Here is a 115,343-nt window from a genome sequence, read left to right on the forward strand (position 1 = left end):
TTTGAGACAGCCTCTTTTTTTGTATCCTCTTTTTATTCGTCCCGTAAGCTGTTTATAGGATTAGCTATGGCTGTTCGGATAGCCTGCCAACTTACTGTAATTAATGCGATGCCTATTGTTACTAGTCCCGCCAGCACAAACATCCACCATTGGATCTCGATGCGGTAAGCAAAGTCTTCCAGCCATTTGTTCATGGTTAGCCAGGCGATCGGCGAGGCGATTATCAAGGCAATTAATACGGGTTTTATAAAATCTCTGGACAGTAATGTAGTGACACCCGATACCGAAGCGCCAAGCACCTTGCGAATTCCGATCTCTTTGTTTCGTTTGGCAGCCGTAAATGAGGCTAAACCATAGAGGCCTAGGCACGCGATAAATATGGCCAATCCAGAAAAAAGACTGAGTATACGTTGTTGCCTAAGATCAGTTTTGTACAGCATATCGAATTTCTGGTCCAAAAAACTGTATTCAAACGGATATAATGGGGCTACTTTCCCAAATGCGGTTCTAATAGTTTTTAGGGCTGCAGGGAAATCTTTTGTGTTTAAGCGGATAAGGGCTACCCTTAGATCATCAGAAGGGGCAACAACTAATGCATCCATGTTTTCTTTTAGGGATAGGAAGTTAAAATCATCAATTACACCAATGATTGTCCGGGGGGATTGATCGCGGATCGTATTTTTTATCCATTTGCCAATGGCCTGTTCGGGAGTAAATCCAAGCATCGATGCTGCAGTACGATTGACTAATACAGCCCTAGTGGAGTCGGTCGGGTGTTGTATTGAAAAGTTTCGGCCTGCTATTATTTTGAGTTTCAACGTACTTACATAGTCAAAATCAGTGAACTCTGTCCTTGACTTCCACTTCTCACCGTTCTTTCCTTCGACCTCGAATGTGTGGCTATCGAAGAAGCCGCCCGGTTCACCGGACATAAAGGAGACCGATGCAATATCACTGCTCACAGATAATTCGTTTTTGAATGTACGAAGGTTGTTGTACAGTTCTTCATTGTCTATTGGAATAACCACAGTCTGTTGGTTGTCGTAGCCGAGCCCTAGTTCTTTTACATATTTCATCTGCTTGGAGATAATCAGTGTACCGATGATAAGTAAAATGGATATGCTGAATTGGAATACAACCAGCGTATGTCGGAACAGTGTGCCGCCCTTGCCGAAGCGCAATTTGCCTTTTAATGCCTGTATAGGGGAGAAGGTCGAAAGGTATAATGCGGGGTAACTTCCCGCTAATAGACCTACTATAATGATAACTGCAATCAAAAAAATATAGATCGGCCATGAATTCCATGGGACTGTTAGGCTGTATCCCAATAGTTGATTATATACAGGCATGAGTAGTTGCAACAGACACATGGCGAGTGCGCAGGATATGCTGGTTAATAAAATGGATTCTCCGATAAACTGTCCCATTAATTGAAGACGTCGAGCGCCAAGTACCTTTCTTAAACCAACTTCTTTTGATCGGTCAACTGCACGTATTGTTGAGAGATTCATGAAATTGATGCAGGCGATAATCAATATAAGTATGGCGATGGAAAGAAAAATGTAAATAACCTTTTTGTCGCCATGTTTTGCGCTGTCAAATGCGCTGTGGGATTCAAGATAGACGTCTCGTAGCGGTGTAAGCGCAAGATCAAAATGAATGCCCATATTGGTAGAAACTGCTTTCATATGCCTATTCATGAAATCAGGAAACTGCTTTTCCAATTGCCTAGCATCCTTATGTTCGTCAAGTAAGATGTAAGTGAATAAATTGTTGTTTTGCCAGGCTTTAAAGGGTTCGGTATCGAGATAATTGGATAAGGGGATAATGAGATCAAAATCCAGATGCGAATTGACCGGAAGATCTTTAGCGATCCCAGTAACGGTTAATTGTTTATTTTTATCAAGCTGTAGTATTTTACCGATGGGATTCTCATCTCCAAAATATTTTTTCGCAGTTTTTTCCGTTAATACAACACTTGTTGGATTTTTTAAAACAGTCATTGGATTTCCCTTGATGAGCGGAAAACTAAATAGTTCAAAGAAATCGTCATCTGCAATAAAGAGTTTCTTTTCATTGAATGCGATATTGCCAAAAGAGAATAACCCATTGGCAGGCATTACCCGTACAGCTTTTTTGATATCATCCGGATAATCGGTTATTAAGGCGGTGGCATAGGGTGCAGATAAATAAGGAGCGCGGTCTTTGGTGTTGTCAAAGCCACGCATGACCCGATAGATCCGGTCACCTTGGCTGTGAAACTTGTCGAAGCTAAACTGATTGGCGATAAACAGGAATATCATTGCGCAGACGGTGATGCCTATTGTTAAGCCAAGGATATTGATAAAGGAAAAAACCTTGTTCTTAATAAGGTTTCTCCAGGCGATTTGGAAATAGGTCTTTATCATACTTTTTGTTATAAGTGTTCATTCTGAACTTATGGTAATCAATCCCGTTGAAGGATAGGTTGATTTCTATTTTGAAAAAAATGTTCAATGGATCAATTTCAAAAAAGCGGCCAAAGGGCTAAAGTATTTTTAGTCAATAGATTGTATTCTTTCTTTTTGTGGTTAAAGTGTTTGGATTCGAACACTTCATGTTCATATTCGAACAGGCTACAGTGGGGAGGTCAAAAAGATTTTAATTGACAGGTGAGCGCTTGATCGAAGTGACAAATATTCGAAATAGCATTAGATTTGATGTATAAAGGAGAGCTATGTATCGTCAGGGCAAAGAGTATGTCGCAATATAACAACTTGTTAGTTTTATTTTATGTTTTTCATTTGCAAATAATTTGTAAGAAGCGTATATTTGTGCCACACAAAACANNTCGAATCCTGCCACCCCGACTAGAAAAGCTCTAACGAAAGTTAGGGCTTTTTTTTGTTTCAGGGTAGGAAGGCGAACCTACGGCCTTTAGGGTGTTATTTAGATTGATCCGGAGGAAACTCAGTCAGGGCCAGCCAATCCCGCTATTTTAGCTAGCCAAGTGTTAACTTCGCTATTCAGGGCAGTCATGCTGGTTTTTAAAATTATTATGGATCGAAATCGATATGTGTTTTATATGTTTTGTAAATTATTTTACAATAAGTCAGCTTGTTAGGTGTTATGTAGAGAATATTTTTGAAAAAAACATATTTTTAATTTACTTTTGTGCCACACAAAACAAAGNNACGAAAGTTAGGGCTTTTTTTGTTTCAGGGCAGGGTGCGAACGTACGACCTTTTAAGATATTAGTAGGTTCGATCCGTAGGAGGCTCAGGGGGGGTGTTTGGGGAAAGTGCGGCTGAGTCAATCCTGCCACCCCGATAAAATCCACTGGTAATCAGTGGCTTTTTCTATTTTTGGATATATTTCGGACAAATTTCCCTTGTTTTTTAAAGCTTGTAAAGTTAAGAAAAGTGGGATTCATGATACACGTACTTAAATATCCACCAATAGCACACGGTGCTGACCTAAACCTTAAACTTATTTTTCTCAGCGAAGGGTTTCTTCCAAAAATGCTTTCCAGAGGATAAAACCTCTTTCTGGATCGCTGTAGTCATGAAGGATGCGATTAAATCTTTCGGGAGTATGGTTTTCTAAGAAAGCCTGTCTACCTTTTTCACGAATAATCTGCAGATCTTTATCTATCATCGCAACAGCGTCTTTCAAGACGGTTTTATTTTTATCTGTGTGCCAGATATAAGTCGCCTCCTCCGTATCTAAGGTTTCAAGGATGATGTGGTACTGGCTCTCTCCGGATAGAAGAAATACAAATGCAAAGGGACTAAGCACGAATCTAATCTTCATAATACTGCTCTGGTGGTGATCGGCTAAGAATTGAACTTGACGAGAGTGTTTGTATTTTCGTAAATTAAGGATTTCAGAAAGTAACTCTTCGGCGTTTTGATATACAGTATCGCCATTCTGTAACTGATCTGAAGTCAAAATATTTTGTTTTTGCAAAGGTAGCTTGCCTAATAGTCCCTTGTTCAGAAACTGGAATTTCACACCTTCTACAATTTCTTTATTTATTCGTTCTATATCATCGGAAGTAGCGATTTGCGCGACCAGTTTTCCGTATTCAAATTCAGCGTTTAACTGAACGTTGATGTTTTTAGATTTCAGTATCTTGATAAAGTAAGGTTTTAATACCTCAAACTCAGGCCTAATCTCCAAATTTTCGATTTGAAATTCCAAAACCGTATGCATCTCTTCTACTTTATAAGTGAAGACCACATGGCCATAATGAAACGATAGATCCTCAATGGGTATCTTGGTACTTTTTTCTAAGGTAAATAAATGACCTATTTGAGACTGGTAATCCATCGTTGGTTCATCAAAAAGTGTAGCTTGTTTGGTGATTTTACGATAATAGATATTCCGTTTTAGAAACATCTTGTCTAGATAATCGATCTGTACATCCCGATAGTCGTATATAGTTGGATTGATCTCGGATCGCTGCACCCGACCGATGTATTGAATCAATTTTCCATGGAAAGCAAAGGGATAGGCCAAAAGTAGTGTGCTGATATGCTGAATATCCGAACCTTCGCCAAAATACTGACCTGTCGTAATTAGTACTTGAAAATTCCCTTCTGATAATGTTTTCCATTTCGCTTTCTTACTGCTGTCTGAATCATCTCCGCTGAGCGTTATGGTTTCATAATTTGATTTTAGCAATAGATTCAGCGTCTCGATATGTTCTTTTCTTTCGGTAATTATAACTGCCTTTTTTCCTTGGTTTAGCTCGGCGGATACATCGTTTACTATTAATCGGTTTCTTGCTGTATCATGAATTAGAATTTGGGAAAGTGTTTCGAAACTGTCGGTTTTAGAATTATAGGGAACATGGAGTGTGGTATTCCGTACGATGATATTTGCCCTTTTGTAATCTTCAATTTCCTCTGGTCGGATTTCTGTAATGATATCACCGAGATAGGTGAAGATCAATTTATCATCATTATATTTCCGAAAAGGAGTCGCTGTGAGACCGTAGCAATAAACACTGTTTAGTTTTCCGACGGTGGTACGATAAGATTCCGCCGGAATATGATGACACTCGTCGATTAAGATCGCGCCAAATTTGTCCTGAATTGTTTCAATATGTTTTGGAAGACTTTGTATCGTTGCAACGGTTATTTTATCAGCACCCAATTTTGCTTTTCCCTGGCCTATAATCCCAATTTCTTTCTTCGGTATCCCTAGGAATGATTCGATACGTTCTATCCATTGATCTAACAGCTGTTTACGATGCACGACAATAAGTGCAGGTTGTTGTTTGTCTGCAATAATCTTCAAGCCAATAACAGTTTTTCCTGTTCCTGGTGGAGCAACGATCACACCGAAATCCTTTTTTTCTACTGCGGCGACAGCATTGGTCTGATGCTTTCGCAATGCGGCATTAAAAGAGAATTGGATTGCCGGGAGTTCGTGTCTATTATCAACAAAGTCATGTGCTACCTGTGTTTCTCTGCAGAATCGCAGTATTTTCCCAATAAACCCTCTTGGGATGAGGATTTCATTTTCCGTTTCTTCAATTAATTTAAAAAATCTTGGCGTGTCGAAAGTGCTTCTCCCTGACTTTTTCTTGATGATAAAGGCTGAATTAGCAAAATTAAGTTGCTCCTTCAAAAAATTGATGAGTACAAATGGTATAGCGTGACTATTTATACGGATCGAATTGCTCAGGGCGATTTTAAGTTTTCCATCAACAACGGGTACATAGCTTTCTTTACTTCCTCTTGTTTGATTGAACAGCTCCTCTAGGTAATCCAAACTCACTCTTTTAATTTCTTTTAAATATGCAATTTGATCAGGAAATGGATCTATCGTTTTGGGATCGATAAAGGAACTGTTGCCATTCTGTACAGCAGGTGAAAATAAGGGCATTGCAATTAGATTTCCTAAACCTTTGCCAGACAGGTAATCTTGATTTGGAAACAAACGGTCAAAGCTGGAGCTTTTATCAAATGGCGAGAATGCACCGCATCCTTCTAAGATATGTATAAATAACTTACGACTTTTGGCTGCTGGATAAGGGCTTTCAAAGAAAATCCAGACATGTGCGCCATTGCCGGAACGGGACCGTTCAAGATAAGCAGGGATATTTTTAGCGGTACATGATTCGAGAAATTTCAAAGCCTGTTGTTGCCAATCGGATTTATCGAAATCAGCTACTAAAAACCAAGAAGTGTTATCTTGCAACAGTGGGTAAATTCCGATCTGCTGAAGGCCGTTAAGATGTTTCGTAATTTCTATTTCTGACAATGGCAGGTAGCTTTTGTGGGCATAGCTTTGAAAAGTACCGCCATTAGCTTTATGTAGTCGATAATGGTATGGGTCATAGCTATAGGCCGGCATGTACCCGCCTTTACTTCCCTTCTCCCAGCGTAAAGCAAATACGTCTTCGCGACCTCTAAAAAGGTTGAGAAGATAGATTATGTCCTCGTTAGTGAATTCCACTTGTTTTTATTTTGGTATTAAGATAAGTGAATTAGAATATACATCTTAAAAATATTAATAATCTGGAACACTTTCGTTTATTCAAAGTGACTATTGAGATTTGATATCAAGCGTTGTTTTTTGAATAATTGTTACTTATCTTTACCAATCGTGTTACGATAAGACCCATTTTTTAGGTCTTATCGTAACACAAAAGGTAATATGGCAGACAGCGTTTATATATCAGAACATCTTACGAAGCCCCAACTTGGGTTCTTAAAGTTGCTGGATGACTATGAAGTACAGTTGTTCAAATTCTCAGAAATTGAACAGTTGCTAGAACAAAAGTTTGACAACTTAAGTGAAATCTTAGAGAATCTAGTCGACAAGGAACTACTTGTGCGAATGGAAAAAGGTAAATTTTGCAAACAAGGTTTTCGGGACGAATATGTCATCGGTACTTTCGTCGCTGAAAATAGTGCTGTCGCGTATTGGTCTGCATTAAATTTGCACGGATTGACCGAACAATTTTCTAATACCGTTTTTATTCAGACGACTAATCAGAAAAACGACAAGTCAATCTTAGGTACTTCTTATAAATTCGTTAGGATAGCACCTAATAAAAAAACAGGAATAATAGACAATGGTTACGGTAACCTTCATTATCCGATAACCGATGTAGAGAAAACAATAGTCGATTGCTTTGACCTACCTCAACATTCTGGTGGCTATGCGGAACTGATTCGAGCAGTTAGTCAAGCGCAAATGCAACCCACTAAATTAGTCGAGTATTGCAAGGCTGTGAATAATATAGCGGTTACCAAACGAATTGGCTATTTGGTTGAACTTCTACAAATTACAGGCATGGATCCTTTTATAGATTTTGCCAAGATGCAGGTAAAAAATAAATATAATTTGTTTGATCCCCAGGGATTGGAAGAAGGTGAATTTGTCGCAGAATGGCGATTGCGATTGAATATCAGCCGGGAGGAATTGTTAGACATATCCAATAAACAATACTAGATGATACTGAAAAAGGAAATAGCAGAAAAAGCTTTGGAAAATGAAGTGTCCAGAAGTACCATCGAAAAGTTACTGAATCAGAAAGAGCTATTGACTAAGGAGTCAATTTCATAAAGGCATTATGGCAGAATCTCAAAATATTGAATACAAGCAGAGCTGGAGGGATGAATATCTCAAATGGATATGTGGCTTCGCAAATGCAAATGGTGGTACTATTTTCATTGGTAAGGATGATGGCGGCAAGACTGTTGGTGTAGCTGATGCTAAGAAATTGTTGGAGGATATTCCGAACAAGGTGCGTGATGTATTGGGTATTTTGGTTGATGTAAATCTGCATGAGACTGTTGAAGGGGATTTCTTAGAGATTATTGTGGAGCCTTATCCTAATGCTGTAAATTATAAAGGTCAATATCACTATCGAAGCGGTAGCACAAAACAGGAAATGAAAGGTGCTACGTTGGATAAGTTTTTATTACAAAAGAAAGGTGTTCGTTGGGATGGAGCTGCTGTTCCTCGAGTATCCGTTGATGATCTAAAGAAAGAAACGTTTGTTTTTTTTCGTCAACGTGGTTTTAAGAATAAGCGTTTGTCTGAAGACAGTTTGATTGACCGTGACGAGCATTTACTTGAAAACTTGAAGTTGATTGAGAATGGTTATTTGAAACGAGCTGCTATTTTGTTGTTTCATCCTGATCCGGAAAAGTATATGACGGGAGCTTATGTGAAGATTGGTTATTTTGAAGGGGAAACGGATTTGATATTTCAGGATGAGGTTCATGGGAACTTATTTGAACAGGTTGAAAGGACCATCGATCTTTTATTTACGAAGTATATCAAAGCGCTAATTAGCTATGATGGGATCCATCGTAATGAAACTTATGAATATCCTAAAGAAGCTGTACGTGAGGCTTTATTAAACGCCATCGCTCATAAAGATTATTCGGGATTAACTCCTATTCAGATTCGTGTATACCCTGATAAGCTTATGATCTGGAATGAGGGACATCTTCCGGAAAATTGGACCGTGAGTAACTTATTAAAGAGTCATTCTTCGAGGCCCTATAATCCTGATATAGCAAATGCATTTTTTCGTAGTGGCTATGTGGAATCCTGGGGCCGTGGCATTAGTAAGATGACAGAGCAGTGTTTGGCTGAAGGATTGCCTGAGCCAAGTTACTTGGTTGAGGGATCAGATTTCTGGGTTGTATTTAAGAAGGATATTTATAATACGGAGTATCTTGAATCGCTTGGTTTGAATAGCCGACAGGTGAAGGCTGTTTTATTTACAAAGAACAAAGGAAAGATTACGAATAGTGATTATCAGAAATTGGCAGGTGTTTCTAGAGAAACATCTACTCGAGATATCAAGGAGTTGATTGATAAAAAATTATTTAAATCTAGTGGAATTAAAGGTGCAGGAGCTTATTATACCTTAAATTGAATTGCGTCATGAATTGCGTCAATTGCGTCAAACTGGGGCTTTTGAGAATAGTAAAGTAAAAGCAATATAGAGAAAATTTTCACTAGTTTGTACCAGCATTACTGTTGAACCCATGGTTTGCCGATAAAACAATAGTGTAATGATTGCACCTAAAACCTCAGAAAATGTTAGATGTCCGCTACGGCTACGCTTCGCAGTTTAAACAAGAACGCGGAATCAAATCCGGATCTAAAAGATTGGAGAAAAAGACTAAAAGCTTACTATCAAAGAGTTAATCTTTCTTCCTAACATCAAATACTATCTTCGCTCGTTCAGGATCTTCATGTGGATTGGAAATCTCGATCTTGCCCATATCTGCCAATTCTTTCAATCGATAAAAGAGAAAAAGATCGCCTACGGAACTATCATAGAATTCATCCCATATATCACAAAGTGTATAGCCAACAATCAATGCCGACCTTTGAGGTGTCTCGTTGCACCTTTTCAAAAGATATGCATCAAAAAATGTCTCATCGCCAGCTAAATGTTTCCCTGAATCATCAAATAGATTAACTACTGCATCATTCGAACGAATATGCGACCAAAGTGATGAATAGGATTGAATATCATCTTCACTTAACTTTTCAAAGTGTTTAGCAGCCTCCACAATATTGTCTTCTCGCATCACCTGTAAGGAACGGAGATTTAGCTTTTCTCCTTTCTCGTTCCTAAAATTCATATGATGGAAATTGAGTTTATGAATAGGTGTCGAAGATTCTTTCAAGTGGGAGAGTAAACGTGCTATAATGATCTTTTCGTTGGCATCGTCACCAAGCCATAAGTAAATATGGCGATACCGATCGGAAGAAGAGATTACCTTTTTCAAAAGCGCTAGATTGTCATCTACAAAATTATTGCTCCCCTCAGACTGGATAGAACCAAAAACGTTAGTCCACCATGCCTTCCTGCTCTCAATAGCTTCCGCATCGCCCAAATCACATAGAGGTCCGAGACTAAGTGCTTCGGTAAAACCTAAAATTTCACCTTTCTCTACATCGATTAATTTGCTCTGAATGAGTGTAGCATTTCCGGAGAAACCAAAAGTGATGTGCAGATCCTTTTTAGACATGAATACCTACTTATCCTTCAACAACCTCTCCAAATACTCCACCTTAGATTTTTCGGCTTCCAAAAGGCGCTCGTAAAGCTTTTTGTTTTCCTCGTAAGCTTCGATCAGTTTGTCAGCAGGGTTAAAGGTAAATGTTGGACTGGTGCTATATGCGCCAGCACCACTATTATCATGGAAATTATTGAAATAGTTGAACACAGCCTCTTCACTAAAATTCTCAATAGCTTGTGGAGTAACCCCTAATGCTTCAGCAACTTGAATCAATAGATTTGCTTCAATCTCGGCATTGCGCTCCATATTTGATACAGCTTGTTGGCTTATACCCAATTCGAATGCTAAAGCTTCCTGCTTCATACCACGCAGTTCACGAATGCGGCTGATTTTTCTTCCTATATGGTTTGTCGTGTTGGTTGTACTCATAAATCCAAAGTTAACAAATTATTCATCGTTCAAGATACGAAATATCTTCATATGGTACAAAACAAGGATAGCGTTGTACGATACAAGGGCTATTGGTTTTATACAAGCTGTTTTGGTTCGGTACGTGGATGATGCTGTGTTCATTTGTGTAAACCCAAATAAATTGATGAAGAAGAAAAAGAATCCCAAGGTTGTAACCGTGGACATGTATCACAAGTATGCTGAAATCGATGAAATGTATTCCAGTAAAGTCAGAGAGATAAAATTGGATATTCCATCAAATCTCAGAATGTTGTGTGCCATACTGGATGTCAAGGTCGAGAAACTGTTAACCGATTTTATGTGGATGTTAAGTTATTCCCATCATAATTCAGCTACACCTAAACAACGAAAAGCAGCAAATAAGTTCTTTATCAACTGCAAGTATGGCCAGCCTCTGTATGCTAAAAATCAGGTCAAGCAGATGTTTGATGAATTAAAGGCTGAACGAGAAATTTATGAAACCATAGACGGGATGGATCACGAGGATAAGAAGCTATTTTGGAAAAATAATCATATGTATAAGCAGCACTGGTTTAAACGCTGGTTTGAAAAGAATAGACACACGGGTGATATTTCTGTACTTCAAGAATACTAACTAAAAAATCATGAATGATTTTAACGCCTTAATTATACAAACCCGTTGTAAGGTTATACTTGCACATGGCGAACAACCATCTTTCTCTATCAACGAAAGCGGAGAAAAGGCGAATTGGGTAAATACAGCTATCCTCAACGATCAATTAGTCGTATACACAAAGCCTGAATATTACGGTTACCTGCTGCTACATGATTATTATCCGCAGATAACAATTACCTATAAAACATTGACAGGATTGCAGATGCTGGATAGGTGTTTTGTAGAGTCTGATGGAACGCTCAAATTACAGAAGTTAGGCATGATCGTCAGAGAAGGGTGCATAAATATATCTGTAGATGCTTTTTTAATCGACTGTACCGTGATAAAAAATGGGTATGCAAAAATCTCCGGCGAAACAATCATCTCGTATGTTTTGGTGCATCAAATAAGTGTCTATGATGGATCAGAACTGGAAGCTTCGGGAGGAAATGTGCATGCCCACGACGCGGCCAACGTATCGATATGGTTTGAAGATGAGCTTGAATTTGGACTGTACGGACAAAGCAGTATGGAGTACAGGGGTAATCCGAGAATGAAAATATTGCAGTTAGATGAAGGCTGTGCATTAAGACAAATCAATGTCGGTGATAAAATAAAAATTAAAAATTGTCGGTTATGAATAATGCTTATATAAAAATCCGGAAGATGAGTGGGACATTCGATGGTATCTAATTGAAGGAGGAATACTTGAATCCATTCAATATGGCACTTATGAATCTTTCAAGAAAAAGCTATGGGACATCCTTGTTATTCTCACATCTCAAAACAATACAGAAGAAACAAAAAAAGAATATATAATTGATCGTTTAGATAACATCGTCTTAATGGTTAAGGGATGTCATTATTTTTTGCATCATAAAAAGCGATTAAAGTATGAAGAGGATTGGATAGATATCCAATAGCTACCAAATCCTTATCGCTGTTTAGAAAAATATCGACCTCGCGAAGACGAAAAGCTCAATCATCATGTAGCGCATTTCGATTATAATTTCACTCAGCTAACACGAGAAGAGATTCAAAATTTTGTGATCGCATTTGAGAATTTTTTCTCCGAAATGGATCTGTCTTCTTGGCTGAACTTATTAGATGATTGGAAAAGATGTATAAATGAGAAGGAATCCATCTTCGAAAGTTGTGGCGAATACGCATCTTTAAAAACTTACGAACAACTCTTAAAACTACGTGAAGCTTGTTATGTCGCTTACCACTGGGCAGCGATTAGTTATCCACCACCAAACAAACACTTAATAGTTGATTATTTAGGATCGGATTATATAAATGGCTATCAAAGTGCAAACCCTTTCGAAATGACTGGTGAGGTTTTCTATGAACAAAGTTACAGTAACATTAGACAAAGTATTTTGTATTTATATCCCACATGTTCTTGTGAAAGAGGTGCCATAGTATTGACTTCTCGTGACCTGCGATATGTTTTAAGGTGGTTGCTCCAAGCCGGATGGATGTTTTTACAAACAGATTATTTTCCTGAAAACTGGCTTGACCCTGACAAAATAGACTTTTTGCGCTGTCCTATTCCAGAAGCCGATATAGCAACTTGGAAGCCGAAGAGCTTAAGCAAGAAAGGAAAAAGAAACATTCCAAAGACTTTGTCGAAATTATTTTATGGCGTTGATGTACGTGACGAAATATACAGGGTTGAATGTAGGATGATGACTTATCTAGAGGATAAATATTCCGAAAAATATACAGATTTGAACAAAGAGCAAATTATCACAAGAGAACGGCTACTGAAAGTTTTGGATGTGCTAACCCTCATCGTTTTGGATCTGCGAAAACGTAGAACCAAGAAGGAAGGTATATGCAATCCGCCAATATTCGATCATGACAAGTAGACAGAATTACTAAAAGTTGAAAATGAAACCGAACCTTTATAAGTTATGGGAATTACAAATAAAAATGATCAGACTGATTTAAATAGCATCATTCTGATTCTAGCGAGCAAATACAATATCGATCGGATATTCCTGAACACTTACTATGCGGTTGATGTTCCTTTCTACGAGTTGGTTATTCTATTATCTAACAAGGAGCATAAATCTGTCGGCGAACTAGATCCACAGATTAGAATGTCCTTAAAGGATTTCCCGAAGTTTCATCATGTCACTTTGATAGCGTTTCAGGTAAAAAGTAAGCTTATTGATGGGAACTTATATTTACATATGACCTGTCACCCAGACAAACTTATTTATCAAAATCCATCGTCAAGATTCGAGCTATACCCTGAAGGGCATTCCATCGAAAATACTCTGGAGTCGGTAAACGAATTATTTGCGCGTGAAAATCATAAAATTAATGAGTTTAAAGAAGGATACTATTATTTCAAGGAACGAGATTCGCTGTCGCATGCAGGATTTATGCTGCATCAGGTATTTGAGTTGCGGTATAGATGCATGGAGATTATGGTCATGGGAAAGGAGCGCGCAACGCACTCCATCAGGTCTCACCATCGTTATCTTGTTAGAATAGCACCGTCACTAGCCACTATATTTAAAGAAGGCAAGCCAGAAGATGAAATTATGCTTCAATTTTTAGAGGGGGTATATCGGGCGGCACGCTATGAAGATGATTTTGACGTGGATCTTGATATTCTACTGAAGCTGGAAGAACGGATGGAAAACTTCATGCAGATCACAGACACGATGTTTGAGGATTCCGTGACGAATTTTAAAAACTACTCTTTTGAGGTCGATAATCCGAAAGAGAAATTAGAAGATCGTGTTGAAAGTCAAGAAAAGTCGCTACGAAGCATTTCTAATAACGATACTATGATGCCAGAATATGATGTCTACAAAAGCGCTGCTGATAAGAAGTTGGAATTGATTATTACTTGTTTGAAGAATACAATTGACATACAAGGCATTTATCTAGTTGGTCAGCGAACTAGATCATTTGTCATCAATGGCATTAATAAACCTTCAAATACTGACATTTATGATTACTACTTCGATTTGTTAATTGTTAGCGAAAACGATATTCGTGAAACAATAGGTAATATTCAAGCATCGATAAATAAAGAATTGGAAGTTTCCGTTTTATTCCTTTCTTTCACTCGAGATCAAATACAGAAACAGTTGGACAAAAATAGTCCATTCTTTCATCGGTCTTTGCAATATGTGGATCCGCTTTATGGTATGGAGATCAATTTATTGAAGTGGGAATTTCATGAACACAATGGAAAGCGTACTCAAGACGAAATGAAAGAGGCGAAGACAAAATGGTACCAAAGAGAAAATAACGCAAGTGGTTTCTACAATGGAGGTAAAGCGATAGATCAATCCGAAGAGGTTGAAATTAAAGTGCTTCTTTATAATCAAGCTATTGAACAAGCATGTCTGGGGCTACTAGAATATTTTTATGACTATACGCCATACCAATACAATCTAAAACATTTGTTCAGTTTGTGTGCTAGTTTATGGCAATTTCCAAACGATATCTTTCCTCGTAATACCGAAGAAGAAAAATCGCTATTCGATGAATTTGCGCAAACTGTAAAAGATACGCGATATCAGGGTTGGTCCATGGTCGGTAGGGATGAAGCTTATCGTTACGACGAACGATGTGAGCGGTTTCTTAAAGAATGTATAAAGCTTGTTCGAAGTCTTTTGTTTCTCGCTTTCTTTCTGTTTTTTAACATTATATCCTTGTAAACCCGCTGTTAAACAGTTAAATTGCTTGAAATTTATTGTCAATTAGAATATAAACATAAATAATATGAACAGAAAAGCGGCATTTCTTTTAGGAATTTTGGCCTCTTGTGCATTACCGCAAGTAACCTTTGCTAAACATTCAATCGGAGAATCCATCCATTATCAACAAGACGTAGAAGGCAAAGAGCTGATTGGTCGATGGGACATCGAAGTTGATATTAATGGTACCCCTGCACCATCTTGGTTGGAGGTAAAATTGTCGGGCTATAGAACTTTAGTCGGTCATTATGTGAGTACTTCCGGAAGTGCTCGGCCAGTTTCGCAGGTGTTTTATGAGAAAGGAAAGTTTAGATTTGCTATCCCACCTCAATGGGAAGGCGGAAAGATGAATCTAAGTGTTGAAGGCGAGGTTGTAAACGGTGTATTGCAAGGGACAATAACAGAGCCTGATGGGAAAACATATCGCTTTAAAGGTGTTCGTGCTCCGGAGCTGAAGCGAACAGCTGCAGTAAAATGGGGGAAGCCCAATCAGCTGTTCAACGGCAAGGATCTGTCAGGATGGAAAGCTACCGGTAAAACGAATCAGTGGGTGGTGAAAAACGGAATTTTGACTAGCCCGCAATCTGGTTCTAATTTGGTCTCTGAGCAAAAATTTGAAGATTTTAAATTACATGTTGAATTTAAAATTCCAGCAGGAAGTAATAGTGGTGTCTATTTAAGAGGCCGTTATGAGGTTCAGATAGAAGATAGTCCAAAAGACGCACATCCTAATGCCGTACTTTTTGCGGGCGTCTATGGTTTCCTTGCAGCAAATGAGATGGTGAACAAAGGGGCCGGAGAATGGCAGACCTATGATATTACATTGGTAGGGCGTCTAGTGACGGTTGTGGCAAACGGAAAGACTGTTATCAGTAACCAAGAAATCCCTGGTATAACGGGCGGTGCTTTGGATAGTAAAGAGGCAGAGCCGGGACCAATTTATTTCCAAGGGGATCATGGTCCCGTGGAATTCCGAAAAGTGATTATTACTCCAGCTATTAAATAGCATAACATGATACAAAGGCTATCTGAAAAGGTAGCCTTTTTAAATCCCTATGACAACGACTACAATATCTTCATTCTGGTAGGAGGTGTAATAGCGCTCAATGGAGCCATGAGTCTTGTACTCTTGCAACTCTTCAAAAACCATTTTTTTTAACATTCCTTTTCCCTTGCCATGAATAAATTTTATTTCGTTCATTTCCCAATAAATAGCTGCGTCTAGATTAGATCGCATAAAATCCATGGATTCTTGTAAGAGCTCCTCTGGCGAATAATCTTCCCAATCTTCAAGGAAAGTATCGGTGTGTAAGTCTACGATAGCTGGTGGTTTGCGCATTTCTCAATATTTTACAATGCTGCAAAAGTATAATAAAACGGCGACTTAATAGGTTAAGTCACCAACAAAATCAATCGCTTGGGCAAATTTTTCATACCATTTTTTGATAATAGCTGCAATTTCATACTCTTCCTCATCGGCATGGTTGAGCATGAGTAACTCGATCGATTGGAGTAGCTGTTTGAGATCTAGAAAATAACCGTCGAAATCCCGGAACGCAGACACAGTATCCCGAATTAGCAGCATGGAATCATGTCGAAGTGTAATCATATCATGACGTGAAGATATTCGGTCCAGCAACCATTCCTTTTGGAAATTGGAGTCAATATGTCTGTTGCAAGCCTGATTAAAAAGCAATTCAAATTCAACAATTTGATGTTTCAGGTCATATATAGCTTTTTGGAGCTCTTCAAAAGTACTGATGATCTTTTCTTGGGTCTCCATGTTTTTTGATATAATTGCCATGATATTTTACTTAAAAATGTATGCGCTTGGTTTTTAGTTATTTAAATAAAAGCATGTAAGGTATATACAAATAGTTCAGCCGAATGTTTTACATTTCTAAAATTCGGTTATGATTTTTGTATATAAAAGAAGAGACTGAGCTTAAAACGGAACTGAGTTTTTTTGGTTTTTGGTCCCGTTTTCAAATCGTAGATTTTTTTTGAAACCTAATTTATTTAATACTATTTAATTTTAAGTATATTTAATATGCTGTATTGCAGCCAATGCAGTGTAAATGTATTAACTATGTTAGCATCTAGTTTTGTTGATTTCTTTAAGAAGAGGATGTCCTATGTCCTTTTTTTAGCATTGCTATTGGTATGCAGCTTGCCCATGTGTCATGGCCAATATAAGCTGAAAGATTCTACAAAATTTATAAACGATCAGTTGCCCAGGTATCTCGGAAGAATGGGGAAGATTAAGTCTAGAAATTATCCCCTAGGTGGTCGTGAAGCAATCTTGCGAATATTACTGAAAGACTATTACGTGTATAGATTGGTGTCAGGAGAGGATAGTATGGATAGGGAACGTTATCCTGCTTTATGGAATTCTCTTTCGATACAAACATTTAAAACGCTAAATACGCGTGATATGTTTAGTTACTGTATGCTTGCACCTGAGTTTGAGATGCAAAATTGTGGTTCCTTGGGGCGCTTGAAAGGTCAATACATATTTGGAGTCTATTATCGAGGGGACATACCGCTGGAATATTGGAGCAATAGACAGTTGGTTGCTTTGCATGGAAGTAGAGATTCTGTTGTACGATATATGGACCAGATGTGGCCTACACTCGATTTCATTGGTGAGAATACCAAAGATTTAGCGGTTGAATTGATGATGTGGGAGTTGATACCAAAGGTGTTGGATAAGTTGGTACTGGCGCCAACGGACAATGATCTGTATGCTCTATTGGTACAAATAATGATGCGTCTGAAATTCAAACCTTTTGAAGATTCTGCTATTTATGAGCAATTGTATGGTCCGACATCTTATATAGGAAGTCGAATTGAAAGCAATGCAGAAAATCGGAATGACATCATGAAACTCGCGCGGGAATGTTTTGAAACGCTAAATACATCGCCTGGCTTCCAATTGCCAACTTATATTAAACGGGAGCGTTTCTTAGACCCTCCTTCTTCAAGGGAGCTGTCAGGTGGCATGAGTACCTCAAAAGGACCAGATTGGAAGTGGAAAAAAGTAGAGTTACATCATTATAAGCTAAAGTTGTAGATCTTTGTCTAGAAGCAAAATTTACCATGAAGGTAAAGTATCTTTTTAACTGTAGTCTTTTCTAAAGCTTATACTAGTTTGACCATAAGTAGGGGAGTAGGTTATTTCCTTTTTTTTTACGTTATTCGCGTAAACGAAAAATAGCTTAAGATATAATATAATGAAGGAAAAGGCAATTGGAAATTACCAACTAGAAATCTGTTCAAATTCCGTAGCATCTGCAATTGAAGCCGAACAAGGAGGTGCGAGCAGGGTAGAGTTTTGTCAAAATTTGGAAAACGGAGGGACTACACCTTCGTTTGGTCAGTTGCAATTAGTGCGGAAACTGGTAAATATTGGTATTCATGTGCTTATCAGGCCACGTGGAGGTGATTTTCTTTATACAGAGACCGAGATCTTAGAAATGATAGCAGATATTCAGTTGTGCAAGGAATTGGGGATAGATGGTGTTGTAATAGGTATGCTGAACGCAGATGGTACGGTGGATAAAGTGAATACTTTGCGATTGGTGGAAGCAGCGCGTCCGATGCATGTTACCTTTCATCGTGCTTTTGATCGCGTGGAAGATCCTTTTCAGGCATTGGAAGATGTCATTGAACTGGGGATAGATCGTATTTTGACATCTGGTCTGCAAAATTCTGCTTTAGCTGGAGCTCCATTACTCAAACAGTTGGTTCAACAAGCAAATGGCCGTGTTGTAATTATGCCTGGTGCAGGTGTCGATGCAGCTAATATAGTTCATATTTTAGAGCAAACTGGTGCAGTTGCAATACATAGCTCAGCGAAAGAATTGCATGTGTCGAAGATGAGGTTTAACCAGAGTCAGGTCAATGGAATGGATGAGGCACAGTGGATTAGCTCAAAAGAAAAAGTCCACCAAATGGTGGACCTATTAAAAAGCCTTTAAAGTAGTACTTTAAAGGCTATTAAATTCTTCTTACTACTTAGCTTCTGAAGCTAATTGATTTAAGATAGCATCGTTTTTAACGATTTGGTTGCTAGCTTTCATTTTTGATCTAGAACCTAACTCTACGTTAGTTCCTAATTTCAAAAACTGAACTTCAACACGTGAAACAGTTTTATTTCTTCTATCTTTTCTTTTTAAACGTGTAACTCCCATTTTGATAATATTTTTATTGTTTAAAATAAAACGAGGTCGGAAGCGGATTCGAACCGCTGTAGGAGGTTTTGCAGACCTCAGCCTAGCCACTCGGCCATCCGACCCTATTTTTTTCCTTTTGAAGGTCTGCAAAAATAAAACTTATAATTGGAATTAAAAAATCTTTATGATAAAACTTTTATGTTTTTAAGCATTGGTCTGAAAACCAAGCTGGTATTTTGCTGTGTGATCCTTTGAGCGATAGTCAGCAGCAACATACCGGAGGGTTTTCAGCTTGGGATAACCAAGACGTTTTTGATAAAGCACTTTCCTCGGTAAAATCAAACACCGAATCCCTTGCAGCTCGCCATCAGATTGAAATAATACGCCAATCACTGTATCTTTTAAAGGACAATGCTAAATCGTGAAAAGATACTTTTTTGTGATGTTTTACTTTGTAAATTAAAGGCTTATGGATTTTGGAATAGATATTGCAAATGGGAATGTAATAAATCTCATACAGGAAATTATGAGATTAAGTGATAAAAGAAGAAAGTAAATTAAATTAGGAAACATGAAAAAACTATTATTATCTGCAGCAATTTTATTTGGTTCATTAGGAGCCTTTGCACAAGGTGGATTGGGATATGGACTACGTGCGGGGGTAAATATTCCTAAATATTCATTTGAAAATGGAAGTTCTGAATCTAACACGGGTTTTTTTGTAACGGGTTATTTAGATGCACCTATTTCTCCAAACTTTTCCATCCAACCGGGGTTGTCTTTGCAAAATAAAGGTGGTAAATATACAGCAACTTCTGATAACGCTACAGGTGAGTTAAAACAAAGTATAATGTCTTTGGATATCCCTGTAAATGCGGTTGCTAAATTTCCTACGGGAGGATCTGGTAATTTCTTTATTGGAGCTGGCCCTTACGTGGGATTTGCACTTAGTGGTAAAAATAAATTTGAGGCAAGTTCAAATAATGCTAGTGTAAAAAGAGAATGGGATGTAAAATTTGGTAGTGGAGATGGTGATGAATTAAAACGTACCGATTTCGGTATAAACTTCTTGGCAGGCTATCAATTATCAAACGGTTTTCAGATTAATGCTGGTTACGGACTTGGTTTAACTAATTTATCTCCAGTATCTAACCTTTCAACGAAAAACCGTGTTTGGTCTGTGGGTATCGGTTTCGGACTATAAGAAATATAAGTACTTAAACTTATTATGAGGAAAGAGTCCCTGCATTTGTGGGGACTTTTTTATTGGATTAAACTTAAGTCAACCGAAATTGTTATTTTTATTCAAAAGATTGCTGCATGAAAAGATTTCTTCCTTTACCCTTTTATGTTAAACTTGTCAGTGTATTGATCAGTATACTTTTATTGGGATATTTGGCAAAGATCGGAGATACCATACTTATTCCCATGATTTTGGGCTTGTTGTTTTCGCTGCTGCTGATTCCGTTAAGTAATTTTTTGGAGCGAAAGCTGCGGTTCCCAAGGACATTGGCTGGCATATTGAGCGTTATTTTATTTTTCGGTGTGTTAGGTTACGGACTTTTTCTATTAGCTTCTCAGCTTACACTCCTTAAAGAAGATTTCCCGGCTTTTAAGCAACAGATTATGGATGGTGTGGGCAATTTACAGACTTGGGTGAGCCAGCAGTTTGGAATACAGCATAAAGATCAGATTGATTTTATTAATAAAACAGCATCAAAATCCGTTGATTCGGGAACTTTATTTTTAGGTACTGCATTGGTTTCCCTGTCGTCGATGTTTATTCTGTTTGTCTTTACCTTTCTTTACACATTCTTCTTACTGATATATAGGGGACATATTGTCAAGTTTCTTTTATTTGTCAACCGTATAGAGGACCGACCTATTGTCCTGGACGTCGTTCAACAGGTTCAGTATGTCGTCAAAAAATATCTTATTGGCCTACTGATCCAAATGAGCTTGGTTTCCCTTTTGGTCTTTATTGTCCTTTCTTTAATTGGGGTAAAATACAGTCTGCTTTTGGCATTGATTACTGGCGTATTCAATGTGTTGCCTTATGTTGGTATTTTCTCCTCAATGCTCATCATTGCCATTCTGACGTTTGCAACATCTTCTTTTACCCATGTCGTCCTGGTCATCATCGCCCTCATTATTATACATATGATCGACAGCAACTTTATTGTCCCTAAGATTGTGGGTTCTAAGGTGAAAGTTAATTCGCTGTTTGCTATGCTCTCCATTATTATTGGCGAAATGGTATGGGGTATTTCCGGTATGTTTTTGGCGATTCCTATTTTGGCGATTGTCAAAATTATAATGGACCGCATTAAGGAGTTAAAACCTTGGGGATTTCTTTTAGGGGAAGAAGATAGTAAGGATGACGTTTACAATGATATGTACGCGACCTTGCACCATGAACTTCCCCCTTCGACTGAAATTGATAAAGAAGCCGAATAGTTTTTTTATTACTTTTGCCCGCTATCTCAAGCATAGCGAATAAAAGTAATTATATGAAGAGAATATTATTAACCACATTTGCCATTGTGGGAATGACAACCGGGCTTCAGGCTCAAATGTCTTTCGGCCTTCGTACGGCAGCCAATTTTGCAAAGGAAGTGAGATATTCAAGCTATGGAAGCTCGGCCTATCCTGCCATTACAAGATTACATGTAGAAGCATATGTAGAGCTTGCATTGCGTAATAATTTTGCTTTGCAACCTGGTGTGGCTCTTCAACAGACAGGATCCAAAATGAGTACAGGTTCGCAAAATGGTGAAATTTTGATGGATGGCTGGCGTAAGGTACAATATCTTGAAGTCCCTTTAAACTTAATGTATTACTTTCCTCAAAATAATTTTGGACAATTTTTTCTAGCTGGGGGACCATATACAAGTGTTGCAATCTCTGGGAAAGAGAAATTTTCTAGGACTGTAGAAGAAATTCAGTTTGGGACTAGAAAAAATAGCAATGAGATGAAGAAATATGATGCTGGATTAAATTTTTTAGCGGGATTTAAATTAACAAATGGCTTTTCGGTGCATGGCGGATATGGGTTAGGTCTTTTAGATATCAAGCTAGATGATAAGATTAGTACCTATAATCGTGTATTTTCAATCGGACTTGGTTATCAGCTATAATTTTAATTGGTCGAAAAATGTCTTTCACCTCATGTTTTGGATTTATTAGTTTCATGAGGAATATTTGCGCAAACAAAACCTTCATCATTCCGCGGACAGCAACAGAAATGGAAGCCGACTGAAGGTTTCTTTCTGGCTAATAATATCAGACACATTCACAAAAAAAGGGCTTTTCTTCCGAAAGGCCCTTTCTTTTTCAGTGATTGAAATCTATCACACTTTGATTTCTACTTCAACACCTGAAGGTAATTCAAGTTTCATCAATGCGTCAACAGTTTTAGCGTTTGATGAATAGATATCCAACAATCTTTTGTAAGCACATAATTGGAATTGCTCACGTGCTTTTTTGTTAACGTGTGGTGAACGTAATACCGTGTAGATTTTTTTCTCAGTAGGCAATGGAATAGGACCACTAACAACTGCACCTGTAGGTTTTACTGTTTTTACGATTTTTTCAGCTGATTTGTCAACCAAATTGTAATCGTAAGATTTCAATTTAATTCTGATTCTTTGGCTCATAGTATATGATATTATTTAAAAATGACCGCTGATTAGAGCTATTAACAACCAGCGGTCGGTTTATTTTTGAGTTCTATATTATTCTACAGAACCTTTGATTTTACCTTTTGATTTTGCAATCACCTCATCAGCAACGTTACGAGGAGCTTCTTCGAAGTGATCAAATTCCATCGTAGATGTTGCACGACCTGAAGTGATTGTACGTAATTGCGTTACGTAACCGAACATCTCAGAAAGTGGAACCAATGCTCTGATTACCTGTACACCGTTACGTGAATCCAAACCTTGCATTTGACCACGACGACGGTTTAAGTCACCCATTACATCACCCATGTTTTCTTCTGGTGTTAAAACCTCTATTTTCATAATTGGTTCCATTAACACTGGAGAACATTTAGGCAAGCCTTCACGGTATGCTTGACGAGCAGCTAATTCGAAAGACAATGAATCTGAATCGACAGCGTGGAATGAACCATCAATCAAACGAACTTTCATTCCTGATAATGGGAATCCTGCTAATACACCATTTTTCATTGAAGTTTCAAATCCTTTTTGAACTGAAGGGATAAATTCTTTAGGGATTTTACCACCAACGATTTCATTAACGAATTGAAGCGGTGATTTTGTTAAATCGAAATCTTCGTCCGCTGGAGAAATAACAACTTTGATATCCGCGAATTTACCACGACCACCGGATTGTTTTTTGAATACCTCACGGTGCTCAGTAGTACCGTTGATAGACTCTTTGTATGATACTTGAGGAGCACCTTGGTTAACCTCTACTTTAAATTCACGTTTCAAACGGTCGATCAAGATCTCTAAGTGAAGCTCACCCATACCAGAGATAACTGTTTGACCAGTTTCTTCGTCAGTTTTTACAACGAATGTAGGATCCTCTTCAGCCAATTTACCAAGACCAATACCTAATCTATCAACGTCAGCTTGAGTTTTAGGCTCGATCGCCAAACCAATTACTGGTTCAGGGAAAGTCATAGATTCAAGAACGATAGGTGCTTTTTCGTCACAAAGAGTGTCTCCAGTTTTGATGTCTTTGAAACCTACAACAGCACCGATATCACCAGCCTCGATGAAAGGGATCGGGTTTTGTTTGTTTGCGTGCATTTGGAAGATACGAGAGATACGCTCTTTGTTTCCTGAACGTGTGTTCAATACATAAGAACCTGCATCTAACTTACCAGAGTAAGCACGGATAAAACATAAACGACCTACGAATGGGTCAGTCGCAATTTTGAAACCTAAAGCTGCGAAAGGTTCGTTTACAGATGGTTTACGGAAAATCTCTTCACCTGTATCCGGGTTAGTACCTTTTACAGCTTCTACATCAAGCGGTGAAGGCAATAATTCCATGACCAAATCCAACATAGTTTGAACACCTTTGTTTTTGAAAGATGAACCACAAACCATAGGAACGATAGAGTTATCCAATACAGCTGCGCGTAATGCATTTAAGATCTCGCGCTCAGTCAATGAATCTGGATCTTCGAAGAATTTCTCCATCAAAGTCTCATCATAACCAGCTACTGCTTCCAATAATTTCTCACGGTATTCAGCAACTTCGTCCAACATATCATCAGGAATAGGAACTTCAGTGAAAGTCATTCCTTTGTCGTGTTCGTTCCAAACGATACCACGGTTGTTGATCAAGTCAACTACACCTTTAAAACTATCTTCAGCACCGATAGGCAATTGCAAAGCAACTGCATCAGAACCTAACATATCTTTAACTTGTTTTACAACTTTCAAGAAGTCAGCTCCTGAACGGTCCATTTTGTTAACGAAACCGATACGAGGTACTTTATACCCATCAGCTAAACGCCAGTTTGTTTCAGATTGAGGCTCAACACCATCAACAGCTGAAAACAAGAATACTAATCCGTCTAGTACACGTAATGAACGGTTTACCTCAACCGTGAAATCCACGTGTCCAGGAGTATCGATTACGTTTACTTGGTATTTGTTGTTACGGTAGTTCCAGAATACTGTTGTAGCAGCAGAAGTAATCGTGATACCACGCTCAGCTTCTTGCTCCATCCAGTCCATTGTAGAAGCACCTTCGTGAACTTCACCAATTTTGTGGTTTACACCTGAGTAGTAAAGGATACGCTCAGTTGTTGTAGTTTTACCAGCATCAATGTGGGCAGCGATACCGATATTTCTAGTGAATTTTAAATCTCTTGCCATAATATTTTTAAGCAGCGGACCTTAATGGTCTTATGTGTTTAAATGTAATGTTAAATAAGTACACCGACCTTGATAAAAGATTGTTTTTATCGGAGGTCGGTGTAATCATATTTTTTTGAATGTCTTCAAAATTAGAATCTGAAGTGTGAGAACGCTTTGTTAGCTTCCGCCATTTTGTGCGTATCTTCTTTCTTCTTAACAGCAGCACCTTCACCTTTAGAAGCTGAAATGATTTCTCCTGCTAATTTTTCGAACATTGTTTTTTCACCACGTTTACGAGCGTATGAAATTAACCATTTCATACCCAAAGCGATTTTACGATCTGGACGAACTTCCATAGGAACTTGGAAGTTAGCACCACCAACACGGCGTGATTTAACTTCAACAGCAGGCATAACGTTGTTCAAAGCTTTTTTCCAAGCTTCTAAACCGCTTTCTTGTGTTTTTTGTTCTACTAATTCTACTGCATCGTAAAAAATAGAATAAGCGATAGATTTTTTACCATCCACCATCATATTGTTTACGAAACGTGTTACCTGAACGTCATTAAACTTTGGATCAGGTAAAATGATTCTCTTTTTCGGTTTTGACTTTCTCATTTTTCTTTCCTCCGTTTAATTATTTCTTTTTACCTTTTGCTGGAGCTGCAGCTGCTTGTCCTGGTTTAGGACGCTTAGTTCCGTATTTAGAACGACGTTGGTTACGACCTGCTACACCTGAAGTATCTAATGCACCACGGATGATGTGGTAACGTACACCTGGTAAATCCTTAACACGACCACCACGAATCAATACGATCGAGTGCTCTTGTAAGTTGTGACCTTCTCCAGGGATGTAAGCGTTGACCTCTTTTCCGTTTGTTAAACGTACACGAGCTACTTTACGCATTGCTGAGTTTGGTTTTTTAGGGGTAGTAGTATATACACGTGTACATACACCTCTTCGCTGTGGACATGAGTCCAACGCTGGTGACTTACTCTTATCAACCAGAGCTACTCTACCTTTTCTAACTAATTGTTGAATAGTAGGCATTTACCTGTTTTTGTTTATAAATTTTGTACCTTAAATATTTTAAGTTCGCAAAGATACTGATTCTCTTTTGAATATGAAATAGTTAGTGTATAAAATTTAGATTATTTTTTGAATTGGCGCTGCTCTTTTCTGGAATATACCCATGCCCTTCTTTATTACCTCTTCATGCTTCTTTATTATCTCACTATCCTAATGACCTGGTCGCCCTCTCCGGGATGTTTAGCCTGTAGTCCAACATCTTCATCATTTGTACGCTTCCACTATCAAACTAATTTGTCAGCCACTTATGCTGTCATATGTTGCCAAAATCGAAGAGATAACTCCTTATGCTTGGTTGTACAAAAATATAGACGATTTTAGGGGGGGCGAATAGCCACTCAATGGGGTGAATAGGTTTTTTCTTATATCTGCCGTAAGCTGTTCTTTCTCTGTGGAATATTCTTTAAAAACAGCCTTTTTTCAAAATTTCTCTTCTACTGGTTTCTGAGTATATTGCCTGCTTTGCCTGTTTTTGCGTTCTGTTTGGCAAAGCGTTTGATAAAAACGTATAAATATTTAGTAGAAACAAATTAATGTATTCAAGTTATAAAATCAAAATGAAATTAATGTATGCAGTGGTATTGGCCTTGGTCACTTTCGCTTTTGTTGGATGTTCAAAGGACAAAGATGAACCTATCCAAACAGGTGGTAGCATCGATGCAGCTGTAGGTACGTATAAAGGTAAATTGGATCTATCAAACACAACTGGTCCTATGTTTGATAAAATCGTGACGGTTACAAAAGTATCTGACAACACACTCAAAGTTGAGATCGGGGACAAAGCATTAAAAATACCAACGAAAGAATTTAAGGTTATTAATAATATGAATGTATCGATTCAAACAGCAGGTGTTTCTCCCGAAGGAACATTCTTGTTTGTTGTAAAAAATAAGACCCTTCTTTGCCAGGGAGAGAAAACAAGTGCAACAGAAGTCTTTTATACTTTCGAAGGAACGAAACAATAACTTTTTGTTTCTTATTCCAATGAAAAAGCGGTATTGACTAAATTCAATACCGCTTTTTCATGTCTTAAATCCGATTGGGTACGTTTAATAAGCTCGTTGGACCAGTTATGGTGGTTTTATATTAAGACAATAACGTAAAATCAATCTGCCGTTTATCCAGATCTACTTTCTTTACCCGGATTTGCACCTCATCACCCAACTGGAATTTCTTTTTCTTCCGTTGACCAATAATGGCATAGTTCTTTTCATCAAGTACGTAAAAGTCATCGGTGATATCCCGCAGCCTGACCATACCCTCACATTTATTCTCTTCAATCTCCACATACATACCCCATTCTGTAACACCTGAGACAATACCTGTATATTCAGTGCCAATCTGATCCTGCAAGTATTCGGCCTGTTTGTATTTGATCGATGCACGTTCGGCTTCAGCTGCTTTTTTCTCCATTTGGGAAGAATGCTCGGCCATCTTCTCATAATGTTCCGCATTGATTTTGGTACCTCCCTCCAGATAGAATTGTAAAAGACGGTGTACCATCACATCGGGATAACGACGGATAGGAGAGGTGAAATGAGTATAATAATCAAATGCAAGTCCATAGTGACTTGTCTTCTTTGTCGTATAGATCGCTTTGGCCATCGAACGTACCGCAAGTGAAGTCAGCATATTTTGCTCTTTGCTACCTTCTATCTTCGTCATCAGCGCATTTAAAGATTTCGCTGTTTCCTTATCCGTTTTGATGGTCAATTTATGACCAAACCGCGCTGCAAATTGAGAGAACGTCGTCAGCGTCTCCGGATTAGGTACATCGTGGAACCGGTATACAAAAGTAAGCTTGTTTTTTCCACGGCCTTGTTTGCCAATAAACTCGGCAACCTTACGGTTCGCCAATAACATAAAATCTTCAATCAGCTTGTGCGCATCTTTACGGACTTTGGTATATACCCCTGTAGGTTTGCCATTTTCATCCAAAGTGAATTTTACCTCTTCACTTTCAAAGGCTATTGCACCATTCTTAAATTTACGCTCCCGCAGAATATAAGCCAGTTCATTTAATTTTAGGATCTCTTCACTGAAATCACCCGATTTCGTTTCGATCACCTCCTGTGCTTCTTCATAACTGAAACGTCGGTCCGAATGGATAATCGTACGGCCGAACCATTGATCATGCACATTGGCTTTTTCGTCCAATTCAAAAACAGCCGAAAAACAAAGTTTATCTTCATGCGGACGTAGCGAACAGACACCATTGGAAAGACGCTCCGGAAGCATCGGGATAACACGGTCCACCAAATAGACCGATGTACCACGGTTAAATGCTTCTTTGTCCAATTCTGTATCGGGTATCACAAAATGCGAAACATCCGCAATGTGAACACCGATTTCATAGTTGCCATTCTCTAATTTTTGAAAAGAGATGGCATCATCGAAATCTTTTGCATCCGCGGGGTCAATGGTAAAGGTTGTAATGTTTCTAAAATCACGCCGCTTGGCAATTTCCTCCTTGCTTATTTCTTCTGGAATTTTATTCGCTTCATCCTCTACTTTTTTAGGGAACTCCAATGGGAAACCATAGTCGGCCAAAATAGCGTTCATCTCGGTGTTATTTTCCCCTTTGGTGCCCAAGACATGTTTAACCGTTCCAACAGGATTCTTGCTCCCGCTTGGCCAGTCGATAATCGACACGACCACTTTTTCTTTGTCCTTGGCTCCATTCAGATTGTCCAAAGGAATAAAAATGTCGTGTAGCATCTTGCGGTCATCCGCAATAAAAAAAGCAAAATTGTTGGAGATGCTGATTGTTCCCGTGAAATCAGTCTTGGCCCTTTGCAGAATTTCAACGACTTCACCCTCTTTTTTGCGGCCACCTTTTCTTTTTTCGAAGGTATGGACCTTGACAATATCGCCATGGAGTGCCTGTCTAAGTTTCCGTGGAGCGATATAAATATCATTTTCAAATTCGTCATCCGGAATTACATAGGCAGAACCATCGGCGGTCATATCTACTTTCCCTGTGACATACACTTTGAGTTGCTTCAAATTAAATTTGCCTCGATCCACCTCAATAAAAAGCCCATTCCTTACATTGTCATGTAAAATATCGGCGATAGCGACTTTCGAGTCGTTATCGTTGAGGTTCAATTTTGACGAAACTTGTTTATAGTTGAGGGGCTTATTACCCGATTTTTCGAAAATATCGATAATCAGTTGTGTTAACACCTCTTTATATGGATTTTCTTTTCTTGTTTTCATTCACTTATTATTTATTATTATTCATTTACATTGGTCTTTTACAGCCCAATGGATCCTTTGACTGGCTACGATAATGGATTTCAAAAAAACAGTCTTTACCACAGATTACGAGCGCTGTACATCAAGATCGATGCCAATACAATATACGAAAAAAACTGCATTTGACAGGACAATAAGGAGCTAAACGGAGCACCTTCCGATAGCCAATGTAAAGACAGTTCAGCCGAAAAATAGTTTTGGATTGGTACAGCCTGATTTACTTTTTGCAATGATTACACACTCCAAGTGCATTTACTGCGATCGCTTCAAGACTAAAACCTGCTGGGATCGACACCTTTGGTAAGGTCATATCTTCCAGACAGTATACAGAATTGCATACCCGGCAAATAAAATGCACGTGTTGATCATGATGATCATGTTCTGAACAGTTTGTCGAACACATGGCATAAGTCGCTGTACCATGTAGATCAAAGATTTTATGGATAATCCCTTTCTCTTCAAAACTGGCCAATACCCGGTATAATGTGACACGGTCAATATCCTTGCCCAGTAATTTCTCTAGCTCTGGCTGCGAAATTGCCGAGTCTTTCCTCGAAATAATTTCAAGTACCTTCAACCGGGGTTGGGTAACTTTTAAACTATTTCGTTTGAGAATTTCTGGATATACAGTGTTGGAATCTTCCATGGATTTCTTCGTTAAGCCTTAGATCAAATACAAACTAAGAGAAATTTAAACTTATTTGCAAGTTTAAAAACTATCCGACGGATTTATTCATCGTATTTTTTCCCTTTAAATAGATCTGTAAGAAACAGAAACTGAATGTTTCATTTCTCAGAGATCATTTTTACAGTACAAAAATACGGAATCTCTTAAAAATAAGAAAACCGATAAGTTTAAGATTAGTGTCATCTTACCTATCGGTTTTCGTTATTATATGAAATATAGGAATCTTATTTGCCTGCAGCTTTCGCGTGATCAGCTAAGAATGTCGCTAGACCGCTATCTGTCAATGGGTGTTTTAATAAAGCTACAATCGCTGATAATGGACCTGTCATGACATCAGCACCGATTTTAGCACAGCCTAAAATGTGTGCGCTGTGACGTACAGAAGCTGCTAAAATTTGTGTAGGGTAGTTGTAGTTATCATAGATTAAACGAATATCTTCGATCAACGCTAATCCATCTGTAGAGATATCATCCAAACGACCGATAAAAGGAGATACATAAGTTGCCCCAGCTTTAGCAGCCAATAGTGCTTGACCAGCTGTAAATACCAATGTACAATTTGTTTTAATACCTTTTTTGCTGAAATATTTAATTGCTTTTACGCCATCTTTGATCATAGGGACTTTTACAACAATCTTGCTGTCAAGAGCTGCTAAAGCTTCTCCTTCTTTGATCATTTCTTCATAAGTTGTAGAAATAACTTCAGCACTGACATCGCCATCAACGATTGCACAGATCGCTTTATAATGGTTGATTACGTTTTCATCACCGCTAATACCCTCTTTAGCCATTAAACTTGGATTGGTTGTTACCCCGTCTAATACGCCTAAGTCTTGGGCTTCTTTGATTTGCTCTAGGTTCGCTGTGTCAATAAAAAATTTCATTGTATATGTTATTGAATGATAATTGTTTGATTATTCTAATGTTCAAAATAATGACGCAAAGTTATTGATTATATTCCAGTATTGAAGCATTGATTTTCACCTATTGTATCTTTATTTTAGCAAAAAGGAATCTCTTCTCCTAATTTTTTGTTATACTTTTAATATACTATTATCTTTACGTATGCAGGTTTTTCGTTCTCTCCATTATAGAAATTTCCGTTTACATGTTATAGGACAAGCAATTTCCCTTATGGGGACCTGGATGCAGCGAATAGCCATCAGTTGGTTGGTCTATGAATTGACAGGATCAGTGTTTTGGCTTGGTTTTGTTCAGTTTATCTCCCTATTGCCCTCTTTGGTCCTGTCTCCATTTATCGGCAGTTTTGTCGATAAGCACAAAAAGTATAAATTGGTTCTGATGACCCAAATTGGTTTGATGATACAGGCTGGAATCTTGACCTTGGTCGTTTATCTGAAATGGGAGAGTGTCTTATGGCTTTCCATCTTGGGTCTTATACAAGGGGTTATTAATTCCTTGGATGTTTTGGGTCGTCAATCGCTGATGATGTATCTGGTTGGTGACCGTAAAGATCTGCCGAATGCCATTGCCCTGAATTCAACAATTTTCAATGGTGCCCGAATGTTGGGACCTGCAATAGGAGGTATTTTACTGAGTACATACGGTGAACTCGTCTGTTTTGCCCTAAATTTTATCAGTTTTGTTCCGGTCATTATTACATTGTTGATGATGCAGGTCGATGAAACCCATGTTCAACTGAGCAAGGGAAGCAATTGGGAAGGCTTGGTCGAAGGCTTTCGTTACCTCAAACGCTCACCGCATATTGCTTCACTGATTATTATCATGACATTCTCCAGCTTGATCGTTATTCCGTATACCTCGTTGCTACCTGCCATAGCGAAAGAAATGTTTCATGGCGATGAGCGTACGTTTTCCTGGTTTGAAAGTGCCGCCGGCTTGGGTGCAATGATTGGTGCATTTAATATGGCCCGTTTAAAATCGGGCACCAATTTGCGCTATCAGGTGATGGGTGCTGCTGCACTTATGGGAATTGCGTTATTGTTTTTGGCGCATTCAAGTATGCTGCAGATGGCACTCGTCTATGTGATGTTGGTGTCCTTTGCCATGATGATGCAAAACTCAAGTATCAATACCTATATTCAGACGCATGCCATACCAATCTATCGCGCCCGGGCACTCTCGTATTACGTTATGGCTTTTCAGGGAATATTTCCCATTGGGACGTTGATGATCGGTTCCTTAGCGAGTTACAGTGGGCTTCGAATGACATTATACGTCATGGGTGGATTGGGGATATTGATCGCAATCGTATACTATGGCTATCTCCGGCTCCATATCCACAAACGCCTATTTAAGTTTTAATTTCCGGTTTCTTAATTTTAAGGTGCGTTTGGCATAATCAATGACAGCGCCATAGTCTGCAAAAATATCTCCACCCAATACGCCGATCACGGGTTCCAGATCCATCTGCTGATAGGCATAGTTGATCGAGCTTAAATCCAATACCGCCGTATTTAAGTTTTTTATCCGCCATTCACCTATGGTCAGACTCGGAATTTTCATGTTGAAACTCTCCATCGAATTGGTGCCAAGTCCTGTTGATAATGTTTCTGAAGGCTCAAGCTGTAATTGGTCTTCCAAAAGATGGACTAACTGTGTTTTGTCAAATACAGTTTTAGAGGCACCTGTATCAATCACCATCTTGAATGAACGGCTATATAATTCCACATCGACTAAAATATGTGTGCCCTGGCCCTGCAGATCCAGTAATTGAAATGGTACTGTTGTCATATAACCAAACATACCCAAAAAATCCCTTAAAAAAGAAATTTAAGGCCTCTAGCGTATGTTTAAAATGCCCTGAAAACGTTTATGCGTTAAGCCGATCATAAAAAAAGCTGTTATTTGAAGAATAACAGCCTTTCACCTTTTTATAGTTTATGCGCTACAGCGCTTTTATTTCTTTTAATACATCATTCATTGTACGCACTGCTTCTGCACTTTTACTGAATTTTTCTTTGTCCTCTTCATCCAGCTGAAGGGGGACAATCCGATCCCATCCTTTTTTATTAATGATAACCGGTACGCCAAGATTAATATCTTCTTGGCCAAATTCACCTTCGAGGTAAACGGATGCAGTAAATAACTTGTTTTGATCACGCACGATACTTTCGACCACTGCGGCTGTTGCGGCTCCTGGAGCATACCAGGCTGAGGTCCCGATTAGACTGGTTAGGGTTGCGCCACCAACCATCGTTTTGTGTACAATTTCGTCCTGCTCTTCCGGGGTAAGGAAATCAGTGACTGGAATACTGTTCCACGTGGAGTGCTTGATAAGTGGAATCATCGTTGTATCTCCGTGGCCGCCAATGACAATGGCATTGAGATCGGCCGCAGAAGCATTCAGTTTTTCGCTCAGTTGATATTTGAATCGGGCTGAATCCAATGTGCCCCCCATTCCAATGATTCTATTTTTTGGTAATCCACTTGATTTAAGTGCCAGGTAAGTCATGGTGTCCATGGGATTGGAAACGATGACAATGATAATATCCGGAGAATATTTTACCAGGTTCTCCACCACAGACTTGACAATATTCGCATTTGTGCCAATTAGTTCTTCGCGCGTCATTCCGGGTTTACGTGGAATTCCCGACGTAATGACGGCAACGGTAGAACCTGCAGTGGACAGATAGTCATTGGTTACTCCCTTGATTTTTGATTCAAAACCCAACAAGGCGGCAGTTTGTGCCATATCTTGCGCTTTACCTTCCGCAAATCCTTCTTTAATATCCAATAATACAATCTCTTCGGCGACATTTCGACGGATTAAATTGTCCGCTGTAGTTGCTCCTACAGCACCGGCACCAACAATAGTTACTTTCATATGTAAATTATTTGTTTATTCATGAGCTAATTTCCGCTTAAGAATTCATGCTGCCTTCGGCGGTTTTCTATGCCGTATAAAATATCCAGTCTCTCTTCACGAATGCGCGTATTCTTTACATGGATATTTCATGTGCATTGATGTGGATTAATAAATAATTCTTGAATTTAATCAATTATTGTTAGTAAATCAATGTATTTCGTGGGAATAACTTGTTTTTTGACATAATCGATAAGAAGGCAAATGCCATTGAACGAATAATGCATAATGATAGTGTCCAAAGGGTATGATTCTGATGGAATACCCCCCAAGAAAACAGGCCTGAAATTCGTTCAAGCCTGTTTTTTTTATCGTGTAAATCAAATTTTAAATCCTAGAATGGATAACCGATGGCTAAATTAAACATCAAATTATCCTTTCTCCATCTTGAACTTCCAAAGTCGATATCCTTAAATACCCAACGTTCTCCTTTGGGAAGATACGGGATGCGGAAAGGTATTGACATATCCGTACGTATGATCAGAAAAGTAAAGTCGAAGCGTAATCCAGCGCCACCGCCAACAGCTAATTCATTCAAAAAGTTCTTGCTGAATTTACCGCCGGGCTTGTTGACGTCATCCCGTTGCAACCACACATTCCCCGCATCAATGAACGCTGCCCAATGAACAAAGCCCGCTAATTTGGCTCTGTATTCGGTATTCAGCTCTAATTTGATGTCACCGGTTTGGTCTGCATAGAAAAGCCCATTGCTTAATTTTTCAGGGGCAACTGTTCCGGGACCAATTGCACGAGCACCAAAAGCACGGATACTGTTAGGTCCACCCACATAATATTGTTTTAAATAGGGGAGTGACCGCGAGTTGCCATACGAATAACTTAAGCCCAGACTGACCCGCGAGGCAAGCTGCGAATTCTCCGACAATTTGAGATAATGTCTGCCGTCGCCACTGATCTTGATATATTGGGAGAAATATGCATCGAACAATTTAAAGGTCTTCCCTTTATTGAAATCTGCTCCTTTTATCAAACCGAGTATATTTCCCGAGAGGTCCAAGTTGCCTTTGAAATAAAAGGTATTTTTCAAATGCTGCTTCATCGTATTTTGAAACGTAAAGTTGTAATTTGGGCCAATCGTAAATTGTGGATCTATTGCATGCCTTAACGCCGGAATGGTATCCATTTGTTTTTGATAGTTTTCTGAGATCCCTTTAGGCTGGACATAGGTAATCTCCATTAAAGCAAGATCGTGCTGCTTCTCCTCAGACTCCTGCCAGATATAACCGTAATCCAATGCGATGGAATTTAAGGTATATGCTTTGCGGCGATTTAAAAATTCATACCGTCCTTTGACGTAAGTCTTCGGGATAAAACGCCGTGTCGGTGAAATCCGTCCAAAAGGGGACAATATCCGTGGAAAAGTCAGTGTAGCCTCCATCCCGTAACGGTAATAACTCGAATTGAGGTCAGCCGACCCACCGGTCTGGGTTTCATAACCACCGAATACATTAAAACTCAACTGCTCCGCGCCTTTAAATGCGTTGCGTAAAGTCCAGTTGACATTGACCTCGGTACCATTGTATACTGAGGCCATTTTTCCTAAAAGTTCCACACGGAGTGATTTCTTGGGCAATGGAGTTAAGTAGTAGTAGACGTCCAGTGCGTTGGGGACTTCTTTGCTGTCGACAAAGTTATTTTTGACAAACTTCCAGCTATTGAGATTCACCAGGTGGCTGATGGTTTGATTGTGGGCATTACGGTTATAGACGTCGCCTGGATGGAAGAAGATATGATTCGCGATCACAGGCTTTCTATACAGATGCTGGCGGTCTATAAAATAGTAACTGCTATCATATAGTTCCGCATTGCGGGTGGATCGCTGATAACCGGAGCTTGTTTCCGTGTAGTTCGGGAAAATGTAGATTTTATTGATCTTGGACGGTACCCTTGCCTGTGCCGGTGTCTCCTTTTTCACCGTAACATACATATCGACTTTGTTGTTCCGATGCGAACTGTCTACCTGAACTAGGATGTAATCGGGACTGAAATAATAATACCCTCTATTTTTGAGGTCATTGTCGATGCGGTCGCGCTCATTGAGGATAACATCTAAACTGTAATTCTTACCCACTTGCAAGAGGCTTTTATCCGAGCTCGAACGGATATCTTTACCCAACTGTGTTGTGCTGTCGATGTCGAATTGAACAGATCTGATTCGGTAGATCAGATTAGGCTTGGCTGTATAATTAATGGTTGCTTTTTTGTCTTCAACTAAGGTGTCCGATTTCACTTCCGCATTGAAGAATCCAAAATTCTCCAGACGATTGCGCAATAGGTTTTCATTATATTCGCGATTGACGTCGCTCAATAGTACTGGTTCTTCACCGATCTTCTTGAGGAATTTTTTAATGATGTTATTCCCCGCAGAGTCCCCGGCCATATTGTTGAAATAGAGCTTGAATGGCACGCCGGCCAAACGTTTGTTGGGCTTTGGCATCAGTGCAGCTTCTAAATGAGTCGCAATCTTTTCCTTATTTTCTTTGGATATCGTGTCCGAATCGACTATTACATTGCCCTTGACATATAAGCTTTCCCCTTCTTTTAGATTCTTGGTGGAAGAGCAGGATGCTATGAATGCAGCGCATGAAACTATTCCCACAATATACTTCAGTTTAGTTTGCATGGTAATTCCTTTCCTCATCTTCATTTTTTATAGCTGTCGTTCTGATGGTATCTATAGTTGATTTTGGACTATCGCTTTTCGGCGTACGTTTCGTTGAGTCCAGCTGTTGCTTACGTCTCTCTTTTTCTCTTTCCTCCATACGCTTTCTGTATTCAGGACTATGGGTCATCAAACTATCTCGGATAACGGTGCGTACACTGTCGCGATAGACTGAATCGGTTTCCATACGTTCTACATCGAAACGTTTTCTGAAACCCTTGCTATTGGTGTCGTAATACTCTTTGAGTTTTTTCGAACTCATCCAGATCTCCTTAAATCGGTTGTAATCCATATTGATGATAAATCCGATACCCGTTTCTACATATTGACCTTGGAGTGTAACCTGATATTGATTTTTACGATATACCCGCGCAAAATAGCGGCCATCTTGCGAAAGTTGGTAATCCAATTGGATATCTCCAGCAATGTTGTTGGCTGTTTCTCCCGGACGTGTATTTCCTTCAACTTCAAAATTAGAGCCAACGGTAATTTTTAAACGGTCATTTAAAAGCATTTTAGACACGCCGATATTCAGATCTGTTCGGGTCTGGCCAGCTCCAGTAGCGTAATCTTCTTCCGAAGTTAGGTTGAAGTCCAGCTCTACTCCGGTGATAAGCTCGGAGGCAAGGCGGTTCAATTGACCGCTCAGGAACGAACTGATGCTATTTCTGACAATGGCTTCCGTACCGCCGCCACCGGATAAACTCTCAAATGGATTGGTCGACATAAAGCGCCCCAAAACAATCAGTGAAAAGACCTGTTTGTTCAGCTCAGACGGATTTTCACGTAAGGTGGTCAAAGCATTATTAACCTTGCTAATCACATCTTGCGAAACAACCGAGTTGTTTTCGTCCAAGTCGATATCAAAATTTAGTTGCGGTTGGAACAGTTTGTCTGTAATCTTCAGTAAGACATTGAAAGGAATCCGCTGCTTGTACAAATTAGCGTTTTCCGACCCCAGCTGCGTCGCTACAAGTTCGAGGGTTGGTGCTTTGGTTGTGTATGCTGCCGTGATATTTAGCTGCGCATCCAAGGGATCTCCATTCCAAGTGATGGTACTTCCTTTTCGGAATGTAAAATCCTTTTTCACGGGGCCAAAACTGAAGGAATAACTTCCTTTGTCTACTGTAAATGTACCTGACAAGGTAATTTTGCTACTTGCATCAATACCGGCGTTCAGTTCCGCTTCACCCTGGATATTCAGTGCATCTTGTGAACCAGCATCCAAGAGGATCTTAAATTTGGCGTCCTTATCGGTTTGAAGATTTAGATCTACGTCGATTCCCGTCAATCGGGTAACAGTCATAGAATCTAATTTTGCAAATACATTGGCTCTTGTTGTATCACTCTTATCAACAAATTCGACAACACCTTTACGATCGGCCATCCCAGGATCCTCGTTTGGCATAACAAAGGTAAAGTCCGTATCATCTAACACCTTGATTGTCCCATCAACGATAGGCTTATCCAGATTCCCCCGAATGCGCAGGTTCGACGTAAGGTACATTTTACCATAAAACATGTCGTTGTCGCTTTGTGTTGAATTGAGTACCTCAAAATTGTCGGTATTGACATTGAGATTGAAATCAAAATCAGTATATGTTTTGGTTTCTATGGATCCCGTTACCTTGGCAATATTTCCTTTTTTGTCTTCCAATGCAAATTTTGGGAAAGTAATGCCTCTTTCATCCAAATGAATGGTTTCATCTTTCGCTTTGAATAGTGCATTCAACATAGCAATATTGAACTGAGCATCTTTAAACTTAACATCGCCGTTAATGCGGGGTTTGGATGGCGATCCTGTTATTTTTAACTGGCCTTCCAAGTTTCCCTTCGAGTCTTTTAGATAGCCCAGACTAAATGCCTGAACCGTCTGCATAGAAAGCGGTGCAATATCTAAAGTGAAATCCAGGCTTGCCTCTCCCTGAGGAGGACTGATAAAATCACCACTTAATACGACATTATTGCCATTTTCACTGATACTGATATTCGCATTATAGGTGTTTTCTTTTTGATTATTCACTTTTATATTGACATTACCAACGGTATCTTTTCCAATATAAAATTTATCGATCACAAGATCAGAAACAAATACAGGGCTGCTTTCTAGGCGTGATATCGTTGCCTGGCCATTAATGCCGCCGCCAAGATCGACTGTTTCACTTTCAAGCATTTTACTTAATGTCTCAATGCGGAAATTCTTAAATGCAATGTTGAGCGGCGAATTGAGCACACTATCCTGCGATGATATGCTCAGCTCCTGTCCTTTATTACTTAAGATAAAATCACTGGCCTGAATACCTGTGCTTCCAAATTTGAGTACATTGTTTGGATTTATCGTCCACTTGTCGTAGTTCAGCATAAGGCCGTCCTGAAGTAGGCTAAAAACGAATGCGCCATTATCAACGCGCATATTGGCACCCAAATGATACTGCTCTTTCTCTTTCTTGTCTTTTATCCAGAGACCGAAATCCAAATTGTTTTGGATGACTTTACCACTGAATACGGTATTCACCAGTTCAATATTGCTTACCTTGATTTTATTGATCAATGCCGAGTAATACAGTGTACTGTCGAGGGTATTGATATCCAAAGTAACGTTATTGATTTCAGTGCCATTATAGATTATTTTCGGTGCATCCAACTTGGCGAGAATCGTTTTTGATTGACTGTTAAACATACCATCCAATGTGATATCCGACATCTCTGTCAGTTCTGGCAAGAAATCTTTGATAAACTTAGTTCGCGTCAATTGGGCCGAAAACTCGATGTTCTGTGGGTCGTATTTGGGCACTTTAACAGCTTTGCCTGGTTGGTAATATACCTGTAAGATGTCTTGAACGGCATTCTGCAATTCTAGAATTTTGTATTTTCCGACCAAATGGGCGTTTAAAAAGTCCGATTTTAAAAGTAGCAAGTTGCGGCTAGTATCCGCTTTTGCAATTAGTGATATACTGTCTAGCGAGTAATAAGCATCATTGTAAACAATGGATGAATTGGTAATGTGTGCTTCTCCGTTCAAAAAATTTGGATCGGCTGAACTGAAATTTCCAACGAGTTTACCATGGTATTTGAACTCGTCATCCATCAATTTTAACTTTTTAAGATTGATAGTGTCTACCATAAGCTCAAAATCCACCTGTGGATACTTGGATTTCATATTGGCTATCGCATTTAACTTCAATTGGATATTTGGATCAGGGCTGACGACAGCGGCTTTTATGTCCCCTTTGTCTGCTGTAAGATTCATATCGATATTCTGGTAGCGATAGCCCATGGCATCCATCCGATTTACTTTGCCATCAAAGTTGGCGACAAGCTTCTTGGGATCTGTTCCATGACCCTTAATTTTCCCTTCAAAGGAAAGTATGCCTAACGTACTGTCCATTTTCATGATCTTACCGATGTCAAAATCACGAATACTGACGAAAGCATCATAGGTTGTATCGCGGCCTATCATGCCTACTTTACCATCAAATTTGGCCGTCCCTTTCTCTGTTACCAACGAAAGATTGGTGTTAAACGCATTCATTCCGCCTTTAAAAGTTCCGGTAAGTCCGATTGTATTGGGTAATTCTATTCCGCTCGGCAACATTTTCTTTGAAACCAGCTTTTCGATATCCGAACGTCCTGTAGTCAATTTTTTTAAATTAAGATCCATGGACATTTTATCGACATTGGGTAGCCCCTTTAAATGTAGACTTGCAATGACACGTGTGTTGGACAGGGTTTGAAAATCAATTGCCGGAATATTGAGGTCATTTAACTTCCCGACAACGCGACCATCAATATTAAATTTTTTGTCCATCAACGGTTTCATCACCTGCATGGTGTCCAAAAAAGGAGCGAAATAGTAGATATCGCGCATATCAACACGGCTCTTTTTGATGGTTGCATTGACGTAGATCAGTTCTGGTTTTTTAGCGATAACATCCAAAGAAGGATAAGTTATTTTTAAGTAATCACGCAGCAGAGTGCGTGGCGTCTCTGCATATAGATTTTTGATCTCCGCACCGGTATTTGTATACTTAAAATCCCCCTTCAATTGCTTGATCACAAACCCCGATTGATCGGAGGCTACAAGTTCTTTGAGTGATCCACTGATGGAATCGGCACTGTAGTAAAGATCATTTAAACTGGTTTTCATCCCAGGGATCTTAATGTTGAAGTAATCAAAGCCTTTCATACGGGCCTGATTATCGTCTCTATAAGCTAAGCTTGTTTTATTGATCTGGATTTCTTTGGCAGAAACAACCCAGTTTATTTTGGTTGTATCCGCGGTGTTTTTCGCTGCTGCGTTTACTTTTTTCTGGATCTTTCCAAAGAGCACAGTATTGTCTGAACCGTCAAGATTGATCGTCTGAATATCGACAAGTTCTTTGTTAAGGTCGATCTTGTTAATGTCCGCATGGAGGTTCTTAATATAAAATTTGGTGTTCAACAGGCTAGACTGATCCTCGTAGCGTACTAAGATATTCGTCAGGTCTGCGATCTGTATACCGACATCGGGAAGCAAGGCGGTTGTTTGTGCGGTTTTATCCGTAATGCCAAAGTCTTCGACCGAGGGAGCTGTACCGTCCTTAATCGGCCGCCATTGTTTCACTGTGGCGCTCAGACCATCTATTTTCACTTTTGGAAGATTGAAGGCCATGTTTTTTGTGAGGTCGAACTTTTTGATATTGGTATTTAGGCTGTTCAGGTAAACATCGGCACTTGTTCCAATGACGTCATCGGCATAAACAATATGAAATTTGTCAAATTTGACTTTATCGAGGTTAAATAGGAGGGCTGAACTGCTGTCTGCAGTTGCTGTGCTTTCTTTTTGGGAAGCGAAAGCTTTAACAATATAATCAAAGTTGAACGAACTGTCCGGCAATGTACGTCGAATTTTTGCAGTGATTCCTTCTGCTTCGAGACGCTGTATTTCAACTGTGTTTTTCAACAGCTTGAGCATATTGATATCAACAGCAATGCTTTTTCCTGCTACTAAGGTATCTTTACTTTGGTCGGCTAAATAGATATCCTCCAATACCAGTTTTTTAGGAAAATCAATATTAATGTAGCCAATTTTAACAGGGGTACCAATTTTGCCTTCTACATATTGCGTTACTTTTCCGGCAATATAATTCTGAACGGCAGGTATTCTGATTAAAAATACAATAAGAATAGCCAGCGCAATGATGACTCCAATAATCCACAATATTGTTTTAAAAGCAATTCGGGTAAATCTGTTCAACGTATTATTTGATTAAGTATCTATTAATAAAAATTAAAACGGAAAAAAGTTTGCTAAGTTTACAGATATTAACATATATCGCCACTATTTCAGCAAACTAAGATAAATTTGCCTGTAAATGCAAGTTTAATTTCTGTGTTATACCTGCTAGCAGATATTAGACAGTTTCTAATTTCCCTTATATAAAGTCATTATATCTTCGGGGCTGTTCTAAAAACACATCAAATAATTGACCAAACCATTCTAGCCGTACAAAGTTTTTTGTTTTTTAATTTTATGTTAATAAAAGCATTAAATACCTATTAATTTGTCAAAAAAATAGGTAATTAATACATGTAGTATTCTGTCGAATAGTTGTTTTGGGGAAGATAAGGCAATTATTCCATCAATTTTTTATACTTGCCCCAGTTTTCAAATACCACCCATAGCCATATAATGAAAAGTACGGCCCAAATAATTAATCCCAGTTGGCTGTAAAAAATCATATTGTGGGTAAAAATGCCAATGAGTATTGGAAAGATGACTAATGCACCTAAAGTTCTTGTCTTTGGAAAAATAAACAGTAAACCACTCAGGAGTTCGATAATTCCGACTAGTGGCATTAACCATTTTATCGTAGCAAAAGCCTCAAATACCTTTTTCATGTCCATATCCATTGGTGGCGTAGGCATATAATGAAAAAGCTTATCTAGCCCCGCATTGATGAAAAGCAAGGCAAATAAAATGCAAAGTATATTTTTAAAAATCTTCATAACGGTCAATTTTAGTTCATTATTTTACTGTTATCGTTGTTGGCGGATCAGTACTGTTATCCTCGTCATTTTTTTCTTCCTTGTTTGTATTTCGTTCTACAGTGATGGTACATTCTGTAAGCAATGCTGCGACAGCACCAATTGCTGCAAAAACAGGTGCTAAGATCAAGCCTATTGCGCCGATAGTCACCGGAAAACTCATGATTTCTTTACCATGTTTGTCCGCAATGCTGATTTTGCTCACATTGCCCTCGGCAATGATTTCCTTGATTTTCTGTAAAAGGTTTTCACCGTTAATCTGAAATGTTTCTTTGAATCCCATAATGCTATAATTTAAGTTCGCTCCTATAAAGTTATTTATTTTTTTACAGGAATCCGTATAAAGTTAATTGCATTGTTTGTTGCTGAGCAATTATAAAGTGCACTGTTTAAACGGGAGAACTTCATGTTGCATTTTTACTTTACAAGTTTATATCGTGCATCCTTAACATATATATTACCTGTGAATGGCCAACCGAAATTCTCTTGAACCGCCTGTTTAGCATTTTGCAGAAACCGGATTTTCGGTGTGTAAAAGCTAGGAACCGACTTCATCATTTACACGATTATTTAACGTAAATGATACGGATATAGGACGGAGCTTATTCGGTTGCGACCGAATAAGCTCCGAAGAAGTACCGAACAAGCACCGAAGAAGCACCGAAGGATCTTCGAATTTGATCATCTTGAAACATAAAAAAAGTCCCGCGCAGCGCACGGGACTTTTTACAAAATTTATTAGCTCTATTGCATAGGTCTTAGCCCAATGCTATTAAGCTTTCTTCAAGAATTTTAATCTTTGCTTCGGTATCTGCCTTTTTACTTTTTTCGTTTTCAACAATTTCAGGTTTAGCATTTTGCACAAACCGCTCATTGGAAAGCTTTTTGTCTACAGATACAAGGAAACCTTTTAGGTATTCCAATTCTTTGGCAATACGTTCACGTTCAGCATCCGCATCAATATTGTTCTCCAAAGTAACATAACATTCGTCTTTGCCAGCAAGGAAACTTGCGGCTCCGGCTACTTTCTCAGAAACAAAAGTTACGCCTTCCAAGTTTGCAATTTTGGTAATGATGTCAATATATTGTGCTAAATTGATATCTGATTGTTGATTGATAGCCAATGGCAATGCTACTTTAGGAGAGACACCTTTAGAATTGCGGATATTGCGAACTTCCGAAATAATTTGCTGAGCGACAGCGAAATCTTTGATAAGCTGCTCATCAAAATCAGTTGCTGTCGGATAAGCGGCGACGATAATGCAATCTTTCTCGTCTTTCACACCGAACAGTTCGTCGTGCCACAATTCTTCTGTCAAGAAAGGCATGAAAGGGTGTACTAAAGTGAGTATACGTTGGAAAAAAGATTTTACTGTCTCTAAGGTTTCACTAGAAATAGGGGAGCCATAAGCCGGTTTCACTAATTCAAGGTACCAAGCACAGAAGTCATCCCATACCAATTTGTAGGTTGTCATCAATGCATCTGATAAACGATAGTGTTTGAAGTTTTCTTCGATATCGACCAAGGCTTGATTTAACCTTGCCTCAAACCAAGATGCTGAAATCTTATCTGAATCTGAAGCCGGAGTAGCAGTAATTTCCCAACCTTTAACCAAGCGGAAGGCATTCCAGATTTTATTGGCAAAATTACGGCCCTGTACACAAAGTTCTACATCAAAAGGAAGGTCGTTACCTGCTGGAGCAGTCAATAACATGCCCATCCGCGTTGCATCTGCACCATATTCGTTCATCAAATCTATCGGATCGGGAGAGTTGCCCAGTGATTTAGACATTTTGCGGCCCAGTTTGTCCCGTACAATACCTGTGAAATAAACATTTTCAAAAGGCAATTGTCCACGGAACTCATAGCCCGAAACGATCATACGTGCTACCCAAAAGAAGATAATATCCGGAGCAGTGACTAAATCTTGCGTAGGGTAATAGTAATTAATTTCTGCATTTTCTGGTTCGTTGATGCCATTGAAAACTGAAATTGGCCATAGCCAAGCTGAAAACCAAGTATCAAGCACATCCTCATCTTGACGTAGATCGGTCAATTGAAGCGCTGTATTACCTGATTTTTCTTGCGCTAGAACAAGGGCCTCTTCAACCGTTTGTGCAACCACAAAGTCTTCGTTTCCGTCGCCATAGAAATACGCCGGTATCTGATGTCCCCACCACAATTGTCTTGAAATGTTCCAATCGGTAACATTCTCCATCCAGTTGCGGTAGATATTTTTGAATTTTGTCGGATGAAATTTAATGGTATCATTCATCACATTATCCAATGCCGGTTTTGCAAGATCTTCCATCTTTAGGAACCATTGATTGGAGATTTTTGGCTCTATAACAGCACCTGTTCGCTCTGAAGTTCCAACATTATTGGTATAGTTTTCAACTTGCTCCAATAACCCTTTTTCCTCAAGCTCTTTCTCGATTTCTTTACGTACTTTAAAACGATCCATACCTGCGTAATGCAGGCCATTGTCGTTTAGTTTTGCTTCGTCGGTAAAGATGTCGACAAATTCCAGGTTGTGCTTTTTACCTAGTGCATAGTCGTTCACATCGTGTGCTGGAGTAACTTTAAGGCATCCAGTACCAAACTCCAAATCGACATATTCATCTTCGATGATGTTCACCTTTCTGCCAACGATCGGCACAATGACTTGCTTTCCTTTTAACCAGGTATAGCGTTCATCATTGGGATTGATACACACGGCTGTGTCACCAAAGATGGTTTCAGGACGGGTAGTCGCCACAACAATGTATTGATCTGTTCCCTCAACCTGATATTTCAAGTGGTATAATTTGCCGTTTTTCTCTTTATAAATAACCTCTTCGTCTGAGATATTTGTTTTTGCTTCAGGATCCCAGTTGACCATGCGGTAACCACGATAGATTAATCCTTTATGATATAGATCGACGAATACACGGATAACAGATTGGTATAATTCTGGATCCATGGTAAAACGTGTACGATCCCAGTCACAGGAAGCGCCAAGTTTTTCGAGCTGTTTTAGAATAATACCACCGTATTTTTCCTTCCATTCCCAAGCATGTTTTAAGAAATCTTCACGAGATAAAGATCGTTTATCAATTCCTTGTTCTTTCAACATAGCGACGACCTTAGCTTCAGTGGCAATGGAGGCGTGATCGGTCCCCGGTACCCAACAAGCGTTTTTCCCCTGCATACGTGCCCGGCGAATCAAAACGTCTTGAATGGTATTATTCAGCATATGCCCCATGTGCAATACTCCCGTGACATTCGGAGGGGGCATCACAATCGTGTAAGGTTCACGTTCGTCCGGGGTGGAACGGAAAAATCCATTCGCTTTCCAATAGCTGTACCATTTTTCTTCAGCTTCTTTTGGATTGTAAGTTTTCGCTATGCTCATTTTAAATTTTTGTATTCAAACTTTTAAGGAACACAAAAGTAAGGAATTCTATGTTATTTTCCTTAGTAATCCATTGATCTTGTTCTCAAACAAAAAGAAGTTATGAATAATGGCTAAGCATTACGTTTAATGAGGATCCTCCTAAGCAGAAGAGGCGTTTATTGCAGTGAGGTAAAGCATAACGTAAGATTTATACTTTTTTAATCTTTTCTTCATATTACTAAGTAATTAGCCCGTATTTCATGTAAATTAATGTAAATTTGCCTGTTTTATTTTTACACGAAGGGATGCAACGATTTGCTAATGAGCTTAGAGCTTTAACACAGTATTTTCTGTTCTGGTTAATTATCTGTTTTATAGATAGATTGATTTTTGTTATTGCTTTTTTTGAGAAGATAGGTTTTTCTAATTTCACAGAAATTTTCAGGATTTATTACCATGGTCTGAATCTGGATTTTTCTGCAGTCTCCTATATCTGTGCATTACCATTTCTGGTGTATTGCCTATTAAGTTTCTTTCCAAAACTGAAACCCAAAAGACTGATCCTCGATATTTATACCATTATCGTCCTGGTATTGTTCTTTGTGACAAGTTTTATCAATGTCAATATTTATCGGGAGTGGGGCGACAAGATTTCTAAACGTGCCATAGATGCATTTTTTGCTTCGCCTTCGGGTGCCGTCGCTTCGGCTGAATCCACGCCGGTGTTTCTCCCCATCGTTGGGATGTTGATCGGTATATTCTGTGGTTATTTTCTGTACCGTTGGATGTTTAAAAAAGTCTCTTTTTTCAATATCAAATCTCCTGTAGGTAATTTTTTCAAACTGGCAATCGGAGTTTTTGTGCTCTTTACCTTTATCCGCGGTGGTTATGGGAGAGCGACACTAAACCCTAGTAAAGCCTATTATTCCGAGGAAACGTTTTATAATCATGCAGCGGTTAATACCCAATGGTCTTTTTTACGGGATTTCTTTGCCGAAAGTACCAAACTGAAAAACCCCTATAATTATTACGCGGATCAGAAGGATATTCAGGACAAGCTACGACCCGCCTTTCAAAGCCAACCTGATTCTGCCGTTGAGGTATTGTCAACGACTCGTCCGAATGTCGTTATTATTTTGTTGGAAAGTTTTGTCGGCGATCTCATTCAGTCTCTTGGCGGGGAAAAGGGAATTACGCCACACATGGAAGAATTGATTAAAGGCGGTATTTTGTTTGACCATATTTATTCTGCTGCTGATCGATCCGATAAGGGCATGGTAGCGGTGTTGAGCGGTTTTCCGGCACAAGGACCCGAGAGTATTATCAAGTATATCGACAAACATGAAAATATGCCTGCCATTGGACAGGAGTTCGATCATGCCGGCTATGAAACATCATTTTATCATGGTGGTCAGAGCGAGTTTTACAATTTTAAATCGTATATGCTGACGCATGGGATGTCTAGGGTGGTGGATAATGCCAATTTTGGATTGGATGCAGAACGTGCCTCATGGGGTGTATATGACCATGTGGTCTTTAATCAGATGATCAAGGATTTTAAAAAAGAAAAACAACCTTTCTTTTCGACGATCTTTACCTTAATTAATCACGAACCATTTGAGTTAAAACACGGCTATAAATTTGGCAATGCTACCAATGCGGATAAATTCCGAAGTACGGCAAACTATACGGATTCAGCTGTTTTTGATTTTATCAATAAAGCTAAAAAGGAAGCTTGGTATAAAAATACCCTTTTCGTAATTGTGGCTGATCATGGACATCGCCTTCCTTCAGAAAAATGGGAGCTATTTCACCCCAATCGCTTTCATATTCCGCTGATCTTTTTCGGTGATGTGATCAAACCTGAATATCGTGGGAAAATATTCAATAGAATCGGCAATCAAACGGATTTGGCGACTACCTTATTGACACAACTGAAACTCCCTACAGATCGTTATCATTGGAGCCGGGATCTTTTTAATCCGACGACACCTCAAATAGCGTTCTATAATTCCAAAGATGCCTTTGGAGTGATCACACCTCAACAGGCTGTTTCTTTTGATAATGTAGGACGGATTATTAATTATAGGTCCCATAAGGAATATCCCGCTGGCAAAACAGACAGCTTATTGAATATCGGTAAAGCGTATTATCAAGACGTATATCGTGAATTTTTAAAATATTAGAGCTATGAAATTAAGAGGAGTATTTGCACCTTATTTTGCTGTCGCAATTCGTTTTATCTTTCTTTTGGTCATCTATGCGTTATTGCGATTGGGGTTTTATGGCGTCAATGCTTCCTTATTTCCCCATGTCGATGCAGGTAAGCTCTTGGTGATGTTTGCGGGTGGTGTACGATTCGACATTGTAGCCCTGCTGTATTTTAATATTCTTTATATTGTGATGCTGACTGTTCCAGGTCCGTTTAAATCGAATAAAATCTATCAAAAAGTTGCAAAATGGATCTTTGTCGTGACCAATTCAATTGGTATAGCGTTAAATCTGATTGATTTTGCCTACTATCCATTTACCCTAAAAAGGACGACAGGAACGGTAATTGACCAATTTTCCAATGAATCCAACCTGTTGAAGCTGGCTTTTGATTTCTGTTTGGATTATTGGTATCTCATTATAGTGTTGGTACTGGTTGTGTATGGTTTGATTAAATCGTATAAGCTTATTCAGATTGAAAGGACTACGAAATATAGCTGGAAGTCATTTTTGATCCAATTGCCTTTATTTTTACTGACTGCTTTTCTTTTCATAGGTGGTGTGCGTGGCGGTTGGGCCCATAGTACCCGTCCCATTACATTGAGCAATGCGGGTGATTATGTGGAGACACCGGAAGAAATGAATATTGTGCTGAATACGCCATTTAGTATATTGAAAACATTGAAGGCTGTTAATCTTAAACCTGTCCATTATTATTCCGAACAAGAGCTTGAACAGTTATACAATCCTATTCATGTACCGCAATCAGACCAGCCCTTTGCGAAGAAAAATGTCGTCGTTCTGATTTTAGAGAGTTTTGCAAAAGAACATTTTGGTGAGTTGAATAAAGATATCCAAGATGGAAAATACAAAGGTTATACGCCTTTTTTGGATTCATTAATCCGCAATGCTTACACATTTACAGATACTTATGCCAATGGCCGTAAATCAATTGATGCTTTACCATCAGTCATTACCGGCATTCCTTCCATTGGTGAGCCTTTTGTGCTTTCGATATATTCTGGAAATGAAACCACAAGCTTAGCGAAGCTTTTAGGGAAAAAGGGATATGAGACTGCTTTTTTCCACGGAGCACCCAATGGCAGCATGGGCTTCTCCGCTTATATGAAACTGGCGGGTATCCAGCACTATTTTGGTAAAAACGAATATAACAATGACGCTGACTTTGATGGTATATGGGGAATCTGGGATGAACCGTTTTTGCAATTTGTAGCGAACAAGATCAACACGTTTCATCAGCCATTTTTCGCTAGTTTCTTCTCTTTATCTTCGCATCACCCATTTAAGGTACCTGAAAAGTATCAGGGGAAATTTCCTAAAGGACCTTTGCCCGTACAGGAACCCATTGGATATACCGATAATGCGCTGCGTGAATTTTTTGCAACAGCATCGAAAATGCCCTGGTACAAGAATACCGTATTTGTTATCTGTGCAGACCATGCTACTGTAAGCTACCTGCCGGAATATCAAACGGCAGCAGGGGGCTTCCAAATCCCTATTATATTTTATGCACCCGGTGATAATCTAGTTGGCAAAGCGGATAAACTGGTACAGCAAATAGATATTATGCCTACTATTTTGAATTATCTGCACTATGATGAGCCTTATTTTGCCTTTGGTTCAGATGCCTTCAAACCGGGTAAGGATAATTTTGTGCTTAATAATAACTCAGGAAGCTATAATCTCTACTTTAAAGATTATATGATGTCTTATGATGGACTGAAAGTGACTTCATTTTATGATCTTAAGAAGGACCGCTTGATGAAACAGGATCTGTTAAAACAACATCCGACGGTATTGGATACGATGGAGACCAAGATGAAAGCTTTTATCCAGCAATATAACAATCGTATGATTGAAAACAAGCTGACCTATAAAAAATAACAGCCGGTTTTCTACCTGTTCAATTTAGCGCGAATGCTTCTATCGATAATAAACAAAATCAAATCATAGACGAGGTAGATCAGGGGTAAGGTGAAGATGACCAACAGGATAAAACCGCGGGACTTTTCGTCAAAGACTCCATTGACAAGATAGTTGGCCAGACTGGACCAAAACCAGATGAAGAAGTAGAAAGAGCTTGGAATGATTAGATTTCCAAGTAGGAGTGCATAGCGGTATCGGCCAGTTTTGTATTTTAGATAAATACAGCGGATATGCAGGCAGAGCAGGCATATTGACCCGATCAGGGCGAGCAGCTCGGGATGTACCCAAAGAATTGCTTGTGCTAACATGGAGGTTTTTAAGCCAACTTCAATATGAAAACTCTCTTTCTTTTCTACCTGATCAATTCTCCAGTGAACAATGGAATCTGTTTGTAATTTGGCTGTTCCCAGATCCTGTGTAAGTACATCCATCTTCCCGTCGAGGTGCAGATACAGTTCAATCGGGCCAAAAGACGACCAGTACCTGGAAGGGAATAGGAGGTAGTCAATTTGGTATCTGGTCCGAATATCCCGTCGGTCATAGCCCATATAAGCGCTGTATTGAACCTGAATGCTGTTATCACCTTTGTGAAGCTTAGCGGTAAAATGAAATGCATCATTCAGCGAAATACTTTTCCATTCATCGCTGTCGTAGCTGATTTCATAATAGCCATCCTTTAAACGTAAAAAGGGAAATTTTGAACCGGGCTGATCCATTTTTTTTCCTTCAATTTCGTTCTGATTGACAAGGATGCGATCCAATCCGTCCATATTTAAAGCGAGAAATACCAGTGGTAATTCGATAGCCTCTTCTGCATGGATGTTATAGACAATGCTGAAGTGACTGCGATAGTCCGAATTATAATCAGCAGTGTCTGCCAAAAGATGAATGACAATACGCTCATTGGTAACTTTCAGCTTTGCGGCAGGAACAAGCTGTCCTGTTATGCTATGGGGGCTCATTGGATTTGCCATGTTGGCAAACAATGTCATTACAGCGAGTAATAGATATACAGTTGTTAGTAGAATTTTATACTTCATTTGCTTGATATTGTTTGCTTAACATCAAGTTTCATATTCGTATGCCGGCCTTTAAATGACAGTGTCGGTTGTATATTAGGATATGCTTGATCTTTAACAAGATGAAAGTAAAAATTAAAAAGGAGAAATTAAAAAGGCGATTTATATTCGTCTATCTCCGATTCATATTTGTCAAGTATATTGCTTCTATTCCGATGTCAATAAAAAACTTCATGATTTCGCAGGCACCCACAGCAATGGAAGCGAACTGAAGGTTATTTCTGGCCAATAATAGGAGACTCTTTCAGAAAAAAAAGACCCATGCCGCAAAGCATAGGTCTTTTATATTTCCAATTTTATTGAGGTTTAAACACCCAACAATAAACGAGCTGGATCTTCTAATAATTGTTTTACACGAACCAAGAAGCTTACTGATTCACGGCCATCGATGATGCGGTGATCATAAGAAAGTGCGATATACATCATTGGACGGATTACCACCTGACCATTTTCAGCAATAGGACGTTGGATAATGTTGTGCATACCCAAGATTGCGGATTGTGGAGCATTGATGATTGGCGTAGACATCATTGATCCGAATACACCACCGTTGGTAATTGTAAATGTACCACCGGTCATCTCGTCAATCGTTAATTTGTTGTCACGTGCTTTAACGGCAAGTGCAGCGATTGCTTTCTCGATTTGTTCCAATGACATTGCATCAGCGTTACGGATAATCGGAACAACTAAACCTTTAGGGGCAGAAACCGCGATTGAAATATCTGCGAAATCAGAATATACAATCTCGTTATCTTCGATACGTGCATTTACGGCAGGCCATTCAGCTAATGCAGTTGTTACAGCTTTTGTAAAGAATGACATGAAGCCAAGACCGATTCCAAATTTCTCTTTAAAGGTATCTTTATATTTAGCACGAAGATCCATGATCGGCTGCATATTGACTTCATTGAATGTTGTCAACATAGCCGTTTCGTTTTTAACGGCAACTAAGCGTTTTGCGATTGTTTTACGTAATGAAGATAATTTCTCACGACGTTCGTTTCTAGAACCCGCTACCGGAGCAACTGTCGCAGCAGGAGCAGCGGCAGGTTTTGCTGCTGGTGCAGCAGCTTTAGCAACAGGTTGAGCTTTTTCGGCATCTTCTTTTGTGATGCGACCTTCTTTACCTGTTCCTTTTATTGTAGAAGGATCAATTCCTTTTTCTCTTAAGATTTTTGCAGCAGCGGGAGAAGCTGTACCAGCAGCATAGCTGTCTGGATCTTCATCTTTTGCAGCGGCAGCCGCAACTGGAGCTGCATTTGACGCTTCTGCAGCAGGGGCAGCAGCTGGAGCTGAACCACCGGCAGGAGCAGCGCCTTCTTCAATTGTACAAACAACAGCACCGATTTCTAAAGTATCACCTTCTTGTGCAATGATTCTTAAGATACCCGCTTTTTCAGCTGGTAATTCAAACGTTGCTTTGTCTGATTCCAGTTCGGCGATGTTTTCATCCATCTCCACATAATCGCCATCTTGTTTCAACCATTGTGATAAGGTTACCTCCGTGATTGATTCACCTACGGTTGGTACTTTAATTTCTAAGCTCATATATAATGTTCTTTATTGACAATTGCGTCCTATAGATAAGACGCAATTGATTTTAAATTGTTTTTATTCGAATGATTTATTTAAGATTTCTGCTTGTTGTGCAACATGTTGTTTCATGTAACCCGTAGCTGTACTTCCACTTTCTTTACGGGCAACAAAACCTGTAAATGCAATCTCAGTACCCATTAGTTTACGGCAGTAGTAAGACCATGCTCCCATGTTCTCATTTTCTTCCTGAACCCAAACAAATTCTTTTGCCTTGTTGTATTTTTTACGGATCGCTTTCAATTGCTCTGTAGGAATTGGGAATAATTGTTCCAATCTCACGATAGCGATATCTTTGCGTTTGTCCGTTTCTTGTTTTTCTAATAAGTCGTAGTAAACTTTACCCGAACAGAATAACACGCGTTTAACGTCTTTCGCCGCAACATTTGCATCATCAATTACCTCTTGGAAAGCAGCTTCTGTAAAATCTTTCAACGGTGATACCACTTTAGGGTGGCGCAACAATGATTTTGGCGTAAATACAACCAATGGTTTACGGAACTCACGTACAAGTTGACGACGCAACAAGTGGAAATAGTTAGCCGGAGTAGTACAGTTTGCTAAGATCATATTCTCATCTGCACATAACTCTAAGAATCTTTCGATACGTGCTGAAGAGTGCTCAGGACCTTGACCTTCCATACCATGAGGAAGCATCATAACTAAACCGTTAGAACGTTTCCATTTTGTCTCTGCACTCGATAAATATTGATCAACGATAATTTGAGCACCGTTATAGAAATCTCCGAATTGAGCTTCCCAGATTGTCAACGAATTTGGATTAGAAGATGCATAACCATATTCAAAACCCAAAACAGCATATTCTGAAAGTAACGAATTGTAGATAGAGAATTTATCGCCACCTTTAATATTGGCTAAAGGAACATATTTCTCTTCCGAATCTTCAAGCGTCAATACCGCATGACGGTGTGAGAATGTTCCACGTTGTACATCCTGACCCGAGATACGTACACGGTTACCTTGATCCAATAATGTCGCGTAGGCCATCAATTCGCCCATTGCCCAATCGTATGAATCAGCAGTGATCATTTTGGCACGATCTTCAAACAAACGTGTAATCTTACGGAAGAATTTTTTGTCCGAAGGTAAGGTTGTGATTTCTTTCGCTAATTTTAAGAATAGATCTTTTGCAACTTTCGTTTTATCTGAAGTTGTTAATACTTCACCTTTTTTAGCAGGACGCAATCCTTCCCATGCACCTTTAAACATCGGGATCTCTTCAGTCAATACCTCAACTGTTTTAGATTCCTCAAATTTAGTTTGCAATTCAGCTTTAAATTCTTTCTCGATATTTTTAGAATACGCCTCGTCAATACTTCCTTCAGTAATTAATTTTTTAGCGTAAACTTCTTTCGGGTTCGGATGTTTTTCGATGATTTTATACAACAATGGTTGCGTGAATTTTGGTTCATCAGCCTCATTGTGTCCAAATCTTCTATAACATAACAGATCGATAAATACGTCTGTTTTATATTTTTGACGGTATTCAACCGCTAAATTAATCGCATAAACTACCGCTTCAGCATCATCACCGTTCACATGGAACACAGGTGAAGAAGTGATTTTTGCTACGTCTGTACAGTATGTTCCAGAACGCGCATCCTTGTAGTTCGTTGTAAATCCAATCTGGTTGTTGATGACAATATGTACCGTACCGCCAGTTTTGTAACCATCGAGTTTGGACATTTGGGTTACTTCGTAGACTACACCTTGTCCAGCAATTGCTGCGTCACCGTGAATGATGATCGGTGCAATTTTAGAAGAGTCGCCTTCGTATTTGAAATCAATCTTAGAACGAACCATGCCTTCAACGATTGGATCTACAGTTTCTAAATGCGAAGGGTTCGGTGCCAAACTTAAATGGACAGATTTGCCATCGTTTGTTTTAACCTCAGAAGAAAAGCCCAAGTGGTATTTTACGTCACCACCAAAGTTTACTTCAGGATCATCAGCGTAGGTCTTACCTTCAAATTCAGAGAATACTGATTTGTAAGATTTACCCATGATATTAGTCAAGACATTCAGACGGCCACGGTGAGCCATACCGATAACGAATTCCTGGATACCGATTTCTGCACCTTTTTCAATGACCGAATCTAATGCTGGTATTAAACTTTCTGCACCTTCCAACGAGAAACGTTTTTGACCTAAAAACTTAGTGCCTAAAAAGTTTTCGAATACAACGGCGTGGTTTAATTTGTTTAAAATTCTCTTTTTGGTATCCAACGAAAATTTTGGCATGTTGCGATCCGCTTCCATGCGGTCCTGTAACCATTTAATTTTTTCTGGATTACGGATATATTTGAATTCTGCACCAATAGAACGGCAGTAAGTATCCTCCACCAATTGACGGATGTCTTTCAATGTTGCTGGACCTAAACCGACTTCAACACCAGCATTAAAAACGGTGTTCATGTCTGCTTCTGCAAGACCAAACGTTTCCAATTCCTTTCCAGGATAGTATTTACGTCTTTCACGAACAGGGTTAGTGTGTGTGAATAGGTGGCCACGGTCGCGGTAGCCATTGATCATGTTCAGCACATTGATTTCTTTCAATACGTGCTCGGGAGTAGCCTCGCCTACTGAACTTGTTGTTCCGCCAGCATTTTGACCGAAATCAAAACCTTCAAAGAATTTTTGCCATCCGAAATCTACCGATTGGGGATCTTGCTTGTACGATTGATATAAGCCATCGACATAAGCCGAATCAGCATTACTCAAATATGTCAGATTGTCCATTTACAATTAAAACTATGAAATTTGTCAAAGTTATGAATAAAAAAAGAGTTTCTAATACTGAAATTGAATAATTTAATCAATAAACCTATCCAATTCTTAACATTTTTAGCATGATTTAAAAAGGGCTTCCAGCGTCCTACAAATTTATTTTCTATTGGAATTATTTATTTCTGCCGAAGATTTATTTAACAAGTATTTCGTCCAATTTTGGAAGTCCATTTGGGAAATGAGTTTTGATCAATTTTTGCCAGTCCAGCGCTTTATTGTCTTTTTCGCTTGTCCCAACTCCGGCAATATGAGACCACTGTCCGTAAACAGTTGCCGGAGAATAGTCTAATAGGTGCTCCTCGTACCAGGAAGCGCCACGAAGCCAGTTGACCTGGTACTCATGAACTAAATAGCTGGCTGCGATTAAGCGTGCTTGATAAGGGATATAGCCGGTCTTCTGTAACTGGATCATCACACTGTTTATAAAATCATGTTCCGTGTGGCCCGATTTCCATTTTTCAAATAATTCTTCATTCCCGTCTAAGGCCGGATGATCCTGAGGGGAGCTGTTTTTAGTGCCTTGTGGCTTAAAGAATATATTCGGATATTTTTTAAGCATAAACCTAAAATAATCGCGCCAGAGCAGAATGTCGACAATCTTTTCAAATCGTTTGTCTTTCTTACCTTCACCAAGTTTTTTGATATTGTTATAGAGTAAAATAGGCGACAAGGCCCCTGACGCTATAAAAGGCCCTAGAATCAAAGGGTCCTGTTCTGTCTCCGGAAAGGTTGACAATAGCGCATGCATAATACTAAGCGCAGTGTCTTCGCCACCGAGAATATAGATGTCATCAACAGATTTGATCTCCTCTACTGAATAGCCCAAATCTTTTAATGAAGGAATTTTGGTGTCCTCAAGATGGGGCGGCGTAAGGAAATTGGTCGGAAATGGGATGGGTTGCCTCACCAGACTTTCCCGCTCTACTTTTTTCTTGAAAATGGAAAAACCATTGGGTATGTCTTTAATAGGGAAAGGAAGATCTTCCTTATGGTAGAGGGTGTGACCGATGAAATGGCGCAAATTTATTTTGCTGCTCCAAAGCTCACTTTCTACTTTTTCCGAAATAGAAGTTTCCCGAAGTGCCACCTCGCGGTGATGATAAACTTCGTTGACTTGGTATTTTTGTGCTATTCTTGGGATAATATCTTCAGGTTTGCCAATATAAGTCAACAAGTCGCTACCATGACTCTTTAATTTTTCTTTTAAAGCGGTCACGGCTTCAATGACAAAGGCCGCTCGCAGAACACCTGTGTTTAAAGTGCCAAATTGATTGCGGTCGAAATATCGGGGGTCAAAACAGTATACCGGGATGATGAATGAACTTTTTTCAGAAGCTTGATAAAATACTTCATTGTCATGAAGTCTTAAATCATTTCGAAACCAGATCATTGTAGCCCTTTTGTCCATAGAGGTGAAGATAAATACTTTTTAGTGCAGCCTATTTTCAGAAGATTTACAAATATATAAGGATATTGTGTTCTTGAAAGTATTTATGCGCGAATTGACAAAAAAAGGACAATGGCGGTACTTGTTTGGATGGTTTACGCTATTTTGGTTAGGAAAAAATAAAAATAGTGTTAAACTTATTTGATGTTTCTCTGTTCTAAAATCAGGGAATTATGATATTTGTAAGTTATTTCCGTTACTCTTGAAACAATCCGAGTAACATACTAAAAGCGTAAGAAAAACATGGAAAAGATTGCTGCATCACCAATGGAACCGTCCTAGGGATTTTATTCGTTTTAGCGAATAAAAGGGTAATATATAAATTCAGCGTACTAGGAAGGAACGATCCTATTTAATGGCTCACGATCGTAAGAACGAATCATTAAATCGTGGTAGTTTCAAAGCCAAAAATATAGAGAATTCGAATGAAAAAGGTTTTAATCAGCGGGCTAAATACCTATTTGGGACGACGGGCATCCTGTTATTTGCAATCCAAAGATTTTGATGTGACTGGATTAGTGCGCAACTTATCCCTTTTTAATAAAATAGTAAAGGAAAAGGTGACGGCAAAGCTTTTTGAATTGGACCTGTTGCGAAAAGGGGAAGCTTTTGAGAATTTTCAGATTGCTGAACTCAATTTTGGAATTTATTTTACGCAGGTTCCCTCACTTGACAATGATATACAGCTTCAGCTTGAATTGCTTGGTCTGCGCAATTTCGTGGAAATTTGTAGACGTGCAGGAAATAACCGCGTCATTTATGTCGCGAGGCTAATGGATGAACATTTTTTGGAGCCTGTGCGCGATCTGCTGGAAAATTTACGCGTCCAATATACCATTGTGATTAAAAGTAGCGTCATCGGGAAGGAGAGTGTCTTGAACCGCATATTTGCGAAACTTGCCAAACGGCAGACCATATTTTATTGGAACTGGGTGGCTTCCCTGAAATTTCGCCCCCTGCCTTTGCTCGATGTTTACCGCTGGCTACGAGAAATGCCTTGGGAAAATAATTTTATATCAGAAGTTATTTACCTCGGTGGCAATGAGGAAATGACATTTAGAGGCTTATTTTACCATTTCCTGAAGTGCACTTCCGAAGGCCAAAAGAGAGAAATAGGCGTCAATAAATTCTTTGCTAAGCTCTTGTTGACAAGGTTGAATGATATCAATAAAGAAGATATTGATGAATTTAGGCGAGTACTTTATTATGAGAAAAATGTAGATAATTCAACTTGGCAGCGCGTACAGGCATTTGAATTTACGCCCTTGAAATCCTATGTCTGCATGGATACCTAGGTAATGGTTGAGGTTGTTATACTGATGATAAGAGAGCGGGATCCAAGATCGCTAAAGGTTTTTTCTTTATATCCTGTTTAATAAATTATTCTGTTAAATTTGTGGATTAACATGTTGAAGCAGATTTAATATATGGGATACAATAGTTTAGAAGCATGTGTTGCGGATCTTGAAAAACATGGTCATTTAATCCGGATCAAAGAAGAGGTCGATCCCTATTTGGAAATGGCCGCCATCCATATGCGGGTGTTTGATGTTGAAGGGCCCGCCTTATTTTTTGAAAATATCAAAGGTTCGGAATTTCCGGCTGTATCTAATTTGTTTGGAACGCTGGAACGCTCGAAGTTTATGTTCCGGGATTCGTTAGACCACCTGAAGAAATTGGTGGATGTTAAGATGAATCCTGCTGCAGTACTTAAAAATCCTTTTCAATATATTGGTTCCTCGATGACAGCCCTTGGGGCTTTACCCTGGAAAAAAAAATCGGGGGCTCCCATACTTCATGGTAAAACATCAATTAGTAAACTTCCGCAGATCGTCAACTGGCCAATGGACGGCGGTGCTTTTGTGACGATGCCGCAGGTATATACAGAAGATGTTGCCAAACCCGGTATTATGCAGGCCAATCTGGGGATGTATCGGATTCAGCTTTCTGGGAATGATTATCTGCCTGATCAGGAGATTGGTTTGCATTATCAGTTGCATCGTGGTATCGGAATCCATCAAACTAAGGCAAATGCGCTCGGTAAACCTTTAAAGGTGAGTATTTTTGTCGGCGGACCGCCAGCACATCCCTTGTCTGCTGTAATGCCGCTACCGGAAGGACTCTCTGAGATGATCTTTGCCGGAGCATTGGGAAATAGAAGATTTCGCTATTTTTATGATGATGAAGGCTTTTGTATCTCTGCGGATGCGGACTTTGTTATAACAGGTACCGTTTATCCCAACGAAAATAAACCGGAAGGTCCTTTTGGGGACCATATCGGCTATTATAGCTTAACTCATCCGTTTCCTTTGATGAAGGTGCATAATGTGTACCACAAGAAAAATCCAATTTGGTCTTTTACGGTTGTGGGGCGACCCCCGCAGGAAGATACTAGCTTTGGTGCTTTAATCCATGAAATTACGGGTGCGGCTATTCCAAAGGAGATTTCGGGTCTCCATGCCGTTAATGCTGTTGATGCGGCTGGTGTACATCCCTTGCTTTTTGCAATAGGGTCTGAACGGTATACGCCTTATCAGCGTGTCGATCGACCGCAGGAAATTTTAACAATAGCCAATCAGATACTGGGTAAAAATCAGCTCAGCCTTGCTAAATATTTGTTTATTTCAGCACATGAAGATAATCCGCAATTGGATATTTATGATATTCCGGCTTTTTTGGGTCATATCCTTGAACGCATAGACCTTACTCGAGATGTTCATTTTCAGACCAATACGACTATTGATACCTTAGATTATTCCGGCGATGGATTAAATGCCGGTTCAAAGGTGGTTTTTGCTGCCGCTGGTACAAAGAAAAGAACATTGGGCCGTGAATTGCCAGCCAATTTTGAGCTGCCACGACCTTTTAATCAGGCAAAATTTGTCATACCTGGTGTTATTGCGATCGATGGACAGGCATTCTCCACATACGAGCATGAATCGAAAATTATGGCGGAATGGTGCCGCGCTGCCGCAGGGCTCGCCTGGGAAGGTTTCCCGTTGATCGTCTTATGTGATGATGCTCACTTCACCGCCGCTACCGTCAATAATTTTGTTTGGACAACGTTTACCAGAAGTAACCCTGCGTTTGATATTTATGGAATACATAGTTTTACAACATTTAAACATTGGGGTTGTAAAGGACCGCTAATTATTGATGCGCGGACAAAACCCCATCATGCGCCGGCGTTGATTAAAGACGAAGCGGTGGAAAGGCGTGTGGATCAACTTGCTGCAAAGGGAGGGTCACTACACGGAATTATTTAAGAGCGCTAATTCCTGTTCATTCAGGTTTATGGTTGAAAAATTAATTTAGAATAGATTTTAAAAGGTTTAATATCAAGATGACTACAACAGAATTATTGAATAAATCAAAAGGAAGCGAATTACAGTTTCAGGAAGTATTGGCGCATATTGCCGATCAGTACAGCTATAGTCCCAGTGCATTTCAAAATGGGACGCTGAAAAATTCGAAAGAAGAAAATCAAGGTAGTGCAAAAGTTTTCTATTTTGCACAGTTAAATAATCTTTCGCAGGAGGATACATTGCGCCTTTTTGCCGAACATTATCGAAATGTACTCGATAATCCAGACGGAGATGGCCACCAGAACATTCGTCAATTTAGGACAAATGGTTGGGATGGGATCCTGTTTGAGGAAGAAGTACTGGTGAAAAAATAATAAATTTAACCTAGTAGCGGTAAAAACCTGAGATGCACAGGAAAACATCTTGTTGTGGCAGTTTTGAAAAGACAAAATTGAAATGGCCATTCCACAGGGTAGCATAGGTGCTACACGATAACGAAACCACGGGAATAGAGAGGGCAGTAACAATAGATTACTGCCCTCTCTTTTTCAACTATTTTGTCAGCTAAGCGGTTGGCTTAAGCATTACTTTCGCAATCCTGGTCTTTGTTCCCACCAAAATAAACCATCCAGCAGATACCGAATTGATCCTGAAAAGCGCTGTATAGTTCGGCAAAAAATGTTTCGCCAAGTGGCATTTCAACGACCTTTGCATTGGTGCTCAGTGCATCGTACAAAGCTTTCGCTTCGGTGGTGCTTTCGCACATCAGCATGACATAGCTGTTGTTTCCTTGGATATATTGTTGTCCAAAAGCAGGAACAACATCAGCTCCCATCAGCATACTATCGCCGTTGATCGAAATTGCTGTATGACAGATTTTGTTTTTTGCTTCGTCTGGAACAGGTGGCATCTGTGGGTCGGCAGGGATATCTCCATAACGCATGAAGCCAGGATTTTTTGTATTGAAGACTTTTTCATAAAAGTTGAATGCTTCTTCACAGTTTCCGTCGAAATTTAGATAAGCGTGTAATTTTGCCATGATTTCTAATTTTTGAATATAATGATTACTTCTTTTAACTCTTTTCTCAATTTTTCCTTCCTATAAGACTATAAATAAATAGCTTGGAAGCACATTGGTAAAATTAAGCTGAAGTTTTCTTAAAAATCTTGCCTTAAGGCAAGATTTAAAAAAGTAGTCCTTTGGGCGTTACCACGGTTTAATTTCCGTGGACAATTTCTTTCCGGATGCGGCTTAGGGAAGTGTCGGTGATGCCCAGGTAGGAAGCAATATGCTTGAGTGGTGCCTGCTGTATCAATATTGGTTTTTCTTTTATCAAGCGCAAATAGCGGGTAGTAGCAGGCTCGGTAATCATGGCAATAGCCCTATTTTTACTGTGAACAAGTTCCTTGGCCATCCAAGAACGCCCCCATTCCCTAAATTCAGGAATCTGATGAAAAAGTTCCTGAAAATCTTCAAACTTTATTTTCCAGAGACGGGTTTCCATGAGTGCCTGGATATTTTCCACCGTTGGATGGCGTTGAAAAAAAGAGGCGACTTCAATGACAACATCATTGTCCGTACAGAAGCTTATGGTAACTTCATTGCCTTCATAATCGTGTAAAAAGGAGCGTGTAAGTCCATACTCAATTAAGTAATAAGCATTTGAAACCTGTCCTTTGGTCAATATAAAATCGCCCTTTTTGACGGTTATGGCTTCATGTTTTTCTGTAATTGCAGTTAATTCCTGTGGAGTCAGTGCAAGCTCACTATAGAAGGTTCTAATTAGATCCATGTCCTGGTTATTTGATTACGAAGTTAATTTAACGATTAATCTGCAGATCAATTGTTAATAGATTGTGTGATTATTGTAAACAAATAAGTGTTTCATTGATAATTTTGTTTGTTTTGAAAAGTATTTTTGATAAAAATATAATAAATATTAAAAATTATTATGAATTTAGTTTTTAATTGTTTTACTTTGTATCAATAACATAATGTAAAAACGAAATATTTAAAATTTTCATAATATGTGTGGAATTATTGGCGCTTTTGAATTAAAGCAACCTGCAAGCTCATTGAGATCTCAAGTATTAGAAATGTCAAAACGTATTCGCCACCGTGGTCCGGATTGGTCGGGTATATTCACCGGTGAGAAAGCTTTATTGGCACACGAGCGGTTAGCTATTGTTGACCCTAAATCTGGAAGTCAACCATTGTACAGTCCGGACGGTAAAGTTGTACTAGCAGTTAATGGCGAGATCTATAACCACCATGAATTAAGAAATAGCCTTCCTGATTATGAGTTCTCGACACAAAGTGACTCCGAAGTTGTGTTGGCTTTATATTTAGCGAAAGGTCCCTCATTTGTGGATGAATTAAATGGTATTTTTGGTTTTGCACTCTATGATTCACGTGATGATTCCTTTTTTGTCGCACGTGACCATATGGGAATTATCCCTCTATATTATGGTGAAGATGAGGAGGGGCAATTGTTCGTTGCATCCGAATTAAAATCACTGGAAGGTTTCTGTACGACGATTGAACAATTTCCTCCGGGGCATTACTTGTATAGCAAAATGGGGAAAGCTCCGCAGCGCTGGTATCAACGTGATTGGGAAAGTTACGATGTTGTAAAAGACAACGAGACCGATATCGCTGTTTTGCGCAAAGGTTTGGAAGATGCGGTGCATCGTCAATTGATGTCAGATGTACCTTACGGTGTACTGCTGTCTGGTGGATTGGATTCATCGGTTATTGCTGCGGTAACGAAGAAGTTTGCATCCAAACGTATCGAAAGTGACGACAAAGAAGATGCCTGGTATCCTCAACTGCATTCATTTGCGGTGGGATTGAAGGGAGCACCGGATTTAATTGCGGCACAGAAAGCAGCAGATCATATCGGAACAATACACCACGAGATCAACTTTACCATCCAAGAAGGATTGGATGCGATCCGTGACGTGATCTACCACTTGGAGACTTATGACGTCACGACGGTACGCGCTTCTACACCGATGTATTTATTAGCTCGTGTAATCAAATCAATGGGCATTAAAATGGTATTGTCGGGTGAAGGGTCAGACGAACTCTTTGGTGGGTATCTTTATTTTCATAAAGCGCCAAATGCACAGGAATTTCACGAGGAAACTGTACGTAAGCTGAAAAAGCTTTACCTGTACGACTGTCTGCGGGCAAATAAATCACTTGCAGCATGGGGTGTTGAAGGGCGTGTACCTTTCCTAGATAAAGAATTTATGGACATTGCGATGCGTATCAATCCTTCCGATAAAATGATTCGCGAAGGAAGGATGGAGAAATGGGTTGTACGTAAGGCATTTGAAGACTATCTGCCAGAAAGCATCGCATGGCGCCAGAAAGAGCAATTTTCTGACGGTGTAGGCTATAGCTGGATCGATACCTTGAAAGAGCAGGCTGAAAGTAAAGTTTCTGATCAGGAGTTTGCCGAGGCTTCAACGCGCTTCCCGATAAACACACCGAAAAACAAAGAAGAGTTTTTATATCGGACAATTTTCGAATCACATTTTCCTTCAACAGCGGCAGCACAAACTGTTCCATCGGTAAAATCTGTCGCATGCAGTACGCCGGAAGCCTTAGCTTGGGATGCTTCTTTCCAGAATCTGAATGATCCATCGGGTCGGGCTGTGGCCTCGGTTCACCAAGAGAGCTACGAAAAATCCAAAGTGGAAGCCGTGTAACTAATCAACCCTCATATCTATATTTGGTAAAGCCTGGAAAGTTTCTTTTCAGGCTTTTTATGTTTTTTTTTCAACTAAATAAGGGTATATCATTTAATTGATTAAAAATGAATGTGTGTTTTTAAATATTGTTTAGTAATTTTCGGAAAAACCAATCACAGGAAACTTTGGGTTTCTAAATTAACTAAGGTTGACCGGAGCACTGTCTTTTTCTGGAGCTTCTTTGAGAGCTAGTGGAATATAGTAACATGTAGTTTGCGCTCGTAGCGTTAGCGTATTAACGGAGAATTATACAATAAATAAAGATATATACATGAAGGTAGATTTAATGAAACAGCGTGGAATGAAATCTTTAGGGCTGGCACTTCTATTGCTGAGCACTCCAGCTATTTTTGCTCAAAATAAAGAAGCGATGGTTTCGTCAATTGTGCAGGAGGCAAATGCAAATTCACAATTGGAGAAGTATGCGTTTGAGCTTGTCGATATGATTGGCCCCCGTCTTGTCGGGAGTCCACAAATGCAACAGGCGCATGATTGGGTTGTCAAAAATTATAATGCGCTTGGCGCACAGGCCCGCAATGAGCCCTATGGTGAATGGCGTTCGTGGGAACGAGGAACTTCTCAGGTGACGATGACCTATCCCCGCATAAAATCTTTGGAAGGTACACAGTTGGCGTTCAGTCCCGTGACCAAGGAGAAAGGGGTTGAAGCCGAGGTTGTGGTAATGCCTTTATTTAGTTCCCCGTCTGATTTTCAGTCTTGGCTTAAGACAGTCAAAGGCAAGATCGTATTGATTGGAATGAATCCGCTTTCAGGACGGTCAGATGCCAACTGGAAGGAGTCAGCTTCCCCGAAAGGTTATGAAAAATATCAAGCCTTAAAAAATGATCAGTTGAAAAAATGGGAGAGTAGTATGTCCTATACGGGAAGCACGCGTCGGACATTGCCCTTGGCTTTGGAGAATGCTGGCGCCGTTGGTGCCATTGATTCCTATTGGACAGAGTTGCCTGGTATTACACGGATTTTTGATGCGAAGTCCAAACAGATTCCGGTATTTAACGTAGGGCTGGAAGATTACGGTCTGTTATACCGCATGGCAGAACATGGGGTCAAACCTCGGGTTTCGCTGCAGGGAAATTCAAAAGAGCTTGGAATATCAAAGACCTATAATAGTATCGCAGAGATCAAGGGAAAGGAAAAACCGGGCGAGTATGTTGTGCTTTCGGCACATCTAGATTCGTGGGACGGCGCTTCGGGAGCGACAGACAATGCGACAGGAGTAATTACCATGATGGAGGCTGTCCGCATTTTAAGGAAGGTTTACCCGGATAATAAAAGAACGATTTTGGTCGGTAACTGGGGAAGTGAGGAGCAGGGGCTGAATGGCTCTTCAGCTTTTGTCGAAGATCATCCCGAGATCGCTAAAAATATACAGGTGGTATGGAATCAGGATAACGGCACAGGGCGAATTGTCCGGATAGGGGGCAGTGGTTTTGAAAAATCTTACGAATATATAAGCCGCTGGGTGCAATATTTGCCTGAAGAGTTCCGTAATGAAATCCAAACCAGTTTTCCAGGTATGCCGGGGACGGGGGGAAGTGATCATTCTTCTTTCGTTCAAAAAGGAATTCCGGCCTTTGGGCTCTCTTCCACATCCTGGGACTATGGTAAGGTGACCTGGCACACCAATCGGGATACCTATGATAAGATTGTGTTTGATGAAGTAAAACAAAACGCCATTATCGTTGCGATTTTGACTTACCTTGCCTGTGAAGAGCCTGCTTTGGTCTCCCGCGATAAGATCACATTGCCAATTGATAAAGATGGCAAGCCGACGGTATGGCCAACTAATCTACAGTCTAAAAGAACGAGTGGCAACTGATGATGAAACAGCTCATTTTTGTTGGTCTATTTTTGGTGTGCGCCCTACTCTCTAATGGACAGGTTTCATTTGCCAATTTAGAAAACTACAGAACCGAGTGGTTGATCCTCCGTGAAAATAATAATTCTCTGGTGGGGATCCGTAGTTTCACGACAAATACTGTAAAATATTATTTGACGGTAGATCCTACTACACTGCAAACGCGTATAGTAGGAGATCGATCGGTCAGCGTTCTGTACAACGATGCGGCTCAGGTTACAAAAAGTCTAAGTGGTTCGGTATACGAAAGCTGCTTCTCTTTAGTCAGAAAAACTGAAAACAACTTACAGGATGCGGGGCTGAATTTTAGGCTTCCCAAAGAGGCTGGTATTAATTTGACGATTGATCTATGTCCTTCACATAAACCTTTGGACAGGGCTATTTTTGAAGATCTTCTCGCTGCATTTAAGGGGATAGATCGCAGCCTGCCACTGGCCGTTTCTGTTTCGGGTAAATGGATGCTAAATCACGCTGCAGATCTAGCATGGCTAAAGTCATTGGATGCAAAGGGAGTAAAGATTACCTGGGTAAATCATACGTATGACCATGTTTTTACTAGTAATCCTTTAACATCCAATTTTTTGCTTTCCAAAAATACGAATCTAGGTTATGAAGTGTTGGAGAATGAAAAATTGATGCTGAAAAACGGTCTTCTGCCTTCGGTATTTTTTCGTTGTCCGGGCTTAGTTTCCGATCGGCGCATCATTGAGCAGCTATTGTCCTATGGTCTTATTGCGGTAGGCTCGGATGCCTGGTTGGCTAAAGGACAGCAGGCCAAAAACGGAAGTATTGTCCTGATTCATGGTAATGGGAATGAGGAAGTTGGGGTGCAGGATTTTATCCGATTGCTTCGGACAGAATCTCAGGCCATAAAAACAAAACACTGGACATTGTATAGTTTATCCGAAGGCCTGGATCAGGAGTCACATTAACCTGTACTAAATTGCATAAAAAAGGGCAGTCCAAATCTTTTTGGATAGCCCTTTTTGGTTTTTCTTGTTTTCCTGAGTTTATGACGGATTTTTGAGGTGCTGATTGAAGTAGTCCGCAATTTTTTCGTACATATGAATACGGTCTTTTCCCATTACATTGTGCTCATGAGTCGGGTATAGAAAATAATCTACTTGCTTTCCGGCTTTAATACAGGCTTCTAAAAACTCCATGCTGTTTTGTTGTACAACGACAGGGTCTTGTGCGCCGTGAATAATCAATAATCTTCCTTTCAGTTGATCGGCTTTATTGAGGAGTGATGTCAATTTATAACCTTCCGGATTTTCTTGCGGCGTGTCCATGTAGCGTTCGCCGTACATCACCTCATAAAATTTCCAGTCGATTACAGGACCTCCAGCTACTGCAGCCTTGAAGATATCGTTATGATGCAGCATGAAGGAAGTTGTCATAAAACCACCGAAACTCCACCCGAAAATACCCATGCGCTGTTGGTCAACAAAAGATTTTGATTTAAGGAACTCTATTCCTTTCATCTGGTCGGCCATTTCGTTTTGACCGAGGTTGCGATGCGTAGCTGTATAGAAATCACGGCCTCTGTAATTCGTGCCGCGATTATCCATCGTGAAGACGATATAGCCCTGTTGCGCCATATACATATCAAAATATCCAGCGCCTCCTAGCCATTTGTTGGAAACAAGCTGCGAATGTGATCCGCCGTATAAATAATACATGACCGGATATTTCTTAGCTGGATCAAAGTCGTTGGGATAAATGATACGTCCTGTCAATGGGTATTTCCCATCTGCAGATGTCAACTGTACAAATTCGATTTTAGGATCATTTATTTTTCCGGAAAAAGGGTTTTCTGCATTGACTAAGGTAGTTTCTTTAGCAGATTTAACTTCTTTGACCTGAACTTTATTTGGTGTTTTTAAATTACTATATTGATCGTAGATATACTTGCCATCGCTACTTAGTGCAGCATGATGCGTGCCCGATTCATTTGTTAATTGAACCGTTTTCCCAGATTTTAGGTCGACCTCAAATAATTGGCGATCTAAACCGTTGTTGGTGACTCCTGTATAGCTAACTTTGCTGCCATCAGCCGAAAAGTCGAGCAATGCCTCCATAACGATGTCTTTATAGCCGAGTTTTTTGATCAGATTACCTTCCGTGTTGTAGAGGTAAAGTTGATTATAACCATCTCTATCGGATTGATAAAGGAATTGATCCGGTTTGTTTGGTAAGAATGTTAATGGGTTTTCAGGTTCAACCCAGGTTGTCGCAGTTTCTTCAAACAGGGTTTTGACCAAAGAACCGTTTTCTGCATTATATTTGTTGACTTTAAGATCATTTTGCCCACGGTTAAGTACTCCGACGTAGATGTATTTACCAGAAGGATCCCAGGTAACCATGGTCAAATACTGCTCTGAATGCTCACCGGTTTGAAGGGTTACCTTTTGTCCCGTGGTGGTGTTGTAAACGATCAACGAAACTTCTTCCGATTTTTGGCCTGTCATGGGGTATTTGATCCATTTGATATCCGCAATTTTGGGACTCCATTGCGGTAATGGATAATTGGCAACCATCGTCTCGTCTTTGTGGTAGTACAGCAGTTTGTCATTTTGATTGTTCCACCACATTCCTTTCTTGATGCCAAATTCCTGGCGATGGGTGTAATCACTACCATTGACAATTCCTTTGTCGTTATCGTTGGTGACGGAAGTAATTTTGCCGTCTTTGTCAACAATTGCGATGTTATTGTCTACTAAGTAGGCGATTTTTGAAAAATCCGAACTTACCTCGCGGTTAGCTCCCTTGTTGTCATTACCGATAAAGCTTTCAATATTTTTTGATTTGATGCTGTAAGCCACCGTATAGGTTTTATCTTTTCCTTCCACTTGCAGTAATAGCGCGTTTCCATCACGCCATTTGTAGTCATAAGGAAATACGCGCAGATTGAATGTTTCGCCCGGAATAGTCGTTTTTAGTGCTTTTTTGAGGTCTGTTTTAGAGACCAGATTTGTTTCGCTCCAGTTGCTGGAAGCGCTTTTTGATAATAGGTTCTGGTACGATTTATCGAGATAGGAGAGGTTGTTTGATTTTGGGATCCACGATGCTCCGGCTATCGATGTTGGGGCGTAAGTTCGGGGTCCAAATACTGTTTCTTCTAAATTGAGGTTGCGTTGTGCATAGCTGCTGATGGAGCTTGCCAACAAGAAGAATAGCGCAATTCTTTTCATTAAACTGTAATATTGTGTGAATGTTTATACACAACGTCATACGTGAGCCCATTCCAGTGGTTATTTTGCGCTTCATTAGTCCAATAATCACATGAGGCTTCTAAACCTGTTGCGATAGGAAATTAAAGGCGCAAGTAGCTCATTACATTCCGTTTGTTTTTAAATTTTATAGGGCTAAATTAGGGAAATAGCCCTATAAAACCTAGTACAGAATTGTTGCTTTTCTAACTTAAATTGTTTGCTATAAACCGCTACGTCTTGCTGCTAAGTTATAGTTTACGTAGCCAGATGTTTCTGAACTGGACCAGATCACCATGATCCTGCAGTACAATTGGACCTGGGCCGTGGCTTATTTGTTTTGGTAGTCCGATATATTCGGTTGTGCCATCGATTTGAGTATTGTTTTGTACAACGACGCCATTATGGAGGACCGTTACTGTTCCTTTAGCGGTCAAGATTCCATCCTTATTGAACTGAGGGGCTTTATAAATAATATCGTACACATGCCATTTTTCCGGAGCAATTACCTGCGCCAGGGGGGGGCGCTGTTTGTAAATACTGCCTGCTCCGCCGTTGACATAGGTTGGGTTGTTATTGTTGTCCAATACCTGAATTTCATAAAGCCCTTGGAGGAAAATTCCGCTATTGCCTCTTCCTTGGCCCTCGCCTTTGATTACTTCGGGGCTTTTCCATTCAATATGCAATTGAAAATCGCTAAAGTGTTCGTTGGTCTCAATGGCTCCAGCCCCCGGTTTTACTTCAAGTACGTTGTTGGCCACCGTCCAATTGGCTTTGCCTTTTTCACTTTTCCATTGCCTAAGATCCTTGCCGTCAAAAAGGACAATGGCATCGCTTGGTACACCCTGATTGATTGTTACTGTCGGTGGTACCGGACTATAATATTCGGTGTCGCTGGGTTTCATATTTGTTTGGGCCTGTAATGCAGTGGCGCCAAATAAGAGTGTTGTTGCTATCGCTGAGGATAAAGAAAAGTTCATCTGTTGGGTTTTTGGTATGGTTAAATATACAAATAATCCCACTTGTTTGGAACAATTTCAGTAGGTTTGTGCATGGCAACCATTTTACAGACAGTATCGCTGAAAGAAGCCCGGTTCTATGCACCAATAGGTTACTATGAAGAAGAACAGGTGCTAGGCAATGAATTTTTTGTTTCTATTGACGTATGTTTTCCCTTTTTGAATGCCGAGACAGAGGACTTAAACAATACGCTCAATTACGAAGAACTTTACCAGATTACAGCCGGTGTCATGCTACCTAAACGTAAGCTACTGGAATCTGCGGCTTCAGAAATACTCGAACAGATTCGGGAAAGAGTATCCCATGCTCTGACGATCGAAGTGGTGATACGCAAATCGAACCCTCCCTTTGGAGGGGACCTTTCTTGCTCCCAAGTTAGTCTTAAATATTTTAAGGATTAAAACGAAACTGGATCAGCGATATACCAACTGAAAGATTTAGTTTTGCCAATCGTTATCTGATAGTCTTAAATTAATAGTATGAATATTTACGATCTTGTCATAGCCGATAAGGAAAGGATTGCTTTGGAGGATGTTTTCTTGGAAAAGGACAGCCGTCAAAAGCTGCATCAGCTGATTAAAGAGCATCGTTATATTAAAGAGCTTTCGCAATATGGTCTGCCGGTGAGCAATAAGATTTTACTGCACGGTTATTCGGGTTGCGGAAAAACAACAACGGCGAAAGCGCTGGCTACAGCGCTTGAAAAACCAATTTATGTGTTGAATTTGAGCAACCTCATTTCTTCTCGTATTGGCGAAACCTCGCAGCACATCAAACAGGTCTTTGATAAAGCAGGGCGTGAAAAAGCAGTTCTGTTTTTAGATGAATTCGATCAGATCGGAAAGGCGCGGATTAGTGAAGAAAAGGATGTGGGTGAAATGCGCCGTCTCGTGAACACCATTATACAGCTGATCGATTATTTTCCTGCTGAAGCGGTATTGATTGCAGCAACGAATCATCCTGAAATATTGGATACAGCCATTATCCGGCGGTTTCAGCTTCGTTTGGCTTTTGAGTTGCCGACCATAGTACAACTGGATGCCTATTATGATAAATTATTTACGCCATTTCCACATTATGCTGATGTCGTACAGCGACGCTATGGGATCTCCTATGCAGAGGCTAAGGACTATATTTACGATGCTGTCAAATTCTTATTGATTGCTTCGCTGGAACAAAATCAACCTTAATGGTTTTTTGAACGTTACGTTTCGGATGCCTAATAAAATACCAACTTCTGATAAAATCTTTTTCTCTTATATGATACACTACTATTCGAACGCTCTGTTTGAGGTGCTCAGTAAAAATAACAACGTTTCATAAAAGATTTTTCTCTTATACGGTACGCTGCTAATTGAGCGCTCTGTTTCAGACTCTTAATAAAAAATGACAATTTCTGATAAACTGTTTTATCTCCTATACGTTAGTCTGTGTATAGGGACAATTTGGGATAGGGGGCAGGGAGCCCGCTAATGACAAATTGATCGCTAGGTAGTTGGAAACAGTTGTTTTTAAGACAAAATGACATTATTTTTTATTTTTAAATGACATTTTGTCTTTTAAAACCTGCTGGTACGCAAATTGAATAGCTCTCTTCAAATAGGTAGAACAAAAAAAGCTTAACAATAAAATAAAAAATTAGGAGGACAAAAAAATGGCATTAATTAAATTCCCTACAAAAAGTTTAAACACGGATGCAGTAAATCCATTTGTGAACACTGTATTCGACAACTTATTCAATGATAACTTCATCTCCGATCGTTTGGTGTCCCGTGTACCTGCGGTCAATATATCAGAAACTGAAAAATCCTTTAAAATTGAAATGGCAGCGCCTGGATTGGATAAATCTGATTTTAAGATCAATGTCGATAAAAATCTAATTACCATTTCAGCTGAGAAAAAAGAGGAAAGTGTGAGTGAAGAAAAATTATACAGCAAAAAAGAATTCAATTATTCTTCGTTCTCAAGATCATTTACCTTGCCAGAGACCGTAGATTACAGCAATATCGAGGCTGCCTATGAAGGTGGTATATTAATTTTGACTGTTGGCAAAAAAGAAGATGCAATCATTGCAAAACGTTTGATTGAAGTTAAATAATCCAGCAGCATACCAGAAATAGTTCATTTTGGGAATGACCAAAGGTGAGCAAAAGACAATAGTTTTTAGGTTTAGTTTATATTTTAATCCCTCGGAATTCCGTTTGCGTTCCGAGGGATTTTTTTATCAGGATGGTCCTGACATGATGAAAAGACTATTCAGTTTCCGCATAGTTTTCAGATCGGGGAATTTTGGCGAGATAAGGCTCCATCTCTTCCGGTAACTTCGTTAATTTCCGCTTATGAAGGTCGAGCCAGGCTCCATCGACGTTGACGGTACAGCACAAAACGCCGTCATTACGAAAAACTTGGTGTATAAATGAGAAACGACTATTTGTTTTGTTGTATTTCGTCAGTTCTACTTTTACCTGTACATATTCATCTAAATGCACTTCTTTAAAATAGATGAGTTCTTCCCGAAATAAAATTGGACCGATATGAAATTCGGCAAATTTATCCAGTGAAAAGCCCATTTTGTTCAACATGTTACTGCGGGCCTGTGCGCAGATATCAGCGTAAGCAGAATGCCGCATATGTCTATTTGCATCGATCTGCGCCCATATAATCTGACCTTGATAAAATATATTCTCCATAATCTTCAACGATTAGCCTCTTTTTTCATAACAATTTACATATTTTTAAATAAAGCTGTAACACTTTGTTTGTTTGCTATACTTATTACCTAAATATATTTAAAGAAAAATCGCTAGGTGAACCCATCAGAAATAGAATTTCTTCGACTGATTGACGAGAATAAAGGTATTCTCGTTAAGGTGAGCCGTATGTATATGGATGATCATGAAGGGCGACAAGATCTGTATCAGGAGATCGTCTATCAGCTGTGGAAATTCTATGCAACATTTAAGCAACAGAGTAAATTTTCAACGTGGATGTACCGTGTTGCCCTCAATACCGCAATGGTATTCTTAAAAAAAGAAAAGAAACATCAGATTTATGATACGTTAGAGGAACGACATGATTTTGCAGAAGAAGCTTACGATACCGATAAAGATGAGCAACTGAACGTTTTTTATCAGGCCGTTCAAGAGCTCAACGCCATTGAAAAAGCCCTGATATTTTTGTTTTTGGAAGGTCAGAGTCATCGCGAGATTGCAGAAAATCTGGGTATATCGGAAGTCAATGCCCGCGTAAAATTAAACCGCACGAAGGAGCGAATTCAACAAATCATTAAAAAATACAAGTATGAATTTTGATGAGTTAAAAAAATCTTGGCAGCAACAGCCTACAGACGAGGATTTACAGAATCCAAATCTCAAATACTATAAGGAAGTCGGCAATATCATGGGTAAGCTGCGCAAGAATATCAAACGTGAGTTTATCTCTTGGGCCGTGTGTATGGGCTTTCTGTTTTTGGTGCCCATCTTACCGATATATAAGATTGAAGGTTATGCTGCATTTGCCTATTACTTTTTTATCGTACAGATATCCTTATCTAGTCTTTTATATTATCGGAGGTTCTTTTATTTGGTAAAGAGTACGAAAAAGATCGAGTTGTTGGCTTCTAAAGAACACTTGCTCAAATTGTATTACGATTTGAAGTATGCCGTAGAGACCTATCGGATCGCGGCCTACGTGATGATACCGCAAGCTCTATTTCTTTATCTTATTATGATCGCACAGAATCGGACTACCGTCTGGTTTGATCGATTATACCATTTCAAGGAAACTTTCCAACAGGATCCAAACTTTATTGTGTGGATGATCCTTTCCGCAATTGCTTCCATTATTCTTGTTGTTGGTCTGACAGAATTTATGATTCGTGCTTATTATAGCAATTATATTACACAGATAAAGGAAAAGCTAGATCAAATGGAAGCCGAATAGTTTACAGCGTCCTTGTATTTATTTTATGCTGTTGAAGACTTGATTTTCCGTTCAAAATGGCTCGAACTAAAATAGGTAAGGTTTTTGTTTCATCTCCTTCTGATTAGTTTTTTTAGTCCATATGGAATATCCGCTTCATTTTATGCTTGTTTGCTTTTTGGGGCATGGATATTTCGTATATTGTCATTGAAAACCATTGTCCGTTATGTTTAATCCGACAAAGAAGTTACAGCGCAGTTCCCAGATCTTAAGTATATTGGCCAAATATGGTTTTAAAGATGCGATCGCTCGATTGCCGTGGAAGGGACCCCAATCTGCTGTAGAACATGCTATTGACGTCGATAATATCAGTGTTTATGCCCGTATTCGCATGGCTCTTGAGGAGCTCGGTCCGGCTTTTATCAAGCTTGGACAATCGGCTTCGACGCGAGAGGGGTTGTTGCCCAAAGATCTCGTAGATGAACTTAAGCGCCTTGAGGATAATGTTCCCCCTTTTGAAGTGGATATTAAATCTTATCTCAAAGAAGAACTTGAGCTGGATATTGATGGGCATTTCCAGGAGATTACTGCCGAACCTTTTGCTGCGGCCTCTATCGCACAGGTATATCGCGCAATCTTAAAAGATGGAACCCAAGTCGTTTTAAAAGTCCGCCGTCCTGGCATCGATGAGGTTATGCGCTGTGATCTGGCACTTATGCGTGATATTGCCAAAATCCTAACCATGTACAATGATGTACTGGAAAACCTTAACCTTCTGCTGATTGTTGAATCTTTCGCTACGACCATGCAGGAAGAGATGTCCCTGGTGATTGAGCGGCATAACATCGAACGCTTCACAAAGAACTTTAAAGGAAATAAACTGATCAAGGTACCCCGTGTTTATCCTGAACTCTCGTCGGACCATGTTCTTTGCATGGAATATCTCGATGGTTTCAAGGTAACTGATGCCGATGAAATTAAGCGTCGGGGAATGGATGTCCAAACGCTGGTAAAAAATGGGATCAATTTATACCTTGAGCAAGTGATTATCCATGGTTTCTTTCATGGCGATCCGCATCCCGGCAATATGATGGTGATGCCGGATGGGCGGATTGCTTTTTTGGATTTCGGAAATATGGGTAAATTATTGGGGATAGACCGTAGGCAGCTTGAAGAGTTTATTCAATCGGCTATTTCCGAAGATGCTGTCCGGCTTGCTGACGTGATTGAAGACGTTGCCGTGGTGAGCCATATTCCGGATCGTAACCGGTTTGAAAGATCCCTATATGAGATTTTCGATATGATTGATAATGTATCTCTCGGGGATCTTAGCTTAGATTTATTGTTCAATAAATTGTGGAACATCATTGGTGACAACCGCTTGTATTTTCCGGAATATATTTATCAGTTGATGCGGGGCATTTCGTTGATGGAAGGTATTGGACGCCAGTTATATCCCGATCTTAATATTATGGAGAGTATCAAGCCCTTTGCACGTAGGATTATGATGGAGCGGCTCTCTCCAGAGGCAATCTTCAAAAAAGGAAAACATAAAGTTGAATCTTTTGCGCGCGATGTCGAAAAACTTCCTGAAGATATGCGCGCCCTTGTGCGCTTATTTCGAACAGGAAATTTTACACTCAACCATCGATTGATCAGTGCGCGATCTTTTAATGCTATTTTACGCAAGGGGGTCAATCGTATTGTCATCGGAATTATGTTTATGTCACTCAATTTACTAGGTGGGATGATTATTGTCGCACGCGTAGAACCACAGTGGTGGGGAATTCCCATTTTTGCTTGGATATGCCTTGGCTCAGCATGGGTCTTTGCCATATATTTATTTGTTGCTATGATCCGAGCAAAGGACAACGATTAACCGGGGTTAGAACGCATTTTCAGCCATGATGATTGGCTATGCATACATACACGCTATAAAATAAAAAATAAAAAGATATGGAAATCAATCTAAATGGGAAAAAAGCCCTGATCGGAGCGAGCTCTGCTGGTATAGGTGCAGGTATTGCCCAAGTGCTTGCCTCATGTGGCGTATCTGTAACATTGGCTTCCCGACAGGAGGAAAAGCTACAACGTACCTGTGAAGGTCTTGATACCTCCAAAGGACAGGTACACCAATATATCGTGGTGGACTACAATGATCACGAAGCATACAAAAAGCAGATAACACATTATTTTGAGTCGAATAAGGTTGATATTTTAATCAACAATTCGAATGGGCCGCAAGCAGGAACCATAGACAAAAAAAATTTGGCGGATTACCAGCATGCTTTTGAACTCTTATTTCAAAATCACTGTTACACGACCTCATGTGCGCTGCCTTATATGTTGGCAAATCGATACGGACGTATTATTAATGTGTCTTCTTCAACTGTGAAAGAACCGGTATCTAATTTAGTGTTGTCTAATACGATCCGTACAGCATTGCTTAGCTGGAGTAAATCGCTGGCAACGGATGTCGCTAAAGAAGGGGTGACGGTCAATAGCATCTTGACAGGCCTATTTGATACGGACCGTATCCAGTCGCTAACCAACCTTGACGCTCAACGTATGGGTATATCCTACGAGGAAGCGCTACAATTGCGGTTAAAACAGGTTCCTGCGCAGCGTCTGGGTAAACCTGAAGAATACGGTTATCTCGTCGCTTTCCTTTGCTCCGAATATGCAAGTTATCTGACTGGAGCCAATATTCCTCTGGACGGCGGGATGTTAAAAGGCTTATAAAAAATGAGCTGCTCAATTACGTCAGGTCAAAGCCCTTGATTTGAGCATTCCATAGCTGATTGCTGTAGCCAGAACTCGGTGTAAAATTGCATAAAAAGGGGTGTCCAATCCGTTTGGACACCCCTTAATGTTAGTGTGATTTATTATTTTCAATTAGTTCAACACCAATTCGGTGTTGACAATGATGTCGACATCAGAAGCAACCGCTTCTACACCTGAAGGTAATTTATCATTGTATTTCATGCCGAAATCCTGACGGTTAATTTTTGTTTTAGCTGTAAATCCAGCACGTGTTTTTCCCCAAGGATCCGTAATGATTCTACCGTTTTGTGTTACCTCGAAAGTTACTTTTTTCGTTACATCACGGATCGTCAGATCCGCTATCATCACATATTTTCCTTTTACTTTCGCATTTTTAAAACTGATAGACTTTAATGTCATTTTAGGGAATTTTTCCGCAGCAAAAAAATCATCGGTCTTCAAGTGGTTGTCACGTGCAGCAATGCGCGTATCGATACTGTTGACGTCGATAGCGAAATTAACTTTGGCATTATTGAAACTTGTTCCTGTTGGGGTTTCAACTGTTCCTTCTACCTTAGTAAATTCACCATCAACAAAGCTGATACCAAGGTGTTTTACATCAAATCTTGCGTTGGTATGTGCAGGGTCTGCAGACCATTTTACTTGTGCCACAGCAACATTAACCATTAATACTGCTACTGCCAGAATTTGGAAAAATTTATTCATCTTATTTTCTTTTTTTATTTATCTAACCTTCAAAAGTTCAAATTGTTTGTTTGAACAAGCTTCTGCAAAGGTGGAATAAACAGACAAAGAAAAAATTGATGTAGGTCAAGAATTTCGATTCGGCTTTAAGATCTGCCTTTTTAGGCGGCTAAGAAACTCCTGCGTAACACCAAGATAGGAGGCTAATTGCATATTGGAGATCCTCGGATAGATTTTAGGGTACCTTTTGATGAAATCCAGATAGCGTTCCTGTGCAGTGAAACCTATGCTCGAGATAATACGGTGCTGCGATGCGATTTGCGCACGTTGTGCCATAATCCTGGAGAGTTTCTCGAAGATGGGATGATCTTCGTAAAGTTTGTCCTTAGCCTTTTTTGAAAGGGTCAGGACGACGGAGTTTTCCAGGGCCTGAATGTTTTGGAGGGCCGGCTCCTGATAATTGAAGCTGGCAATATCACCGATCCACCAATCTTCAATTGCAAACTGTAGGATATGTTCAATCCCATCGGCGGTGACATAGAATGATTTAAATAAACCGCTGATTACGTATGCTTCATGGTGGCATACCTCGCCTGCCCGGAGAAAGTATTCTTTTTTCTTTATTTTCCGTACCTGATAACGTGAGACGATGTCATTTAGTTCTTCCTCAGTGACATCAATACGCTGTTTTACAAATTCCCTGAATTGTTCCATTTGGCTGTAAAATACGAATTTTTTGCCATGCTAATTGAATAAGTTGTCCAATTCCTATCAATTCTAAGGTAAAATAATTCAGTTGCAGGGGATTTCTTGCATTCAATTTTGTCAACACGGTGATAAAATCTACATCTTGGTGTAATATTTGATCGGATATTCGCAAAATTCAGATAGTTTGATCAATAATTGGTATCTTTTGTCAGATTTAAAATATTTGAATTGCTATAACTATAAAAGTGTCTCATGAAGTTTGTCGCCCCCAACACCCTTGAAAATGATAAGGTCGTATTACGCATCATCGAACCAACGGATTTTGATACGCTGTATCAGGTTGCCAAAGATCCCCTGATCTGGGAACAGCATCCCAATAAGGATCGCTGGAAGGAAGAGGTTTTTCAGGGATTTTTTGAAGGGGCCTTGGAAAGTAAGGCTGCTTATTTGATCCTGGATAAGGAAAGTGGAGCCTGCATTGGGGGCACCCGGTATTATGGACTTGACGAGGCGGAAAAATCTATTTTTGTTGGTTATACATTTTATGCCCGTGCGTATTGGGGGGCAGGAATTAATCCCTTGGTCAAAGAGATGATGTTTGACTTTGCCTTCAACTTTGTGGATCGAATCTATCTGCATGTGGGGGCAGAAAACTATCGTTCTCAGAAGGCCGTGGAACGTTTGGGCGCTATTAAAGTGGCCGAAAAGATGGTCAGCTATGTAAATGAGCCAGAACGTAAAAATTTTGAATACGCATTGGAAAAATCCGCTTGGCGGCGGATCAAGAGATAAAGCCTTATTATCCCTTGATGCCGCTAAGTATACTGCCGATAATGACGGTTAATACAATCAATGTAATGATGATATAAAGTCTGTCCTTTTCGATTACAAAACCAAACAGTGAACCAATCACCCGTACAATAGGTGTACAAATCAATAAAAGAACACCCAGCTGTATAACTTGGGGAATATTTCGGCTAAATGCCCCCGAAATAATTCCAGTAATTGTTGTATTGGAATTCCCTTCACCGACAAAATCTCGATAATTCGGTACGGTGTCCTGTCCATGAACAATCAGGTAGAAGATACCGCCGAGAATAAGAATAGAGGAAGCCAATATAACGCCTATTCTTAAAATTTGTCCTACCAACAGTGAGATGTCTTTGTCTCCCCAATAGTGTTTCGAAAATACTTGTTTCATTTTGAGTAATTAGGTCCTTCATTGTCTAGCGGAAGGACGTTACAAACTTAAAATCCTAAATCGGGTAAGCTACCGTTTTTAGAATTTATGCTGGAATCCGTTGAAGATCATTTCCAAGGCCACCAAAGTAATAGCGACGGCGAAAATGATACGTAAAGTCTTTGGGTTCATGCGCTTTAAGAGTTTGGATCCTGTAATGGCACCGCATAATACACCCAGGATAACCGGAAAAGCAATACCTGGATCCATATATCCTCTTTGTAAATAGACCACTGCAGAAGCAGCTGCGGTGACACCGATCATAAAGTTGCTCGTTGTCGTACTGACTTTAAATGGAATTTTCATCATGCTGTCCATCGCGAGTACTTTAAGGGAGCCCGAACCAATGCCTAATAATCCGGAAAGTATTCCTGCAACCCCCATCAAAGAGAAGCCGCCGACGACGTTGGTCAGCTTATACGGGATCAATTTTCCATCAGCAGGGTAGGTGCTATTCAGTTTCAATTTTTCAGCCAAAGCAGAACCGCCGGATAGCGCATGTTCGTTTTTCTTCCGTATAGTCATTGCTGCGGAGAAGATCAGTACAATACCAAAAATGATTGCAATGGTATTCGTCGGCATGTAAATGGCGATGACAGCCCCGATAACAGCACCAATCGTGGTCGCTATTTCTAAAAACATGCCAAGCCGGATGTTGGTGATGCCTTCTTTGACATAGGCTGTGGCTGCACCGGATGATGTCGCTATGGAAGCCAACAAGGCCGCTCCGATGGCATAACGGATATCGACATGAAACAGAAGAGTCAATAAAGGGATGACAACGACCCCTCCGCCTAAGCCTGTCAGGGATCCTAAGAGCCCTGCTACAAAAGCACCCAGGAGAAGGATGATTGTAAAGGTGAGAATAGTCATAAATATGTGTTTGTTTGTGTGATCCAAAAAACAGCAGCTGTTTAATGGAAGGTAATTTGTTGTAAACTTAAGGGCTTTTTATTGCTTTTGAAACTTTAAACCTGGAATAGATACAAATGTTACATCAAAAGTATTATTAAAAAAATGGTACTGCCTGTCGCTTCACAGCCTGAGGCAGTACCGATGACCTTTATTGGTCTAAGTATATAGTATATAAAATATGGACAATATTATTCAGCTATTGTTTGTTGTACCTTTTCTTTTCTGTTGAAGATATCGTAGATGATTGGGAATACCAACAATGTCAATATCGTCGCTGAGATTAATCCGCCAATGATGACGATCGCCAAAGGTTTCTGTGATTCCGAACCTATACCGGTCGATAATGCAGCCGGCAACAGCCCGATGGAAGCCATGAGTGCCGTCATGACCACAGGTCGTGTTCGCGATTTTACACCTTTATAAATCGATTGGTCATTGGGTAGGCCATCCTTCTTATTCTGGTGGAATTCTGAGATCAGGATAACACCATTCTGGATACAGATCCCGAATAATGCGATCATACCTACCCCTGCCGAGATTCCAAAATTCATACCCGTCACGTGCAAGGCGATAATTCCACCGATCAGTGCAAAAGGAACGTTGGCCAACACGAGCAGCGAATCCTTGATATTTCCGAATAGAATAAACAATAGAAAGAAGATGACGATCAAACTGATCGGTACAACCTGTGCTAGGCGGTGTGTCGCACGCTGCTGATTTTCAAATTGTCCAGTCCAGCCAATAGAATATCCTTCCGGAAGCTTAATTTTACTTACTTTTTGTTGTGCTTCAGCTATGGTGCTTCCTAAGTCACGGTCACGGATGGAAAATTTGATGCCGATATAACGTTTGATGTTGTCGCGATAGATAAAAGCAGCACCATTATCTTTTTCAATGGTCGCGATACTTTTCAACGGAATTAATGTGCCATCACCACATGGAACCATCAGCTGTGCAATATCCTTTTCTGTTTTCCGATATTCGGGCGCATAACGCAGTCGAATGTTGAATTTGCGCTCACCATCGTATAAAATGGAAGCGGTCTTTCCGCCAAAGGCCATTTCCAGTACCGCCTGTGCATCTGCTGGCAGGACATTGAATGCCGCCATACGGGTCCGATCCAATACCACACTAACTTCAGGTTGGCCGATATTTAAGATGATACCAGGTTCTTTAATACCTTGAATACCTTTGACCTGTGCATAAACTTCTTTCGCCAGGCGGTCTAAGGTCGCGAGGTTATCGCCAAAGATCTTGATGCCGTTTTCGGCCTTGAAACCAGCAACGGCTTCGGCAACATTATCCGAGATAGGCTGCGAATAGTTATAGGTGATCCCCTGGAATTGTTTGAGTTTATGGTCCATCTCTTCAATCAGCTGATCCATGGTGATTTTACGTGTCCATTCCTCTTTAGGTTTTAGGGCCACAGCAAACTGAACAAAGCCAAACCCATTGGGGTCGGTACCGTCGTTGCTTCGTCCAGTTTGGGAAAGTACGCCGGTGACCTCAGGAAAGGTTTCCAAAGTGCTCTTTAACAGTTTGGTTGTTTTAACCGATTCACGTAATGAAGTACTCATGGGCATCTCGGCAGTAACCCAAAGGGAACCTTCATTTAATGTCGGTAAAAACTCTGTCCCTAAAAATTTTGCAGAAAACAAGATTGCAGCTAGTAAAGTAATTGCAATGATCATACTCAGACGCTTGTTTCGGAATGTAAATCCAAAACCTTTGGCGACAATTCTATTCCAGAATTCAACAAATGGATTGTGGCGTTCTTTCACATTTTTATTGAGCAGAATATGCGATAAAGCCGGAACGAGTGTCAAGGTAAACAGTAATGCACCCAGCAAAGCAAAACCCAGGGTAAAGGCTAGTGGCGAAAACATCTTTCCTTCTACTTTTTGGAAGGAGAATATGGGCATCAAGGAGGTGATGATAATCAGCTTGGAGAAAAAGATTGCTTTTCCCAAACCTGTTCCTGTCTGTTTGATCCAGCCGGCTTTGGCCATTTTGTTGAATTTCTCCATACCCAGCTTATGAGCCTGGTGATCCAACATGACAAATATCCCTTCCACCATGACCACGGCACCGTCGATGATAATACCAAAGTCTACTGCACCCAAAGACAACAGGTTGGCGCTCATGCCAGCTAGTTTAAGACATAGAAAAGCAAAAAGTAAGGCGAGGGGTATAATGATAGAAACGATGACCGTCGTGCGCCAGTCTGCCATAAAGAGCAATACCATCAAGGTGACGAGGACAATACCTTCAATCAAGTTGTGCATAACGGTATGGGTCGTGAAATCCATGAGATTGTCACGGTCATAGAAGGTTTGCATTTTGACATCTTTGGGAAGGATTTTGTTGTTGAGCTCGTCTATTTTCGCTTTTACAGCGGTCAGGACCTCTCTTGGATTTTCGCCTTTCCGCATCACGATGGTTCCTGCTACCACATCATCATTCTTACCAAAACCAGCTTGGCCCACCCGAGGCATTGCGCTTTCTCTTACCTCGGCTACATTTTTAACAAAGACCGGATTTCCCTTTTGGTTGATTACCGTGATGTTTTCGATATCATTGATCGAGTTGACCAAACCAATACCGCGTACGACGTAGGACTGGCCACTTTTTTCGATGACATCTCCACCGACGTTCAGGTTACTTTTGCTGACAGCATCAAATACCTGTAACGGGGTCAGATTAAATTTGTCGAGTTTGATGGGGTCGGTACTTATTTCGTAAACCAAATCCTGTCCACCAAAAACGTTGATATCGGCTACACCAGGGACACCACGCAAAGCGCGGTCAATGACCCAGGTCTGCAAAGTAAGGAGGTCGCGCGAATTGCGTTGATCGCTATGCAATGTATAACGGAAGATTTCGCCTGTAGGGCCGTAGGGGGGCTGTACTTCAGGGTCTACATTGTCTGGCAGGCTCACAGACCGCATGAGGTTGTTGACCTGATTGCGGGCAAAAGTGTCGTCGACACCATCATCAAAGATGATTTTAACAATAGAAAGGCCAAACATGGTGGTGCTCCGTATGCTAGTTCTCTTTTGGACTGGACTCATGCCCAGTTCGATTGGTGTCGTTACGAAGCGTTCGACTTCCTCCGCACTCCTTCCGTTCCACTGGGTAATGATGGATATTTGTGTATTGGTCACATCGGGAAATGCCTCAATGGGCATGCTTTTAAAGCTAATGAAACCAGCAATAGCCAAAATACCGACCCAAATAAAGGTAAACGCTTTATTTTTAATGGAAAAGGCGATGATATTTTTAATGAATTTGTTCATTCGTGTAAATGCTAAGACCGATTAATTATTCAATGCTCTATAGATCAAAAGTTTATTGTTGACAACAACTTTTTCACCTTCCTGTAGCCCCGTAGCCATGTAAGTTGTTCCTTCGTTTTGTTTGATCGGCAATATTTCGCGAATCTTAATATCATTTTGGGATTTATAGATCAATACGAAATATTTGTTTTGATCGAAAATGACCGCATCAGAAGGAACTGCAAGCGCTTCCGTATTGGAGCGATGCAACACTTTAATGGTCGCTTTACTATCCGGAATAAGTAAACCATCCTTATTGTCTAGCACCACGCGTGCCTGCATTGAATTCGTTTGGGGATCGATGATCTTAAAGATTTTATCAATACTGCCCTGGAATTTTTTGTCCGGGTAGCTCAGGGTAGACACAATAGCCGGCATGCCCATACTAATCTTGTCGATATCCGTTTCGTTGACGTTAAGAATTGCCCATACATCTTTTGTATTGGCCACATCAAAGATGTTGTCGCTGCGGTCACTACGCAACTGCATGTCCTTATTGATGTTCTTTTGGACGATGTAGCCATCGATTGGAGATACGACCGAATAAATATTACCTGTACGCACATTGTAGATCTGACTGACGGCCTCTGAACGACGTAGTTGCTCTTTGGCTTTGGTTAATTGCCCCTTTGCTTCCATCATGTCTTTGTCTGTACTCAGTTTACCATTATACATGTCTTCGGCCACACGGTAGTTTTTCTCGGCGAGTAACACATCGGTTCTGGCATCGGAAAGATCCTTTTGTATACCGGCAACTTCCGTACTTCTGATTGTTGCCAATACCTGACCTTTATGGACATAATCACCCAGAGAAACATTAACGGAGACCACATTCCCCCCAACGAGCGGGAAAATATCAATGTAATTGTTTTGATCGGCCGATATCTTTCCAAAGAAGTTGAGTTCTTCGGTCACATTTTCTTTTTTTACCGTAGCAAAACTTGTCGATTTAAGCATCGTCTCACTAATTTCGAAACCTTTGACAATGGCTGCATTATCTGTTTCTTTATGATTTTGGCAAGAGTAAAGTAGTACTACTGCCACAGCGGCTATAAGAAGTTTTTTAGTTGACATGAGTTGAATTAAATATAGAAGTTTGAGCCAGGTAGTTTAATTGTTCGGCGTTGAGAATGATTTCCTTTTTCATATCGTATAGCTTAAGAATGGATATGCGATAGCTGTCCATAAAATCCGTGAACTCAACTAGAGAAATATTCCCTTTTTTAAAATTATTGAATATGCCATCATAGACCACAGCGATGTTATGCAGGTCGTCTGGTGTGATAGTAAAATATTGGGTATATTGATTTTCCCAGGACTGATAGTTGGAACGGATCTGTGATTCCAGCAGCTGCCGTTGGACTTCAATATTTTTCTTTGCCTCTTCTTCGGCGTATTTCGCTTTGATCACATTTCCTTTATTTTGTTTCCACAACGGGATCGGAATGGCGGCTGTGAAATTGAGCTCATTGCGGAATACACCTCCATTTTGGCTGTAGGAAAGGCCAAGGTTGATATCCGGTGTGTTTAAAGACTGTTGCCATCTGGTAAATAACTGTGCGCTTTCCGAGGTCTTCAAGGCAAATTGATAATCAGCATTGTTTTCCAAGGCCAATTGATAGATTTTGTCCAAAGCCATTGTTGGCTTTACGGCAAGTTCCTGATCTGCTTCTTGATCTGTTAACTTCGGTAATACATCTTCCTGACTGGAAATAAGCACACGTAATTGTTGCTGTAGATTGATGCTATTATTGATCGCTGTCGTTTTTTCGTTGTTGAGATCGATGGCCATTGTTTGAAGACGAACCTGATCTTTTAAAGAAACGTTTCCTTTTTTTCCTTGCTCTTTATAAGCCGCAAGCAGATTGTTGAGGTAATCCAACTGAATTTTAATATCGGCCAACTTATGTTGCTCAAAGTAAAGGGAGTAGAAGGTTGTACGCAGTTGCGCACGAAGGCTTGCCAGTAATTGACTGAATTGCAACTTAGCAAGTTCAACATTTGATTTAGCAAATTCAACTTCATTCTTCTTTTTTCCACCGAGATAAATCAATTGGGATACGCTTGCTTCCTTGGATTGACCAATATGAAATGCTTTTTTGTTCTGTGGGTCGTAAGCATTGGCCGATAGCTGCAATTGTGGTAGATCCCATATTTTGGCTTGTATGACGTCAGCCTCGGCTTGGCTGATATCATATTGCTGTGCGAGTAGGGAGAGATTACTTTTAATAAAGGCTTCTTCGCATTCTTGAAGCGTCATCTTTTTTCCCGAGATCTCACTTTGCTTTATTCCAAATGTACTTTCATGAATGCTCAAGTAATCTGCCTGTGGTGGTTTTTGTTGAGCAAAAGCCATGCTATTGCAAAGCAATAAAAATATAAGGGGTGTCTTTGTCATGTGTTTCAAAACTTATGTAACAAAATAACTGGTCGAAGATTAAAGACCCCTTAATAAATGCTTAAAAAAAGCTTAAAAAAGCATGTTTTTCAGATCGGCGGATAGCTATGGATAGGTATAATAATATATGCGTTTATTGCTCATAGACTTGACATTGTCTACCGCACTTAAGCAACTATACTTCCCGGTTAGGAAACAATTTAAATAGTAATACAAAAGTATGCGTAGATTGTTTTAGGTCCGCCTGATATGCTATTGTTGCTTGATGCGACTGCATGATACGCTGAACGATACGTAGTCCTAAGCCCGATCCTGTTGTTTCACTCGCGTTTTCACCGCGGCTGAACGCATCGAAAATCCGCTTTTGGTCGATTGTGCTCAAGGCCGGACCAGTATTGCTGACAAGTACCTTGAGTTCGAAGGTTGATTCTACAATCATCACCTTTACCTCCCTGGTATCGGAGTAGAGCGCGGCATTTTTAAATAAATTCACAAAAGCAATTTCAATCAATTGTGCGGAACAGAAAATACTAAGTTTTGGGTCTTCGATCCCACCGATTGAAAAATCCAGTTGCAGGTCGGGGAATACCTTGGCTACTTTTTCATAAGCCATAAAGATAATTTCATCGATCCGCTCTTCCTTATAGGTCATTTTCAAACGCTCAGAGTCGAACTTTGAAAGTAACATCAGCGAATCGGTTACCTCCGAAAGATGTAAGGTTTCTTTGGATATGTTACGCAAAACCTGCTTTACGTCTTCACTCAGCTGATTTTGATGATAGAGGTTCTCCAGCTGAAAGGACATTCGGGCAAGCGGTGTGCGCAGTTCGTGTGAGGCGCTGGAATTAAATTCTTTCTGCGATTCGAAAGCAGCCGAAAGCCGCAGCAGCATGGTATTAAATGCTCGGGTCAGTACAGCAATCTCATCGGTATGACCGGTATACTCGACAGGTTTGGTAAGTTTACTGGCATTAATCTGTGTAATATTATCTTTTAATTTATCGAGCGGGATCAACAGGCGCTGGATGAGGTTATAACTAAATACCCAGACCAGAACAGCGCTCAGGACAAATAATATCGTTAGGACGAGCGCTAGATGGTCCATTTTTTCATTTCCGGAGTAATCCTGTGCTTTTACGATAATATAATAGGGTAAACCGTTGATGCGATAATATTTGGCCAGCGTTTCATATTGGTCCTGATTGTAGAAGATCTGTTTTTCCTGATTTAGCCGATTGACAATCGAAGCATTCCAGGTAATGGTCTGATCCTTTACGGTACTGAAGACGAGCTGTTTGTTTTTGTCGAGGATGATAACATCTTCATAGAAAAGGCCATCTTCGTCATCGTGAAAATAGTTTTTGTAAGACTGGCGGTTGAAATAGGGGTTACTGGCGATATAATGGGAAATATTGTCCAATTTATCAATCAGTCGCTGCCGAAATTGATCTTTCCGAAAATCGAAACTAGCATAGTAGATAATCAACATCGCCATACCGAAAAGCACGGAGAATGCAATACTAAAGCTAATCGCTATTTTCTTCTTTAAATTCATTTTTCTGCCGCTAGGTAATAACCAAAGCCCGGTCTTGTATGGATCAGTTTATTCTCAAAGTTTTTATCAATCTTCTTACGCAAAAAGTTGATATAGACTTCAATTGTATTCTGTGTTGTCTGAAATTGATTTTGCCATACTTCCTCCGATATATGTTGCTTGGACAAGGTGCGACCCTTTGCCTGTGCTAAGATAAGCAGCAGTTGAAATTCTTTTTGAGTAAGATTAATTTCTTCATTTGCACGTAATACTCGGGCCTCATCAGGATAAATGATCAGATCATCGACTACCAAGGTTTTTGTTTCATTGCTTTCGCTATGTTGTTGCCGACGTAATAGGGAATAGATGCGCATCAACAATTCATCTAAGACGAAAGGTTTAACCAAATAGTCATCAGCAGCCCGGAGAAATGCCTCCTTTTTATCATCTATATCATCGTATGCCGAGAGAATAATAATTGGTGTAAAGGCGTCATGGCTTCTTATCTTTTTACAGATTTCCAATCCATTGATTTTGGGGACATTGATATCCAATAGATAAAAACCATATTTCTTCTGGTGTGTTTTGGCCAAAAAATCAATTCCATCAAAGGCTTGATCACAGGTAAAGCCCTGGCTTAATAGAAAAGATCGGATCTCTTTAGAGAGTACCTTGTCGTCTTCGAGCAGCAAAATGTCCACCATATTTATATCTGTTGTCTTTTCGTAAAAATAAACAAATTTTTGTCATCCAATCAAGGAGATGTTTTCTTCGTACTTAATTTGGTAACATAAGATTTACACGAAGAAATATGAAACAAAAAGAAATCTAAGTAGATTCAAATCGAAATTATAAATAAGTGTTATGGAAACCAGAAGAGAATTCCTACGAAAGACCCTACTATTTTCAGGAGCAGCAGGTATTGCCAGCTTCATGCCCGCATCGATCCAGAAAGCCTTTGCCATAGACCCTGACCCTGGAAGTAGTTTTTTAGATGCCGAACACATCGTCATCCTGATGCAGGAGAACCGATCCTTTGATCATACGCTAGGTAGTCTTTCGGGAGTCCGGGGTTTCAATGATCCGCGTTCGATACGTTTACCCAACGGTTTACCCGTATGGTATCAAACGGACAAAGAGGGAAAAACGTATGCTCCTTTTCGATTAAATCTGAAGGAAAGTAAAGTGACCTGGATGGGTTCGCTTCCACATAGTCGTGCAAGCCAGGTGGATGCCTTTAACCAAGGTCGTTACGATCATTGGCTGTTATCGAAGCAATCAGGGAATAAACAATATGCGGCTATGCCCTTAACATTGGGGTATTTTACACGTGAAGATTTGCCCTTTCATTATGCCTTAGCAGATGCTTTTACCGTATGTGATCAGAATTTTTGCTCGGGCATGACCAGCACTACGCCTAACCGTTCCTTTTTCTGGACGGGTAAGATTACAGAGATGAAAGATGGTCTGCAAAAAGCGAATATTCGGAATGATGACTTTGGCTATGGTAAAATGACCTGGGAAACTTTTCCGGAATTGCTTGAAAAGAATGGCATTAACTGGCGTTTTTATCAAAATGAGACAAGCTGTGGCGGCGGGTTTTCCGGACAGGAAAGGGCATGGCTATCCAATTTTGGGTGTAATCTACTGGAGTTTTTTCAGGCTTATCAAGTTAAATTTAAGGATAACTATATCAGAAGCCTGGAAACACAGGTTCGGGATTTGCCCATGCAGATATCCAAGTTGGAAGAGAAGTCTCCTTCTTCCGAGGAACAAGCCGAAAAGATACGCGCTGATATTCGCAAAAAAAGTGAGGCACTGGAGCGAGCGGAGACCGAACTAAAGGAATACAATCCAAACAATTATAAAAAGCTAAGTGATTTTACGAAATCATTAAATGAGCGAGCGTTTACGGTAAACAAGGGGGACAATAATTACAGATCGCTTGATACCTTACGTTTTAAGGCACAGGGGAAAAAAAGCACGCTGGAAGTCCCTAAAGGAGATATTCTTTATCAATTTCGGAAAGACGTTGATACTGGTAAATTGCCTGCCGTATCCTGGTTGGCCGGTCCGCAGAATTTCTCGGACCACCCGAGTGCGCCCTGGTATGGAGCTTGGTATGTATCTGAAGTTTTAGATATCTTAACGAAGAACCCCGAGGTTTGGAAAAAAACAATTTTTATCATTACCTATGATGAAAACGATGGTTACTATGATCATGTTAAACCTTTCCTTGTACCTGATTTAAAGAAGAAAGATACAGGGGCCTGTTCTCCTGGGATCGATACGGAGGTGGAGATGGTTCGTTTAGAAAATGAGCTAAAACAGGGGATTCCTAAAAAGCAGGCACGCGAAGGCGCTGTGGGCCTAGGTTTTCGTGTTCCCATGTATATTGCGTCGCCTTGGTCACGAGGTGGTAAGGTCTGCTCTCAGTTATTTGATCATACATCTACTTTGCAATTTTTGGAATCTTTCTTTAACAAAAAGCTGAACAAGAATATACATTTGGAAAACATCAGTGCATGGCGTAGAACAATCTGTGGTGATTTGACAACCGCTTTTACACCTTTTACTCAGCAAAAGGAACAACTCCCTTTTCTTGATCGGAATCAATATATCGAAACAATATACAATGCGCAGTTCAAAGATGATCCGCGAGGCTTTGTTGAGGTCAAAGATCCTGATCTTGCGACTAAAAGCGGATGGATTCCGGGATTTGACCGTATACAGGAACGGGGCATTCGTAAATCCCTGCCATTGCCTTATGCGCATGATGCGGTGGGCTGTGTGAAAGACGGACAGTTTTATCTAACAATGACTGTAGACGACAAGTTTTTCGGAAAAAGGACAGCCGGTACAGCCTTCAACGTTTATAGTCCGTTGGAATATCGTGATGAACAGGGGCAAAGTGAAACCTTTCGTAATTGGAATTTTGCGGTGAAGGCCGGTGATCGTTTGGCATATCAGTGGGACCTGGCAAGATTTGTAGGAGATCGCTATGCTTTTGAATTGCATGGACCAAATGGTTTTTATCGAAAATTTTCGGGAGAAAAAGGAGCAGCAGCACTAGAGGCTACCGTTTCTCCGGAACTGAAAGCGCTAACTCAGGCAGCGACAGGGAAATTGCAGTTGAGAATCAGGAACAAGAGCGACCAGCGGATAACGGTAGTTGTCGAGAGCCTTAGCTATGGAAAATATGCAACAACGAAAGAAATAGCTCCCGCCGAAGAAGTTCCATTGACCCTGGATGTTGAAAGTCAAGGAAATTGGTATGATATTGCTGTACGAATCAAGGGAGACAGCAGCTTCGTCATTCAGCTCGCAGGGCGCTTGGAAACAGGTGTTGCGTGTACAACTGATCCATTATTAGCATAATCTGTACTGTTTCAGCAGGGATGGCGGTCAATTCTTATTGAATGGGTTCCCTGCTGTTGCTATATATCGTCAATAGTATCCGCTTGACCTTATTTACACGCGAACAAATAAGGTCTCCGGATAGTTTGTTTCTATATAACGACGAAGATACAACTCCGTGTCCGTACTTATAGTGTGGTCTTTATGAACGGGGAATGTATTGTAAACCAAGGTATGTAGATTGATCTTGCGCTTGGTGATCGCTTCCAGACTAAGTAAGGTATGATTGATACTCCCTAATTTTCCAGAGGTGACAAAAATAAGCGGATACTGCATTTCTTGGATGTAATCGATAATCAGATAATCTTCTCTTAATGGAACCATCAACCCACCAGCACCCTCAATAAGAACAGCGTCGTAGCGTTGGCTTAATGTTAAGCTAGCCTGTCTGATCTTTTTAAAGTCAATTTCACGATTATCTAGACGTGCTGCTAGATGAGGGGAGGCGGGGTAGGTGAAAATCTCCGGCATCGTAATTTTCTGGTGATCTTCTGCTGTTAATGGGATTTCCATGAGTTGGCGATGGAGGACGATGTCTTCGGAAATAGTTGTATTTCCAGTTTGTACAAGCTTTTGGGTAATGGTGCGTATACCGCTTGTATTCCATTGTTTCGCGAGGAGGCCAGTAGCATAACTTTTTCCGATCCCGGTGTCTATGCCGGAAACAAAATAGATATTTTCATTCATTGCTATGTTTCTCTTGTAGGTTGTTCGATTGTTTGTAATTCGAGTGCTCAGCTGTTGCTTTTTATTGCTATAATATAGATGGGATGGTAGGTTAGGGACACGCCCTCTTCTGTCCCATAGTCAGATGTATACTTAGCACAGAAAGCCCGAAGTGTGCCTTTTGTCCACCGGTGATTTTTTATTCCCGTTACCCCCGTTTGCTTCAGGTGAACAAGAACTTGTAGTGGGCTTTCAAAGTGTAGTTTTAAATGTTCTTCTTGTGCAACGAGGATCTTATAATTCAACGCTAAAAGTTCGGCGATAAGTTCCGATTTAGATCGATATGTTAGTCCAACATGTGCCGTTGCATTGATCTCGTGCATATTGTCATGTCCAAAAGTGCTGAAGGCAAGGATACCGGAATCCAGAAGGGATCCATAGCATCTTTCAAAGAAAGCGCGAGGATTGTTGAACCACTGAATCGTAGAACAGGACGCGATTAGATTGATGTCTTTGGGAAAAGCATAAGTTTCTGCATCAGCACAGATGAACGTGTGCGATGCTGTCAAAATATCCATTACTTCGGGCATCATTGCTGGACAGATATCATTTAAAACCATTTTTTTAGGTTTGATATGCTGTAGGATTAACCGCGAAAAAAGCCCTGTTCCGCAGCCAATTTCCAATACTTTTTGGGGTCTTAGCTGTATGTTCTCCTGCATCAACCTGATCATTTTTTTTGCTATTTCGTATTGGGCGATCGCTGCCGACTGATAGTTAGATGCCGCTTTAGCGAAACGGGACCTAATCCTTTGTTTGTCCATCATGATGATCATCTTAAAAGGTGCTTAAATAATTGTTCGGGATAATGAGTAGCATCGATTATCGTATATGCAGTACCGGGCCAGGCACGTTTTTGATTCTCTAAGTTGAAGATTCGATCTTCTTTGCCTATATATATCTGATGCCATTGGAATGCCGCTGCTGATTTTGCACCAGCTGTTTTTTCAATCGCGATGAGCTCTGAACGGAGGTCTTCGATGTCGCGTTGGGGGGCTCTTTCAAGAAAGTAGTTAAAAAGGGCCTTGGAACCACACATGCGTAATCTGAATTTTTCTAACGTTTTATTGCTCAGGGTATCCAATGTTCCTTTAAACAACTGGCTAGGAATTCCTTTTTCGTCATCTATTGGAAATGGTGTTCCATTGATTGCAGTGCATGTGCTGATGGGGTAATTGTTGTTTTGAAGTTCGGGCAGTACCATTGATGCCGCCCATACCCCCATAGACCAGGCGAAAACCTCAATTTCCTGGTAGCCTGCCAGTAGACTTTTGTCCAACAGTAAATCCGTATAACTATGGGCAACAATAAGATCTTTGCCGACTGGGGAATAGTGCAAAAAAGGATGTTCATCCATGCCCCAGCCTGCAAAGAATAACAGTAGTTTTTCGTTGGATTTTGCCTGAAGATGCTGCTCCGGCAAATTATCGACCGGAGTGACTCTTTTAGGAGCGATTCTTTTAAGTATCATAAGCTTGCTGCGAGTTGTTTGATCATGGACGATGTCATTGTTGCTGTCAGTGAAATTCGGATTCTTGATGTTCCTTCTGGTACTGTGGGCGGGCGTATGGGAAGCACGTAAAATCCCTTTTGCTGCAGGTCTTCTGCTTTCAGTACCGTTTCCTTGTTATTACCGATAATGACCGGTAAAATATGACTCTCTGAGGGACAATTAAAGCCTTTGGCAATTATGTGCTGTTTGAGCAATAGGCTATTTTTGTGCAGATTTTGACGTCTATCTGTAAACTCACTCAAGCGTTCCAAAATAAATATACTCCATAATAGATTGATCGGTGGTAAGGCGGTTGTAAAAAGTAAAGTACGTGCCTTATTGATCAAATAATTTCGGATGGGTTCCCTGCATAGGAGGTAGCCACCGACCGATGCCAAAGCTTTTCCGAAGGTGCCTGTCAGGAAATCAATATCGGCAATACATTGCTGTTCTTCTGCGCAGCCAAGTCCCTGTATTCCGCGTACCCCTACGGCGTGAGCTTCATCGACATAAAGTAAGGTATTGGGGAAACGTTGTTTTAGACTGACCAGATAGTTGAGGTCCGTGCAATCACCATCCATGCTAAAAATACTTTCTGTAACGATGATGATGCTTGTGAAGCGATGGGCATATTTTGTCAATAAATGCGTTAAGTGCGTATAATCGGAATGCCGGTACCTGTAGCAGGTCGCATTGGATAGTCGGATGCCGTCAATTAGGCTTGCGTGGACACCCTTATCGGCGAGAATTAATGTCTGCGTATCACAAACTGCAGGAAGTATGCCTACATTCATGTGGTAGCCGCTGTTAAACACCAATGCACTTTCCGTACCGAACATTTGGCACAGCTTTGTTTCCAATTGCGTATAGCGTGCATGGTTTCCTGTGAGTAGACGCGAAGAGGAAGCGCTGAATACAGCATTATCCTTTGTCACCGAGTTTAGGAATTCTTGACGAAGTATCTGATCTGTCGCAAGTCCAAGATAATCGTTCGATGAGAGGTTGTAATGCTCTTTAACATGCTCCTGTGCTGTGTTTTCCTGTTGTTTGATAAGGGGAAGTTTTCGTTTATTCCCTTGTTTTTCAAGGGCGAATAATTCATCTTCAATGCGCTGGATTAGACTGTTTTCAATCATTGGACTGTGCTGATTACGGCTAGCAATGCCTGTGTTAACTTGTGAAGCTCACCTTCATTTATGATAAAAGGGGGCATGATATAAATCAGTTTTCCGAATGGCCTTACCCAAATTCCCTCTTCGATAAACCGCTGTTGTATGCTGGAGAGATCGACGGAGTTTTTCATCTCGATGACTGCAATTGCACCTAGAATTCTGAGCTCCTCGACTTGGGGCAGCGCTGTTGCAGCGCTAAGTTCCCTTCTCAATTGTTCTTCGATTAACGTTACTTTCGCTTTCCAGTCCGTTGCCAATAGTAGTTTGATGGAAGCGTGGGCTACTGCGCAAGCCAAGGGGTTTGCCATAAAAGTTGGCCCGTGCATAAACGTACCTGGTGTACCGTTGGAGATTGTATTCGCAACATGATCTGAGGTGATCACGGCGGATAGCGTCATATAGCCACCGGTCAAGGCTTTGCCGATACACATGATATCGGGCACTATTCCGGCATGCTCCCAGGCAAAGAGCTTGCCCGTGCGCCCAAATCCGGTAGCAATCTCATCAAAGATTAAAAGAAGTTGATTTTCTTTGCAGAGCTGTGCTGCCTGACGCAAGTACTCCGGATGGTAAAAACGCATGCCACCGGCTCCCTGGACGATAGGTTCAAGGATGAGTGCGGCCAATTCGTCCTTGTGTGAGCAGATCAGGTCTGCCAAGGGTTGGATGTCATTGGCATCCCATTCTTTCTCAAACCCTATTTTTGGGGCAGGGGCAAAATAGCGTTTGGGTAAAGCATGGTCAAAGATGCGGTGCATTCCAGTAATGGGATCACAGACCGACATTGCGTTCCAGGTATCACCATGGTACCCCGAACGAATCGTGACAAAGTTTGTCTTGTTGGTCTTTTTTTGTGAGACCCAGTATTGAATAGCCATTTTAAGCGCAACTTCTACAGCAACAGAACCCGAATCGGCATAAAATATTTTGTTGAGTGAAGTAGGGGTGATGTCAAGCAGTATTTTACCGAGAGCAATTGCTGGTTCGTGCGTAAGTCCACCAAACATCATGTGTGACATGCTACTGAGCTGTGCTGCGACCGCAGCGTTAAGGATGGGGTGATTGTAGCCATGGATGGCGCACCACCAGGAGGACATACCATCGATAAGCTGCTGTCCATTTTCCAACTCGATTATACAACCATCTGCCCGTTTAACCTTGTAGGCCGGTAAGGGATTTGTCATGGTGGTATACGGATGCCAAAGATGCTCTTTATCAAAATCATCGATAAGGTCGTGTTGATTGATTTCTTCTCTTTCCATGATGGTCTGCCGAATTAGTTCTGTTATTTGTTTTGCTGCTGTTATTTGTCTTGCTGCTTAGCGATGTTGCGCTGGATTTTATGTTCGGGTCTTGACCATTTTGGCCGTTCACCAAGATCATGGTAATGTGCCATCTCAGTTGCGATGGTTTCGGGTTGATTTCTTTTCTCGAAAGGCTGTTGTGCTACTAAACCTAACGTTTTAAACATGTCCATATCTTGGTTGACGTCGGGATTGGGCGTGGTGAGGAGTTTGTCGCCTGAGAAAATTGAATTGGCTCCCGCGAAAAAACATAACGCTTGCCCCTCTGTACTCATGTTGGTACGTCCTGCAGAAAGGCGAACTTGTGTGGTGGGCAATAAAATTCGGGCTGTAGCCACCATGCGTACCATTTCCCATATCGAAACTGTTTCCATGACTTCCATTGGAGTACCGCTTACAGGAACGAGCGCATTGATCGGTACCGATTCGGGTTGTGGAATGAGTGAAGCAAGTGTGATCAACATCGCGGCACGGTCGTCTATACTTTCTCCCATCCCAATAATACCACCACTACATACCGTTATGTTTGTTTTACGGACATTTTCGATCGTTTGAAGGCGATCGTCATAGCTTCTGGTCGAGATAATTTCCTTATAGTAATCGGCAGAGGAATCGAGGTTGTGGTTGTAGGCGTATAGTCCAGCTTCTGAAAGGCGTTGTGCTTGGTTTTCGGTCAGCATTCCTAGCGTGCAGCAGACTTCCATGTCAAGTCTATTCAGTGTTCGGACCATATCAAGTACATGGTCAAACTCAGGGCCATCTTTAACATTGCGCCAGGCGGCCCCCATACAGATCCTTGAACTACCTCCAGCTTTGGCTGCCAGTGCCTGCTCTTTTACCTGCTCTACACTCATTAAGCCTTCCGATTTTACATGCGTATGGTAACGTGCGGCCTGGGGACAATAGGCGCAGTCTTCGGGGCACCCACCTGTTTTTATGGATATCAATGTGGATACTTGTACTTTGTTGGGGTCGTGATATTTCCGATGTATCGATGCCGCTTCATAAAGCAGATCCATTATTGGTTTGTTGTATAAAGCGACAACTTCTTCCTGCGTCCATTTTGGTTTTGTTTCCATATTAATGCTAAGTTTTTATGCTAAAATCAAATCTATTTTACCTAATGACCATTCGGATTTAGCAATTCAATGCGATTATTTTTTCATGATGATTGCAAAGATTATAGTTTAAATGATAACTTTGGTAGTCCGAAATAAACATAATGAGTAGTCCGGTTAGTATAGGTTTTAATTCCATTATTAAGATAGATCGCCGTAAGGAAGATGCCGTCTATCTACAGATTGTATATCAATTTATCCATGCCGTCAAGCGAAATCTATTGGAAGAAGGGGATTTGTTGCCCGGAAGCCGGAAGATTGCTGAAGAGCTGAGCGTGCACCGAAAAACTATTGTAGCCGCTTTAGCGGAATTGCAGGAACAGGGCTGGGTAAAAATTTTGCCTAATCGCGGGACTTTTGTGAAAAATCCCGAGCTTATCGGTACTTCCGGGTCGGCGATTGAAGCCTTTAGACAGCCCCCTGATTTTGCGCCTTATTTTTTTAGAAAGGAACTCATATTGGATATGCCTATTTCAGAGGTTCCCGAAAGGTACTATTTTACGGACGGAACACCTGATTATAATGTCATTGGAGCGGAGGAACTGGTGCGTTTTTATGCATCCATGGTGAAACGGAAAAAGAAAAGTGATGATTTTCCGACGACGACAGAAGGGAATTTGTTTTTTAGGGATCAGTTAAGCTATTATCTGAATTTAACAAGAGGATTTCATCTTTCCCGGAATTTCTTGTTGCCGATTGCCAGCCGGGAACAGATTTTTTCAATTTTATCCCGATTATTGATCCGACCCGACGATATTGTATTGGTAGAAAATTTAAGTTATTTTTTACCTAACATGATCTTTAGTCAAGCTGGGGCCAAGCTAAAAACCATTCCCGTAGATGCGGAGGGGATGATTGTAGATAAGATCGGAGATCAATTTAGACCGGGAGAAATCAGGTGTGTTTACCTCAATACCAGGTGTCAGTATCCAACGACGGTTAACCTTTCCGAGCGAAGGAAAATTCAACTGTTACAGTTGGCCGAGCAGTATAACTTTATTATTATTGAGGATGATGTAGATTTTGAGTCTTCCTTTTTTAAGGAGAAAGGTGAATCACTTTTCCGGAAAAATGGCGGTAACCGCGTGATTTATACAGGCGCTTTCGGTAGTTTCTTTGATCCTGGTTTCCAAATGAATTTTTTGATCGCACCTCAGGATCTGCTGGAAGAGGGAAAAAAGTATTTGAACATCTTCGGAAAGCCGAATTTTATGATCGAGAAGACATTGGGTGAGATTATCCACCAGGGTGATATCTTTCGGTATCAGCGTAAATTTCAGAAAACAATTGCTGAGCGAAAAGAATTGTTTGCCCAATTGCTGTTACGGCATTTTGAAGATCAGATCCGGTTTGAAATCCCGTCCTCGGGACTGGCTTTTTGGATACAGTTTAATCGGGTTGTTTCGCTGACAGCCTTGCAAGAAAAAGTGCGGTTGCTAGGACTCTTGTTGCCGAGTAATTGCCTTTATCAAAATAAAACCGTTACAGCATTGCGGTTGGGGTTTGCCCATCTTGACGAACAAAGTATGGTGACGGCAATTTCTTTGTTGCATGCTGCTTATGCCGATTTGGTCGGAAATATCGACTAGTTGCTTTGCAGTATATGGGCCAATTTGTTATTACCTTCCTGAGGGGACCCACAGCAATCCACAAAGTATGTGTGCTGCCATTGTTTGCTTTTGTTAGCCTGTTTGTTGGTTGGGGTACTCCAATTTGGATAAATTCGGAATCCGCGTTTACCCACTTGACAACCTGCTGTGAGGATTTCATGTTCAATGAGCGCCTGTTTTGGAAAAACAAATAAGCCGCAATGCTGGTCTTGCCCAACTAAAATAAGGTAATAATCGAAAGGATCATCTGCAGTAAAGGGGATGGTCGACCATCGCTGTCACGTTTCCAAAGAGCAATGAATAACCCCACTTTTCTTGGTGTTATCTTAGCCTTCCTAAATTTGAAGTTTTTGTTGCCCAGTTGAAAATTAAAACCATAATAGGCTCTACCTGGTTGATCTTCCGATAGGTGCGAGCAATGGGGCATAAATATACTTTCGAGTTGATCTAGCACTTTCCTAATCATCTGGTCAGCGATCTGTGGGGCTGCCTGACGGTTAAGATTCATGTTGAGGGATATAGATTAACTGAACAACACCCGATTTGAATGTGACGCTTTGAACAAGTTTTAGAGATAGTCGTTCAGGTAAGTTTTCAAATAAAGGCTTGCCACTTCCCAGGGCAATGGGGTGAACGGAAATGCGATAGACGTCAACAAGGTTGGCTTGGATGAATGTTGTGATTAGACGTGCTCCCCCATATAGCCAAATATCTTTTCCGGGCTGTGCTTTTATTTCCTGAACATGTTCAGTGATATCAGTTTGGATGAAAGTAGCGTTTTCATCTTGTCTTGCTTGACTGGAAAAAACATATTTTTTCTTCGCATGGACATTTTTCCAAAGATTTATTTCCGTTTCATCGGCCGTAGCACCCGGTTGGAAATTACCCCAGGCATCATAGCTCACCCGGCCATAAAAGATGGTATCGACCGAAGCCAAAAAGCCATCGAAATCCATGTCATCATCCATAATGCACCAGTCAACCTCTCCCTGTGAGCCTTCAATAAAGCCATCTAAGGTCATGGCCAGATCCAATATTATTTTTCTCATGTGTGTTATTTGCTTTAAACCTATTACTTGCGTTCCCGTAATAATAGAAGCTGGGTTAGCTCAACGGCGGATTGTCAGGATGACATAAAGATAGAGAAATAATAAGGTTTGGCCAAATTGCCGAACAACGGAGCAAAGAAAAAGCCCAGCAAAGAATGTCTGGGCTTTGAGATTATATAAGGGGAATAATACTTGCTAAAAAAGTGAAGACCTAGTCTTCATCGGTGATAATATCATCACCATCTAATTCGAAACCTTCACCAAGGAAGGTATTCTCTAGTTCGAATAAATCTGAATCTTTAATCATTTTACTATTTTTTGATATTCAAAGTTATCACCCTTATTTAAGCTAATCGTCAATATAAAATGAAGTTTGTGTTAAGTGATATCGTTATATTTTTTTGAGTACAACATCTAATTTTTCTGCCTGGATGATCCGACTGAAAAACTCTTTTAAATCAAAATACTCTTCCGGCATAAACAAGGGTTTGTTTAATTGTGTTGCAGATTCGATGATCAGAACATCCGGTGTTGTATTATTGATTTTGAAAATATATCGGGCCGCACGTTCAGGAAGAGCCATACTGATGTTTTTTAACTTTCCTTCCGTTGGATATGCATAGCCTTTTGGCAGTTTGATTTCAATGTAGCACTCTTCTTGGACTAAAGAACCAAAGTCGATCGGATAATTCCGCTCCGTAAGGTTGAAGGGATTCTTGGACATTTTTGTGTCAATATAAGGATTGAATAGAAGTTGCTCATTTTGCAGGGTTGCAAAATTCTTAATCTCAATTTCAAACTCCTCCGTTAGCGGTTTATCAAGGGATTCCCGATTCGATACTTTAAAACTATTGATTTTGATGCGATTGTTTTCTTCATCTATTTTTTCGTAGAATTCTTCTTCAGAATTACTTCCTTGAAGGCGTTCACGCATTTTGGAAGCACCGTAACCGTTACGTGAGGTAATCCATTTTCCTTTTAATGCACCATCTTCCGACAGTTCACCGTAGAAGAAGTTACTGTAAGTAGATGCAAGATTTGCCTCGAGCTTTACCCAGTCAGATTCGCCTTCCAGGGGAATTGATCTTCCCTGAAAGTTGACACATTTCATTGGGATATTTCCAAACATCTCATAGGGAGAGGTCGCATCCAGCAGGTAGTAGTTTTCACCTATTTTTACCTGGGCAATGACATGGTTGAACTCTGATATCGCTGGTGCATAGAGCCCTGCATAGCCATTCTCACGTGTCGATAAAATAACAGGGATGGCATCTAGTTTCGCATAACGTAAGGCATTGACCAGTCCAAGGTTAATATCGGCGCTATTGCCTGTTCTTTTTTCGATGGCTTCTTTGATATTTTTTGCGTAGATCGAATGGCGGTTATTCCATTTTATTTGTTTCTGGAAGTAGGTATACAGTCGTACCGCTTTCTCCAGGTCATCTTTTGAATCCTGCAATACCGGTTCAATGAACTCTTTCAATGCCGTTTTTCGCTTTACCTGTCCACCAAAACTTTCGTCCTGTACGAGTTTATCTCTGACATTTTCCCACGTGAGCGAAAAGTCTTTTGTCGGTCCCATTGGAATGCTATACCGACCAAGCTCAAAGAAAATGATTGACCTAAAATTTTTGGAAGAGGTCATGTAATCTTCGGTATGGAAAGCCGGAATATTTTCCATGGTATAGGTGGTTTTATTGCCTAAGACTTCTCCAACTTGAGAATCCAGGCCTGTGTTGTAATTTTCTACCTTCCGGTCACTGACGGCTAATCCCCCCTTTAAATTGGCTTTGTAATGAAAAACTTCGGGAATACGCGTGACGTATTGGCTATAAATTTTTGGGAGATCTTCCTGAAATTCCCAGGCATTTAAGTTAAAAATAAATGGCGATTCTGTGCGGTAGCGGTATTCAATAATTGTACCTTCTTGGACCTGCGGAATGGCCGCTTTCGTTACCGCATAGTTTTCTGAGGCGTTTTCGTTAAAAATATTCGCTTTCGTCATCTCTGTTTCTACAACCTTATCTCCGACGAGGTGATAGGACGCTCCCTTGATGTCCATAAGGACTTCCCGGTCGTTGCCGCTTTTATATAAAGGGATACTGAAATTAGCGTAATTATAAGCTTCCTTATTTAATATTTTAATGCGGACGTGTCTGAAAAATTGAACAACCGGACCTTTGTTTTTATCATAACTTACTTCGGCTGATCCATATTCGCGTAAGACAAAGGCATTTGCTGCTGTATCTATTTTGTCAACAGTAATGGCAAAATCTTCCTTTTTTATTTTACCGAACGAAAAATCTTGCGCTTGTAGGTATACACCACTAAGCAGGAGGAGGCCAGTGAAAAAACTTTTCATAAAAAATGACTGTATGGTTAAGAATTATAACACTAAAGTATGAAATAATTTTAAATCCAAACCCTTATAAATTAAATTGGTTGAAAAGATAAATGGATCGATCAATTGCGATTGCTTATTTGTCCCGATAGCGAGATAAACTTGTGTTGTAATTAGATAGGATGTGCTCAGATCGCATCCTTACAAGGTGAATTCGAAGCTTAACGTGACATAGCGGTAGTCTTCCCCTTTCCATTTTGGTCCCGAAAGTAGAATCTCTTTGGCTTTGGCATCGAGGTAATCATTTGCACTTTGGAGAACGCTGATATTTGTTGGGAGTCCATCTTTATCGATATAGAAGCTTAAACGGACAGTGCCCTCATAGCGGCTTTTAGCTGTTTTTTTCTTGATATAATTGTTGAACGATCTCCAGCCCCAGATAGGTTCGGCACTTTTTGATTTGCGTGAAGACATCGTTGTGACGACGACTTCATCAAGTGAGGCGCCGGAAGGTTGCAGTTTGATCGTCGTATTTTTGCTGCGACGCATATTCAATGCGACAGAATTGTAGCCCAGAGCCATGATGTCGACGAGTGAATCCATTGTGCTGGGTTGGATGGTCGCTTGTCCCTGTGCGTCGGTATTTGTCGCAAACTTGCTATTGGGTTGAATGATTGTCACTCCCGAAATAGGTAAGCCTGTCTCTTTGTCCCGAATTGTAAGTTGTAGCGGGGTACCTTGTTGTTGTGGCATCGCAATACCCGGAGCCCTGCCTGCAAGGGTATTGTTTAAACTTGATGTTCCACGAATCATAATGGTTTGGGAAGCATCTTTTTTCTTTGCCATTGGTGCATAACCGATAACAATTGTACTGTCTGCAGGCCTTAATCCAAATACAGGGCGATCATTATTGAGACCTTCCTTCATTTCTTCCAATGATTTTACACGCAGGGATGGTTCCCGGGATAAAACGGTCACCTCTTCGAGTGGATGCTGTTCATGAAGCCGCGTTCGGTTATTATCGGCTAATTGTGGCAAATGATCTTGAGATCCTATTTTTGATGCAATATCATCTGAAGGAATGATAGAATCTGCTGCTGTAACCTTTGTTTTGGGTTTTTCCTGCGTAATACTTACTTCGGCGGTACGCCTCGCTTCGGATGAATTTTTGTCCTGTCGACGGTAAAGGAGGAGACCAATCCCCAATACGATCACTGCCGCTGCGGCGATGGCAAGTTTCTTCCAATCAAAGACCTTTATTTTAGCGGTATTATTTTTCTGAACACGTTGTGCAATTTGGTTGTTGATTGTTGTAAGTACGGTTTTATTCTGATCCATTTCCATACCCATAAGAATATCGGCCAGCATGGGGTCACGCTGTGCCTCACGTTCAAGCGCGTACATCTCCGTAGGAGATAATTCGCCGTTGACGTATTTCTTTAAGTATGCTATGTCGTAATTACTGTTGCTCATTCCAAGCCTCCATGCAATTTTTTAAATTCCGTTTCCCATTCTGTATATAGCTCTTTACTTCGTTCAAGCTATAACCGGTAGATTCGCTAATCTCTTTGTAACATTTTTCCTCTAAGAAGAAGAGTCTGACCGACTGCTGCTGTTTGTCTGGCAACTTTTCCAGACAGCCTTCCATGGCTGTTAGCTGTTCTTCTTTTTCATCATATTGTTCATACTGATGCACGTCTCCTGGAAATTTCACAAATTCATCCAAAGAAATTTGAGATTTGTTCTTTTGAGACCTTAAATACATCAAACAATGGTTCTTGCTTAGTACATAAAGCCATCTTGGGAAGTCCTTGATTTCTTGCTTGTTGACTTTATATATTAATTCTTCAAAGATATTCATGACAGCATCTTTGCTCAATTCGGAATCTTGGAGATACCGTAAACAAACATAGTATACCATCTCGGTATGTCGCTGGTATAGATCCCCCAATACCTGGAGCTCCATGGATTCCTGGTAGTGCAGCAAGAGCTCGTGGTCTTGTGCTGTATCTATTTTTGACGACTTGAATGCGAACATTTTATTGGCTAAAAATATTTTTTTTTTCTGGTTTATGGAAATTTAATATTTGTGGCATCCCTTGGCAAAAATGTAAAGATATGAGAGCAATACTTTTTGTAATAGGCTTGTTGCTATCCTTAGGTGGACATGCCAATCAGGGATATGAGGTCAGCGGTAAGGTTGTCGATGCGAATACAGGGACTGCCCTTGCGGGCGTACAGGTTAGCAATGTTGCTACAAAAGCGCTGGTGCGGACCGACGATAAGGGAAACTATCGTATTCAAGTCCTTGACGGTAAAAATACCTTGATTTTTAGTTATATCGGATATCTTGAGCAACGGATAGCGGTCAACCATCGGACAACGATTGATGTGGCCTTGGCGCAACAAAACACCACACTGGATGAAGTTGTGGTGACCGGATCTGAGCGCAGGGCGAAGCGTCAGACGGCGTCGGTGATGAATGTTAATGCAGCTTTGTCAGGGCAAGTATCGGGTCTGTATATTCGAGGGACGGGTTATGTGCCTAATCAGAACCAAGAATCTTATCAAAAAATAAAGGAAAACAAGTTTATCAATCCACGAAAAGAACCTTTATCAACGTTGGCGGCCGATGTTGATGCTGCTTCCTATAGTAACGTACGTCGTTTTATCAATTCAGGAACACTACCTGAAAAAGATGCGGTACGGGTTGAAGAGATGATCAATTACTTTCAGTATCAAGTGGCCGGACCTAAGAATGGCGAACCTGTAAATATCGTCACCGAATTGACCAAGGCACCCTGGAATACTACACATCAGCTCATGCGCGTAACATTAAAGGCGAAAGATATACCGACGGCGAATCTTAAAGCTTCCAATCTGGTGTTTTTGATCGATGTGTCGGGATCAATGATGGGACCGGGGCGTCTGCCTTTGGTGAAAGCTTCGCTGAAGATGTTGGTTGATCAACTACGTGCTGTAGACCATGTTGCCATTGTGACCTATGCTGGATCGGCAGGGGTAAAACTGGAGAGTACGCCCGGTGATGAAAAGATGAAAATTAAATCGGCTATTGAGGAGCTGGAAGCCGGTGGAAGTACTGCTGGAGCTGCAGGAATTAAGAAGGCTTACGAAATTGCGAAGCAACAATTTATCAAAGGTGGAAACAACCGGATTATTTTGGCTAGTGACGGCGATTTCAATGTTGGGGAAAGCAGTGACGAATCGATGGAAGAGCTGATTGCCAAAGAAAGTAAATCGGGGGTTTTCCTCACAGTATTGGGGTATGGCATGGGGAATCTGAAGGACAGTAAGATGGAAATCCTTGCAGACAAAGGGCATGGGAATTATGCGTATATCGACAACATTTCTGAAGCACGAAAAGCGATGGTGACCGAATTCGGGGGAACCTTGTTTACCGTTGCGAAAGATGTCAAGATCCAGGTCGAATTTAATCCCAGTTATGTGCAGGCATACCGTTTAGTGGGGTACGAAAACCGCTTGTTGGAAGCTGAAGATTTCAATGACGATCAAAAGATGGGTGGTGATATGGGGGTAGGTCATGTGGTGACAGCCCTATATGAAATTGTACCGGTCGGTGTGGAGTCTGGGATGGTCGGAACGGTAGACCCCTTAAAATATCAACAACAAGCGGATCCGGTAGCTGAGCGGAGAAATGCTGAACTGGCAACCGTGAAATTTCGGTATAAGGAGCCCGAAGGGGAGAAAAGCAAGTTGCAACAAAAGGTGATAGGAACTACTGTTACGGAATTGAATCGCGTGAGTGAAGATTTACAGTTCGCCACTGCGGTAGCGGAACTTGGTCTATTACTTCGTGATTCTGATTTTAAGCAAAAGGCCAGTTTTGATCAGCTCATCGCGCGCGCAAAAGCTTCCAAAGGCAAAGATGAGGAAGGTTATCGTGCTGAATTTATCCGTATGGCAGAGAATGCACGGGATTTATCGAGATCGAAAGAATAACTAAAAATGGCTAAAGATGAATTTTTCAGTAGCAGCAATCGAAATGCGGCTACTGGAAATAAGTTTAGTTTGTGGGGCAATAAGTAAAAAAGTAAATAAAATCTATATTTTTAGTTCATCAATAAAAGGAACGTATTTTGCTTCTGCTGATTTGCGCTATGTGATATTTGGTGAGTAAGTGCAATCTGAGCGATGTGTTGTTATAGTATATGGAAATAAAAAATGTTAGATAAATGAAGAATTTTTTCTTGTGCTTTCTTTTGGCTATTGGTATTACAGTGCCATCAGTAGCCCAAAATGCGAGCTTGAATAAACAACAGACCATGGCTTATATTAATAAGCTATATAAGGTAGCTTACCGTTATAAGGATACGAAAATTGACACGGTAACGGTAGATGGGAAGGTGTTAACAGTCTTTCTTTCCAGTGGCCAGCATTTTAGAAGTGATATTGCCAAATCAGATGTACTTGTCATTGCAAGAGTAAAATCCGGTTATCAAATTCGATTTAAGTCTTCGCCAAGCACGGATGAAATTTTATGGGCGATCCAAACGGAAGAAGATGCTAAGCGTCTGAAAAATGCATTGGAGCATTTGGTTAAAATCGTAAAGACCGAAAAAAAGACAGATCCTTTTGGAAGTTAAATCGTAATCGGGGATCCGTTGGGTAATAGAATGTTCGGCAAGGTATGAGCTTGCCGAACTGAATAGAGAAAGTAGTAGGACTTGCACATGGATATGTGTTGAGGATTGCTGAGGGGGTAACCAAATGCCTACTAGATATAAAGACGATTGGCTTCATGGCCGAAATTGATGTGGCTGTTGAAACCATCGATTGTAAATCATATCGCTTATACGAAGTAAGCATATTAACATGAATTCGGTGTTAAAATGTTGTTATCTTATTGTGATTAAGTGTGTTGTGTGTTTGTTTTTGAATTATTTTATTTCTCCTGTTGATGAATTTAATTCCCGGAAGGAACTTAATCCTCTTTCTAGGTTTATATTTCCGAGATAGCTGCTATTCATGCTCCGATTAGTTCCGTCAGCTGCAACAAAACCTAGATATAGATGATATGTATCACTTTGGGTTAGTTTCGGTATTTGAATAGATTCTCGCAAATCCATAATGTAATTTTGAAGTAAAACACCTTGTGAAGCGTTTATTGGATTTTCAGGAATGAGGAGTACCAAGGTTCGGAAATCTGTCAGATCCTCGTACAAGAGTTTTTCGGTGTTTTTTAGTTCCCAAGTGATATGGATAGTTTCGTTCAACAATTGAAATGTTGCCCCTGTAATCTCTTCGTCCAAACCTCGGCTTATGGCAATCTTTTCATAATCGATATGAAAACCTTCATCGTCTTGTTGCATGACATGGTGAAGGTTATAGGACATCGCCGCATTAAATGCTGTCATATTTTTGGCGTAGAGGGAAAAACCGAGCCGTATGACTCTCGTGTAAGGACTTAAGAATTGTTGCATAAGTCCAAATTTGTTTCGGTTGTTCACTTCCTTTTCAGAAAGTGCTCTTTTTTTATTCACCCTCGGAAGAGACCTGACATAATTGATCTCTTTCCATTTACAAAAAACAACTGCCCCCACTTTGCCCGAGGGAGGACCATTTACACCCTGTGTTACATTTGCCATAGTATTAAATTAAATGTGTAGGGGTACTAACACACAACGAATAGATAAGTTTAGTTTAATCTATTAAATAATTGTAAATAAGGTGTTACGTAATAGGGAGTTAATAGGTAGTTAAGACGGCTTCATCCGAATGAGGTCCCTATAAGGTCCCTATAAAGTCCCTACCAAATCCCTTTAAGTGCATTATTTTTTTTGGGTGAAATCGCTTATTGATGAGGTGTTGGTAAATTGGTGTTTGCGAAAAAAAAACTTATTTTTACCAATTAAATCACATCGAATTTGACACATCAGGAAAAGTCGAGCCAGATTAGGAGGGAAATAAATCTTTCCTACCAGCAGCTTAAAGGAATGTATCCCATCTTAAAAAGTCAGAACAGTATTGGAATGGCTCTATTCGCACTGGCGACCCTGGCAATTGTCGTTGTATCGATAGCTTGGTTTCGCGCTGTTGTTCCAACTTGGCTTATGATTGTCAGTAATGCGTTTTTTATGGGCGTGTTGCATGAAATAGAGCATGATCTGATTCATTGGCTTTATTTTAAAAGACAAAAGGCAATTCATCATTTTATGCTTTTTAGTGTATGGATATTACGTCCATTGACGGTAAATCCTTGGATACGCAGGACCTTGCATCATCATCATCATAAGTTTTCGGGTACATTACATGATGTTGAGGAACGCAGTGTTACGAATGGCGAGCAGTGGTCGATCAAACGTCTGTTAACAACTCCCGATGTTGTGTTGGGTGGGCTCTTTCGACTGCATCGCATGTTTAACGATATGGACAGCGAGGTGAAAAATGGAAATCTAAAGTTGGAGACTTCTTCAAAACTAAAACGGATTATGTTTTTGAGCATTGTTCCAGTGACGATTTTTGCACATGTGATTTTATATTTCTTTTTTGCAGACCTGTTATTTGGTTGGTTAAGTGAGGTTTTTGAGTTAGATTTGAGTTTTCCACACTATGTTAATAACATGTTGATAAGTCTGCATGGGATCATTTATGTTATTCTATTGCCAAACTTATTACGTCAGTTTTGTTTGCATTTTATTACATCAAACATGCATTATTTTGGTGATGTTGAAGCTGGAAATGTTATTGAGCAGACGCAAGTATTGACAGTTTGGTGGACTTTTCCGATGCAATTGTTTTGTTTCTTTTTCGGTTGGACACATAGCATCCATCATTTTGTCGTCAATGAGACATTTTACGTACGTCATATTGGGCGCAAGAAGGCACAAGAAATTTTGCGCAAGTATGGGGTTCGTTTTAATGATTTGGGAACGTTTAGAAGGGCAAACCGTTTTCGTGAACTTTCCAACAAAGAAGTTTAGTCCTTTTTATTTACCTTTTTTTTACGATAGGTTTTATAGTTACCATGCTGCTGATAGACGAGGGCTCCCTCTTCACAATAGTTGGTTAGATAAACAGAGAATTTGTTGCTTTGGCTCTTGTCAATACCCAATTGGACCAACACTTCCGAAACACGTCGTGCTGCGTGGAAAAAATCCGAATGATAGACGAGGTCATCCAGTTTTTTGCTTAGCGTGATTCTTTCCTGCGCATCAGGAGGTAGGGAATAGGGCGAATTAAAAACAATATCATGCTGAAAAAATACCGTCGGTTGGATTTCCAGGCTGCGGCATAAAGTTAAAAAGTTTGTGAGCGTTAAGTCTTTTCCCTTTTCTATACCATTGAGTGTTCCTGTTGAAATGCCTGTTAGATGGGATAGATCCCGTAGTGAATAATAAAGATCATTTCGTTTCGCGCGAAAGCGTAAACCAATTGTTTCCAGTAATGCTTTGTCTTCATCCGTCATACAACGAATTGAATGACAATTTGCGCAAAATATAGTTCATTATTTTGTTTAAAAATTTGTATTTATTATTTTTTCTTTTATATTTGTTATAACAGATGATTTAATCGGTACTGAGATTTGCTTAGTAAATAGACCCTACGTCACCGTCCTGTGTAAACCAATATAAAAAGTTATTATCTAGTAGCACACAGGCGAATGAAAAACGAAATTATTTAAGCAGATATTGTCAATTTACCTGGCTTCGGTTTCCAAGAATCCGTCAAGTTCCACCGGAGCCGTGGTAAATTGTCGAGTACGTCGGCACAATGACCGAAATTTTGGTCAGATTCTACCAGATTGTGTATGACGACAAAAGTCGACTTGCCCGGCTTCGGTTTCCAAGAATCCGTCAAGTTCCGCCGGAGCTGTGGTGAGTTGCATGGTTGCGGCTATTCGCCTGTTATTGTCCACTCATAAAATAATAAATCAGATAAAACACAATCAACACACATACTGCAATAATAAGTGTACGTTTGAGATTTCGACCGGCAGGTTCATCATCTTTTTCCTCAACGGCAACATCAGGTAGTTTCTCTTCCTGTTTTTGATCGCTATGTTCGGGGGTTTCATATTTATTTTCCATCACTCAACTTGTTTGTTATTGTAAATAGAACAGTTGCAAATTGTAAATCGTTGAGTTGGGTATATTTTTATTCCTATAAAAAAGCATGTTATGGAGCGCTGAGCACGCGACGTGAATAAATAAAACGGTAAAGCATTGTGTTTTTTCGAGTATTTGCATACATTGCGGCTATAATTAACGCGACAAACCTAAACAACCTGTAAACCTGCGTTTACAAATAATTTTGCGTTTAACGAAGTCTGTAATAAATAATTGAGCACTAAATGAAAAGAAGAACTCTTATCGGAACATTGGTAGCTGGATGTATGATGTTGGCTGTTAGTCCAACATTTGCACAACAGAAAGCTGCAAAAAAGGAAATTGGTCTACAGTTATATTCTGTACGTGAAGAAATCGGTAAAAACGCCAATTTCGACCAGATTCTGCAAAAGATCTCAGCATTGGGTTATACAGGAGTGGAAGCTGCTGGATACAAAGATGGTAAATTATATAACTTGAGCCCACAAGAGTTTAAGGCAAAAGTTGAAAAAGCTGGAATGAAGGTGATTTCATCACATGCAACGAAAACGCTATCAGAGAAAGAGTTAAGCTCTGGAGATTTTACAGAATCCCTAAAATGGTGGGACGAATGTATTGCTACGCACAAAGCAGCGGGAATGAAATACATCGTCACGCCTTGGATGGATGTACCTAAAACACTTAAGGATCTGGAAACGCAATGTCGCTACCTGGATGCTGTGGGTGCGAAATGCCGTCAGCAAGGAATCATTTACGGATACCACAACCACTCGCATGAGTTTAGAAAAGTGGAAGATAAAGTGATGTACGATTATATGTTAGAGCATACAAATCCTGAACATGTATTCTTCGAGATGGACGTCTATTGGGCGGTCATGGGGCAAGTTAGTCCGGTTGATTACTTCAATAAATATGCGGGCAGATTCAAGGCTTTGCACATTAAGGACCACCGCGAAATTGGCCAAAGTGGTATGGTCGGTTTCGATGCAATTTTTAACAATTCAAAAGTTGCTGGCCTGCAATATATTTTTGTTGAGCTGGAAGAAACACGTAACGATATTTATACCGGTTTACAACAAAGTATCGATTATCTGAAAAAAGCATCTTTTGTAAAGGCTAGCTACTTAAAATAGCCAAAAATCGGGAGAAAATTGACCCAGTTGAGACAATTCTCCGTTTGATAGATTTATTATTTTTCGTTAACTTGAATGTAATAAAAAGGGATTTTTTATTGAATTAAATTAGACCATATGAAACGGATTATTGTTGCCACAGACTATGCTGAAGAGGCCGAACATGCCTTAAAGTTTATTATGGAAGTTTTTGCAGGAAAAGAATACGAGCTCGTTTTATTTTCTCTTCAAAATCCTTCCATTCATGCAATGAACGCACGACTTTCTCCCGATTCTATGTTCAAGATTTTTGAACATCAAAGTAAGGTTTTACGACGTAAAGCCGAGGCGATTACGGCCGAAAGTGGTGTTTTGACTATTCCTTATCTTGCGGCAGGTTTGTTTTATGACCAGATGACAAAATGCATCCAGGAGACGAATGCGGATTTGTTGGTGATGGGAATGGCCAAACGTTCCTTTGATCAGGACATGCTGGGGAATACCACTACGGCAGCAATCAGTAAGTTAAAAATACCTATCCTTTCCGTTCCGCTGGGCGCAAAATTTACGGGTCTGGAGCATATTCTTTTTGCCTGTGATATTGTTCGTGGTGTACAAAAGGAAATTCTTGAAAAAGTCAAGGATTTTGCCGCTGAATTTGGTGCGGTACTGGAGGTTCTCAATATTCGAAAAACTGTTGAGCAGCTGAATGAGGAAAAAGGAAAAGAAACACGTGAAACCATCAACGATGTGATGGGAATCGTAAGTTATTACTACAAAAATGTAACCTCCAATGAGGTTGTAAAAGCGATCCGGGACGAAGTAAAAGAGAGCAGTACGGATCTGCTGGTCATGATCCCCTATAAGTACGGTTTTTGGAGCTCATTGACCCACCGGAGTAAAACACGGATGATGGCATCGGGTCTGGATGTTCCTTTACTGACCATCTCGATCTAATTTTTTTTATTATAAAAGCCCAGGTGAACTGAGATCAGCTGGGCTTTATCTTGATTGTACTTATTGAAATAGGGGGAGTATCCTATCCCAAATTTGCTGGTAGGCTTTATTGTCCCGGACGATCCCCTTATCTTCATCATAATAATTAGGTGCATCAAAGCTCCCGCCTTTACGCCTCTCTATTGAAAATATATTTAAAACTATTTTTGCTCTTTTAGCTTGTAAAGGGCTGATCAGGAAGTTGAAAATTAATTTTTCTCCTTCTTTATTGCTTAGGAGATTATTGTTTTCGAGATACGTACTAGTTTGAATAAATCCCGAAGGCCGATCGAGCTGTGCAATAAAATAACCGCTATCCTGAAGCACTTGAATTATCTTGCTGTATGCTGAATCACTTGTGATCGGGATAGTTTTGGTGCGCTCTGGATTTTGTGCCAACAGGGGGCTGGAAAAGAAGAATACATAAGCAATCAGCATCAAGGAGAATTGGATAAAATGTTTCATATTGCCGAATTAAAGATCTTATCTAATGAATACTGTAATTTAACAATTTTATTTTTGATGACGGGTAATTAGATTGTCACGCTGTTATTTAATTCGTATACCTAATATTTTTAGACTACGTTCTTCCTGATCCAAGGTTGCTATATTGGGTAAGTTGGCCCATTCCTTGAAACCCATCTTTTCAAATAATGCGATACTAGGCAAGTTGTGTGCAAAGATAAATCCCAATAAGGTATGTACGCCTAAACCTGGGGCTTTATCAATGCAGTACTGGAGAATCTGTTTACCCAGGCCCCGGCCGCGTTGCTGTTCGTCCAAATAGATACTAATTTCTACTGTTGCATCATAAGCTGGACGACCATAGAAAGATTGAAAACTTACCCAGCCAAGTACCTGGCTATTTACATCTTCTATCATCCACAGGGGTCTTTTCGAAGCGTTGTGTTCGTCAAACCATTTTTGTCTACTGGCGACAGATACGGGACTAGTGTCTGCTGTGACCATGCGAGAGGCTATGGTAGAATTGTATATTTCTACGATGCGTGGTAAATCTTGTTGCGTGGCGTCACGAAATTTTAATTGATTCATGGTTTGTACTGTTTATTTGTTGTTTGGACGACGCTGATATTCTGTCCGAAGATAGCTTGTGTTGCGAAGAACAAGCAGATAAAAAGAATTAATTTCATGTAGATCGGCTGTATCGTAAATTTGTTTTTGTCAAACTTAGATAAATTGCTTTTTATATGCAATACAATACAGATCATAAAAGTAACAATTCGAGCATGTATGACATTTCTTTTTGTGCGTTGACTGGCTTGTAAGTTGTCGTTTATAAGGATCACTGCAGTAAAGCACACGATTTCTGTGTTTTATGAGTAAAATTTACACTAATTTGAACAAATATTTCACTATATAGTGTTATTTTTTTCTCATCTTAGATTATTCAAAGATATCTCATTAGCGTTACTGATGATAAATCTTAGCGAAATACCCTGTCTTTTCGTTTCGTTATACAGGAATTTTTCTATGCGGGAATTTTTCACCAGGTTCCGGTCGCCATAAAATCACTAAAAAATTATCAAAGAAGGATCCAGGAAAGAGATGGGCTAAGCAGCTACGCTGATAGCTACTTTTTGAACACAACGAATCAATTATGAACGAATTGCAAGCTGTACCTACAATCCGAATCCGTTCAATGGATGTTATGCGTGGTCTTACGCTATTCCTGATGTTATTTGTTAATGACCTGTTTATTCCAGCTGTGCCTAAATGGTTGGTTCATACAGAAGCAGATGAGGACGGAATGGGGTTGGCGGACTGGGTTTTCCCGGGATTTCTTTTTATGGTTGGAGTGGCTGTTCCTTATGCTGTGGCAGCCCGGGAAAAGTTAGGATCGTCGACAACGGTTATTTTTGTTCATATGCTGATCAGAACATTAAGTTTATTGCTTATTGGGGTATTGATATTGAATGGTTCGCGAGTTGATCCACAGCTGACGGGAATGTCGCATTTGTTGTGGTTGGGACTGCTGTATGTATTCGTTTTTCTGATTTGGAATCATTATCCGAAAGATTCTACCTATCCGCTCTTTTTTAAGGGGATGCGTCTTGTTGGTGTAGTGGGTATTATTTATCTCGTATACATGTTTAAAGCCTCTGATGGAAAGGGGCTGGAAGTAGGATGGTGGGGGATTTTAGGGCTGATTGGATGGGGATATTTTGCCGCGGCTTCTATTTTCTTGTTGAGTCGGGGTAGGATAATCGTTGTTGTATGTGGCTGGCTGATATTTTTTCTGCTCAATATTTTGGCTCACACCGAATTAAAAATTGAACTTTCTGGCATTGGACGGTATCTGCATGTCCTATTATCCGGTAATATACCCTGTATTGTGTTAGCCGGAACACTTGTGGGAATGCTTATGAAACGATATGCGGCAACGCCGCGCATCTTGTTGCGTATCTTGTTTCTCCTTGCCACGATCTGGCTGGCTATGGGTTTTGTTTTGCGTTTTTGGTTTATTTTATCCAAAATCCATGGTACGCCGAGTTGGGCATTGGTTTGTTGCGGGATTAGCGTATTGCTTTTGATACCGCTTTATTATTTCATAGACGTGAAAGGCTACCAGCGGGGTATGCGGGTTTTTGAGGAGGCTGGAAAGAACTCATTAACGACCTATCTTGCTCCCGATCTAATCTACTTTATCTGCTGGGGTTTTCATCTTCCCCTGTTCTTCTATAAACAATCGGAGTATATGGGCTTAGCTATTGCCGGTTCATTGCTTTGGGCTTTTGCGATGTTGTGGTATGCGATCTTGCTGAAGAAGCTACCTATTTATCTGAAACTGTAGGTCGCCCATAAGCATCGAATGCGCATACTTTAACGATCATATTTTAGGACAATCAATATCATCTTGAAACAAAATAAAAAGCTATTATGGAATCTAAATTGAAATCAATACTTAGCCAGACCTTCACTGTTCTGTTATTGACTTTATTATTGTACCCTAGTGTAAGTCGTGCACGAGCAAAAAACAAAAAAGTTGTTATCGCCTATGTCACCTCCTGGTCTAAAGTGATGCCTGATCCGACCTATCTGACGCATATCAATTATGCCTTTGCACATGTCAGCGATAGCTTTGATGGCCTGCGTATAGATAATGAATCTAGATTGAAAGCTATTACGGATCTTAAGAAAGCACATCCACATCTAAAGGTATTGTTGTCCGTTGGCGGCTGGGGAAGCGGCCGGTTTAGCGAAATGGCCGCTGATGAAATGAATCGGCAGAAGTTTGCCAAAGACTGCTTGCGTGTGGTGCGGGAGTTTAATCTTGATGGTATTGACATCGACTGGGAATATCCAACGAATTCTTCTGCCGGGATTTCGTCTTCTT

Annotated in this window: 94 protein-coding genes, 1 tRNA gene and 1 pseudogene (1 of these 96 running past the window's edge); 40 read left to right on the top strand and 56 right to left on the bottom strand. The window is 40.2% G+C overall.

Annotation, left to right across the window (positions count from 1 at the left end; translation table 11 throughout):
• Positions 1-32: 32 nt before the first annotated feature.
• Together B3H30_RS19635 and B3H30_RS19640 are read right to left on the bottom strand one after the other, a co-directional pair.
• Positions 33-2,408: an ABC transporter permease gene (locus tag B3H30_RS19635; RefSeq protein WP_070563022.1), complete on the bottom strand. Its 2,376-nt coding sequence runs from the start codon at positions 2,406-2,408 to the stop codon at positions 33-35.
• A 1,069-nt stretch (positions 2,409-3,477) separates the two neighbouring features.
• Positions 3,478-6,447: a DEAD/DEAH box helicase gene (locus B3H30_RS19640; protein WP_070563020.1), complete on the bottom strand. Its 2,970-nt coding sequence runs from the start codon at positions 6,445-6,447 to the stop codon at positions 3,478-3,480.
• A gap of 201 nt (positions 6,448-6,648) precedes the next feature.
• Between B3H30_RS19640 and B3H30_RS19645 the strand changes: the two genes are divergently transcribed.
• Together B3H30_RS19645 and B3H30_RS19650 are read left to right on the top strand one after the other, a co-directional pair.
• Entirely contained in the window at positions 6,649-7,449 is an 801-nt protein-coding gene (locus B3H30_RS19645) for a type IV toxin-antitoxin system AbiEi family antitoxin domain-containing protein (RefSeq protein ID WP_070563017.1), read from the top strand.
• Between the two features lie 121 nt (positions 7,450-7,570).
• A complete protein-coding gene (locus B3H30_RS19650; protein ID WP_070563014.1) occupies positions 7,571-8,890 on the top strand; it encodes an ATP-binding protein in 1,320 nt (439 codons plus the stop codon).
• 271 nt (positions 8,891-9,161) lie between these two features.
• Here B3H30_RS19650 and B3H30_RS19655 read toward each other — a convergent pair whose 3' ends face one another.
• Positions 9,162-9,998 carry a DUF1835 domain-containing protein gene (locus B3H30_RS19655; RefSeq protein ID WP_070563009.1) on the bottom strand — a complete coding sequence of 279 codons (837 nt, stop codon included), beginning with the start codon at positions 9,996-9,998 and terminating at the stop codon, positions 9,162-9,164.
• 6 nt (positions 9,999-10,004) lie between these two features.
• Positions 10,005-10,418, bottom strand: a complete 414-nt coding sequence (locus tag B3H30_RS19660) for a helix-turn-helix domain-containing protein (RefSeq protein WP_070563006.1) — start codon at positions 10,416-10,418, stop codon at positions 10,005-10,007.
• A gap of 166 nt (positions 10,419-10,584) precedes the next feature.
• Here B3H30_RS19660 and B3H30_RS19665 point away from each other — a divergent pair, with 166 nt between their 5' ends.
• The 5 genes from B3H30_RS19665 (at position 10,585) to B3H30_RS19685 (ending at position 15,810) form a co-directional block, all read left to right on the top strand.
• Entirely contained in the window at positions 10,585-11,055 is a 471-nt protein-coding gene (locus tag B3H30_RS19665) for a hypothetical protein (protein WP_139144921.1), read from the top strand.
• Positions 11,056-11,065: 10 nt separating this feature from the next.
• Positions 11,066-11,716, top strand: coding sequence for a GIN domain-containing protein (locus B3H30_RS19670; protein ID WP_070563002.1), 651 nt, complete (start codon positions 11,066-11,068; stop codon positions 11,714-11,716).
• A 406-nt stretch (positions 11,717-12,122) separates the two neighbouring features.
• Complete coding sequence (locus B3H30_RS19675) at positions 12,123-12,950, top strand: hypothetical protein (RefSeq protein WP_139144920.1); 828 nt, start codon at positions 12,123-12,125, stop codon at positions 12,948-12,950.
• A gap of 45 nt (positions 12,951-12,995) precedes the next feature.
• Complete coding sequence (locus B3H30_RS19680; protein ID WP_070562996.1) at positions 12,996-14,765, top strand: hypothetical protein; 1,770 nt, start codon at positions 12,996-12,998, stop codon at positions 14,763-14,765.
• Between the two features lie 64 nt (positions 14,766-14,829).
• Positions 14,830-15,810, top strand: coding sequence for a 3-keto-disaccharide hydrolase (locus B3H30_RS19685; protein ID WP_070562993.1), 981 nt, complete (start codon positions 14,830-14,832; stop codon positions 15,808-15,810).
• 39 nt (positions 15,811-15,849) lie between these two features.
• Here B3H30_RS19685 and B3H30_RS19690 read toward each other — a convergent pair whose 3' ends face one another.
• Complete coding sequence (locus B3H30_RS19690; RefSeq protein WP_286834803.1) at positions 15,850-16,143, bottom strand: Smr/MutS family protein; 294 nt, start codon at positions 16,141-16,143, stop codon at positions 15,850-15,852.
• 45 nt (positions 16,144-16,188) lie between these two features.
• Complete coding sequence (locus tag B3H30_RS19695) at positions 16,189-16,608, bottom strand: hypothetical protein (RefSeq protein WP_070562989.1); 420 nt, start codon at positions 16,606-16,608, stop codon at positions 16,189-16,191.
• Positions 16,609-16,893: 285 nt separating this feature from the next.
• Between B3H30_RS19695 and B3H30_RS19700 the strand changes: the two genes are divergently transcribed.
• Together B3H30_RS19700 and B3H30_RS19705 are read left to right on the top strand one after the other, a co-directional pair.
• Positions 16,894-17,877 carry a hypothetical protein gene (locus B3H30_RS19700; protein ID WP_139144919.1) on the top strand — a complete coding sequence of 328 codons (984 nt, stop codon included), beginning with the start codon at positions 16,894-16,896 and terminating at the stop codon, positions 17,875-17,877.
• Between the two features lie 160 nt (positions 17,878-18,037).
• Entirely contained in the window at positions 18,038-18,784 is a 747-nt protein-coding gene (locus tag B3H30_RS19705) for a copper homeostasis protein CutC (protein WP_070562983.1), read from the top strand.
• Positions 18,785-18,817: 33 nt separating this feature from the next.
• On the opposite strand, the gene B3H30_RS19710 is transcribed toward B3H30_RS19705, so the two are convergent.
• A complete protein-coding gene (locus B3H30_RS19710; RefSeq protein ID WP_046671880.1) occupies positions 18,818-18,997 on the bottom strand; it encodes a hypothetical protein in 180 nt (59 codons plus the stop codon).
• 33 nt (positions 18,998-19,030) lie between these two features.
• A tRNA-Cys gene (locus B3H30_RS19715) sits at positions 19,031-19,101 on the bottom strand.
• A gap of 449 nt (positions 19,102-19,550) precedes the next feature.
• Here B3H30_RS19715 and B3H30_RS19720 point away from each other — a divergent pair.
• From B3H30_RS19720 to B3H30_RS19730, 3 genes are all read left to right on the top strand, one after another.
• Complete coding sequence (locus tag B3H30_RS19720; RefSeq protein ID WP_070562978.1) at positions 19,551-20,183, top strand: porin family protein; 633 nt, start codon at positions 19,551-19,553, stop codon at positions 20,181-20,183.
• A gap of 116 nt (positions 20,184-20,299) precedes the next feature.
• Complete coding sequence (locus B3H30_RS19725) at positions 20,300-21,436, top strand: AI-2E family transporter (protein WP_083295825.1); 1,137 nt, start codon at positions 20,300-20,302, stop codon at positions 21,434-21,436.
• Positions 21,437-21,489: 53 nt separating this feature from the next.
• Positions 21,490-22,116: an outer membrane beta-barrel protein gene (locus tag B3H30_RS19730; RefSeq protein ID WP_070562975.1), complete on the top strand. Its 627-nt coding sequence runs from the start codon at positions 21,490-21,492 to the stop codon at positions 22,114-22,116.
• A 213-nt stretch (positions 22,117-22,329) separates the two neighbouring features.
• Here B3H30_RS19730 and rpsJ read toward each other — a convergent pair whose 3' ends face one another.
• The 4 genes from rpsJ to rpsL form a co-directional block, all read right to left on the bottom strand.
• Positions 22,330-22,635 carry a 30S ribosomal protein S10 gene (gene rpsJ / locus B3H30_RS19735; protein WP_028070501.1) on the bottom strand — a complete coding sequence of 102 codons (306 nt, stop codon included), beginning with the start codon at positions 22,633-22,635 and terminating at the stop codon, positions 22,330-22,332.
• A gap of 78 nt (positions 22,636-22,713) precedes the next feature.
• A complete protein-coding gene (fusA, locus tag B3H30_RS19740) occupies positions 22,714-24,837 on the bottom strand; it encodes an elongation factor G (protein ID WP_070562972.1) in 2,124 nt (707 codons plus the stop codon).
• 131 nt (positions 24,838-24,968) lie between these two features.
• Entirely contained in the window at positions 24,969-25,436 is a 468-nt protein-coding gene (rpsG, locus tag B3H30_RS19745; RefSeq protein WP_046671863.1) for a 30S ribosomal protein S7, read from the bottom strand.
• 19 nt (positions 25,437-25,455) lie between these two features.
• Complete coding sequence (gene rpsL / locus B3H30_RS19750; RefSeq protein WP_002993550.1) at positions 25,456-25,869, bottom strand: 30S ribosomal protein S12; 414 nt, start codon at positions 25,867-25,869, stop codon at positions 25,456-25,458.
• Between the two features lie 596 nt (positions 25,870-26,465).
• On the opposite strand from rpsL, the gene B3H30_RS19755 reads away from it, so the two are divergent.
• Positions 26,466-26,873, top strand: a complete 408-nt coding sequence (locus B3H30_RS19755; protein WP_286834804.1) for a hypothetical protein — start codon at positions 26,466-26,468, stop codon at positions 26,871-26,873.
• Between the two features lie 121 nt (positions 26,874-26,994).
• Here B3H30_RS19755 and rnr read toward each other — a convergent pair whose 3' ends face one another.
• The 3 genes from rnr to fsa form a co-directional block, all read right to left on the bottom strand.
• Entirely contained in the window at positions 26,995-29,127 is a 2,133-nt protein-coding gene (rnr, locus tag B3H30_RS19760) for a ribonuclease R (protein WP_070562969.1), read from the bottom strand.
• A gap of 256 nt (positions 29,128-29,383) precedes the next feature.
• Positions 29,384-29,812, bottom strand: coding sequence for a Fur family transcriptional regulator (locus B3H30_RS19765; protein WP_046671865.1), 429 nt, complete (start codon positions 29,810-29,812; stop codon positions 29,384-29,386).
• A gap of 266 nt (positions 29,813-30,078) precedes the next feature.
• Positions 30,079-30,738 (bottom strand): fructose-6-phosphate aldolase, encoded by a 660-nt coding sequence (fsa, locus tag B3H30_RS19770; RefSeq protein ID WP_070562966.1) that lies wholly within the window; start codon positions 30,736-30,738, stop codon positions 30,079-30,081.
• A gap of 181 nt (positions 30,739-30,919) precedes the next feature.
• Here fsa and B3H30_RS19775 point away from each other — a divergent pair, with 181 nt between their 5' ends.
• Positions 30,920-32,140: an MFS transporter gene (locus B3H30_RS19775; protein WP_070562963.1), complete on the top strand. Its 1,221-nt coding sequence runs from the start codon at positions 30,920-30,922 to the stop codon at positions 32,138-32,140.
• Here the strand turns inward: B3H30_RS19775 and B3H30_RS19780 are convergent.
• The 7 genes from B3H30_RS19780 to B3H30_RS19810 all read right to left on the bottom strand — a co-directional run bounded on the left by B3H30_RS19780 (position 32,126) and on the right by B3H30_RS19810 (position 45,803).
• The gene (locus tag B3H30_RS19780) at positions 32,126-32,569 is read right to left on the bottom strand and encodes a retropepsin-like aspartic protease (RefSeq protein WP_070563232.1); all 444 of its coding nucleotides are present in this window, start codon (positions 32,567-32,569) and stop codon (positions 32,126-32,128) included. The genes B3H30_RS19775 and B3H30_RS19780 overlap by 15 nt on opposite strands.
• A gap of 154 nt (positions 32,570-32,723) precedes the next feature.
• Entirely contained in the window at positions 32,724-33,662 is a 939-nt protein-coding gene (locus B3H30_RS19785; protein ID WP_070562960.1) for a malate dehydrogenase, read from the bottom strand.
• A gap of 373 nt (positions 33,663-34,035) precedes the next feature.
• Entirely contained in the window at positions 34,036-36,366 is a 2,331-nt protein-coding gene (locus B3H30_RS19790; RefSeq protein ID WP_070562958.1) for a BamA/TamA family outer membrane protein, read from the bottom strand.
• Complete coding sequence (locus B3H30_RS19795) at positions 36,332-41,617, bottom strand: translocation/assembly module TamB domain-containing protein (RefSeq protein ID WP_070562955.1); 5,286 nt, start codon at positions 41,615-41,617, stop codon at positions 36,332-36,334. Before B3H30_RS19795 ends, B3H30_RS19790 begins: the two co-directional genes overlap by 35 nt.
• A 377-nt stretch (positions 41,618-41,994) precedes the next feature.
• Positions 41,995-42,369 carry a MauE/DoxX family redox-associated membrane protein gene (locus B3H30_RS19800; RefSeq protein ID WP_070562952.1) on the bottom strand — a complete coding sequence of 125 codons (375 nt, stop codon included), beginning with the start codon at positions 42,367-42,369 and terminating at the stop codon, positions 41,995-41,997.
• A 19-nt stretch (positions 42,370-42,388) separates the two neighbouring features.
• Positions 42,389-42,691: a DUF4342 domain-containing protein gene (locus B3H30_RS19805; RefSeq protein ID WP_070562949.1), complete on the bottom strand. Its 303-nt coding sequence runs from the start codon at positions 42,689-42,691 to the stop codon at positions 42,389-42,391.
• 475 nt (positions 42,692-43,166) lie between these two features.
• Positions 43,167-45,803: a valine--tRNA ligase gene (locus B3H30_RS19810; RefSeq protein WP_070562947.1), complete on the bottom strand. Its 2,637-nt coding sequence runs from the start codon at positions 45,801-45,803 to the stop codon at positions 43,167-43,169.
• Positions 45,804-46,090: 287 nt separating this feature from the next.
• Between B3H30_RS19810 and B3H30_RS19815 the strand changes: the two genes are divergently transcribed.
• Together B3H30_RS19815 and B3H30_RS19820 are read left to right on the top strand one after the other, a co-directional pair.
• On the top strand, positions 46,091-47,971 hold the full coding sequence (locus B3H30_RS19815; protein ID WP_070562944.1) for an LTA synthase family protein: 1,881 nt from the start codon (positions 46,091-46,093) through the stop codon (positions 47,969-47,971).
• 4 nt (positions 47,972-47,975) lie between these two features.
• Positions 47,976-49,901, top strand: a complete 1,926-nt coding sequence (locus B3H30_RS19820; RefSeq protein WP_070562941.1) for an LTA synthase family protein — start codon at positions 47,976-47,978, stop codon at positions 49,899-49,901.
• A gap of 11 nt (positions 49,902-49,912) precedes the next feature.
• Here the strand turns inward: B3H30_RS19820 and B3H30_RS19825 are convergent, their stop codons facing one another.
• The 4 genes from B3H30_RS19825 to B3H30_RS19840 all read right to left on the bottom strand — a co-directional run bounded on the left by B3H30_RS19825 (position 49,913) and on the right by B3H30_RS19840 (position 56,813).
• Entirely contained in the window at positions 49,913-50,983 is a 1,071-nt protein-coding gene (locus tag B3H30_RS19825) for a hypothetical protein (protein WP_139144918.1), read from the bottom strand.
• A gap of 345 nt (positions 50,984-51,328) precedes the next feature.
• Positions 51,329-52,570 carry a 2-oxoglutarate dehydrogenase complex dihydrolipoyllysine-residue succinyltransferase gene (gene odhB, locus B3H30_RS19830; RefSeq protein ID WP_070562935.1) on the bottom strand — a complete coding sequence of 414 codons (1,242 nt, stop codon included), beginning with the start codon at positions 52,568-52,570 and terminating at the stop codon, positions 51,329-51,331.
• Between the two features lie 63 nt (positions 52,571-52,633).
• Positions 52,634-55,375 carry a 2-oxoglutarate dehydrogenase E1 component gene (locus B3H30_RS19835; RefSeq protein ID WP_070562932.1) on the bottom strand — a complete coding sequence of 914 codons (2,742 nt, stop codon included), beginning with the start codon at positions 55,373-55,375 and terminating at the stop codon, positions 52,634-52,636.
• A gap of 181 nt (positions 55,376-55,556) precedes the next feature.
• On the bottom strand, positions 55,557-56,813 hold the full coding sequence (locus B3H30_RS19840; RefSeq protein ID WP_286774906.1) for a deoxyribodipyrimidine photo-lyase: 1,257 nt from the start codon (positions 56,811-56,813) through the stop codon (positions 55,557-55,559).
• Between the two features lie 482 nt (positions 56,814-57,295).
• On the opposite strand from B3H30_RS19840, the gene B3H30_RS19845 reads away from it, so the two are divergent.
• The 3 genes from B3H30_RS19845 to B3H30_RS19855 all read left to right on the top strand — a co-directional run bounded on the left by B3H30_RS19845 (position 57,296) and on the right by B3H30_RS19855 (position 60,549).
• Positions 57,296-58,165, top strand: a complete 870-nt coding sequence (locus B3H30_RS19845) for a hypothetical protein (protein ID WP_046672437.1) — start codon at positions 57,296-57,298, stop codon at positions 58,163-58,165.
• 132 nt (positions 58,166-58,297) lie between these two features.
• A complete protein-coding gene (locus B3H30_RS19850; RefSeq protein ID WP_286834805.1) occupies positions 58,298-60,136 on the top strand; it encodes a UbiD family decarboxylase in 1,839 nt (612 codons plus the stop codon).
• Positions 60,137-60,213: 77 nt separating this feature from the next.
• Positions 60,214-60,549 carry a HopJ type III effector protein gene (locus B3H30_RS19855; RefSeq protein WP_115046714.1) on the top strand — a complete coding sequence of 112 codons (336 nt, stop codon included), beginning with the start codon at positions 60,214-60,216 and terminating at the stop codon, positions 60,547-60,549.
• 203 nt (positions 60,550-60,752) lie between these two features.
• On the opposite strand, the gene B3H30_RS19860 is transcribed toward B3H30_RS19855, so the two are convergent.
• Both B3H30_RS19860 and B3H30_RS19865 read right to left on the bottom strand, forming a co-directional pair.
• Entirely contained in the window at positions 60,753-61,214 is a 462-nt protein-coding gene (locus B3H30_RS19860; protein WP_070562920.1) for a VOC family protein, read from the bottom strand.
• A 178-nt stretch (positions 61,215-61,392) separates the two neighbouring features.
• A complete protein-coding gene (locus B3H30_RS19865; protein WP_070562917.1) occupies positions 61,393-61,968 on the bottom strand; it encodes a Crp/Fnr family transcriptional regulator in 576 nt (191 codons plus the stop codon).
• 235 nt (positions 61,969-62,203) lie between these two features.
• Between B3H30_RS19865 and asnB the strand changes: the two genes are divergently transcribed.
• The 3 genes from asnB (at position 62,204) to B3H30_RS19880 (ending at position 66,745) form a co-directional block, all read left to right on the top strand.
• Positions 62,204-63,892, top strand: coding sequence for an asparagine synthase B (gene asnB, locus B3H30_RS19870; protein ID WP_070562914.1), 1,689 nt, complete (start codon positions 62,204-62,206; stop codon positions 63,890-63,892).
• A 313-nt stretch (positions 63,893-64,205) separates the two neighbouring features.
• Positions 64,206-65,774, top strand: a complete 1,569-nt coding sequence (locus B3H30_RS19875; RefSeq protein WP_112375533.1) for a M20/M25/M40 family metallo-hydrolase — start codon at positions 64,206-64,208, stop codon at positions 65,772-65,774.
• Positions 65,774-66,745, top strand: a complete 972-nt coding sequence (locus B3H30_RS19880) for a polysaccharide deacetylase family protein (protein WP_115046716.1) — start codon at positions 65,774-65,776, stop codon at positions 66,743-66,745. The genes B3H30_RS19875 and B3H30_RS19880 overlap by 1 nt, the downstream gene beginning before the upstream one ends.
• Before the next feature lie 78 nt (positions 66,746-66,823).
• Here B3H30_RS19880 and B3H30_RS19885 read toward each other — a convergent pair whose 3' ends face one another.
• Positions 66,824-69,007, bottom strand: a complete 2,184-nt coding sequence (locus B3H30_RS19885) for a S9 family peptidase (RefSeq protein ID WP_115046717.1) — start codon at positions 69,005-69,007, stop codon at positions 66,824-66,826.
• Positions 69,008-69,276: 269 nt separating this feature from the next.
• Complete coding sequence (locus tag B3H30_RS19890; protein WP_115046719.1) at positions 69,277-70,005, bottom strand: 3-keto-disaccharide hydrolase; 729 nt, start codon at positions 70,003-70,005, stop codon at positions 69,277-69,279.
• 72 nt (positions 70,006-70,077) lie between these two features.
• Between B3H30_RS19890 and B3H30_RS19895 the strand changes: the two genes are divergently transcribed.
• The 3 genes from B3H30_RS19895 to B3H30_RS19905 all read left to right on the top strand — a co-directional run bounded on the left by B3H30_RS19895 (position 70,078) and on the right by B3H30_RS19905 (position 72,143).
• Positions 70,078-70,446 (top strand): dihydroneopterin aldolase, encoded by a 369-nt coding sequence (locus tag B3H30_RS19895; RefSeq protein WP_046672427.1) that lies wholly within the window; start codon positions 70,078-70,080, stop codon positions 70,444-70,446.
• Positions 70,447-70,524: 78 nt separating this feature from the next.
• The gene (locus tag B3H30_RS19900; protein WP_070562900.1) at positions 70,525-71,235 is read left to right on the top strand and encodes an AAA family ATPase; all 711 of its coding nucleotides are present in this window, start codon (positions 70,525-70,527) and stop codon (positions 71,233-71,235) included.
• Between the two features lie 464 nt (positions 71,236-71,699).
• The gene (locus B3H30_RS19905; RefSeq protein ID WP_112375535.1) at positions 71,700-72,143 is read left to right on the top strand and encodes an Hsp20/alpha crystallin family protein; all 444 of its coding nucleotides are present in this window, start codon (positions 71,700-71,702) and stop codon (positions 72,141-72,143) included.
• A gap of 154 nt (positions 72,144-72,297) precedes the next feature.
• Here B3H30_RS19905 and B3H30_RS19910 read toward each other — a convergent pair whose 3' ends face one another.
• Positions 72,298-72,735, bottom strand: coding sequence for an acyl-CoA thioesterase (locus tag B3H30_RS19910; protein ID WP_070562894.1), 438 nt, complete (start codon positions 72,733-72,735; stop codon positions 72,298-72,300).
• 117 nt (positions 72,736-72,852) lie between these two features.
• Between B3H30_RS19910 and B3H30_RS19915 the strand changes: the two genes are divergently transcribed.
• From B3H30_RS19915 to B3H30_RS19930, 4 genes are all read left to right on the top strand, one after another.
• On the top strand, positions 72,853-73,356 hold the full coding sequence (locus B3H30_RS19915) for an RNA polymerase sigma factor (RefSeq protein ID WP_286834806.1): 504 nt from the start codon (positions 72,853-72,855) through the stop codon (positions 73,354-73,356).
• Positions 73,346-73,987: a hypothetical protein gene (locus tag B3H30_RS19920; protein WP_070562889.1), complete on the top strand. Its 642-nt coding sequence runs from the start codon at positions 73,346-73,348 to the stop codon at positions 73,985-73,987. The genes B3H30_RS19915 and B3H30_RS19920 overlap by 11 nt, the downstream gene beginning before the upstream one ends.
• Positions 73,988-74,192: 205 nt before the next feature.
• Positions 74,193-75,845 carry an ABC1 kinase family protein gene (locus B3H30_RS19925; protein ID WP_070562886.1) on the top strand — a complete coding sequence of 551 codons (1,653 nt, stop codon included), beginning with the start codon at positions 74,193-74,195 and terminating at the stop codon, positions 75,843-75,845.
• A 77-nt stretch (positions 75,846-75,922) separates the two neighbouring features.
• Positions 75,923-76,708: an SDR family oxidoreductase gene (locus B3H30_RS19930; protein ID WP_070562883.1), complete on the top strand. Its 786-nt coding sequence runs from the start codon at positions 75,923-75,925 to the stop codon at positions 76,706-76,708.
• A gap of 153 nt (positions 76,709-76,861) precedes the next feature.
• Here the strand turns inward: B3H30_RS19930 and B3H30_RS19935 are convergent, their stop codons facing one another.
• Complete coding sequence (locus B3H30_RS19935) at positions 76,862-77,455, bottom strand: YceI family protein (RefSeq protein ID WP_115046720.1); 594 nt, start codon at positions 77,453-77,455, stop codon at positions 76,862-76,864.
• A 105-nt stretch (positions 77,456-77,560) separates the two neighbouring features.
• Positions 77,561-78,148 (bottom strand): Crp/Fnr family transcriptional regulator, encoded by a 588-nt coding sequence (locus B3H30_RS19940; protein ID WP_070562877.1) that lies wholly within the window; start codon positions 78,146-78,148, stop codon positions 77,561-77,563.
• Between the two features lie 246 nt (positions 78,149-78,394).
• On the opposite strand from B3H30_RS19940, the gene B3H30_RS19945 reads away from it, so the two are divergent.
• Positions 78,395-78,934 carry a GNAT family N-acetyltransferase gene (locus B3H30_RS19945; protein WP_070562874.1) on the top strand — a complete coding sequence of 180 codons (540 nt, stop codon included), beginning with the start codon at positions 78,395-78,397 and terminating at the stop codon, positions 78,932-78,934.
• 7 nt (positions 78,935-78,941) lie between these two features.
• Here B3H30_RS19945 and B3H30_RS19950 read toward each other — a convergent pair whose 3' ends face one another.
• The 7 genes from B3H30_RS19950 to B3H30_RS19980 form a co-directional block, all read right to left on the bottom strand.
• Positions 78,942-79,343: a DUF1634 domain-containing protein gene (locus tag B3H30_RS19950; RefSeq protein WP_070562870.1), complete on the bottom strand. Its 402-nt coding sequence runs from the start codon at positions 79,341-79,343 to the stop codon at positions 78,942-78,944.
• 78 nt (positions 79,344-79,421) lie between these two features.
• On the bottom strand, positions 79,422-80,255 hold the full coding sequence (locus tag B3H30_RS19955) for a sulfite exporter TauE/SafE family protein (protein WP_070562867.1): 834 nt from the start codon (positions 80,253-80,255) through the stop codon (positions 79,422-79,424).
• A gap of 230 nt (positions 80,256-80,485) precedes the next feature.
• Positions 80,486-83,593, bottom strand: a complete 3,108-nt coding sequence (locus B3H30_RS19960; protein WP_070562864.1) for an efflux RND transporter permease subunit — start codon at positions 83,591-83,593, stop codon at positions 80,486-80,488.
• A gap of 21 nt (positions 83,594-83,614) precedes the next feature.
• The gene (locus B3H30_RS19965; RefSeq protein ID WP_070562862.1) at positions 83,615-84,706 is read right to left on the bottom strand and encodes an efflux RND transporter periplasmic adaptor subunit; all 1,092 of its coding nucleotides are present in this window, start codon (positions 84,704-84,706) and stop codon (positions 83,615-83,617) included.
• On the bottom strand, positions 84,696-86,030 hold the full coding sequence (locus B3H30_RS19970; RefSeq protein ID WP_201303578.1) for a TolC family protein: 1,335 nt from the start codon (positions 86,028-86,030) through the stop codon (positions 84,696-84,698). Before B3H30_RS19970 ends, B3H30_RS19965 begins: the two co-directional genes overlap by 11 nt.
• Before the next feature lie 175 nt (positions 86,031-86,205).
• Entirely contained in the window at positions 86,206-87,585 is a 1,380-nt protein-coding gene (locus B3H30_RS19975; protein WP_115046722.1) for a HAMP domain-containing sensor histidine kinase, read from the bottom strand.
• On the bottom strand, positions 87,582-88,268 hold the full coding sequence (locus B3H30_RS19980; RefSeq protein ID WP_201303577.1) for a response regulator transcription factor: 687 nt from the start codon (positions 88,266-88,268) through the stop codon (positions 87,582-87,584). Before B3H30_RS19980 ends, B3H30_RS19975 begins: the two co-directional genes overlap by 4 nt.
• A 160-nt stretch (positions 88,269-88,428) precedes the next feature.
• Between B3H30_RS19980 and B3H30_RS19985 the strand changes: the two genes are divergently transcribed.
• Positions 88,429-90,942, top strand: a complete 2,514-nt coding sequence (locus B3H30_RS19985; RefSeq protein WP_115046723.1) for a phosphocholine-specific phospholipase C — start codon at positions 88,429-88,431, stop codon at positions 90,940-90,942.
• Between the two features lie 93 nt (positions 90,943-91,035).
• On the opposite strand, the gene bioD is transcribed toward B3H30_RS19985, so the two are convergent.
• From bioD to bioB, 6 genes are read right to left on the bottom strand one after another with little or no spacing between them, the layout of a single operon-like run.
• Entirely contained in the window at positions 91,036-91,668 is a 633-nt protein-coding gene (bioD, locus tag B3H30_RS19990) for a dethiobiotin synthase (protein WP_115046750.1), read from the bottom strand.
• Positions 91,669-91,715: 47 nt separating this feature from the next.
• Positions 91,716-92,474 (bottom strand): malonyl-ACP O-methyltransferase BioC, encoded by a 759-nt coding sequence (gene bioC, locus B3H30_RS19995; RefSeq protein ID WP_286834807.1) that lies wholly within the window; start codon positions 92,472-92,474, stop codon positions 91,716-91,718.
• Positions 92,475-92,479: 5 nt separating this feature from the next.
• Complete coding sequence (locus B3H30_RS20000; RefSeq protein WP_115046752.1) at positions 92,480-93,178, bottom strand: DUF452 family protein; 699 nt, start codon at positions 93,176-93,178, stop codon at positions 92,480-92,482.
• Entirely contained in the window at positions 93,175-94,335 is a 1,161-nt protein-coding gene (locus B3H30_RS20005; RefSeq protein ID WP_115046754.1) for an 8-amino-7-oxononanoate synthase, read from the bottom strand. The genes B3H30_RS20000 and B3H30_RS20005 overlap by 4 nt, the downstream gene beginning before the upstream one ends.
• Positions 94,332-95,633 (bottom strand): adenosylmethionine--8-amino-7-oxononanoate transaminase, encoded by a 1,302-nt coding sequence (gene bioA, locus B3H30_RS20010; protein ID WP_115046755.1) that lies wholly within the window; start codon positions 95,631-95,633, stop codon positions 94,332-94,334. Before bioA ends, B3H30_RS20005 begins: the two co-directional genes overlap by 4 nt.
• Before the next feature lie 41 nt (positions 95,634-95,674).
• Complete coding sequence (gene bioB, locus B3H30_RS20015) at positions 95,675-96,754, bottom strand: biotin synthase BioB (RefSeq protein WP_115046756.1); 1,080 nt, start codon at positions 96,752-96,754, stop codon at positions 95,675-95,677.
• A gap of 143 nt (positions 96,755-96,897) precedes the next feature.
• On the opposite strand from bioB, the gene B3H30_RS20020 reads away from it, so the two are divergent.
• Complete coding sequence (locus B3H30_RS20020) at positions 96,898-98,382, top strand: PLP-dependent aminotransferase family protein (RefSeq protein WP_115046758.1); 1,485 nt, start codon at positions 96,898-96,900, stop codon at positions 98,380-98,382.
• Here the strand turns inward: B3H30_RS20020 and B3H30_RS24930 are convergent.
• From B3H30_RS24930 to B3H30_RS20045, 5 genes and pseudogenes are all read right to left on the bottom strand, one after another.
• Positions 98,379-98,911 (bottom strand): annotated as a pseudogene (locus B3H30_RS24930) (MepB family protein). The gene B3H30_RS20020 and the pseudogene B3H30_RS24930 overlap by 4 nt on opposite strands.
• The gene (locus B3H30_RS20030) at positions 98,901-99,452 is read right to left on the bottom strand and encodes a dihydrofolate reductase family protein (RefSeq protein WP_112375548.1); all 552 of its coding nucleotides are present in this window, start codon (positions 99,450-99,452) and stop codon (positions 98,901-98,903) included. Before B3H30_RS20030 ends, B3H30_RS24930 begins: the two are co-directional and overlap by 11 nt.
• A gap of 391 nt (positions 99,453-99,843) precedes the next feature.
• On the bottom strand, positions 99,844-101,814 hold the full coding sequence (locus tag B3H30_RS20035; protein ID WP_115046761.1) for a DUF3857 domain-containing protein: 1,971 nt from the start codon (positions 101,812-101,814) through the stop codon (positions 99,844-99,846).
• A gap of 180 nt (positions 101,815-101,994) precedes the next feature.
• Positions 101,995-103,266 carry a TonB family protein gene (locus B3H30_RS20040; RefSeq protein ID WP_286834808.1) on the bottom strand — a complete coding sequence of 424 codons (1,272 nt, stop codon included), beginning with the start codon at positions 103,264-103,266 and terminating at the stop codon, positions 101,995-101,997.
• Positions 103,253-103,831, bottom strand: a complete 579-nt coding sequence (locus tag B3H30_RS20045; RefSeq protein WP_070565798.1) for an RNA polymerase sigma factor — start codon at positions 103,829-103,831, stop codon at positions 103,253-103,255. The genes B3H30_RS20040 and B3H30_RS20045 overlap by 14 nt, the downstream gene beginning before the upstream one ends.
• A gap of 80 nt (positions 103,832-103,911) precedes the next feature.
• On the opposite strand from B3H30_RS20045, the gene B3H30_RS20050 reads away from it, so the two are divergent.
• Genes B3H30_RS20050 through B3H30_RS20060 form a run of 3 tightly spaced genes read left to right on the top strand, consistent with a single transcriptional unit; the run spans position 103,912 to position 106,418 of the window.
• Entirely contained in the window at positions 103,912-105,774 is a 1,863-nt protein-coding gene (locus B3H30_RS20050) for a vWA domain-containing protein (protein ID WP_070565845.1), read from the top strand.
• 16 nt (positions 105,775-105,790) lie between these two features.
• Positions 105,791-105,952, top strand: a complete 162-nt coding sequence (locus B3H30_RS20055; protein ID WP_159333293.1) for a hypothetical protein — start codon at positions 105,791-105,793, stop codon at positions 105,950-105,952.
• Between the two features lie 55 nt (positions 105,953-106,007).
• A complete protein-coding gene (locus tag B3H30_RS20060) occupies positions 106,008-106,418 on the top strand; it encodes a hypothetical protein (protein WP_070565800.1) in 411 nt (136 codons plus the stop codon).
• Between the two features lie 294 nt (positions 106,419-106,712).
• On the opposite strand, the gene B3H30_RS20065 is transcribed toward B3H30_RS20060, so the two are convergent.
• Positions 106,713-107,420 (bottom strand): DUF6266 family protein, encoded by a 708-nt coding sequence (locus B3H30_RS20065; RefSeq protein ID WP_070565802.1) that lies wholly within the window; start codon positions 107,418-107,420, stop codon positions 106,713-106,715.
• A 279-nt stretch (positions 107,421-107,699) separates the two neighbouring features.
• Here B3H30_RS20065 and B3H30_RS20070 point away from each other — a divergent pair, with 279 nt between their 5' ends.
• Positions 107,700-108,755: a fatty acid desaturase gene (locus B3H30_RS20070; protein WP_286834809.1), complete on the top strand. Its 1,056-nt coding sequence runs from the start codon at positions 107,700-107,702 to the stop codon at positions 108,753-108,755.
• On the opposite strand, the gene B3H30_RS20075 is transcribed toward B3H30_RS20070, so the two are convergent.
• A complete protein-coding gene (locus B3H30_RS20075; RefSeq protein ID WP_070565806.1) occupies positions 108,752-109,240 on the bottom strand; it encodes a helix-turn-helix domain-containing protein in 489 nt (162 codons plus the stop codon). The genes B3H30_RS20070 and B3H30_RS20075 overlap by 4 nt on opposite strands.
• A gap of 439 nt (positions 109,241-109,679) precedes the next feature.
• Positions 109,680-109,862 (bottom strand): hypothetical protein, encoded by a 183-nt coding sequence (locus B3H30_RS20080; protein ID WP_070565808.1) that lies wholly within the window; start codon positions 109,860-109,862, stop codon positions 109,680-109,682.
• A 263-nt stretch (positions 109,863-110,125) separates the two neighbouring features.
• Here B3H30_RS20080 and B3H30_RS20085 point away from each other — a divergent pair, with 263 nt between their 5' ends.
• Positions 110,126-111,013, top strand: coding sequence for a sugar phosphate isomerase/epimerase family protein (locus B3H30_RS20085; RefSeq protein WP_070565810.1), 888 nt, complete (start codon positions 110,126-110,128; stop codon positions 111,011-111,013).
• Between the two features lie 117 nt (positions 111,014-111,130).
• Positions 111,131-111,949: a universal stress protein gene (locus tag B3H30_RS20090; RefSeq protein ID WP_070565812.1), complete on the top strand. Its 819-nt coding sequence runs from the start codon at positions 111,131-111,133 to the stop codon at positions 111,947-111,949.
• A 60-nt stretch (positions 111,950-112,009) separates the two neighbouring features.
• Here the strand turns inward: B3H30_RS20090 and B3H30_RS20095 are convergent, their stop codons facing one another.
• Both B3H30_RS20095 and B3H30_RS20100 read right to left on the bottom strand, forming a co-directional pair.
• Positions 112,010-112,453 carry a hypothetical protein gene (locus B3H30_RS20095; RefSeq protein WP_070565814.1) on the bottom strand — a complete coding sequence of 148 codons (444 nt, stop codon included), beginning with the start codon at positions 112,451-112,453 and terminating at the stop codon, positions 112,010-112,012.
• Positions 112,454-112,537: 84 nt separating this feature from the next.
• A complete protein-coding gene (locus tag B3H30_RS20100; RefSeq protein ID WP_070565816.1) occupies positions 112,538-113,041 on the bottom strand; it encodes a GNAT family N-acetyltransferase in 504 nt (167 codons plus the stop codon).
• Positions 113,042-113,606: 565 nt separating this feature from the next.
• Here B3H30_RS20100 and B3H30_RS20105 point away from each other — a divergent pair.
• Entirely contained in the window at positions 113,607-114,800 is a 1,194-nt protein-coding gene (locus B3H30_RS20105) for a DUF5009 domain-containing protein (RefSeq protein WP_070565818.1), read from the top strand.
• A gap of 86 nt (positions 114,801-114,886) precedes the next feature.
• Positions 114,887-115,343, top strand: partial view of a glycoside hydrolase family 18 protein gene (locus tag B3H30_RS20110; protein ID WP_070565820.1) — the beginning only. Its footprint extends 575 nt past the window's final position; the window shows 457 of its 1,032 coding nt (coding positions 1-457); its start codon is at positions 114,887-114,889; its stop codon lies off the right edge, out of view.

This window comes from Sphingobacterium sp. UBA7038, assembly GCF_002494055.1.
Lineage (GTDB): Bacteria > Bacteroidota > Bacteroidia > Sphingobacteriales > Sphingobacteriaceae > Sphingobacterium > Sphingobacterium multivorum.

What these genes read in the sequence shown, in the direction of transcription:
- B3H30_RS19635 (WP_070563022.1), bottom strand. Translation starts at nt 2,408, where the DNA reads ATGATAAAGACCTATTTCCAAATCGCCTGGAGAAACCTTATTAAGAAC.
- B3H30_RS19645 (WP_070563017.1), top strand. Translation starts at nt 6,649, where the DNA reads ATGGCAGACAGCGTTTATATATCAGAACATCTTACGAAGCCCCAACTT.
- B3H30_RS19650 (WP_070563014.1), top strand. Translation starts at nt 7,571, where the DNA reads ATGGCAGAATCTCAAAATATTGAATACAAGCAGAGCTGGAGGGATGAA.
- B3H30_RS19655 (WP_070563009.1), bottom strand. Translation starts at nt 9,998, where the DNA reads ATGTCTAAAAAGGATCTGCACATCACTTTTGGTTTCTCCGGAAATGCT.
- B3H30_RS19660 (WP_070563006.1), bottom strand. Translation starts at nt 10,418, where the DNA reads ATGAGTACAACCAACACGACAAACCATATAGGAAGAAAAATCAGCCGC.
- B3H30_RS19665 (WP_139144921.1), top strand. Translation starts at nt 10,585, where the DNA reads ATGAAGAAGAAAAAGAATCCCAAGGTTGTAACCGTGGACATGTATCAC.
- B3H30_RS19670 (WP_070563002.1), top strand. Translation starts at nt 11,066, where the DNA reads ATGAATGATTTTAACGCCTTAATTATACAAACCCGTTGTAAGGTTATA.
- B3H30_RS19680 (WP_070562996.1), top strand. Translation starts at nt 12,996, where the DNA reads ATGGGAATTACAAATAAAAATGATCAGACTGATTTAAATAGCATCATT.
- B3H30_RS19685 (WP_070562993.1), top strand. Translation starts at nt 14,830, where the DNA reads ATGAACAGAAAAGCGGCATTTCTTTTAGGAATTTTGGCCTCTTGTGCA.
- B3H30_RS19690 (WP_286834803.1), bottom strand. Translation starts at nt 16,143, where the DNA reads ATGCGCAAACCACCAGCTATCGTAGACTTACACACCGATACTTTCCTT.
- B3H30_RS19695 (WP_070562989.1), bottom strand. Translation starts at nt 16,608, where the DNA reads ATGGCAATTATATCAAAAAACATGGAGACCCAAGAAAAGATCATCAGT.
- B3H30_RS19700 (WP_139144919.1), top strand. Translation starts at nt 16,894, where the DNA reads ATGTTAGCATCTAGTTTTGTTGATTTCTTTAAGAAGAGGATGTCCTAT.
- B3H30_RS19705 (WP_070562983.1), top strand. Translation starts at nt 18,038, where the DNA reads ATGAAGGAAAAGGCAATTGGAAATTACCAACTAGAAATCTGTTCAAAT.
- B3H30_RS19710 (WP_046671880.1), bottom strand. Translation starts at nt 18,997, where the DNA reads ATGGGAGTTACACGTTTAAAAAGAAAAGATAGAAGAAATAAAACTGTT.
- B3H30_RS19720 (WP_070562978.1), top strand. Translation starts at nt 19,551, where the DNA reads ATGAAAAAACTATTATTATCTGCAGCAATTTTATTTGGTTCATTAGGA.
- B3H30_RS19725 (WP_083295825.1), top strand. Translation starts at nt 20,300, where the DNA reads ATGAAAAGATTTCTTCCTTTACCCTTTTATGTTAAACTTGTCAGTGTA.
- B3H30_RS19730 (WP_070562975.1), top strand. Translation starts at nt 21,490, where the DNA reads ATGAAGAGAATATTATTAACCACATTTGCCATTGTGGGAATGACAACC.
- rpsJ (WP_028070501.1), bottom strand. Translation starts at nt 22,635, where the DNA reads ATGAGCCAAAGAATCAGAATTAAATTGAAATCTTACGATTACAATTTG.
- fusA (WP_070562972.1), bottom strand. Translation starts at nt 24,837, where the DNA reads ATGGCAAGAGATTTAAAATTCACTAGAAATATCGGTATCGCTGCCCAC.
- rpsG (WP_046671863.1), bottom strand. Translation starts at nt 25,436, where the DNA reads ATGAGAAAGTCAAAACCGAAAAAGAGAATCATTTTACCTGATCCAAAG.
- rpsL (WP_002993550.1), bottom strand. Translation starts at nt 25,869, where the DNA reads ATGCCTACTATTCAACAATTAGTTAGAAAAGGTAGAGTAGCTCTGGTT.
- B3H30_RS19755 (WP_286834804.1), top strand. Translation starts at nt 26,466, where the DNA reads ATGAAATTAATGTATGCAGTGGTATTGGCCTTGGTCACTTTCGCTTTT.
- rnr (WP_070562969.1), bottom strand. Translation starts at nt 29,127, where the DNA reads ATGAAAACAAGAAAAGAAAATCCATATAAAGAGGTGTTAACACAACTG.
- B3H30_RS19765 (WP_046671865.1), bottom strand. Translation starts at nt 29,812, where the DNA reads ATGGAAGATTCCAACACTGTATATCCAGAAATTCTCAAACGAAATAGT.
- fsa (WP_070562966.1), bottom strand. Translation starts at nt 30,738, where the DNA reads ATGAAATTTTTTATTGACACAGCGAACCTAGAGCAAATCAAAGAAGCC.
- B3H30_RS19775 (WP_070562963.1), top strand. Translation starts at nt 30,920, where the DNA reads ATGCAGGTTTTTCGTTCTCTCCATTATAGAAATTTCCGTTTACATGTT.
- B3H30_RS19780 (WP_070563232.1), bottom strand. Translation starts at nt 32,569, where the DNA reads ATGACAACAGTACCATTTCAATTACTGGATCTGCAGGGCCAGGGCACA.
- B3H30_RS19785 (WP_070562960.1), bottom strand. Translation starts at nt 33,662, where the DNA reads ATGAAAGTAACTATTGTTGGTGCCGGTGCTGTAGGAGCAACTACAGCG.
- B3H30_RS19790 (WP_070562958.1), bottom strand. Translation starts at nt 36,366, where the DNA reads ATGAAGATGAGGAAAGGAATTACCATGCAAACTAAACTGAAGTATATT.
- B3H30_RS19800 (WP_070562952.1), bottom strand. Translation starts at nt 42,369, where the DNA reads ATGAAGATTTTTAAAAATATACTTTGCATTTTATTTGCCTTGCTTTTC.
- B3H30_RS19805 (WP_070562949.1), bottom strand. Translation starts at nt 42,691, where the DNA reads ATGGGATTCAAAGAAACATTTCAGATTAACGGTGAAAACCTTTTACAG.
- B3H30_RS19810 (WP_070562947.1), bottom strand. Translation starts at nt 45,803, where the DNA reads ATGAGCATAGCGAAAACTTACAATCCAAAAGAAGCTGAAGAAAAATGG.
- B3H30_RS19815 (WP_070562944.1), top strand. Translation starts at nt 46,091, where the DNA reads ATGCAACGATTTGCTAATGAGCTTAGAGCTTTAACACAGTATTTTCTG.
- B3H30_RS19820 (WP_070562941.1), top strand. Translation starts at nt 47,976, where the DNA reads ATGAAATTAAGAGGAGTATTTGCACCTTATTTTGCTGTCGCAATTCGT.
- B3H30_RS19825 (WP_139144918.1), bottom strand. Translation starts at nt 50,983, where the DNA reads ATGAAGTATAAAATTCTACTAACAACTGTATATCTATTACTCGCTGTA.
- odhB (WP_070562935.1), bottom strand. Translation starts at nt 52,570, where the DNA reads ATGAGCTTAGAAATTAAAGTACCAACCGTAGGTGAATCAATCACGGAG.
- B3H30_RS19835 (WP_070562932.1), bottom strand. Translation starts at nt 55,375, where the DNA reads ATGGACAATCTGACATATTTGAGTAATGCTGATTCGGCTTATGTCGAT.
- B3H30_RS19840 (WP_286774906.1), bottom strand. Translation starts at nt 56,813, where the DNA reads ATGATCTGGTTTCGAAATGATTTAAGACTTCATGACAATGAAGTATTT.
- B3H30_RS19845 (WP_046672437.1), top strand. Translation starts at nt 57,296, where the DNA reads ATGAAAAAGGTTTTAATCAGCGGGCTAAATACCTATTTGGGACGACGG.
- B3H30_RS19850 (WP_286834805.1), top strand. Translation starts at nt 58,298, where the DNA reads ATGGGATACAATAGTTTAGAAGCATGTGTTGCGGATCTTGAAAAACAT.
- B3H30_RS19855 (WP_115046714.1), top strand. Translation starts at nt 60,214, where the DNA reads ATGACTACAACAGAATTATTGAATAAATCAAAAGGAAGCGAATTACAG.
- B3H30_RS19860 (WP_070562920.1), bottom strand. Translation starts at nt 61,214, where the DNA reads ATGGCAAAATTACACGCTTATCTAAATTTCGACGGAAACTGTGAAGAA.
- B3H30_RS19865 (WP_070562917.1), bottom strand. Translation starts at nt 61,968, where the DNA reads ATGGATCTAATTAGAACCTTCTATAGTGAGCTTGCACTGACTCCACAG.
- asnB (WP_070562914.1), top strand. Translation starts at nt 62,204, where the DNA reads ATGTGTGGAATTATTGGCGCTTTTGAATTAAAGCAACCTGCAAGCTCA.
- B3H30_RS19875 (WP_112375533.1), top strand. Translation starts at nt 64,206, where the DNA reads ATGAAGGTAGATTTAATGAAACAGCGTGGAATGAAATCTTTAGGGCTG.
- B3H30_RS19880 (WP_115046716.1), top strand. Translation starts at nt 65,774, where the DNA reads ATGATGAAACAGCTCATTTTTGTTGGTCTATTTTTGGTGTGCGCCCTA.
- B3H30_RS19885 (WP_115046717.1), bottom strand. Translation starts at nt 69,007, where the DNA reads ATGAAAAGAATTGCGCTATTCTTCTTGTTGGCAAGCTCCATCAGCAGC.
- B3H30_RS19890 (WP_115046719.1), bottom strand. Translation starts at nt 70,005, where the DNA reads ATGAACTTTTCTTTATCCTCAGCGATAGCAACAACACTCTTATTTGGC.
- B3H30_RS19895 (WP_046672427.1), top strand. Translation starts at nt 70,078, where the DNA reads ATGGCAACCATTTTACAGACAGTATCGCTGAAAGAAGCCCGGTTCTAT.
- B3H30_RS19900 (WP_070562900.1), top strand. Translation starts at nt 70,525, where the DNA reads ATGAATATTTACGATCTTGTCATAGCCGATAAGGAAAGGATTGCTTTG.
- B3H30_RS19905 (WP_112375535.1), top strand. Translation starts at nt 71,700, where the DNA reads ATGGCATTAATTAAATTCCCTACAAAAAGTTTAAACACGGATGCAGTA.
- B3H30_RS19910 (WP_070562894.1), bottom strand. Translation starts at nt 72,735, where the DNA reads ATGGAGAATATATTTTATCAAGGTCAGATTATATGGGCGCAGATCGAT.
- B3H30_RS19920 (WP_070562889.1), top strand. Translation starts at nt 73,346, where the DNA reads ATGAATTTTGATGAGTTAAAAAAATCTTGGCAGCAACAGCCTACAGAC.
- B3H30_RS19925 (WP_070562886.1), top strand. Translation starts at nt 74,193, where the DNA reads ATGTTTAATCCGACAAAGAAGTTACAGCGCAGTTCCCAGATCTTAAGT.
- B3H30_RS19930 (WP_070562883.1), top strand. Translation starts at nt 75,923, where the DNA reads ATGGAAATCAATCTAAATGGGAAAAAAGCCCTGATCGGAGCGAGCTCT.
- B3H30_RS19935 (WP_115046720.1), bottom strand. Translation starts at nt 77,455, where the DNA reads ATGAATAAATTTTTCCAAATTCTGGCAGTAGCAGTATTAATGGTTAAT.
- B3H30_RS19940 (WP_070562877.1), bottom strand. Translation starts at nt 78,148, where the DNA reads ATGGAACAATTCAGGGAATTTGTAAAACAGCGTATTGATGTCACTGAG.
- B3H30_RS19945 (WP_070562874.1), top strand. Translation starts at nt 78,395, where the DNA reads ATGAAGTTTGTCGCCCCCAACACCCTTGAAAATGATAAGGTCGTATTA.
- B3H30_RS19950 (WP_070562870.1), bottom strand. Translation starts at nt 79,343, where the DNA reads ATGAAACAAGTATTTTCGAAACACTATTGGGGAGACAAAGACATCTCA.
- B3H30_RS19955 (WP_070562867.1), bottom strand. Translation starts at nt 80,255, where the DNA reads ATGACTATTCTCACCTTTACAATCATCCTTCTCCTGGGTGCTTTTGTA.
- B3H30_RS19960 (WP_070562864.1), bottom strand. Translation starts at nt 83,593, where the DNA reads ATGAACAAATTCATTAAAAATATCATCGCCTTTTCCATTAAAAATAAA.
- B3H30_RS19965 (WP_070562862.1), bottom strand. Translation starts at nt 84,706, where the DNA reads ATGTCAACTAAAAAACTTCTTATAGCCGCTGTGGCAGTAGTACTACTT.
- B3H30_RS19970 (WP_201303578.1), bottom strand. Translation starts at nt 86,030, where the DNA reads ATGACAAAGACACCCCTTATATTTTTATTGCTTTGCAATAGCATGGCT.
- B3H30_RS19975 (WP_115046722.1), bottom strand. Translation starts at nt 87,585, where the DNA reads ATGAATTTAAAGAAGAAAATAGCGATTAGCTTTAGTATTGCATTCTCC.
- B3H30_RS19980 (WP_201303577.1), bottom strand. Translation starts at nt 88,268, where the DNA reads ATGGTGGACATTTTGCTGCTCGAAGACGACAAGGTACTCTCTAAAGAG.
- B3H30_RS19985 (WP_115046723.1), top strand. Translation starts at nt 88,429, where the DNA reads ATGGAAACCAGAAGAGAATTCCTACGAAAGACCCTACTATTTTCAGGA.
- bioD (WP_115046750.1), bottom strand. Translation starts at nt 91,668, where the DNA reads ATGAATGAAAATATCTATTTTGTTTCCGGCATAGACACCGGGATCGGA.
- bioC (WP_286834807.1), bottom strand. Translation starts at nt 92,474, where the DNA reads ATGATGGACAAACAAAGGATTAGGTCCCGTTTCGCTAAAGCGGCATCT.
- B3H30_RS20000 (WP_115046752.1), bottom strand. Translation starts at nt 93,178, where the DNA reads ATGATACTTAAAAGAATCGCTCCTAAAAGAGTCACTCCGGTCGATAAT.
- B3H30_RS20005 (WP_115046754.1), bottom strand. Translation starts at nt 94,335, where the DNA reads ATGATTGAAAACAGTCTAATCCAGCGCATTGAAGATGAATTATTCGCC.
- bioA (WP_115046755.1), bottom strand. Translation starts at nt 95,633, where the DNA reads ATGGAAAGAGAAGAAATCAATCAACACGACCTTATCGATGATTTTGAT.
- bioB (WP_115046756.1), bottom strand. Translation starts at nt 96,754, where the DNA reads ATGGAAACAAAACCAAAATGGACGCAGGAAGAAGTTGTCGCTTTATAC.
- B3H30_RS20020 (WP_115046758.1), top strand. Translation starts at nt 96,898, where the DNA reads ATGAGTAGTCCGGTTAGTATAGGTTTTAATTCCATTATTAAGATAGAT.
- B3H30_RS20030 (WP_112375548.1), bottom strand. Translation starts at nt 99,452, where the DNA reads ATGAGAAAAATAATATTGGATCTGGCCATGACCTTAGATGGCTTTATT.
- B3H30_RS20035 (WP_115046761.1), bottom strand. Translation starts at nt 101,814, where the DNA reads ATGAAAAGTTTTTTCACTGGCCTCCTCCTGCTTAGTGGTGTATACCTA.
- B3H30_RS20040 (WP_286834808.1), bottom strand. Translation starts at nt 103,266, where the DNA reads ATGAGCAACAGTAATTACGACATAGCATACTTAAAGAAATACGTCAAC.
- B3H30_RS20045 (WP_070565798.1), bottom strand. Translation starts at nt 103,831, where the DNA reads ATGTTCGCATTCAAGTCGTCAAAAATAGATACAGCACAAGACCACGAG.
- B3H30_RS20050 (WP_070565845.1), top strand. Translation starts at nt 103,912, where the DNA reads ATGAGAGCAATACTTTTTGTAATAGGCTTGTTGCTATCCTTAGGTGGA.
- B3H30_RS20055 (WP_159333293.1), top strand. Translation starts at nt 105,791, where the DNA reads ATGAATTTTTCAGTAGCAGCAATCGAAATGCGGCTACTGGAAATAAGT.
- B3H30_RS20060 (WP_070565800.1), top strand. Translation starts at nt 106,008, where the DNA reads ATGAAGAATTTTTTCTTGTGCTTTCTTTTGGCTATTGGTATTACAGTG.
- B3H30_RS20065 (WP_070565802.1), bottom strand. Translation starts at nt 107,420, where the DNA reads ATGGCAAATGTAACACAGGGTGTAAATGGTCCTCCCTCGGGCAAAGTG.
- B3H30_RS20075 (WP_070565806.1), bottom strand. Translation starts at nt 109,240, where the DNA reads ATGACGGATGAAGACAAAGCATTACTGGAAACAATTGGTTTACGCTTT.
- B3H30_RS20080 (WP_070565808.1), bottom strand. Translation starts at nt 109,862, where the DNA reads ATGGAAAATAAATATGAAACCCCCGAACATAGCGATCAAAAACAGGAA.
- B3H30_RS20085 (WP_070565810.1), top strand. Translation starts at nt 110,126, where the DNA reads ATGAAAAGAAGAACTCTTATCGGAACATTGGTAGCTGGATGTATGATG.
- B3H30_RS20090 (WP_070565812.1), top strand. Translation starts at nt 111,131, where the DNA reads ATGAAACGGATTATTGTTGCCACAGACTATGCTGAAGAGGCCGAACAT.
- B3H30_RS20095 (WP_070565814.1), bottom strand. Translation starts at nt 112,453, where the DNA reads ATGAAACATTTTATCCAATTCTCCTTGATGCTGATTGCTTATGTATTC.
- B3H30_RS20100 (WP_070565816.1), bottom strand. Translation starts at nt 113,041, where the DNA reads ATGAATCAATTAAAATTTCGTGACGCCACGCAACAAGATTTACCACGC.
- B3H30_RS20105 (WP_070565818.1), top strand. Translation starts at nt 113,607, where the DNA reads ATGAACGAATTGCAAGCTGTACCTACAATCCGAATCCGTTCAATGGAT.